This window comes from Leucobacter iarius, assembly GCF_039530105.1.
GTDB classification, from domain to species: domain Bacteria; phylum Actinomycetota; class Actinomycetes; order Actinomycetales; family Microbacteriaceae; genus Leucobacter; species Leucobacter iarius.
This window is the reverse complement of sequence record NZ_BAAAOB010000005.1, coordinates 1-113,024: the sequence shown is the minus strand read 5'-3', so window position 1 is coordinate 113,024 and position 113,024 is coordinate 1. Positions and strand designations below refer to the sequence as shown.

Sequence of the window (113,024 nt, the reverse complement as noted above, 5' to 3'; positions counted from 1 at the left end):
TACCGGTGTCGCGCACGGCGAGCACGACCGCACCGTCGACGGGCCGGACCTCGGCCGTGACCCGGCCGCCGCGCGGGGTGAACTTGATCGCGTTCGACAGCAGATTGTCGAGCGCCTGGCCGATGCGCCGCGCATCGATCGAGACCACGACGGGACGGTCGGGGAGCTCGGTGCGCAGCTCGACGCCCTCGCGCTGCGCGTGCGGTGCCGCGGACTCGACCGCGGATCGCACGCTCTCGGAGAGATCCGAATCGAAGCACTCGAGCGGGAACCGGCCGGACTCGACCTGCGCGGTGAAGAGGAGATCGCCGACGAGCGCGAGCAGCCGCTGGGCGTTGCGCTCGATGATGTCGACGAACTCGCGCTGTTCCTCGGCGAGGGGACGCTCCGGGTCGCTGCGCAGCAGATCCAGGAACCCGATGATCGCGCTGAGCGGAGTGCGCAGTTCGTGCGAGATCATTCCGACGAACTGGTCCTTCATGCGCGCGACCTCGACGGCGCGGGTCTCGTCGGTGACGACCAGCAGGTAGCCGCGCTGCTGCCCCGTTCCGTCCTTGCGCGGGGTGACCGTGATCCTCGCGGGCACGGTGAGCCCCGTCGCCGTCGAGATCTCGAGGTCGGCGTCGACCGTCGAATCGGAGTCGGCCCGGGCGAACAGCGCGCGCACGCCCTGCGGCAGATCCTCCGGCGCATGCGGGTGCGGCAGATCCGGGTGCTCCTCGCCGAGCATCGCGAGCACGTCGGCGGGGAAGAAGCGATCGATGCGGACGCCGTCGAGCGCCTCGGCCTGGGTGAGTCCGAGGAGCCGCTCGGCTCCCGGGTTCCAGGCCTCGACGGTGCCGCGGCAGTCGATCGCGATGACGGCCTGGGCGGTGATCGCCGCCCACAGGCTCTCGAACGATTCGAGCAGCGCACGGTACCGCTGCTCGCTCTCGCGCAGCTGGGCGATCATCTCGGCGTTCTGCTCGAGGGCGCGGGTGCGCTCGGAGACGAGCCGCTCCGCCTGCTCGATGCGGATCCGCTGCTGACGCGAGAGATCGTGGATCACGGCCGCGACCGCCGCGTAGACGAGCGGGGAGACGACTCCGCGGAGCCAGTCCGCCGGGCTGTCGGGCGGGGTCGCGAGGTAGGGCATCAGGATGGTGAACGAGCTGAGCAGCACCGCGGCGACGACGTACCGGAACTTCGGGGCGGTCGCGAGCCACACCACCGGGAGCAGCACGAGGGCGCCGAACATCGAGTGCGCGCCGCCCGTGCCCGCGCGGAACAGCCCCAGCCCGACGATGTCGATCATGGGGATCAGGAGCACCGCGAATCCCTCGTGCCCGCGGTGCGCGCGCAGCAGGGCGGCGTACGCGGTCGCCGCGAGGATCACCGCGGTGCCCGCGAGGGCCGCGCCCTCGGAGACCGGCTTCAGCCCGGGGACCAGGTGGACGAGCGCCAGCGCGACGAGGAGCGCGATCGTGGTCGGTGCTTGTTTGAGCAGCGGCCCGGGACGATCGAAGAAGCGGAGCAGCCGGCTCCGCGGAGCCTCGCTCATGCCGCGAGTCCGACGACGAGCTCGTGCATGGCCGCAGAGGTGACCGGCTTCGGGAGCGCGGCGTCGGCCTCGGGGTAGTCGGCGGGGTCCAGCACCGAGCTGATCACGATGAAGCAGTCGGGGAACCGCTCGCGCAGGCGCTGCGAGCACTCCTCGCCCGTGAGGCCGGGGAGACGGAGGTCGATGATCGCGAGGGACGGGGAGATCTCGGCGAAGGCCGCGATGGCGGATTCGGCATCGGCCGTCGCGAAGACCTCGAAGCCCTCGCGCTCGAGCAGCAGGCGGAGCAGGGCGGACTGGTCCGTGCTGTCCTCGACCGTGAGTGCGAGCGGCGCGCTCATCGCAGGAACAGCTCTCGGACGACGACGATGGCGGCCACCACCGCGAGGGCGATCAGGGCCTGGGGGACGAGGCGGCGTTCGCGCCGTGCATCGCGCGCGATCTCGTCGAGCTCCGGTGCTGGACTCATGAGACGACCCTTCCGACCTTCTCGGTCTTGACCCAGGATGCGTCGGCTCGGCGCCACTCCTTGATGTACGAGTCCACAGTAATGGCGCAGAGCAGCGAACCGTACCCGAAGACGTAGATGCAGAGACCCGCGACGAAGCGCCCGCCGGGCAGGCGCTCGACCCAGCGGGCGGCCCACGCGCCGAGCATCGAGATCGGGCCCCACAGATAGAGGATCGAGGCGTACACGAAGCGGTCCTCGCGGGTGAGCGTGCCCAGCCAGTCGGTGAGCAGCGCGTCGGAGAACCGGGGGAAGAGCGCGATCGCCATCAGGATCATCGCGCCGAGCCCCGGGAAGAGCAACGCTTCGCGCCAGGACCGTCGCCCCGTGCGTCCGTCGAGCTGCACGGCGTACAGCATCGAGAAGAGGTAGGTGCAGGCCGCGAGGATCCACATGAAGCGGAACACGGCCTCGGCGATCCCGCTGTGCAGGATCAGGAGGGAGAAGAGCGCGACGGAGGCGAGCAGCAGCCAGACGGGCAGCAGCAGGATGCTGAACCAGCTGAGCCCGAACGACAGGCTGCCCAGCCGGTGAACCCGGCTCGGTCGGAACCAGACCCGCCGGAAGATGGAGGTGAGCTGCACGTTGCCGCGCGCCCAGCGCAGCCGCTGCTTCCAGAGGGCGTCCACCGTGCGCGGCTCCTCGGCGAGCACGACCGCGTGCGGCTCGAAGACCATGCGGCGGCCGCGCAGCTGGCCCTCGAACGTCGTCATGGTGTCCTCGGCGAGGGTTCCGGTGGGGATCCGGCCGCCGATGGCCTCGAGGTTGGCCCGCGAGTGCAGCTGCGCGCCTCCCGCGAGGCAGGCGATCGCCCCGAGCACGTTCTGCGTGCGCCGGGAGGCGAGCTGCGCCAGCACGTATTCCATGCCGATGAACCGGGTGAGGTAGTTGCGGTCGTGACTGCCCTCGGCGATGTACGCGGTGACGGCGCCGACACGCTCGTCGGCGAGGTGCCGGCTCATCTTGCGCAGCGAGTCGCGCGCGAAGATCACGTCGGCGTCCATGATGAGCACCGCCTCGGTCCACGGATCGGCGAGCACGCGCTCGAGGCCGTGGTTCAGCGTGTGCGCCTTGCCCTCGCCGCCCTGCTCCCGTCGCAGGTGCACGACGCGTCCCGGGTGCTCGGCGGCCTTGCGCAGCACGACGTCGGGGGTGCTGTCGGTCGAGGCGTCGTCGACCACGTAGATGCGCAGTCGCTCGGGCGGGTACTCGAGCGTGAGGAGGCGGTCGATGGACGCGCCGATCACGAGCCCCTCGTTCCACGCGGGAACGACCACCGCGATGTTTGGCGTGTACGGGGCCGCGCGCCGGTAGTGGTTCTTGAAGGCGTGGATCGGCAGCACCAGGAACTGGAACGCCGTGTTGAACACCGGGGTGGTTCCGAACAGCACGCAGATCAGCAGGAAGACGATCAGCGCGATCTCGAAGCCGTTCGGTGCGTTCACGCGAGGTCCTCCGCGGCGTCGAGCAGTTCGCGCACCCGCCGGTAGCGGCCGACCTCGGCCGCGTCGTGGCTGTCGGTCGATGCGACGATCCCGGCACCGGCCTCGCGCAGGGCGATGAGCGCGGCCGGCTCGGGGCAGCCCCACTTCTCGTTCACCTCGACGAGCGTGTCCGTCGCGGCCGCGGCGGAGGCCCAGGCTGCGAGGCGCTCCGCACCGAGACGTGACTCGCTCAGACCGATCTTGGGCAGGATCGAGAAGCAGTGCGCCAGCTGGTTGCCCGGGTGGCGCTCCATCGCCGAGACGAGGGCGTGCACGAGGTCGTCGAGCGCGTCCTCGTCGCTCCACCCCGCGGCGAGGCGCGCGCGGACCTCGGACGGGCCGAGGGGGCCATCGGCGCCGGGGAACTGGTGGTCGGCGATGAGGATCCGGTCGATGCCCGCGGGGAGCGCGGGGATGTCGAGCGCGCCCGAGCGGTCGAGGATCTTCGCCTCGACACCGGTCAGCACCGTGAAACCGTCGGGCGCGTGCAGGGCCGAGACCGCCGCGAGGTACTCGGGGACCCAGTCGGTGCTGCGGCGCACGTGGTCGACCAGCCGCAGCGTATCGAGCCCGGCGGCCGCGGCCGCGGCGACGTTCTGCTCGAGGGACGAGACCGCGTCGTCGGAGAACGTCGAGTGGACGTGGTGGTCGCCGCGGAGCGCCGCCGTCGATGCGGTGCTCATGCGTCGTCCTGGTGTCCGGCGTGCGCCGACTCGAGGACCTCGTCGACCTCGACGATCACGTCCTCGAGGAACCGCACCGAGGCGACCTCGCGGAACCCGACCCGATCCGGCAGCGTCTCGCCGAGGAACAGATCGACCACGAGCGAGGGGATGTCGACGCCCGCCGCGATGGTCAGGGGAAGGGCCCCCGGGAACCGGGGGTTGACCTCGAGCAGCATCGCGCGGCCCGCCCGGTCGCGGCGGAGCTGCACGTTGGCCACGCCGACGAGCCCGATCGCGCGGGCGACGGCCGCCGCGGTGTCCTCCAGCTCGGGATCCCGCACCGTGCGGCCCGCGATGGCGACGCCCGAGTCCACGCGGGCCCGCGTGCGCGGGACGGCTGCGACGATCCCGCCGTTCGCGTCGGCGATGACGTCGACCGAGTACTCCTCGCCCGGCAGCAGGTCCTGCACGATCAGGCCCTCGTCGGCCGGCAGTGCCTCGAGCGCCGCACGGTCGGGCACCAGGCGGATCCCGCGGCTCCCGGCGCCCTGACGGGGTTTCGCGAAGACCGGGAACTCCCAGTCCACGGCGAGCGCGTCGGGGCCCGCGAGGACGGTGCGCGGGGAGCGGCCCGTGGGAGCGCAGCGGTCGGCGAGGGCGAGCTTGTCGAGCGAGACGCGCAGCGTCTCGGCCGGGGGCGCCGCGAGCACCGCGGGTGCGAGTTCGCCCCGGCGCTCGGCGAGGGCGATCAGCTCGACATCGACGGTCGAGACGACGAGGTCGAGGCGGTCGTCGGCGACGAGGGAGGCGAGCGCCGGCACGAACGCATCGTCGCGTCCCGGCGGAACGAGGCGGCGCTGCTCGGCGGGCACCAGGTACAGGCCGCTGGCCCAGCCGTCCATGTCGGCCGCGAACACGGTCACGTCGGGGCGGCGGAGCAGTGAGCGGATCACGGCGACACCGGCGGGGCCGCCGGCTCCGGTCACCAGAACGCGGGCGGTCATCAGCTCTCCAGTCGCAGGTGCTCGGTGGTGCGCGCGAGCTCGGAGCTCTCGCGCACCACCTCGAGGGGCTCGACGGCGGTGCCGCCGCCGAAACGGGTCCAGTAGCGCGCGGTCGCGGTGACGAACTCGGGCGAGAGGTAGTCGCGGCTCGAGGTCTGGGAATCGAAGCAGCGCAGGAGCTCGAGCTTGCGCTCGAGGAACCGTTCGATGCGGACGAACCGCGTCGGTCGGTAGTCGATGGTGGCAGAGGGGCTCTGATAGCAGGCCACGGTCGGCACGCGTCGTGTCGCAGCGATGGTCGCCGCGCTCACCGCGCGGTGGTCCTGGTGCCGGTCGTGCCCCGAGTGGGTGTAGACGACGGTGGGCTGCACCTCGCGCACGACCTCCTCGATGAGTCGCACCGTCGGCCCGCTGCTCGGGATCTCGGTGTCGACGAGATCCTGCAGGAACAGCCGGGCGCCCAGCAGCTCCGCCGCCGCGAGGGATTCGTGCTGCCGGCTGTCGGCGTCGCCGCCCCGGGCGCCGCGCGACATCGTGAGGATCGTGATGCGGTCGCCGGCCTCGGCGTGGGCTGCGAGGATCCCGCCTGCGCCGATCTCGACGTCATCGGGGTGCGCACCGATCGCGAGCACCGTCTCCGGCGGACGTTCCGCCCCGCGCGTGCGGCCCTCGACCGCCAGCCGCTGCACGGTCTCGACGAGCACCGTGTTGTCGAGCGGCTTGGTGAGGAACTCGTCGGCCTGGGCGCGCAGCGCCGACACCGCGTACTCCACCGATACGTGCGCGGTCATCACGACCACGGGGACGCCCGGAATGCTGCGGCGCAGCTCGGTGAGCAGCTCGATCCCGTTCAGACCGGGCATCTCGATGTCGGTCACGACCACGTCGGGCCGGACCGCGGCCGCCTGCTCCACCGCGCGGAGGCCGTCCGCTGCGACGTCGACCGTGCATCCGGCGCGCCGCTCGAGGATCGTGCGCACCAGCAGGGCGACGTCCGGATCGTCATCGACGACGAGCACTCGGGGGGCGTCGTTGGCCATCGGCGGCGGTCTCCTCAGCGGGTCAGTTCGGCGATCCTGTTCGAGAACTCAGGGTATCGCTCCGAGAGCTCGGCGCGGTCCCCGAGTCGGAATCCCTCCCAGTCGAAACCGGGCGCCATGGTGGTGCCGACCAGGGTCCAGTCGCCCGTCGAGGACGAGCCCTGCATCACGCCCGCGGGCACGGCGAACTGGGGCAGCAGCCCGGTTTCGGGATCCGCGCCCACCAGCTGCTCCTCCGCGCGCCCGTCGGGGTGCAGCAGGAGCAGGCGGAGCGGGGAGCCCGCGTACCAGTGGTAGATCTCGACCGATTCGAGCGAGTGCAGCGCCGAGAAGTCGTCGCCGGCGAGCAGGAAGTAGATCGCGGTCGAGTGCGCGTCGAGGTGGGCCTGCCGGAACAGCCCGCCCTCGTGGGGGAGGGGTTCGAGGCCGAGCGCGGCGACCCAGCGGGCGGCCTCGGCGGGGATCCCGGGATCCGGCACCGCGGCGCCCGCGACCTCGGACCCGCTCATGCGAGCTGCGCCGTTCGTGCCTGCTTGAACCGGCGGCTCATGAGGATCAGCACGATCAGTGTCACGATGTACGGGCCGGCGTCGGTCAGCTGCTGCGGCAGGCCGAAGGACTGCAGGCGGAAACCGATCGCATCTGCGAAACCGAACAGCAGCGCCGCGCCGAGAACACCCACGGGGTGCGCGCGGGCGAGCATGACCACGACGACGGCGATCCAGCCGCGGCCGGCCGACATGTTCTCGGTGAACTGCACGACGTTGCCGAGCGCGAGCTGCGCGCCGCCGAGACCCGCGAGGGCGCCCGAGGCGAGCACCGCGAGCAGCTGGTAGCGCTGCGGGTTGACACCGAGCGTGGCGGCGGCGAGCGGGCGCTCGCCCACGCCGCGCAGGCGCAGGCCGACGGGCGTGCGGAACAGCACGACCCAGAGCACGGGGACGAGCAGCAGCGCGAGGTAGCCGATCGGCGTCAGCGAGAACAGCGGGCCGATGCCGGGGATGTCCGCGAGACCGGGGATGCGCCAGGTGGGGATCCCGTCGATCTTCGGATCCTTGAACACGCCCTGGACGTGGAAGATCGCGAGGAGCAGGAAGCTCGTCATGCCGACGGCGAGGATGTTCATGGCGACGGCGAGCACGATCGGGTCGCCCTTGCGGTACACGGCGCCGTAGCCGAGGATCATCGAGAACAGCATGCCGGCGACCATCGCCGCGAGCGATCCGAGGATCCAGCTGTGGGTGCCGTAGGAGACCGCGACTCCGGTGAACGTGCCGATGAGCAGGATGCCCTCGAGACCGATGTTGAAGATGCCGACCCGCTCGCAGATCATGCCGCCGAGCGCGGCGAGCAGGATCGGGATGAGCGAGCGGAGGACGGAGGCGACCAGGTCCTGGTCGAACATGGCGAGCAGGTTCATCGTTCGCCTCCGGTCTCGGTGGTCTCAGCGGTGGGGGCGGAAGCGGTCCGGGCCGCGACGGCGGCCGGTGCGGCCGGGCTCTGCGGCTCGGGTCCCGGCGGATCCTCCGGGGCAGCATCCTGCCGCTTCCTGCGGAACCGGGGCAGCGCCACACGGTAGGCGAGCAGGATGATGACGAGCGCCTGGATCACCGCGGCGATCTGCGGGGACAGCCCGAGGTCGCGGCCCATGGCCTCGCTGCCGACGATGATGGCGCCGAAGAAGAGGCCGGCGATCGCGACGCCGAGCGGGCGGTACAGCGCGAGCAGGGTGACGAGCAGCGCGGTCCAGGCGTAGTTCGTCTGGACGATGTGGCCCTCGATCATGCGCGTGTTCGGGGCGCCGATGACGATCAGCACGCCGATGAGTCCGGCGATACCGCCCGAGAGCGCCATGGTGCGCAGCACGAGCGGGCCCGGCTTCACGCCGCCGTAGCGCGTGAACTCCGGGTTCTGGCCGGCGAGCCCGGCTTCGAAGCCGTAGCGGGTGCGGCGGTTCACGAAGATCGCGCCGATCACGAGCACGGCGACGATCACGAGCGACCAGTTGACCTGGGTCAGGATCATGGTGACGGGGCTCATCGGGCCGAACGTGCGACGCACGGCCTCGGCGGCGGGGCCGGCGGGCACGAGCGCGGTCAGCTGCACGCCGGGGTCGATCTGCTTGCTCGCGACGAGGTCGGTCGACGGATCCTTCAGCTGGAACCGGATCACCCACGAGGAGAAGTAGCGGGCCGGGTAGTTGAGCAGCAGCGTGGCGAGCAGGATCGGCACGCCGAGCGAGTTCTGCAGCAGCGCCGCGAGCAGGCCCCACGCGGCGCCCGCGAGCACGCCGGTGACCATCGCGCAGAGCGCGACGAGCGGGCCGGGGCCGGGCATGTAGACCGCGACGAAGCCGCCTGCGAGCGCGCCGAGCACGGCCTGGCCCTCGGTGCCCAGGTTGATGATCCCGGCGCGGAAGGCGAGGGCGATGCCGATGCCGATGCCGATGATCGGGATGGCGCGGCCGAGCGTGTTCGCGAGGCCCATGCCGGTGCCGAACGAGCCCGACACCATGGCGCGGTAGCCCGAGATCGGGTCGACGCCGGCGACGAGCATGAACACGGCGCCGACGACGAGCGCGAGCACCACCGAGACGGGGATCGGGCCCGCGAGCCAGCGGCCGATGCGCGGGAGCACGCCCGAGCCCGGCCGATCGTTCACTGCCTGGGTCACTGCGCGTCTCCGTTCTGTGCGCCGCTGACGCGGACTGCTGCGCCCGCGGGGCGGTGCCGTTCCTCGGGCTCGTGGCCGGCCATGTAGAGGCCGAGCAGCGCCTCGTCGGCCTCGGCGCGGGGCACCTCGGCGACGATGCGGCCCTCGAACATCACGAGGATGCGGCCCGAGAGCGACATGATCTCGCTGAGCTCGGCCGAGATGAGCAGCAGCGCTCCGCCGGCGTCGCGGTACTCGCAGAGCTCGCGGTGGATCGACTCGATGGCGCCGATGTCGACGCCGCGGGTGGGCTGCTCGACGACGAGGACGGGGGAGCGGTAGTCGAGCTCGCGCGCGACGACGACCTTCTGCAGGTTGCCGCCCGAGAGCGTACCGACCGGGGTGGTCGGGCTCGCGATCTTGACGCCGAAACGGGTGATGAGACGCTTCGCGTGCTCCGTCATCGCGCTGCGCGACAGCAGGCCTCGGCGCATGATCGGGGCACTGCGGTGGTGGCCGAGTGCGAGGTTGTCGATCGCGTCGGCCGTGCCGGCGCTGCCGACCGCGTGGCGGTCCTCGGGCACGTAGGCGATGCCGCCGTCGCGCCGCGCGGCGATCGATGCGCGGCTCAGATCGACGCCCGAGACCGAGACGGATCCCGTCATGACCGGCCGCATGCCGATGATCGCCTCGGCGAGCTCGACCTGGCCGTTGCCCGCGACGCCCGCGATGCCGACGACCTCGCCCGCGCGCACCGCGAGGGCGGCGTCGGCGACGCTGTCGCGGCCGCCGTCGCCCGAGACGGTCAGGTCGCGCACTTCGAGCACGGTGTCGCCGGGCTCCTGCGCGGGCGGCGGCGTGGTGAGGTCGACGTCGCGGCCCGTCATGTGGCGGGTGATCTCGGCGGGGGAGCTGTCGGCGGTGACGAGCTGCGCCACGTTGCGGCCGTCGCGCAGCACGGTGACGCGGTCGGAGATCGCCATGACCTCGTTCAGCTTGTGGGTGATGAGGATGATGGTGCGGCCGTCGGCCTTGAGCGCGCGGAGCACGTCGAACAGCCGCTCGGTCTCCTGCGGGGTGAGCACGGCGGTGGGCTCGTCGAGGATGAGGACCTTGGCCTCGCGGTAGAGCGCCTTCACGATCTCGACGCGCTGCAGGACGCCGACCGGGACCGAGTCGACGCGGGCGGCCGGGTCGAGGGCGAGGCCGTAGCGGTCGGCGATCTCGGAGACGAGACGGTTGGCCTCACGGCGATCGATGAGGCCGCGCTTGGTCGGCTCGCTGCGGAACACGACGTTCTCGGCGATCGTGAGGGAGGGGAAGAGCTTGAACGACTGGAAGACCATGCCGATGCCGGCATCGATCGCGTCGAGGGGCGAGGCGAAGTGCTGCTTCTCGCCGCGGATGAGGATCTCGCCCTCGTCGGGCTGGTAGACGCCGGCGAGCATCGACATGAGGATCGACTTGCCGGCGCCGTTCTCGCCCATCAGGGCGTGGATCTCGCCCGGGGCGACCTCGAAGTGGACGTCGTCGTCGGCGAGCACGCCGGGGAAGCGCTTCGTGATGCCGCGCATCTCGACCTCGGGGATCATGCTCGCTCCTTCGAAGGGGTGGTGCTGAATGACGGAGCGGCGCCGTTCCCCGCGAGGAACGGCGCCGCAGCGTGCTACTTGGTGGGGTCGGTGACCTTGATGGTGCCGGCGACGATCTGGTCGCGCACCTCGGTGACCTTCTTCAGGACGTCGGCGTGCTCCATGACCACGCAGCCCGAGTCCTTCGCGCCGTCGGAGAGGCTGACGATCGACATGCCCTGCTCCTTCAGACCGAACGAGGAGGTCGCGTCGGCAGTGCTCTTGCCGTCGATGATCTCGCCGACGACGGTCTCGACGACCTTGTCGACCGCCTTGACGGTGCCGTCGACCACGTTGCCCGGGGCCATCTGGCACTGGTTCGCGTCGACGCCGTAGGCGAAGAAGTTCTTCTCCTTCGCGGCGTCGAAGATGCCGCCGTTGGCGGCCGCGCCCACGGCGAACACCTGGTCGGCGCCGGTGCCGGCGAACGCGATCGCCTGCTCCTTGGCGCGCGCGGTGTCGGCGAACGGGTTGTCGCCGCCGATGATCTGCGGTGCGACGGTCTTGACGCTCGGCTTGGCCGCCTTGGCGCCCTCGTCGAAGCCGCCCGAGTACTTCTTGAGCAGCGGGATGTCGAGCGACAGCACCGAGCCGACGGTGTTGGTCTTGGTCAGGAGGCCGGCCTCGTAACCGAGGAGGTACGAGGGCTCCTGCTCGCGGAAGGTCGCCTGGTAGAGGTTCTTCGGCGCGTTCTCGACGGTGGTGTCGATCAGCAGGAACTTCTGATCGGGGTACTGCGTGGCGAACTCCTTCGCCATGTCGCCGAACTGGAAGCCCAGCATGACGATGACCTTCGGCTGCTGCGCGACGGCCGACTCGAGGTTCGAGCGGCGGTTCGCCTCGTCCTTCGACTCGAAGGTCTTCGCGGTGCCGTCGTTGTCCTTCGCGACCTTCTCGATGCCGGTCTTACCCGACTTGAGGAACTCGTTCTGACCGATGGGATCGCTCGTGATGTAGACGAACGAGGGGCCGTCGGCCGAGGTGCTCCCCGAATCGGTGGCGTTGCCCGAGCAGCCGCTCAGCAGCAGGGCGCCGGCGGCGGCGCCGGCGACGAGAGCCGCAGTGGCGCGGCGCTTGGTGAAGAACATGCAGGGTTCCTTTCGTTGCATGGTTCAGGCGCGCAGCTCGCCCAGCGGGGTGTCCCGCAGGGTCTCGCCGCGGCCCGGGAGAATGACCCGGCGCTCGGTGACGATCGCAGTGATCAGTTCGTTCGGGGTGACGTCGAAGGCCGGGTTGACGGCCGCGATGCCCTCGGGGGCCGTGCGGACGCCGCCGAAGCCGGCGACCTCGTCCACGCCGCGGTCCTCGATCTCGATATCGGCGCCGCTCGCGGTGCTCATGTCGACCGTGGACTCGGGCGCGACCACGATGAAGGGGACCCCTGCGTGCTTCGCGGCGAGGGCGAGCGAGAAGGATCCGACCTTGTTGGCCGTGTCGCCGTTCGCGGCGATGCGGTCGGCGCCGATGAACACGGCGTCGGCGATCCCGCGCGAGAGCAGGAACGGGCCGGCCGAGTCGACGAGCAGGCGGAATGGTGCGTCCATGCGCTGCAGCTCCCACGCGGTGAGGCGGGCGCCCTGCAGCAGCGGACGGGTCTCGAGGGGGAACGCCTCTTCGAGGGAGCCCTGCTCGAGCAGCGTCTGGATCACGCCGAGCGCCGTGCCGCGCTCGACCGTGGCGAGGCTGCCCGTGTTGCAGATGGTCATGACGCGGACCCGGTCCTTGCCGGTGAGCTCGCGCGTCAGGTCGGCGCCGTACAGGCCCATCGAGATGCACGCGGCGATGTCCTCGTCGCGGATGCGGAGGGCCTCTTCGAGCACGGCGTCGGCGCCCGCGTCGAGTGCGGTGAGCGCACGGTCGACGCCCCACGACAGGTTCACCGCGGTGGGGCGCGCCTCGCGCAGCAGCGCCGCCTGTCGGCGGACCTCGACGGTGTCGAGCTCCTCGTCGCCGCCCGAGCGCTGCACGCTCGCGGCGATCAGCGCGACGCCCAGAGCGCCGGCGACGCCGAGGGCGGGAGCCCCGCGCACGGCCAACCGCTTGATGTCGTCGATCAGCTCGGGCAGTTCGGTGACGCGGTGCACCTCCACCTGATGCGGAAGGAGCGTCTGGTCGATCAGTTCGATGGCTCCATCGATCCAGTCGATCGTGCGCACGGAGGACCCCGTTTCTGTGTGCGTGTCGTCGGTGTGACGCGCCCGCCGCGACCTGATGCGGTGCGGGGAGCGCAACCACGACAGAATATCTGATTCCCAGCCGTCTCCGGGCACGGTTGTGGGATACGTACGCGCAGGCGATCCGCCGGGTCGCGAGCGGGACGGCGAAGTCCGCCGTTCGCGCTCCGGACGCACCCCGGACTCGAAACGTTCACCCGGCGCGATGCGTGTCGTGGAGCGGCTTCGCGGCGTACGAGCGTACCGTGTGGTGCATCGGGCAAAGCGCCCGGTCGAGGAGGCCAATTCCCCCTCGGTGGCAACGGCCTCCGCGCAGACGGGATCCGCAGATCCCCGAGCAAGGGAGCCCCCGTGGCCGAAATCCACTCCACCAGCGCCGACGCCGTCCGGACCGCGGAAGCACCCGCGGCCGACACGCACGAGCGGTTGCCGCAGGCCGAGCGCACCTACGTGCTCGACACCTCGGTCCTGCTGAGCGATCCCGGCGCGCTCTTCCGATTCGCGGAGCATGCGGTCGTGCTCCCGGTCGTGGTGATCACCGAACTCGAGAAGAAGCGGCACGATCCCGAGATCGGCTTCTTCGCGAGGCGCGCGCTCCGACTGCTCGACGGGCTGCGCGAGCAGCACCTGCGGCTCGACTTCCCGGTCCCCGTCGGCGACCAGGGCGGCACCCTGCGGGTCGAGCTCAACCACTCGGACCAGCAGACGCTGCCGAGCGGCATGCGGCTCGGCGACAACGACACCCGGATCCTCGCCGTCGCGCAGAATCTGGCGGCCGAGGGGCTCGACGTGACCGTCGTCTCGAAGGACCTCCCCATGCGGGTGAAGGCCGCTGCGATCGGGCTCGGAGCCGAGGAGTACCGGGCCGAGCTCGCGCACGACGACGCGTACACGGGCATCGCCGAGCTCGAGCTCGACGACGAGCGCATGGCGGACCTGTGGGACGCGGAGCGGCTCGACGGCGTCGCGGAGGCGCGCGAGCTGCCCTTCGGCACCGGGCTCGTGATCACCTCGCCGCGGGGATCCGCGCTCGGCCGGGTCGATGGGCGCGAGGGCGCCGTCCGTCTCGTCCGGGGCGACCGGGAGGTCTTCGGGCTGCACGGCCGCAGCGCCGAGCAGCGGCTCGCGATCGACCTGCTGCTCGACCAGTCGGTCGGGATCGTCTCGCTCGGGGGACGCGCCGGCACCGGCAAGTCGGCGCTCGCGCTCGCGGCGGGGCTCGAAGCCGTGGTCGAGCGGCAGCAGCACCGCAAGGTGATGGTGTTCCGGCCGCTCTACGCGGTCGGCGGCCAGGAGCTCGGCTACCTGCCCGGCGACCAGCAGGAGAAGATGGGCCCCTGGGGGCAGGCGGTGTTCGACACCCTCGGCTCGATCGTCTCGCAGAACGTGCTCGACGAGGTCGAGGCGCGGGGCATCGTGGAAGTGCTGCCGCTGACCCACATCCGCGGACGCTCCCTGCACGACGCCTTCGTGATCGTCGACGAGGCGCAGTCGCTCGAGCGCAACGTGCTGCTCACCATGCTGAGCCGCATCGGGCAGCGCTCCCGCGTGGTGCTCACGCACGACGTCGCGCAGCGCGACAACCTGCGGGTCGGCCGTCACGACGGCATCGCCGCGGTGATCGAGAAGCTGAAGGGCAACCCCCTGTTCGGACACGTGACCCTCACCCGTTCGGAGCGCAGCGACATCGCCGCGCTCGTCACCGAACTGCTGGAGGACTGAGGGCGGGAGCCGGCCCCGTCATCCTGCGCGAGCTTGCGAGTCGCAGGATGACGGGGTGCTCGCCCACCCCGGCGTAGGCTGAGATCGTGAGCGCTCAGACGATCGACGACCTCCTGCCCGCCCCGATGCTCCGGCGGTTCCGCGAACGGGCGGCCGGCTTCGACGCCGACAACCGCTTCTTCGCCGAGGACTTCGACGAGCTGCGAGGATCCGGGTATCTCGCGGCCGCGGTGCCCGTCGAACTGGGCGGTGCCGGCCTCGGGCTCGAGCAGCTGCTGCGCGCGCAGCGACGCCTCGCCGCCCACGCCCCGGCGACGGCGCTCGGGGCGAACATGCACCTCGTCTGGGTGCAGGTCGCCCGCTTCCTGCACGATCGCGGCGACACGAGTCTCGACTGGGTGCTGCGCGACGCGGCGGCGGGCGAGGTCTTCGCCTTCGGCGTCTCGGAGGCCGGCAACGACGCGGTGCTGATGGACGCCCGCGCGACCGCCGAGCGCGACGGCGCCGGCTACCTCGTCTCGGGCACCAAGATCTTCACGACCCTCTCGCCGGTGTGGACCCGCCTCGGCCTGCACGCGCGCAGCGAGGGCGCCGGGCAGGATCCCGAGCTGATGTTCGGCTTCGTGCGCCGCACCGCCGCCGGCGTGCGTTCCCCCGAGCAGGGCTCCGCAGGATTGCGCGAGGGGCGCATCGAGCACCCCGGCACCTGGAACCCGCTCGGCATGCGCGCGACGCAGAGCTGGACCACCCGGCTCGACCGGGTAAGGGTCGCCGAAGCCGACGTGGCCGCCCGCTTCGCACCGTTCGACGGGGCGCAGCCGCTCGTGCTCGGCATCTTCTCCTCGTTCTCGCTGCTGACCGCCTCGGTGTACGCGGGCCTCGCCGACCGGGCGCTCGAGCTCGCGACCGCGGCGGCCCGGCGTCCGGCCGGCGACGGCGACGGGATCCGCCTCGACGACCCCGACACCGGCACCCGCCTCGCGGCGGCGGTGCTCGACCACCGGGCGTCGCTCGACGCGATCGAGCTCCTCGCCCGCGACGTCGACGGGCAGCGCTCCCGGGACGACTGGTTCCTCGCGCTCGCCGCCGCGAAGAACCGCGTCACCGACGAGGCCCGCCGCGCGGTCGACGCCGCCATGCGGGCGTCAGGGGCGAGCGGCTTCCAAGCGGATTCCGAACTCGCGCGGCTCTACCGCGACGTGCTCGCCGGGATGTTCCATCCGTCGAGCTCGCGCGCGCTCACCGCGACGGCGCTCCGCGGTCTCGCCGGCTGAGCGCTCAGTCGCCGGCGGGCGCGCCAGCGGCGCCGGAGCGCAGCCGAATGCTCCACGCGGTGCCCTCCCTCTGCGCTTCCCACTGATCCGCGACTCCGCCGAGCAGTGGGATCGTGCTGCCCGCGGAGCAGAGATCGACCCGATCCCTGCTCAGGGTCAGAGTTTCGACCCCCGCCCGCGCACGGAACAGCAGCCACTGGGTGCTCTCCGTCGACTGCGTATCGATCGCGGCTGCGGCTTCCGCGAACTCGGAGGGCAGCTGGGATGTCCCTGCGTACGGGCACAGCACGACGACCCGATCCCAGGATCCGCTCGGGGTGCCGGCCTGTGGCAGGGTGAACGGCTCGCCGGTCTCGGCGTTCTGCACGAGCTGGGACTCGAAGGAGAATGCGGGCGACGCGCACGCGCTCAGGAGCGCCCCGAGCGCGGCGCAGGTTGCGATCGCGATTCCGAGTTTCGCGTGCTGCCGAGCTGCCGTGGACCGCGCTGCTCGAGCGCGCTCCGGGTCGCCCGTGGGCAGGCTCACTCCGCGTCCGCGTCCGCGCCAGCGGCGCCGGACCGCAGTTCCGCGGCGTAGCCGCGCAGGGAGCGCTGGTAGCGGGGGAGCGTCGGGATCAGCGCCTCGATCGCGACCGCGAGCGCCTCGTCCGGGCGACCGGCCGAGTGCAGCGCGAGCGCGAGGAACGCGTCGGTCGACGCGCCGAGCTCGGGGTCCCGCTCGGACTCGCGGAGCATCGCGACCGCCTCGTCGAAGCGGCCCAGGTTGCGCAGGGTCGACGCGTACTGGATGTCGAGCTGGGCGCGCGCGTTGCCCGCCAGACCGAGCTCGACCGCTCGCGCGTACTGCTCGGCCGCCTCGGCCTCGCGGCCGCCCGAATCCAAGGCTCCGCCGAGTTCGAACGGCCCGCGCGGATCCTCAGCGGGGAGCTCCGCGGCGAGGGCCGCGATCCGCTCGATCACGGTCGCCTCGTCGGCGTCCGCATCGTTCCAGACCGCGTCGACGCGGTCCTGCCAGTCGTCGTGCGTTCCGGTGCTCATGCGCTGCGCTCCAGCTGTTCGGGGGTGGTCGCGGAAGGCTCCGACGGATCGGCCGTGCCGAACCGCTCGGCCGAGGATGACCGCACCGCGTCGACGCGGGCCGCGATCGTCGGCCAGAAGGTGTCGGCCCAGATCTCGTAGCCGCGGTCGTTCGGATGGAATGCGTCCTCGGCGAACTCCGTGAGGATGCCGCGCAGGCCCCGGGCGCGGGTGGCCTCGTAGATCGGCACGACCGCGAGCCCGCGGGCCTCGGCGACCCGGCGCAGGATCGCGTTCGCCTCGTGCACCTTGCGGTCGTTCCAGGGCAGGTGGAAGCAGGGGACCTCTCCCAGCACCGTGTGGTCCGGGAGCGCGTCGAGGATCCGCGAGAGGTTGCGGTGGTACGCGACCGGATCCCACTCGGCGATGTCGTTCGCGCCGATGTCGAGGGTGACGAGATCGGGTGCCTCGCGCAGCGGCTCGACGGCCTTCGGCAGCTGGTCCCGCGCGCACAGGAACGAGGTCGCCCCCGAGACGCACAGGTTCGTCACCCGGATCGGCTCGCCCAGCTCGGCCTCGATGCGGTCGGCGAGCTGCCCGACGTAGCTCCGGCCCGGCACCGAAGCGCCGATGCCCTGACCCGTCGAGTCCCCGAGCGCCAGGTAGTGGAAGCGGCCCGGCTGCTTCCGGCGACCCCGCCACCAGTTCGCCGTGACCGGCTGCCTGTCGGAGAGCGCCATCACCGGACGGTTCGCCCAGTCGAGCGCGCGCTGCCAGCCGGTCATGCGCGCGACGCCCGCGACCGCGGCGGTCGAGAGCGCGCGCGCACCGTCGATGGGGGATCGTGCGGGCATCATGCGAACGAGCCTACTCCGCGGGCGATTGCCCGAGATCCCACTCCGCCGTGGCCGTCAGGTTGGCCCGTGCGCTCGCCGCCGCGGCCTCCGGGTCGCCGGCTCGGATCGCGGCGAGCACCCCGTCGTGCCCGCGCGGTTCGTCGCGGCGGAAGCCCTCCCGGGTCAGCACCGCTCCCATGGACTCCCTGAGCCGCGGGAGCAGCGCGGTGTAGACCTCGAACAGGATCGGGTTGTGGGCGGCGCTCGCGATCGCCTCGTGCACGGCGACGTCGGCCTCGACCCAGTGCGCGTCATCGGCCGCGGCGCGCACCCGCAGTGCGGCCTCGATCCGCCGTCGATCGTCGGCGTCGGCGCGCATCGCCGCCAGGCGGGCGAGCTCGGGCTCGAGTGCGGCGCGCGCCTCGAGGACCTCCGCGAGGCTCGCTCCGGATCGCGCCAGCGCGCCCGGTACTTCGCTGCGGGCCCGGACGAAGGTGCCGTCGCCGCGGCGGATCTCGATCATTCCGGTGTACTGGAGCGCGCGAAGGGCCTCGCGCAGGGTGCCTCGGGCGACGCCGAGCGCCGCCACGAGTTCGGGCTCGGGCGGGATCCGTTCGCCGAGGGGCCAGCGGCCCTCGACGATCTCGGCGCGGAGCCGGTCGACCACCTGATCGCTCAGCGAGGACTGGTGAACCGGGTCGAGAATCATGTATGACAGGATAGTCGAGGTCCAATGGTTGGACGTTTGACCTTTCAGGAGGAGCGGTGCGGAGTTCGGAATCACCGGCGTCGGGCAGGCCGGTCATGCTGCTCGTGGCGCTGCTGCTCGTCGCGGTCAACCTGCGCCTCGGCGTCACGAGCGCCAGCGCGCTGCTGACGGCGCTCACGGCGAGCGGGGCGCTGACCCCGGTCGCCGCGATCATCGTGCCGTCGCTGCCGACCGCGGTGTTCGCGATCGCTGGGCTCGGCACCGCCCGTCTCTCGGCACGGCTCGGCGTCGAACGGACCCTGCTGGCCGGACTCGTCGCGCTCGTGGTCGGTCTCGCGATCCGCGGGATCCCCGATCCCGCGGTCGTGGTCGCCGGAACCGTGATCGCGACGGGCGGCCTCGCCATCGTGAACATCCTCCTTCCCGCGGTCGTCCGAGTCCACTTCGGCACGCGGATCGGTCCGGTCACCACCGCCTATTCGACGCTCATGTCCCTCGGCTCCGCGGCCGCCGCCGCGACCGCCGTGCCCATCGCGACCGCGCTCGGATCGCCATCGCTGGGGCTCGCCGCCTGGGCGCTGCCCGCGCTCATCGGGCTCATCGCCTGGCTGCTCGCGATGCCGCGTCCGCGGGATCTGCCTGGGCCGCCTGCGCCCGCCGCTGCCGGAGGCGCCGAGGTCGGCGGTCGTCGGATCCCGCTGCCCGCGGGCACGCTGCTCCTCGCCGCCTACTTCTCGCTGCAGGCGCTGCTCAGCTACGTCGTGATGGGATGGCTGCCGAGCATCGCGCAGGACGCCGGGATCCCGGCCGAGCGGTCCGGACTGCTCCTCGGCATCGCGATGGCGGTCGGGGTGCCCGCGACCGTCGTGGTCGTCTCGCTCGCCGGCAGCCCGCGCCGCATGCGCGTCGGCTTCGTCCTGGTCGCCGCGTCCAGCGTCGGAGCGCTCACCGGGCTGCTGTTCGCACCCGCTGCCGCACCCGAGGTCTGGGCGGCGCTGATCGGGCTCGGCATGTGCGCGTTCCCCCTCGTGCTCGCGCTCATCGCCGGGTTCGGGGACGGCCCGGAGGAGACGGCGCGGGTGTCGAGCGTCGTGCAGTCGGCCGGCTACTCGATCGCGACCCTCGGCCCGCTCGGGGCGGGCGCACTGCACCAGTCCACCGGCACCTGGTCGATCGTGCTGATCGCGCTCGGCTGCTGCGCCGCGCTGCAGGGCGCCCTGGGCCTCGCGCTGACCCGCGTGGTGGCGCGCCGTCGGGGAACGGCCGCGCCGAGCTGACGAGCCGGGACACCCCATGGACACCCGGCGGCTACCGCGGGGCCACCGGGGGGAGACGGTGCGGCCACTCCTAGCTGGTGGAGTATCGGGGACCCCGCCCATCGGCTGGGAGAATCCCGCATAATTCGAAGGAAGTCAATGACTCGGTCATTCCCTGCAGTTCGAACGAGACGCACCGCCACCGCGCTCGCCGTCGCGGCGCTGATCGGCGGGCTCGTCGCGCCCGCCGCCGTGTCCGCAGCCTCCGCCGCTCCGACGGCGCCCGAGGTGCCGACCGCCCCGCTGGTGTCCACCGGCACCACCTGGAAGTACCTCGACGACAACACCGATCCGGCGCGCGGCGACGCGAACCTCCGCGTCTGGACGACACCGAACTACGACGACCGGGGTTGGAAGTCGGCACCGACCGGCTTCGGCGTGAAGAACAACGCGCTCGTCCCGGTCGGCCCCTTCACCCCGGCTACGAAGCTGAGCCACTACATCGACGGCACCGCCAAGCCGACGATCCCCACCTACTTCTTCCGCGCGACCTTCTCGCTCGACCAGGGCGTCGCGAAGCAGATCGAGTCCCTCGCGAGCACCGTCGTCTACGACGACGCGCTCGTCGTCTGGGTCAACGGCACCAAGGTCGCGACCTTCGAGGGCGACCGCATCACCGAGACCACGAACCTCGAGTACGCGGGCTCCGGCAAGGGCGACCCCCAGACGAGCGCGTTCTCGGTCGACGGCAAGCTGCTGCACGACGGCACCAACACGATCGCCGTGGCGCTCTACCAGGATCGCGACAGCTCCTCGGACGCCTACTTCGACATGCCGTCCCTCACCGCGGTGAAGAGCACCGTGCCCGGCGAGGTCGTGCAGGCGGCGCCCGGCCGCGTGATCCTGACGCCCACCGCGACCCCGACCACCTCGCAGGCCTTCTCCTGGCAGGCGGGCGACGTCTCGCACACCGTCGGGAAGGTCGAGATCGGCCCGGCGGGCGGCGGCGATACCCGCACGATCGACGGGTACGCGGCGGGCACGGTGAACAACAACGCCAAGCAGCACTTCTCGGCGACCGTCGACGGACTGACCCCGGCCACGGCCTACCGCTACCGCGTGGGTCTGCCCGGCAGCTGGAGCGAGTGGTACGAGTTCACCACCGCCGACCCGAGGGCCACCGACTTCCAGTTCGTCTACTACGGCGACGCGCAGGTCGGCCTCGACACGACCTGGCCGAGCGTGGTCAAGCAGGCCGAGGCGAAGGCGACCCGCTCGATCGGTTCGGTGCACGCCGGCGACCTCATCAACACCGGCACCAACGACACCGAGTGGAACAACTGGTTCACGGGGATGGCGCAGTCCGCCACCCGCACGAACGTGATGGCGGCCCCGGGCAACCACGAGTACACCGGCGGCGACAACATGCTCAAGTCGTGGAAGGCGCACTTCGAGTACCCCCTCAACCAGCCGAACACCGGAACCATCGGCGAGCTCGCCAAGCTCGCGCAGGGCGACTCCGACGTCGCGCGCCAGTACGCGGCGTACTTCGCGCACTGGACCGAGTTCGCGGCCGAGACGGTCTACTACACCGACTACCAGAACGTCCGGTTCATCACGCTGAACGCGACCCGCGACACCGCGTTCCTGAAGCCGGCGAACCTGCCCGCCTGCACCGGCGCCGAGTGCCCGAGCACCAAGGTGCAGGAGCTCTGGACCCAGTACCAGGCCGCGTGGCTCGACCACGTGCTGAAGAACAGCCCGTCGAAGTGGAACGTCGTGACGTTCCACCAGCCCGTCTACTCGACCTCGTCGGGACGCGATGAGCCGGTGCTCCGCAAGTACTGGGTGCCGGTGTTCGAGGAGAACGGCGTGGACCTGGTGCTCATGGGCCACGACCACACCTACGGCCGGGGGTACAAGAACTCCGACAAGACCGGCACGACCGGCCTCACCACCGGGCCCGTGTACGCGGTCTCGAACTCGGGCGCGAAGCACTACGACCTCGCGACCGAAGAGAAGAACGTGTGGACGAACAACGGCGCCACGCAGGTGCTCCGCGGCGAGAACGTCACCACCTACCAGGTGATCGACGTGAGCGGCGATCAGCTGGTCTACCGCTCCTACCTCGCGGAGAAGGTCGACGGCGCCCGCAGCTTTAAGCTCGTGCCGGACGCCGCGGGCGAGCGCCCCGTCTACGCCCCGAACGAGGTCCCCGCGGTCGGCGGTCTCTACGACCAGTTCACCGTCACCAAGTACGCGACGGGTGAGAAGTGGGTCACCGAAGCCGGCGTCGAGACGCCCGCCGGTCCGAAGCTGTCGCTCGGCGCGGCCTCGGTGCAGCAGGGCGGCAAGATCGCCGTGTCGGGCTCGGGCTTCGTCCCGGGTACCAAGGTCGGCATCGAGCTGCACTCGACCCCGGTCGCGCTCGGCGAGGCCACCGTCGGCGACGACCGCGCCTTCTCGCAGGAGGTCGCGATCCCGGCGAACGCCGAAGCGGGCGAGCACCGCATCGTCGCGAAGCTGCCGAACGGGGCCGAGGTCTCGGCGCCGCTGAGCGTGACCGCGGTCGACGGCGGTGCCGCGGCCGGAACGGACGGCGGATCGTCCGCCGCCGCGAACGGCTCAGCGAACACCGGAGCCGGATCGGACGCGGGCTCGGGCGCCGGGGCGAACGCCGCAGCGTCCGGTTCGTCGGACGTCACCGGGACCGCGAGCTCCGAGGCGACCATCGAGACGAAGGGGAACGCCGACGGCTCGAAGCCGGGCGGGGGGAAGACCGACGGTCTCGCCACCACCGGTGGCGCCGACTGGCTGCCGCTCGGCATCGTCGGTGCCGGCCTGCTCGCCGCGGGAGCGATCCTCGTGCTGGCGCGCCGCCGGACGGCCGCGCAGCAGTAGGGATCGTGCGGTCGGAACGGCCGCAGGACAGAGGACGGGCCCCGGGATCTTCGATCCCGGGGCCCGTCCTCTTGCGGTGTCGGCGCGTTACTTCGCGACGCCCGGGTGGGTCATCGAGAGCAGGTCGAGGGCCTTGTCGAGGTCGGCCTCGGTGACCTCGCCGCGCTCCACGTAGCCGAGGTCGATGACGGCCTCGCGCACGGTGATGCCCTTCTTGACGGAGTGCTTCGCGATCTTCGCCGCGGCCTCGTAACCGATGAGGCGGTTCAGCGGGGTCACGGTCGACGGGCTCATGCCGGCGAGGGCCGCGGCGCGCTCGAGGTTCGCCTCGAGACCGGCGACGGTCTTGTCGGCGAGCACGGTCGATGCGTTCGCGAGCAGGCGGATCGACTCGAGCAGCGCGGTGCCCATGACGGGGATCTGCACGTTCAGCTCGAAGGAGCCCGAAGCACCCGCCCAGGCGATGGTCGCGTCGTTGCCGATGACCCGCGCGCAGACCATGAGCACGGCCTCGGGAACGACGGGGTTGACCTTGCCCGGCATGATCGAGGAGCCCGGCTGCAGGTCGGGGATGTGGAGCTCGGCGAGGCCCGTGTTGGGGCCCGATCCCATCCAACGGATGTCGTTGTTGATCTTGGTCAGCGACACGGCGATGGTGCGCAGCGCGCCCGAGGCCTCGACGAGGCCGTCGCGGTTCGCCTGCGCCTCGAAGTGGTTGCGCGCCTCGGTGATGGGCAGGCCGCTCGACTGGGCGATCTCGGCGATGACCTTCTCGGGGAAGCCGAGCGGGGTATTGATGCCGGTGCCGACGGCGGTGCCGCCCTGCGGGACCTCGGCCACGCGGGGGAGGGCCGCGTCGATGCGCTCGATGCCGTAGCGGATCTGCGCGGCGAAGCCGCCGAACTCCTGGCCGAGGGTGACGGGGGTGGCGTCCATGAGGTGGGTGCGGCCGGACTTGACGGCGGTCTTCCACAGCTCGGCCTTGGCCTCGAACGCCTCGGCGAGGTGCGCGAGGGCCGGCTTCAGCTGCTCGATGAGCGCGCCGGTCACGGCGATGTGCACCGAGGTGGGGAACACGTCGTTCGACGACTGCGAAGCGTTGACGTGGTCGTTCGGGTGGACGGGGGCGCCGAGGTGCTTCGTCGCGAGGGTCGCGAGGACCTCGTTCATGTTCATGTTCGAGGAGGTGCCCGAGCCGGTCTGGTAGGTGTCGACCGGGAACATGTCGTGGTGATCGCCCGCGATGATCTCGTCGGCCGCGGCGACGATCGCGTCCGCGATCGCGGCGTCGAGGATCCCGAGATCCTTGTTGGCGATGGCCGCTGCGCGCTTGATGCGCGCGAGGGCGACGATCTGCGCGGGCTCGAGGCCCTTGCCCGAGATGGGGAAGTTCTCGACGGCGCGCTGCGTCTGCGCGGCGTACAGCGCGTTCTTCGGAACGCGGACCTCGCCCATGGTGTCGTGCTCGATGCGGTACTCGGTTTCGGTCACTGTCATCCTTTTTCTTCTCGTCGTCCTGCTCGCGGGAGCTGCCGCGCCGCAGGACCGGTCTGGTGGGGTCGGAACGGTCAGCTGAGGGGTGCGAGCTCGAGCGCGAGCGGCCCGACGGCGGTGTACGGCACGGCGCGGCCCTCGGTCAGGCGGTACTGGCAGCCCACGATGCCGAGCTCGCCGCGATCGACGGCATCGCTGATCGTGCGCGAGGTGCGCAGCAGCTCGTTCACGGTCGCCGCGAGGTGGATCCGGCCGATCGCGTTCGCGTCGACCTCGCTCGCGTCGGCGTACGGGGTGTCGTGGCGGTCGCGGAGCCAGAACTGCTGCACCGAGGGTTGGATCGGGGCCAGGGTGTTCCGCACCGAATCCGTGACCGGCGACGGCGTGCGGCTCGACTGGTCGATCGCTGCGGCGACGGCGCCGCAGGAGTCGTGCGCGAGCACCACGATGAGCGAGGCGCCCAGCGCCGACACCGCGTACTCCATCGAGGCGGTGATCGATTCGGCGACGACGTGGCCCATGTTGCGTGCGATGAACAGGTCGCCGAGGCCGCAGTCGAAGATGATCTCGGCGGCGAGGCGGGAGTCGGAGCAGCCGAACAGCGCGACGTCGGGCGACTGCGCGTTGACGAGCTCGGAGCGGCGCTCCACGTCCTGGTTCGGATGTTTCGAGACGCCGCTGATGAACCGTTCGTTCCCGGCGATGAAGGCGTCCCAGGCCTGCTGGGGGGTGACGCGCGGCGTGCTCACTTCGCGGCTCCGTTCTGCGCGGCCTGCATCGCGACGGCGTCGGCCAGCTGCTCAATGGTCTTGGTGGGTGCGGTGCCGTAGACGAGGAACGTCGAGGCGTCGATGACGGTCTGGTACCCCGTGCGCAGGTTGCTCTTGTCGGGGCTGCGGTCGGGATGCACGTACGCGGTCCAGCCGACCCCGCCGATGGACTGGGTGCCGGTCGCGGAGGTGTTCTCGAGCTGCTCGGCGATCCAGGTCTCGTTGACGGGCGACCCGTCGGCGGTGAAGGCCTGCACGACCGCGGCGTACTGCTTGTCGGGGGTCGTGTATCCGATGTACCAGTAGGTGATGCCGCCGGTCTTGGAGGAGCGCAGCTCGGCCTGCTTCGCGTTCCAGCCGTCGGGGAGTTTCGGTGCGACGAGCGGCTGCCCGGCCGTCGGCGACGCCTCTGAGGCGAGTTGCGCGACGTCGACCGATCGGTCGGCGAAGTCGCCGCCGGTGCCGTGGGGCACCATCAGGTAGATGCCGAACACGACGGCGACGCTCACGATGAGCGAGAACACGAGGTTGTTGACGGTCTTGCGCTGCCGGTAGAGGCGGCTGTCGCGCGCCTTGCGCGCCGCGGTCTCGGACGGGGTCTCGGGGCGGCCGAGCTCCGCGACGACGACGGGTGCCTTGGTCTTCTTCGCCATCGGGGTGATCAGGCCTCCGGGCTCTCTGCGGATGCCGCGTCGCCGCCGCGGCGAGCGGCTTCGAGGCGACGGCGCGCACCGAGCAGCCATTCCTCGCAGCGGGCCGCGAGGCGTTCGCCGCGCTCCCAGAGCTCGAGGGACTCCTCGAGGGTGCTGCCGCCCTGCTCGAGTCGGTTCACCACCTGAACGAGTTCGTCGCGCGCTTCTTCATAGCTGAGCGCGTCGGGATCCGGTCTGTCGGAAGCGGCCATGCCTGTCAGTCTACCCGTGGCGCGCTGGGGGCGGGCTCGGGCTGCTCGGGAGCGATCCGCTCCGCGGCTCGACGCCCGCCGACCGGCGGTGATAGCCAAAACGCTATCGACGTGATATCATCCATGCTATCGAGAGGGGGAGCTCATGTCCACGATTCTGGTGAGATCGCTCGACGAGTCGGTCAAGCTCCGCCTCGCGGCGCAGGCTCGGCTGCACGGCCGGTCGATGGAGGCCGAGGTGCGCGAGATCCTGACGCGGGCCGTCGCCCGACCGAACATCGGCGTCGCGCTGGCGGACGCGGCTCGCGAAGCCGGCGGGGTCGATGACCTCGTCCTCCCACGGCGCGATGACGTCGCGCGCGTGGTGGAGTTCGAATGATCGTCCTCGACACGAACGTCGTCTCGGAGCTCATGCGGGTCGAACCGGACGGACGGGTGCTCACGTGGATCGTCACTACGGAGGAGCGTGTCGCGATCACCGCGGTCACGCTCGCCGAACTGCTCGCCGGATTGCGCAGACTTCCGGACGGGCACCGAAAGATCGCGCTCCGCGACCGGGTGGAGGCCGTGGTCTCCGAATATCGCGGATCCGGCGCGGTGCTCGCGTTCGACGAGGACGCGGCGGCGGAGTACGCCGAGATCCTCGCGATGCGTGAGCGCGCGGGGCTTCCCATCGCGACGGCGGACGCCCAGATCGCGGCGATCTGCGCGGCGAAGGGCGCGATCTGCGCGACCCGCAACACCCGGGACTTCGTCGGCACGGGCGTCGAGGTCTTCGATCCGTGGTCGGGTGAGTTCGCGCTGAGCTGACCGGGGTCGCCCTCAGTCCGCCGCGCCCTCGGTGGAATCCCGGGCGGATCCGGCCCGGGTCGCCTCGAAGCCGAGCAGCACCGCCGCGACGCCGCGGTCGTACATCTCGGGCGCGCGGAGATCGCCGAGCGCCGCCGCGGTGCGCGCTGATCCGGGCGTCTCCTCGCGGGTCGTCGTGCGCGCCCACACCACCAGGAAGCCCGTCGCGAAGGCGTCGGCGAGGCCGAGGGCGGTGCGCGCCTCGTCCGCGCTCAGCCCGGTGCGCTCGAGCGCGGCGACGACCCCTTCGAGGTGCGGGGCGACCGGCGGTAGGTCGTAGGGGGCGAGTGCCAGCAGCTCGAAGGAGCGCGGGTGCCGCATCGCGAGAGCCCGGTAGGAGTCGAGCACTCCCGAGAGCAGGCCGCGCCAGGTGCCGTCGCTCTCCGCGGCGATCCGGTCGGCGTCCACCTCGGCGATCAGTTGCTCGACGATCGCGGTCAGCAGGTCGTCCCGGTTGCGGACGTGGGTGTAGAGGGTCATGGTGCCGCAGTCGAGCTCGGTCGCCAGTGCGCGCATCGTGAGCCGCTCGATCCCCAGCTGCTCGACCAGCTCGATCGCCGCTGCGGCGATCGAAGCGCGGTCGAGGGCGCCGCGGGCCCGCGTGCTGCGGCGGGGCGACGGGGGCTCGTGCTTCGGGGGCATGTGCGCTATCGTAACGGATCGTACAATGTACGGTACGCAGTACGGGGCGCGATGGAGCGCCTCGGGAACGGAGACCTCATGGATCTGCACCACCTGACCGCGACCGAGGCCGTCGGCCGGTTCCGACGGCGCGAGCTCTCACCGGTCGAGCTGCTCGACGCGGTCGTCGCCCGGGCCGCCGCGACCGAACCGGTCGTGAACGCGATGACCGAGGAGTTCCTCGACGAGGCCTACGACGCGGCTCGCGCTTCCGAGGCCCGCTACTCGCGGGGCGAGGCGCGCCCGCTCGAGGGCGTTCCCCTGGTCCTGAAGGAGGAGCAGCCCATCGCCGGTCGGCTCGCCGAAGAGGGATCGCTGCTCGAACGGGGGACGATCGCCGACGTCACCCACCCCATCGTCGAGCGGATCTTCGATGCCGGCGCCGTGGTGCATGGGCGCGCGACCACTCCCGAGTTCTGCTGCGCTCCGGTCACCCACACCAAGCTCTGGGGGGTCACCCGCAACCCCCACAACCCCGAGATGACGCCCGGCGGCTCCTCCGGCGGCTCGGGCGCCGTGCTCGCCGCGGGATCAACCGTGCTCGCGACGGGCTCCGACATCGGCGGCTCGATCCGCATCCCGTCCTCCTACTGCGGCGTCGTCGGCTTCAAGCCGCCGTTCGCCCGCGTGCCCGGTCTCGCGCCGTTCAACAGCGACACCTACTGCGCCGACGGCCCGATGGGACGCAGCGTCGCCGATGTCGCGATGCTGCAGAACGTCATCTCGGGCCCGTGGGCGGGCGATCCGGCCTCCCTGCGGCCCGCGATCACCGTGTCGGGGGCGGTCGAGTCGCTCGCCGGGGTCCGGATCGCGCTGAGCTACACCCTCGGCGGGTACCGCCCCGATCCCGCGGTCGTCGCGAACACCGCGGCGTTCGCGGAGGCGCTGCGCGCGCGGGGCGCCATCGTCGACGAGATCGACGACGCGCTGCTGCCCTGGGGCCCCGACCGGGTGCTCGAGACGGCGTGGGCGCACTTCGGGGCCGTCATGGGGCCGTTCATCGAGAGCGTCGGGCAGGCGCATCCCGACACCGTCGACCAGCTCATGCCCTACACCCGCGCATTCATCGTCTCCACCGCGGGCGCCGGGGGATACGTGCCGGGGCTCGAAGCCGAGAGCGCGTTCTACCGGCCCCTCGGCGAACTGCTGGAGCGCTACGACGCGCTGCTGTGCCCGACCATCGCGAACACGGGTCTCGCCGCCGACGAACCCTGCACCGATTCGGCCGCGATCTTCTCGGAGCTCATGACGCTGCCGTTCAACGTGGTCGGCCGGGTTCCCGTGCTCGCCGTGCCGTCGGGCCGCGCGCCGAACGGGGTGCCGACCGGCGTGCAGATCGTGGGCCGCACCTTCGACGACGCCACGGTGTTCCGCATCGGCGCGGCCGCCGAGGCGGAGCTCGACCTGTGGACCCGCGCCGAGTGGTGGCCGGCGCTGTGACCGAGAGCACGACGGCGCGGGTGCCCGCGAAGAGCGCTTCCGCGAGCGGATCCGCCGGCCTGCGGGGCGGTTCGCTCGGCGTCGCCGACATCGTCTTCTTCGTGGTGGCCGCCGCCGCACCGCTCGCGGTCGTGGCCGGCGCGGCCCCGCTCGCGTTCCGTCTGGGCGGGGTCGGCGCCGCGGGCGCCTACGTCTTCTCGGGTCTCGTCTACCTGGCGTGCGCTGCCGGGCTGACGGCCTTCGCTCGGCACGTGCGCAGCGCCGGGGCGTTCTACGCCTTCGTCGCGCGCGGACTCGGGCGTCCGCCCGCGGTCGGCACCGCGATCGTCGCGCTCATCTCGTACGCGCTGATCTGCTTCGGGTTCTTCGGCTTCCTCGGGTTCTACGCGCAGTCGTCGATCGCCGACCTGACCGGGATCGACCTGCACTGGTCGGTCTACGCGTTCATCGGCGTCGCCGTGGTCGGGGTGCTGGGGTACCGCCAGATCACGATCGGCGCGAAGGTGCTCGGCGTGCTGATGTGCGCGGAGGTGCTGATCCTTCTGGCGATCTCGGTCGCCGTGCTCGCGACCGAGGGGACGAGCCACTTCAGTCTCGAGCCGTTCTCCCCGGCGCGGGTGCTCGACTCCGGGGCCGGCGGCATGTTCGTGATGGCGCTGGGCGCGTTCCTCGGCTTCGAGAGCACGGCGATCTATTCGGAGGAGGCGAAGAACCCCGCGCGGACCGTTCCGCGCGCCACCTACTTCGCCGTGGCCTTCCTCGGGATCTTCTACGGATTCGTGACCTGGATCGCCACCGCGGCGCTCGGGGTCGACGGCCTCGAGGAGCTGGCGGGCTCCGATGCGTTCCAGGGGATGTACTTCCTGTTCGCGAGCGACTACCTCGGTCCCTGGGCCAAAGCGGCCATGGACGTGCTGATGATCACCAGCCTGTTCGCGGCCACCCTCGCGTTCCACAACGCGACCTCCCGCTACCTCTTCGCCCTCGGGCGGGAGCGGATCATGCCCCGCTTCTTCGGCGCAGCGCATTCGCGCTTCGCCTCGCCGGCCCGAGCGAGCCTCGCGGTCACGATCGGGGCCGCGGCGCTGGTGCTCGTCACGGTGCTGCTGAACGGCGACCCGTATCTGCACCTGCTGCTCTGGACCAACGGGGTCGGCATCGTCGGCATCGTGCTGCTGCAGCTGCTCTGCATGATCGCCGTGATCCGGTTCTTCCGCAGGGATCGGCGCGGGCACGGGGTGTTCCGCGTGTTCATCGCACCGGCTCTCGGCGCCGTCGGTCTGGCGGTGGGGCTCTGGCTGATGCTCGGCAACTTCGAGCTGCTCACCGGCATGGACGGGTGGGCGAACGCCTGGCTCGTCGCGCCGATGATCGTGCTCGGCCTCGCGGGTACCGCGTGGGCCGTGCGGATGCGGCGCAGGGATCCCGCTCGCTACGCGAGGCTCGGGAACGGCGAAGAGGCGTCTCCCGAATCTGCCGAGGAGGGCTAGGAAGCGACGCCGTCCGAGGTCGCGGCGACGCGGCCGCCGGCCAGCGACAGACTGAGCGCTGCGCCGGCGGGCGCGTCGGCGGGGTCGCGCAGCACCGATCCGTCGGCCAGCTGCGCGATCGCGTAGCCGCGGTCGAGCGTGCCCTGCGGCGAGAGCGTCGTCAGGCGTGCGCGCAGCTCGAGGATCGTGCGGTCGCGCTCCTCGACCGCGCGGTCGACGAGTTCCGTGCCGCGCGCGATCCAGCGCACCAGCTCCTCCGCGCGCTCGTCGACGATGCGCTCGGGCTGCTGCATCGACGGACGGGATCGCAGCTGGGCGATCCGATCCGTCTCGTGCGCCAGCAGGTGCCCGAGACGCGAGCTCATACGACTGCGTGCGCCGTCGATGCCGGCCAGTTCCTCGCCGACGTCGGGCACCACGCGCTTCGCCGCGTCGGTCGGGGTCGAGGCGCGCAGGTCGGCGACCTCGTCGAGCAGCGGGCGGTCGGCCTCGTGCCCGATCGCGCTCACGATCGGCGTCGTCGCCTCGGCCGCGGCGCGCAGCACGCCCTCGTCGCTGAACGGCAGCAGGTGCTGGAAATCGCCGCCGCCGCGGGCGACGATGATGACCTCGACCTCGGGGTCGGCGTCGAGCGCGCGGATCCCCGCGGCGACCTCGGCCGCCGCGCGGTCGCCCTGCACGGCGCTGTAGTGGATCTTGAACCGGACCCCGGGCCAACGCAGGGTCGCGTTGCGCACGACGTCCTTCTCGGCGTCGGAGTCGCGGCCGGTGACGAGTCCGATGAGCCCCGGCAGGAACGGCAGCGGGCGCTTGCGCTCCGCGTCGAACAGCCCCTCGGCCTGGAGCTGCTTGCGCAGCCGCTCGAGGCGCTCGAGCAGTTCGCCGATGCCGACGTGCGACAGCTCGAACACCTGCATCGTGAGGGACCCGCCCTTGACCCAGAAGTTCGGCTTGACGAGCGCGATGACGCGGTCGCCCTGCGCGAAGTCGCCGGTCAGACCCCGCGCGACCGACTGCCAGATCGTGAAGCTCACGGTCGCGTCCTGCGAGAGGTCCTTGAGCTTGCCGTAGACGTGCCCGCCGCGCACCTGCCACTGCGTGATCTCGCCCTCGACCCACACGGTGCCGAGGCGCTCGATCCAGTCGCGGATCTTCTGGCTCATCAGGCCGACGGGCCAGGGCGCCTCTCGCGTCGCCGGTGCGGTGGGCTCGGACATGGGGCCAGCCTAGCCGGACCGGCACCGCTGAGCCTCCGCGCAGGGCGGGCATTTACACTGGGGAGCATGAACGCGACCACCGCGGATGCGCCGCAGATGCCGGACCAGCGCACCATCGGAGCCCCGGTGGTGAGCCTCGCGATGCCGCGCCTGCGTCGCGAGGTCGGACGGCTGAAGGATCTGCCCGTCGACGGGGCCAAGCAGGTGCTGCTCGCGGCTCCGCGGGGGTACTGCGCCGGCGTCGACCGCGCGGTGGTCGCGGTCGAGAAGGCGCTCGATCGATTCGGCGCTCCCGTCTACGTGCGCAAGCAGATCGTGCACAACGTCCACGTGGTGCGCACGCTCGAGCAGATGGGGGCGATCTTCGTCGAGGAGGTCGACGAGGTGCCCGAGGGTGCGAACGTCGTGTTCTCGGCGCACGGCGTCTCTCCTGCCGTGGTCGAGGCTGCCGCCGATCGGGGACTGCACGCGATCGATGCGACCTGCCCGCTCGTCACCAAGGTGCACCGCGAGGCCGTGCGCTTCGCGAAGCAGGATCTCGAGATCCTGCTCATCGGGCACACCGGGCACGAGGAGGTCGAGGGCACCGCCGGCGAGGCACCCGATCACATCACGATCGTGAACTCGCCCGACGACGTCGACACCCTCGAGGTGAGCGATCCCGAACGGCTCGTCTGGTTGTCGCAGACCACGCTCTCGGTCGACGAGACCATGGAGACGGTGCGCCGTCTCCGTGAGAAGTTCCCGAAGCTGCAGGATCCGCCGAGCGACGACATCTGCTACGCCACGCAGAACCGGCAGGTCGCCATCAAGCAGATCGCGCCGCGCGCCGATCTCGTGATCGTGGTCGGGTCTGCCAACTCCTCCAATTCGGTGCGGCTCAAGGAGGTCGCGCTCGAGTACGGGGCGAAGGCCGCGTACCGCGTCGACTTCGCGAGCGAGGTGCGGCAGGAGTGGCTCGACGGGGTGCGCACCGTCGGCGTGACGAGCGGCGCCTCGGTGCCGGAGGTGCTCGTGCAGGAGCTGCTCGACGATCTCGCCGACGCGGGGTACGCCGATGTGCGCGCGACGGTCACCGCCGAGGAGGACCTGGTCTTCTCGCTGCCGAAGGAGCTGCGCCAGGACGCCTCCGGCAAGCGCGACGAGCGCGCGCTCGGCGGCCGCGTCCGCGGCTGACGGCCGTTCCTCCGGCGTATCGTCCGCGTATGCTCCGTGCGCTACGCCGCGGCAACACCCGCTCCGATGGAATCGGAGCATGCACACCGAAGCACGACGCAATCGAATCCCGATCCTGCTGGCGCTGATCGCGGCGGCGGCCACCGTCACCGCCGTGGCGCTCGCCGGCTGCTCCGGCAAGCTGCACGCGCCGGGCGGCACCACGATGCCCGTCGGCGGACCCAGCGCTGCGCAGCGGACCGAGCAGCCGCAGCAGTCGCAGCAACCGCAGCAGCCCGAGGGCGACGGCTCCATCCAGGGCGACAACGGCATCGCCGTCGACGCCGATCACGCCGCGATCACCGGGCTGAAGCCCGAGCTGCACGCCGCACTCCTGCGCGCCGCCGAGGGGGCGAAGGAGGCGGGCGTCGAACTGCGGGTCACCTCGGGGTGGCGCAGCCGCGAGCTGCAGCAGCAGCTCCTCGACGCCGCCGTGCAGCAGTACGGCAGCGAAGCGGAGGCGAGCAAGTGGGTGGACACCCCCGATCGCTCGCTGCACGTCACGGGGGACGCGGTCGACGTCGGGATGCTCGACGCCTCGATCTGGCTCGGCGACAACGGGCAGCGCTTCGGCCTCTGCCGGGCGTTCGAGAACGAGCGCTGGCACTTCGAGCTCGCACCCGACGGCGGCACCGGGCAGTGCCCGGCTCTGCTGCCGGACCCGTCGTTCCGGCGCTGACGTCGGGGCGTGCGAACCGGCCGGCAGGTCCGGTCGGGCGTCGGCCGGCGCCCGACCGCCGTCAGGGCTCGCTGACCCGGGCGATCAGCTCGCTGAGCAGCGCCTCGGCCACGGGAGCGGGGAGCCGCTCGACGAGCGCCATGAGCGGGGCGAGCCGGCTCGGGACGGCGCTGCCCGATCCGCCGCCGGCCCCCGCGAGACGCAGGATCCGCCAGGCCGCCGCCGGGCCCGGGACCCGGCCGCCGGGGCCGTAGCCCAGCAGCCGCATCGCCGCGAGCGCAGCCGCGGGGTTCGCGGGAGCGCGACCCCGCGCCCGCTCGGCGGCGCGGCGCAGGGCCGCGCCGAACTCGGGCACGACCGCGTCGAGCACCGGCGTGATCGTGAGATGCGCGCTGTGCGGGATCCGGACCCCGTCGGCCTGGACGTATCCCGGCTGATGCTGGATCCGGAACCCCTCCTCGGCCATCGCGTCGGCCAGATGGTGCGGATCCACCCGCTCGACCTCGGGCACCGACACGTCGGCGACGAGCGCGATCGCGGGGCCGACGGGCGAGCCCATCACCGCGATCCCCTCGATCGCGGCCGCCGCCGCGGCGATTCCGCGGGTCGCGGCGACGGTGCGCGCGGTCAGCTCGGCGTAGCCGTCGGCTCCGAGGTGTTGCACGATCGCCCAGGCCGCGGCGAGGGGCGAGGCGGAGCGGGAGCCGAGCAGCGTCGGGTTGACCACGGGGTATCCGGGCCAGCGGGTCGTCGCGAAGAACTGCGAGCGGTGCCGTGCGCGCCCCCGGTGCAGCAGCACCGAGACGCCCTTCGGGGCGAACCCGAACTTGTGCAGGTCGGCCGACAGGCTCGTGACCCCCGGCAGTCGGAAGTCCCAGACCGGAACGCCCGGCCACCAGGGCAGGGCGAGGCCGCCGAAACAGGCGTCGACGTGGCAGTCGATGCCCCGAGCCCGCGCGGCGTCCGACACCTCGCGGATCGGATCGACCGCTCCGCTCGGGTAGGCCGGAGCCGAGACGACGACGAGCGCGACATCGTCGTCGAGGCGCGACAGCATCGACTCGGCGCTCACCGAGCCGTCGGCGGCGCACGGCACCGGATCCCAGTCGAGGTCGAAGGCGCGAGCCGCCTTCTGGAACGCGGCGTGCGCGGTCGCGGGCGCCAGGAGTCGTGGTCGGGCGTGCGCGCGATCCGGAGACGCGGCGCGCCAGCGATCCCGAGCCGACTTCACCGCGAGCAGGCAGCTCTCGGTGCCGCCGCTCGTGATGCTGCCCACGACCCGGCCCGGGCCGAAGCGCGGCCCGTGCACGGCGGACCGGACGAACGCGACGAGGTCGCGCTCCATCGCCGCGATCGAGGGGAAGGCGGTCGGATCGAGTCCGTTGAGCGGCCGCGCGATCTCGGCGGCGCGGTGCGCGAGCTCATCGATCTCGGGTCGGCCCGGATCGTAGACGTAGGCGAGGATCCGGCCGCCGTGGGTCGGCGCATCGTGCTCGCGCAGTTCGCGCAGGCGGTCGAGCACCCGTGCGGGGTCGAGGCGGGGTTCGGAGGTCATGCGGGCTCCTCGGTCGCGGTGATGTCGTGCTCGCGCAGTCGGTAGCGCGCCAGCACCGCCAGGCTGGCGAGCATGAGCAGCGCGGGCAGGAAGCTGAACGAGAGCGCGATGCCCGAGATCGCCGAGCCCGGCTGCTCGACGTGGACCCCGGCCGTCGACTCGACGTAGCCGGTGAGGGCGAGCACGATCGTCAGCACGGTCGAACCGAGGGCCATGCCGGTGGTCTCGCCCGCGGTCCAGACTCCGCCGAAGATCCCGGCGCGGTCCGCGCCGCCGGCCCGGTCGTGGCTGATGACGTCGGGGAGCATCGCCATGGGCAGGGTCTGCATGCCCGCGTAGGCGGCGCCCGCCAGGGCGACCGGGGCGAGGATCCACCAGCCGGGAGCCCAGGTCATGCCGATGAGCAGCACCGAGGCGAGCAGGAACACCACGCTCGCGAGCCGGAAGGCGCGCTCCTTGCCGATCCGATCCGCGAGGATCCGCCACAGCGGGGAGACGAGCAGCGCCGGCGCGATCAGCGCGACGAACAGCAGCGTGACCGCTCCCTCGTCGCCCAGGATCCAGCGCGCGACGAACTGCGCGCCGGCCAGCATGAGCCCGGTCGCGAGACCCTGCAGCACGAATGTGCCGAGCAGCGCACGGAACGGCTGGCTCTCGCGCAGCGCGGCGAGCCCCTCGCGGTAGTGCTCGAGCAGGCCGGATCCGAAGCGCCCGCGGGGTGCGGTCGGCGCCGCGGGCATCGGGGCGCCGCGCGGCGCGACGCGGGCGGCGACGAGCATGCCCGCCGAGAGCACGAGCCCGGCGACGATCGCCATGACCAGGTATCCGACGAGCGGATGCTCGGGGAACAGGCCGCGCAGCTCGGGACCGCCCGCGCCGAACAGCAGGATCGCGATCGTCAGCACGATCACCCGCCAGGTCAGCAGCCGGGTCCGCTCGCGGTACCCCGAGGTGAGTTCCGCGGGCAGCGCGATGTAGGGCACCTGGAACAGGCTGAAGCAGGTCGCCGCGAGCACGAAGGCGATGAGCACCCAGAGCGCGGCGAGCGCCGGCGGCGTGCCGGCCGGCACGGCGAAGGTGAGCGCGAACGCGATCGGCAGCCCGATCGCGCCGAGCAGCATGGGGCCGCGGCGCGAGCCGGTGCGCTGCCGGGTGCGGTCGCTGAGCCCGCCGATGAGCGGGTCGATCAGCACGTCCCAGACCTTCGCGAGCGTGACGATGGCGCCGGCTGCGAGCGCGGTGACCCCGAGCGAGTCGGTCAGGTAGTAGACGAGCACCAGCCCCGGGAGCGTGGCGAAGCCTCCCGTGCCGAGCGACCCCGCGGCGTAGCGCATCACGGTGGAGCCGGGCAGGCGATCGCTCGGGCCGGAGCCCGCGCCGGTGCCGGGATTCGTCGCTGAAACCATGCGCTCAGCGTAGCGGGATCGGAGCCGGGAGCCGCACGGCGAACGGCTCGAACGCGCGGACGGGAACGACGCGGGCCCGGGAGCCGAAGCTCCCGGGCCCGCGATTCGCCTGCGGCGTCGGAGCCGGGGCTAGTTCGAAGTGGTCGAGCGCATGCTCTCGAGGAGCTTGCTGATCGCGTCGGGATCCTGCGATGCCTGCAGGAGCTCCGGCGACGATGCCACGGCGGCGATCGCGAGGACGAAGAACAGCAGGAACGCGACCACGCCCGCGATGAGCGGCACGAAGAACGTGAGCTTGTTCGCGCGGAGACGCCGGACCGAGAGGATCAGGCTGACCGCGTAGATCGCCAGCACGACGATCGCGCAGACGATGCCGACGGGGCCGAGCCAGCTCGGCGGCGTGTAGTCCGAGAGGCCCAGCATCTCGGCGGTCTTCTGCTGCGCCTGCGGGAACCGGTACAGCTCGAACGCCGTATTCAGCGCTCCGAACGCGCCGATCACGAGCAGGAAGACCGTGATCACGCGATCCGCGGTGCGCGGCTTGGTCGGCTGCGGAGGAGCGTGCTGCGGCAGCGGGGCCTGGGCGGGAGCCGGCTGCTGCGGGTGCTGCTGCATCTGCTGCTGGCCGGGCGCGCCGGTGGGCAGCGGCGTGGCCGAGTGCTGCGCGCCGGCCTGGTGCACCGCCGGGGGAGCCGCGACCGCGGATCCCTGCTGCGGAGCGGTGGCGCCGCGGCTCGCGGGCGCACCGAGGTTGTGCGGCACGCCGGGCAGGCGGGTCGGCACCTCAGCCTCGCCCGAGAGGTCGCTCGGGCCGGTAGCCGGGCTCGCGGTCGGCACCGGACCGGGCGTCGACTGCGGGGCGGTCGCCGGTGTCGCAGCGGGGGCCGAGCCGGCCTCCTGCGGCGGGGTCCAGCTCCAGCCCTCCGGTGCGTACTCGCCGTACGCGGGACGCGGGCGCGGATCCGCCGGGGCGGAGGCCGGCGAGGCCGGCGGCTGCTCGGTCACGGCGGCGGGCTCGGCCGCCGGTGCTGCCGCAGGCTCGGGTGCTGCCGCGGGCTCGGGGAGCGCTGCCGTGCCCGGAGCGTCCGCGGCCGGTCGGTCCTCGGGACGGGGATCCGTCACGCGCTCACCGACTTGCCGGCGGAACCGAGCTGCTGCGCGGCCTCGACGATGCGCGCCGCCATCGAGGTCTCGGCGGCCTTGCCCCAGGCGCGCGGGTCGTACTGCTTCTTGTTGCCGACCTCGCCGTCGATCTTGAGCACGCCCTCGTAGTTGCGGAACATCGAGTCCGCGACGGCGCGCGTGAACGCGTACTGCGTGTCGGTGTCGATGTTCATCTTGATGACGCCGTTGGAGACGGCCTCGGCGATCTCCTCGGCGGTCGAGCCGGATCCGCCGTGGAAGACGAGGTCGAGCGGCTTCGCACCGGTGCCGTACTTCGCCTGCAGGCCGTCCTGGATCTCCTTCAGCAGCGCGGGGCGCAGCTGCACGTTGCCCGGCTTGTACACGCCGTGCACGTTGCCGAAGGTGAGCGCGGTGAGGTAGCGGCCCTGCTCGCCGAGGCCGAGCGCCTCGACGGTCGCGATGGCGTCGTCGAGCGTCGTGTAGAGCTGATCGTTGATCTCGTGGCTGACGCCGTCCTCCTCGCCGCCGACGACGCCGATCTCGACCTCGAGGATGCTGCCGATGGCGTGCAGGCGGGGGAGGAGCTGCTGGGCGAGCTCCAGGTTCTCGGCGAGCGGCACGGCCGAGCCGTCCCACATGTGCGACTGGAAGTAGGGCAGCCCGCCCTCGCGCACGCGCTCCTCGCTCGCGGCGACGAGCGGCAGGAGGAAGCCCTCGAGCGCGTCCTTCGGGCAGTGGTCGGTGTGCAGCGCGACGGTCACGTCGTAGGCCTTGGCGACCTCCTCCGCGTACTTGGCGAACGCGATCGCGCCGCCCGCGCGGTTCTTGATCGTGTGGCCGGCGAAGTAGTCGGCGCCGCCGGTCGAGACCTGGATGATGCCGTCGGATCCCGCCTCCGCGAAGCCCTGCAGCGCCGCGTTCAGCGTCTGAGAGCTCGAGACGTTGATCGCGGGGAATGCGAAACTGCCGCTCTTGGCGGCGTCGAGCATGGCGGCGTACTGTTCCGGGCTGGCAACGGGCATCGGTGCTCCTTGGCGTCGTGACGTGTCGGCCCATGGCCGCTATGCGCCTCAGTCTACGCGGTAGGCTGGAACCATGACCGAATCCCACTCGCTTGGCAACTGGCAGCCCGACCGCAACCTCGCGATGGAGCTCGTCCGCGCGACCGAGGCCGCGGCGATCCGCGCGACGCCGTTCATCGGCCGCGGCGACAAGAACGCCGCCGACGGCGCCGCTGTCGACGCCATGCGCCGCTTCCTCTCGACCGTCTCGATGGACGGCACCGTCGTCATCGGCGAGGGCGAGAAGGACGACGCCCCCTGGCTCTACAACGGCGAGCGCGTCGGCAACGGCGAGGGCGCGGCGTGCGACGTCGCGGTCGACCCGATCGACGGCACCCGCCTCACCGCCGAGGGCCGCCCCGGCGCGCTCTCGGTGATCGCGGTCGCCGATCGCGGCAGCATGTACGACCCCTCGGCCGTCTTCTACATGGACAAGCTGGTCTGCGGCCCCGACGGCGTCGGCGTCGTCGACATCCGCAAGCCGATCGGCGCGAACATCCGCGACCTCGCGAAGGCGAAGGGCGTCGACGTCTCCGACATCCGCGTCGCGGTGCTCGACCGTCCGCGTCACGAGCAGCTCATCGCGGAGATCCGCGCGGCCGGCGCCGGCACGCGCCTGCTCATGGACGGCGACGTCGCGGGCGGCTTGAACGCGGCCCGCTGGGATTCCCGCATCGACCTGTGCGTCGGCATCGGCGGCACCCCCGAGGGCATCATCACGGCCTGCGCGGTGAAGGCGCTTGGCGGCGTGATCCAGGGCAAGCTGTGGCCGAAGGACGACGACGAGCGTCAGAAGGCGATCGACGCCGGGCACGACCTCGATCGCGTGCTCGAGGCGAACGACCTCGTCGCGAGCGACAACGCCTACTTCGTGGCGACCGGCATCACCTCGGCGGACTTCGTCGAGGGCGTGCAGCGCCGCGGCCCGTTCCTGCGCGCCGAGAGCATCGTGATGCGCTCGCACTCGGGCACGATCCGCCACATCGTCAGCGACATGGATCCCGACCGCTGGAACTAGTGCTCGGCTGAGCGCCGCTTCGAGTCAGGACGCCCCTCGGACCCCGGTCCGAGGGGCGTCCTGCGTTCTGGGCGAGCATGGCGGCGTTCTGAGACGCCGTCTCGTCGGTGCGGCGGTCTCCGTCCGTGCCGCCGGCTTCGGTGTTGTGGCGCTGTGGTGCTTTGGCGGTGTGGTGGTGTGGTGCTTTGGTGGTGTGGCGCTGTGGCGCTGTGGCGCTTCGGCGTTTGGTGCTGTGGTGGGGTGGCGCCTCGGGTGCAGCATCTCGGAGTTCCGCAGCTATTCGGAGCCGCCCGTCCCGAACCGTCCGGCATCCCGCAGATCCCCGAGGACGTGCAGCGCTCGGCGCGCCGCTCAGCAGGAGATCCGGGTTCAGTAGGAGATCCGGGTTCAGTAGGAGATCCGGGTTCAGCAGGAAGAATCTAGCAGGATCGTCCTTCTGAACCCGAATCTCCTTCCGAAGCCAAAACCAGAGCCTCCGCACGACTTGGAGCCACACCACCCCAGCCCAAAAAAACGCCAGAGCCCCCTGGCACGCAGGGGGCTCTGGATCAGGGGGCTCTGGCGCACGCGGCTCTGGCGGAGGTCGGGTCAGCCGCGGGCGGGGTCCTCGAAGAGGGTCGGCTCGGTGCCCGCGGCGCCCGCCTCCTCGGGTTCGGCGCCGGAGAGTGCCAGGCCCTCGGCCTCTTCGAGCGCTTCGGCGTCGGCGAAGACATCGCCGATGGCGGCCGAGTCGAAGGTCTCGACCGAGCGCAGCGTGCGAGTGACCGCCCGAGTGCGCACGCCCGCCTGGTGCACCGTGTTCTGCGCGGTCTGGAGCTGCTTCTCGAGCTTCTCCCACACCTGGCCGTACTTCTGGAATTCGGACTTGGCCGCGCCGAGCACCTGCCACACCTCGGAGCTGCGCTTCTCGATGGCGAGGGTGCGGAACCCGAGCTGGAGGCTGTTGAGCAGCGACATGAGCACCGTGGGTCCCGCGACCGTGATGTGGTACTCGTTCTGCAGGCGGCTGGCGAGGCCGGGCCTGCGGATCACCTCGGCGAAGAGCCCCTCGGTCGGCAGGTACATGATGGCGAAGTCGGTGGAGTGCGGCGGTTCGATGTACTTGTCGCGGATCAGCTTCGCCTGCGTGAGGATGACCTTCTCGACCACCTTGCTGGCGGCCTCGATCTGATCCTTCTCGCCGCCCTCCTGCGCTTCGAGCAGACGCTCGTAGTCCTCCTGCGGGAACTTCGAGTCGATGGGCAGCCAGACCGGGGTCTCACCGTCGCCGCGGCCGGGCAGCTTGATGGCGAACTCGACGCGCTCGGCGGATCCCGGTCGCACGGCGACGTTCTCGGCGTACTGCTCGGGGGTGAGCATGTCTTCGAGCTGGCGCGCCAGCTGCACTTCGCCCCAGCTGCCGCGCGTCTTGACGTTGGTGAGCACGCGCTTGAGCCCGCCGACGTCGGACGCGAGGGTCTGCATCTCGCCGAGGCCCTTCTGCACCTGTTCGAGCCGGTCGCTGACCAGCTTGAACGATTCGCCCAGCCGTCGCTCGAGCGTGCCCTGCAGCTTCTCGTCGACGGTCTCACGCATCTTCTCTAGCTTCGCCTCGTTGCCCTGGCGCAGCTTCTCGAGCTCCTCGCGCAGCGTCTGCTGCAGCTCGGCCTGCTTCGACACGTGCGTCTCGGTGAGGTGCTGGATCCGCTGCGCGTTCTCGTCGAGGGCCGACTTGAGGGTCTCGCGCAGCTTCTCGTCGACGGAGACGCGGACCTGTTCGAGTTTCGCCTCGTTCGCCTCGCGGAGCACCTCGAACCGCTGCTCGATCGAGGCCCTGAGCTCGCCCTGCGCCTCGGCCGCCGACTGCGCGGCGCGGTGCTGGCGGTCGCCCAGCTCCGACAGGGATCGGGCGAGGAGGTCGCGCAGTTCGCGCTGCGCCGCAGTGCGGGACTCGCGTTCGCGAATGAGCTCCTGCGCCTGCGCGGCCCCACGCGTCTCTTGCTGCTGGTGGCCGCTCGCGATGACCTGCGCGAGTTCGCCGCGCTGCGTCGCGAGATCCTGCCGCAGCTCACCGGTGAAGGCGCGCATCTCGCCGCGCACGGCGTCGGGCGAGCTTGAACCCGAACCCGCGCTGCCCGTGCGGCGGACGAGCAGCACGAGCACGAGCGCGAGGAGCGCGATCGTGAGCGCGCTCAGGATGATGAGGAGGAGTTCCATTGATGCACCGGTTCGCCAGGAGGACAGGGGATTCGAAGTGATTGGAGGCTATCGGGCACCTCCGACAAAGACGGGAGCCCCGTGCCGCGCAGCGCGCGACCCGGGGCTCCGATCCCTGAGGGACGATCCTCAGAGCACCTTGCTCAGGAATTCCTGCAGGCGCGGGGTCTGCGGGTTGTCGAACACCTGGGCCGGGTCGCCCTGCTCGCAGACCACGCCGTCGGCCATGAACACGACCTTGTCGCAGACCTCGCGGGCGAAGCCCATCTCGTGCGTCACCAGCACCATCGTGATGCCCGTCTTCGCGAGCTCGCGGATCACCTCGAGCACTTCGCCGACCATCTCGGGATCGAGTGCCGAGGTGGCCTCGTCGAACAGCATGATCGCGGGTTCCATCGCGAGGGCGCGGGCGATCGCGACGCGCTGCTTCTGTCCGCCCGACAGCTGCGCCGGGCGCGCATCCGCCTTCTCCTCGAGGCCGACGCGGCGCAGCAGCGCGAGCGCCTGCTTGCGCGCTTCCTCCTTCGACCGCTTGCCCGTCTCGACCGGAGCGAGCATCACGTTCTCCACGACGGTCATGTTGGGGAAGAGATTGAAGTGCTGGAACACCATGCCGACGTGCCGGCGCACCTCGTTGATGTCGACCTTCGGATCCATGATGTCGAAGCCGTTCGCCACGACGGTGCCCGCGGTCGGGACCTCGAGCTTGTTGAGGCAGCGCAGGATCGTCGACTTGCCGGATCCCGACGGCCCGATGAGCGAGACGACCTCGCCGGGCGCGACCTCGAGGTCGATCCCCTTGAGGACCTCGTTCGAACCGAACGATTTGCGGAGCCCGGTCACGCTGATGCCCGCGCCGCTGACGACGACGGGAACCGTTCCGGAGGTGAGTTTGTCGCTCACTTGTTCACCTTCTTATCCACGATGTTGGCGACCCAGGTCAGCAGGGTGATCACCACGAAGTACATGATGCCCACGATGATGAGCATCTCGGTCGTGCGGTAGTTGGCCGCGTAGATCTGCTGCGCCTGGTAGAGCAGCTCGGCGAAGCCGATGGTGAGCAGCAGGGAGGAGTCCTTCAGGGTGATGACGAACTGGTTGATGATCGCCGGCGTCGAGATCTTGACCGCCTGCGGCACGACCACGCGCTGCATCGACTTGCCCCAGCCGAGGCCGAGGGATCGCGCGGCCTCCATCTGGCCCGGATCCACGGCCTGCAGGCCGCCGCGCACGATCTCGGTGAGGTAGGCGCCGGAGTTCAGCGCCAGCGTCGCGGTACCGGCCCAGAACACGTTGCCCGTCACCCCGGTGAGCTGCGGCAGGCCGAAGTAGAACAGGAAGGCCCAGACCAGCACCGGGGTGCCGCGGAACACGGCGACGTAGACGGCCGCGATCCCGCGCAGGGTGCGCGAGGTCGAGATCTTCATGAAGCCGAAGATGAGGCCGAGCACCATCGCGATGATGAACGCCATCATGGTGATGCGCAGGGTGTTCCAGAGGCCTTCGCCGAGCGCGGGCATCGAGTCGACGAACAGCTGGATGAACCCGGGCTGCGCCTTGGCGCCGCCGTCGGCCGTCGCCGAGGTGTCCTTCCCGAGGTAGGTCTCGAGCGTCTTCGCGTAGCTGCCGTCCGCCTTCATGCGGGCGAGGCCGTTGTTGAACGCTTCGAGCAGGTCGGCGTTCTTGCCCTTCGCCACGGCGAAGCCGTACTGGCCGCCCGGGATCTTGGCCGTGACGACCTTGAGCCCGTTGCCCTGCTCGATGCCGTACTTGAGCACCGGGTAGTCGTCGAACACGGCCGCGGCGGATCCGTTCTTCACGGACTCGATGAGGCTGGTTGACTGGTCGAGCGCCTTGACGGTGAAGCCGTACTTCTCGGAGAGCTTCTTCGCCTCCGACTCGCCTTCCGATCCGCCCTTGGCGACGACGGTCTTGCCCTTGAGGTCCTCGTAGCCCTTCACATCGCTGTCCTTGGCGACGGCCATCTGCACGCCGGAGTCGAAGTAGGGGTCGGAGAAGTCGAAGGTCTGCTTGCGTTCGTCGGTGATGGACATGCCGGCGATGACGCCGTCCGCCTGCCCGGAGGTGACCGCCGAGACCGCGGCCTGGAACCCGAGCGACTGGATGTCGACCTGGAAGTTCTCCTCCTTCGCGATGTGGTTCAGCAGATCCATGTCGATGCCGACGAGCTGCCCGTCCTTGCGGAACTCGAACGGCGCGAACGTCGTGTCGGTCGCGATCGTGAACTTCTTGCCGCCCAGATCCATCGCGGTCGGCGCCTCGTCGCCGCTGCCCGCGGTCCCGCCGGTGCCGAGGTACTTCTCGAGGATCTTGTCGTACGAGCCGTCGGACTTGAGCGCCGCGAGCCCCTCGTCGAACGCGGCGAGCAGGTCGGCGTTCTTGCCCTTCGCCACGGCGAAGCCGTACTGGCCGCCGGGGATCTTGTCGGTCACGACCTTGAGCCCGTTGCCCTGGGCGATGCCGTACTTGAGCACCGGGTAGTCGTCGAACACGGCCGCGGCGGATCCGTTCTTCACGGACTCGATGAGGCTGGTCGACTGGTCGAGCGCCTTGACGGTGAATCCGTATTGGCCGGAGAGCTTCTTGGCTTCGGCCTCGCCCTCGGATCCGCCCTTGGCGACGACGGTCTTGCCCTTCAGATCGTCGTAGCCCTTCACGTCGCTGTTCTTCGCGACGGCCATCTGCACGCCCGAGTCGAAGTAGGGATCGGAGAAGTCGAAGGTCTGCTTGCGCTCGTCGGTGATGGACATGCCGGCGATGACGCCGTCCGCCTGGCCGGAGGTGACGGCCGAGACGGCCGCTTGGAATCCGAGGGACTGGATCTCGACCTGGAAGTTCTCCTTCTCGGCGATGGCGTTGAGGAGGTCCATGTCGATGCCGACGAGCTTGCCGTCCTTGCGGAACTCGAACGGTGCGAAGGTCGTGTCGGTCGCGATGACGAACTTCTTGCCCTTGAGGTCGGCGGTCTTCGCAGGCGCGGCGTGCGCGGGGCCCGCGGACGGGGGCGCGGCCTGCGCGGCGGATCCCGCGACCAGCATGACGAGGCCCGCGATCACCGCCCCGATCGCCAGCCGCAGGCTGAATGGATGCTTGCTCTGATGCACTGAGGGCTGCTCCTTCGTTGGAGGCTCCGCGGTCTGCGGGCCGTGGGTCCAGGGTAGGCACATCTCAGCGAACTCGCAGCCCGAGCGGATCTGCGGCGTGCCCGATCCCGGACTGGGGAGGAACCCCACCCCGGTTCCGGGGGTGCACCGGATGGGCGGTGCTGAGGCGACCCGGCAGACTGATTGACATGACCGCTCACGAACTCATCGAATCCGGCCAGGTACCCCGTACCGCCGGGTCGCATCCGTCCTCCGAGCCCGCCGCGCTCCGAGCGACCGGATACTGGGGCCTCTGGCGCGCAGCGCCGAAGACCCTCGGGATCCTCCTCCTCGCGATGCCCTTCTCGATCGTCGCCTTCGCCGTGCTCCAGACCCTGTTCCTCGTCGGTCTCGGATCGATCGTCCTGGTGTTCGGCGTCTTCCTCGTGGTCGGGGCCCTGCTCACGGCCCGGATCTTCGGGGACGCCTGGGCCGGCCTCATCGGCACCGCCGTCGACCGGCCGATCACCCGCCCCGTCCCGCCGCCCGCGCGCCCGGGCGGACTCCTCGCCCGGCTCGGCGGGCAGCTCTCGCACGGCGCCGGATGGCGCGCCCTGCTGCACAGCGGGCTGCTGCACATGCCGCTCACCGTGGCGCTGTGGGGCATCGCGCTGATGTGGACCGTCGTCGCGGTGACCGGACCGACCGCGTGGATCTGGAACCGGCTGATCCCGAGCAGCGGAGAGAACATCCACCTCAGCACCGTCATCTGGGATTCCGTGTTCGGCTCGTCGATGCCCGTGGATCCGCTGACCGGCGACGCGATCCTCTACGGCGTGCTCGGCCTGATCTTCCTCGCCACGCTGCCGCTCGTGCTGCGCGGTCTCGCGATGGTCGACTGGGCGGTCTCGCGCGCCCTGCTCGGGGAGACCGCCGGGGATCGCCTGCAGCGCGACGTCGTGCAGCTCGAGATCGCCCGCGAACTCGCCGCCACCGAGGAGCACCGCACCCTCGGCCAGCTCGAACGCGACCTGCACGACGGCCCGCAGCAGCGGCTCGTGCGCCTGCAGATGGATCTCGCCGCGGCCGAGCGCCGCATGGCCGACGACCCGGCGGCCGTCTCCTCGTTGCTCGCCGAGGCCCGCAGCACCGCCGGCGCCGCGCTCGACGAACTGCGCGCGCTGTCCCGCGGCGTCGCCCCGCCCCTGCTGGCCGATCGCGGCCTGCGTGCGGCGCTCGAAGCGATCGCCGACGGCGCGCCGATCCAGACCCGCATGACCTGGGCCGTGGGCGAGGGCGTGGTGCTCTCCGAGGTCACCGAGCGCACCGTCTACTTCATCGCGGCCGAGTGCCTCGCGAACGCCGCGAAGCACTCGGGGGCCGGACGCTTCGACCTGCACCTCGCGGACGACGCCGGCTGGGCGATCCTGACCGCGAGCGACGAGGGCCGCGGCGGCGCCATGTTGCTGCCGGGTCACGGACTCTACGGGCTCGATCAGCGGGTGCGCGGCGTCGGCGGATCCATCACCCTGTCGAGCCCCGACGGCGGTCCGACCGTGATCGTCGCCCGCATCCCCGTATCGTTGGGGGCGTGACCGACTCGCATCAGACCGAAGTCCTCGTGCCCGCGCTCCGCATCGCGCTGGCCGAGGACTCCGGTCTGCTCCGGGAGGGGCTGATCCGCCTGTTCGACGAGGCCGGGTACGAGACGGTCGTCGCGGTCGGCGACGCGGATCGGCTGCTCGTCGAGCTCGAGCAGCACCCGGTCGACCTGGTGGTGCTCGACGTCCGCATGCCGCCCGGGTTCCGCGACGAGGGCGTGCGCGCAGCGCTCGCGATCCGCGAGCGCTGGCCCGATCGCTCGGTGCTGCTGCTCAGCCAGCACGTCGAGCTCGTCTACGCGGGGGAGCTGCTCGCCGGCGATCCGTCCGGCGTCGGATACCTGCTCAAGGATCGCGTCGCCTCGCTCGACGAGTTCCGCGACGCGGTCGCCCGCCTGCGCGCGGGCGGCACGGTGCTCGACCCCGAGGTGGTGCGCGGCCTCATGCAGCGGCATCGGGATCCGGTCGAGCGCCTGACCGCGCGCGAGGGCGAGGTGCTCGGGCTCATGGCCGAGGGCAGGAGCAACCCCGAGATCGGCGCGGCGCTCGTCGTCAGCGCCGGAGCCGTCGAGAAGCACATCTCCGCGATCTTCCAGAAGCTCGGACTGACCGACGCGGCGGCGGGCCACCGGCGGGTGCTCGCCGTGCTGACCTGGCTGCGCAGCGCAGGCGAAGCGGGCTAGCCGGATCGCCCGTACCCCGGCTCCTGCGCGCCTAGAGCTTCAGCGGGATCGCTTTGAGGGTCTGCAGGCGCAGCCCCGTCGCCTTCGCGAGCGCCGTGACGTCGTCGACGCCGTGCCGAAGGGCCGCGTCCGAGATAATCGCCGCGCAGGCCTCCGAATCGGCGAGCGCGTCGTGGTGGTGGAACTCGCCGTAGCCCGCGGCCGCCGCGGCGAGCGGGAGCCGGTGCGACGGGATGTCGTAGGTCTTGCGCGAGACCTGCACGCTGCAGAGATAGCGGAACTTCGGCGTCGGACTCACCGTCGCCGCACAGGATCCGCGCACCACGCCCATGTCGAAGCCCGCGTTGTGGGCCACCACGATGTCGGATCCGACGAAGTCGACCAGGTCGGGCAGCTGCGCGGCCCAATCGCGCGCGCCCTCGACCATGTCGGGCGTGATCCCGTGGATCTTGATGTTCCAGTGCTGGAACTCGCCGTGCTCGGCCGGCGGCTTGATGAGCCACTCGGCGCGCTCGACCACCCGGCCCGCACGGACGCGCACGAGACCGACGGCGCACGCCGAAGCGGCGTGGCTGTTCGCGGTCTCGAAATCGATGGCGGTGAAGTCGACTGTCACCCGAAGATCCTGACACACGCCACCGACAACTCCGTGCGAGGCCGTTTCCGACGGCTCGGATCCTGTGATTCCGGGAAGCCGCACCGATGTCCCCGCAGTGGGGCAGAATGGGCGATAGGCGCGGCGCTCGCCGCCGGAAGGAGGCGCGGCATGATCCCCGCAATCAACTACTGGGCCGTCATCGCGGCCACGCTCTCGACCATGGTCGTCGGCGCGGTCTGGTACTCCAAGGGCGTCATGGGCACCCGCTGGATGAAGCTCACCGGCGTGCAGCCCGAGGGCAAGCCGGCGATCGCGATCGTGCTCCCGCTGCTCGTCACGCTGGTCGTCAGTTTCATCACCTCGTGGGCGCTGGCCTGGGTGGTCGGCATGATCACGATCCCCGGCCCCGCCGGCGCGGAGGTCAACAGCGCGGAGATCGTCGCGACGTTCACCGGGCCCATCGACCGCTTCGCGTTCTTCGGCACCGCGCTCGTCGCCGGGATCATCCTCTGGGCCGGATTCACGGCCGCGCGCTTCATCACGCACGACGCCTTCGAGGGGCGACCGGTCAAGCTCACCGTGCTCAACGTGGTGCACGAACTCGTCACCATCGTGGTGCTCTCGATCGTCATCGGGGTGTGGCCGCCCGCACTCGCGTAGACTGAACCCCCGTGGCTCTGACTATCGGCATCGTAGGACTCCCCAACGTGGGCAAGTCCACTCTTTTCAACGCGCTCACCCAGAACGACGCGCTCGCCGCGAACTACCCGTTCGCGACCATCGAGCCGAACGTCGGCGTCGTCAACCTGCCCGACCCGCGGCTCGACAAGCTCGCCGAGATCTTCGGCAGCGAGCGGATCCTGCCCGCACCGGTCAGCTTCGTCGACATCGCCGGCATCGTGCGCGGCGCCAGCGAGGGCGAGGGGCTCGGCAACCAGTTCCTCGCGAACATCCGCGAGGCCGACGCCATCGCGCAGGTCGTGCGCGGCTTCTCCGATCCCGACGTGATCCACGTCGACGGCGCGGTGAACCCGGCCAGCGACATGGAGACGATCAACACCGAGCTGATCATCGCCGACCTCCAGACCCTCGAGAAGGCGCTCGTTCGCTACGAGAAGGAACTGAAGAACAAGAAGATCGACGCGTCGGTCGTCGAGACGGCGAAGGCCGCGCAGGCCGTGCTGAACGAGGGCACGGTGCTCTCGCACTCCGGCATCGACCTCGAGCCGATCCGCGAACTGGGCCTGCTCACCGCGAAGCCGTTCCTCTACGTATTCAACGTCGACGAGGAGGTGCTGCAGGACGACGCGAAGCGCGAAGAGCTCGCAGCCCTCGTGGCTCCCGCCAAGGCGATCTTCCTCGACGCCAAGATCGAGAGCGAGCTCATCGAGCTCGATCCCGCCGACGCCGCCGAACTGCTCGCGTCGATCGGCCAGGCCGAGAGCGGTCTCGACCAGCTCGCCCGCGTCGGCTTCGACACCCTCGGGCTGCAGACCTACCTCACCGCGGGCCCCAAGGAGGCGCGCGCGTGGACCATCAAGAAGGGCGCGACCGCGCCGCAGGCCGCCGGCGTCATCCACGGCGACTTCGAGAAGGGCTTCATCAAGGGCGAGATCATCTCGTTCGAGGACCTCGTCGAGACCGGCTCCGTCGCCGAGGCCCGCGCCAAGGGCAAGGCCCGCATGGAGGGCAAGGACTACATCATGCAGGACGGCGACGTCTGCGAGTGGCGCTTCAACGTCTGACCCGCCCCGCACTGCGCTGCTGAACGAGGGCCCGCCCGACCGGAAGGTCGGGCGGGCCCTCGGCGCTGTCCCCGGCGATGAGCGCGCGCGGCATGCGCTTCTCGCAGCGGTTGAGCCCACCTCCGGAGCACTACACTGATCTCATTCTCGCCCGGGGGCGAGGTCAGCAACGCGCCTGTCGACCGGGCACGGCGAAGCTTCGCCCATGAAAGGGACCGCGCATGTCCGACACCCGTACCGAGCAGCTTCGCGTCCGCCCCAAGGTCTGGATCGGACTCGCCATCTGGGTGGGGTACGTGATCGTCGTCTTCGTCGTGGGCAAGCTCTCGGGCGTGCCGTACACGGAGCTCGGACGGGACGGCGGCACCCTCTTCCTCGGTGCGGGGCTGATGCTCATCGTCGGAGCGATCCTGCTCGCCATCACCGCGAGCCTGCTCGGCTGGTGGCGGCCGGCGCTCTTCGAGCGCGAACGCAGTGCGCGGTGGCCGATCTTCGTGCCCGCGATCATGGTGGTCGCGCTGCTGATCAATCTCGTGAGCGTCGACTGGGGATCCTACGACCTGGGCTTCTTCGCAGCATCGATCGTGCTGATGCTGGTCGGCTTCACCGAGGAGATGGCGACTCGTGGATTGCTCATCGTGGGTCTTCGAAGCCGGCTTCCCGAGGGCTGGGTGTGGTTCCTCAGCTCGGCTGCGTTCGGGCTCATGCACCTCACCAACGCCTTCGGCGGGCAGAGCATCGGTCTCACGCTGAATCAGGTCGGCATGGCGTTCCTCGGCGGCACGGTGTTCTACATCCTCCGCCGGACGACGGGGACCTTGATCTGGGCGATGATTCTCCACGGGCTCTGGGACTTCTCCACCTTCGCCGTCGGCCACGGCACGCCGGGTCCGCTTCTGGGGCTGAGCGGCATCGTCAACTACATCGCGGGCTTCGCGGCTCTGGCGGTCGTGGCCTTTGTGATTCGGGGGAGTCGCGAGCGGACCCCAGCAGCGGTCTCGTCGGAGTGAGCCCGAGCTCTGCCGAGGGCGCTGCGATGAACGGCATCGCTCCAGCGAGGCGCACGATCCGCCTCTTCCCCGACTACGGTCGCGATTGGCCGCTGTGGGAGAACTCGACCCCGACCTGGGACGTGGGATACACGACGACTCCCGAGACCTATGGTCTGTCCGAGGCGTTGACCCGCGATCTGGCCGACTGGAACTCGCTGTGGGAACGGAGCTTCGACCCGTTCGACGGATGGGCGGACGCTGCTGCTCGAGAGCAGTGGCGAGAACGCGGAGCGAGCATCGCCGAACGCCTGCGAGAGGAAGTCGCCGACTTCGCCGATGTGTCGTACGAGCCGTGGCCTCTCGACTGCTGACCCGCCGCGCCGCGCTGCGCTCCTGAACGAGGGTCGGATCAGTCCGGCTTCGGGACCGGAACGGGGATCGCCGTGGTGCGGATCTCGCGTGCCAAAGGATCGGGCGTCACTCGGATGCCTTCCGAATCTTCGATGACGCTGAAGACGGTGACTTCATCGGAGCCGCTGAAGCGGACTTCGACGAAGTGCTCCGCTCCCATCTGTTCGGATGGATTGTCCGTGATCGAGGCTTTCGCGAGACCGCCCTGTCTGTTCGCCTGCGACTTGATGGCCGCCATGCTCTCCCGCAGAGAAGCGCTGGAGAGGTCTGCAGGAACCACGAGTCGGGCGGCCTCGGCGTCATCGTCCATTGCCGCTGCGAAAAGGTGGTGTACCGCATCGGTGCTGGATTCGATGCCCGGCTGCTTGACGCTCGCGCCGCAACCGACGAAAGCGATCGTGGTGAGCAGCGTCGTTGCTGCGACAAGGATTCGAGTGGCGCGCATCGCCCTACTCTAGACAGGGAACATGTGCGCTGCTCCCTCGCCTTTTCCGCTGATCAATTCATGATCCCCCATGCGAACCAGTTGCCGTCTCCGCCCTTCGCACAGGCCTTGTACCAAACGATCGAGCGGCCGTTCTTCTTCCAATAGGAGGTGATTCGCTTCTGGTCCGCGACGCATCCCGAGCTGCCCTTGCCGACCGCGATCATCGTCGTCCCGCCACCCGCGGCAGGAGGAGTGATGCGCTGGTCCGCGTGCGCTGGGGTGGCGGTCTCGGTGAGGACCATGCCGGTGCTGACGGTGAGGGTGAGGGCGACGGCAAGAGCGCTCGCGAAGAGGCCGCGCTTTAAGTTCATGGTTTCCATGGGGGCAGCCTAGGCGAAGGGTGCTTCCGCGCAAACCCTCAGGATTCCTGGGCGACCCGCCGGCATGAACAAGCTGACGGGATCCGCGCAAGGAATACGCGCTGCTGCCCCCTGCGTGACATCGGAATGAGCATTGAGATCCAGCACCGGATGGTTGCCTGAGGGCAATAACTACTATTGTCGATATCTCTTGGGGGAGATCACCGAAGAGTTAGAGTACCGGCCTAGTCTGGACCCTGAGGCGGAAATGCGAGACGACGAAAAGGTCCGCCGAACGGAGGGCGGCCAGTGTCCAAACACAAGACCCCCGAGCAGCGGGCCGACGAAGAACGCCGGTACGCGCTCGCGAGCGGCGCGTGCACCGACGCGGAGTTCGAACCGTTCTTCACCGATCCGAACCAGGCGATCCGCAACGCGGCGGCGCTGAACCCCGACGCGAGTCCGGCGGTGCTCGACCGCTTCGCCGACGACCGGTTCTGGAGCGTGCGGGTCGCGGTCGCCGAGCATCCGAGCACGGCGCGCGCGACCCTGCTGCGACTGCTCGAACCGGATCCGCGCAAGCGCGGCGTCGTGCACCACGCCGCGCGCGAACGGCTCGAAGCGGACGGGATCCGCTTCGACGACGACGGCGCACCGATCGAGGCGTGATGCGGACGCGACCGGAACCGCAGCCGGAGCCCCTGCCGCCCCTGCGTCGGCTCGGCGTCCACGCCTCCGACTACGCCTGGGCGGTCTCGAGCATCTGGGAGGGAGCCCGACGACCGCACCCGCCCGAGCGCTTCCGGCACGGTGGCCTGGCGCCGGTCGTGCTCGTACCCGGGGTGCTCGAGAGCTGGACCATGATGCGCCTCATCGCCGAGCGGTTGAACCGTGCCGGGCACCCGGTGCACGTCCTGCCCGAGCTGCGGCTCAACACCGCCCCGCTTGCCGAGGGGGCCGCGCTGGTCGAGGAGCACCTCCGCGCCGGGGACCTCCGCGACGCGGTGATCGTCGCTCACAGCAAGGGCGGACTGATCGCGAAGCTCGTGCTGCTCGGCGAAGAGCAGGAGCGGGTCGCGCGAGTGATCGCGATCGCGACGCCGTTCGCGGGATCCGAGCTCGCGCGCTGGATGCCGACGCGCACACTGCGGTCGCTGCACCCGAGCGATCCGAGTATCCGCGACCTCGTGGCCCGCACCGAGGCCGACGCGCGGATCGTGTCGATCCATCCGCCCTTCGACCCGCACATCCCCGGAGGCTCGCGTCTCGCCGGCGCCGAGAACGTGCCGACCGCGGAGTCCGGGCACTTCCGGATCCTCGGCTCGCCGGAGGTGCTCGACGCGGTCGAACAGCTCGCCGGTCACGACCCGGTGACCGGATCCTGAACAGCCGCCCCGAAGCTCTGGCGCGATCCTCCGCGGCGGGGCATGCTGAGTGCATACGCAGGTCCCGACGACAGAAACGGATCCCATCATGGCTGCATCGCTCGCAAGCTACATCGCACTCCCGGGGACGACCGGGGAGGCGATGGAGCACTGGCACGACGTGTTCGGCGGAGAACTCCAGATCATGCGGTACGGCGACGTCCCGCCCATGGAGGGCATGCCCTTCACCCCGGACCCGCAGGCCGTGGCGCACGCGACCCTCGTGCTGCCGGGCGGCACCATCGCGGGCGGCGACGCCATGGAGGACGGCAACGACTACAACGTGCGCGGCAGCGCGTACTCGCTGCTCTACACGACCGACACCGCCGACGAGGCGCGCGGGCTCATCGCGAAGCTCGTCGACGGCGGCGGCGAGGTCGGGATGCCGTTCGAGCGGGCACCCTGGGGCGGCTGGTACGGGCAGGTCTTCGACCGCTTCGGCGTGATGTGGTCGTTCTCCACCGACAACGACTGATCCGGGCGGCGTCACCCGTCTACAGTTGACGGGTGACTGCAACGCTCGTGGCCAACGGCCTCGCGGGAGGGTACGCCCACCGCACCCTGTTCGAAGGGCTCGACCTGACGGTCGCGCCCGGTGACGTGATCGGCGTCGTCGGCGTGAACGGGGCCGGCAAATCGACGCTGCTGCGGATCCTCGCCGGCGAGCTCGACGCGCAGGCGGGCAGCGTGTCGCTCGCGCCGGCCGACGCGTTCGTCGGTTGGCTCCCGCAGGAGCACACGCCGGTCGATGGCGAGACGATCGGCGCCTACGTCGCACGCCGCACGGGCGTCGCGGCGGCCACGGTGCGCTTGGACGCGGCGTCGGCCGCGTTCGCGGATCCCGATGCGGCCGCTCCCGGCGCGCCGGATCCGGCCGACGAGTACTCGGCCGCGCTCGACCGCTGGCTCGCGGCGGGGGCGGCGGACCTCGAGGATCGACTGCCCGCGGTGCTCGCCGAGCTCGGCCTCGAACTCGGCACCGAGGCGCTCATGACCGCGCTGTCCGGCGGGCAGAAGGCGCGGGTCGCGCTCGCCGCGCTGCTGTGCTCGCGCTTCGACATCGTGCTGCTCGACGAGCCGACCAACGACCTCGACCTCGACGGGCTCGCCAAGCTGGAAGCCTTCGTGCAGGGGCTGCGCGGGGGCGTCGTGCTCGTCAGCCACGATCGAGAGTTCCTCGCGCGCGCGGTCACCCGCGTGCTCGAACTCGATCTGACGCAGCACACCAACCGCGTCTACGGCGGCGGCTACGAGGCCTACCTCGAGGAGCGGGCGATCCTGCGTCAGCAGGCGCGCGACGACTACGAGGAGTTCGCGGCGAAGAAGGCCGACCTCGTCGGCCGCGCCCGCACGCAGCGCGAGTGGTCGAGCAAGGGCGTGCGCAACGCGATGAAGAAGGCGCCCGACAACGACAAGATCAAGCGTAAGGCGTCGATGGAGTCGAGCGAGAAGCAGGCGCAGAAGGTGCGCCAGATGGAGAGCCGGATCGCGCGCCTCGACGAGGTCGAGGAGCCGCGCAAGGAATGGCGCCTCGAATTCACGATCGGGGCTGCGCCCCGGTCGAGCTCGGTCGTCGCGACGCTCAACGAGGCCGTCGTGCGTCAGGGCGAGTTCGTGCTCGGCCCGGTCTCGGTGCAGGTCGACGCCGGCGAGCGGATCGGGATCACCGGCCCCAACGGCGCCGGGAAGTCGACGCTGCTTCGGCTGCTCCTCGGTGAGCGGACTCCCGACGCGGGCTCGGCGAGCCTCGGATCCTCGGTCGCGATCGGGCAGATCGATCAGACCCGCACGCTGCTGACCGGATCCGCTCCGCTCGCGGAGGCGTTCGAATCCCTGGTGCCCGAGTACACGAGCGCCGAGGTGCGGACGCTGCTCGCGAAGTTCGGGCTCCGCGCCGATCACGTGCTGCGTCCGCTCGACGCGCTATCGCCGGGGGAGCGCACGCGCGCCGGGCTCGCGCTGCTGCAGGCGCGCGGTGTCAACGTGCTCGTGCTCGACGAGCCGACGAACCACCTCGATCTCGAGGCGATCGAGCAGCTCGAGCAGGCGCTCGAGGCTTACGAGGGCGCGCTCCTGCTCGTCACCCACGACCGGCGGATGCTCGAGAACGTGCGCCTCGACCGGCGCTGGCACGTCGAAGCGGGGCGGGTCGAGGACCGCATCGTCTGAGCGCGGGCGACCGGCGCTCGCGCCGGCGGCCGGGTCACACGGCCGCGCGGATCCGTTCGGCGAGCTTCTGCGCGACCTTCTTGTTCTTCGGCCCGTCGAGCAGCGCCTTCGGGCGCCCGGCCAGGTTCGCCAGGTAGATCGAGAGCCGCGATCCCTGGGGCGTCGGCGTGATCTCGATCCCCGTCGCGAGCTCCCAGCTCAGCAGTGTCTTCTTCGTGACCACGGCGAAGGCGAGACGGTCGTCGCTGACGCCGACGATCTGATGCCCGGCCTCGGTGATGACCCGTTCGACGGCCGCGCTGACCGAGGCCGGATCGTTCGGCAGCTCGATCTGAGCCTCCGCCGAGGTATCGACGAAGTCGAACGATGGAGCGAAGGCCGGGCCGTACTGATCGACGAAGCGGGAGTTCAGGATCTTATCGAAGACTGACATGGGCGCAGTCTACGTTCGACCGAGGGATCCCGCACCCGTCCGATGCTCGTGCACCCGGCCCGGCTAGCCTGGTCCCCATGCCTACTCCGCGCGAGATCGTCGATTTCTCCGAAGACCCGGCACCTCCGGGCGCATCCCCGTGGGTCGGCCCGAAGGCGACGGAACGCATCGAGCTGGGAGCGGCGGATCCGAGCTGGCCCGCACGGTTCGACGCGGTCGCCGATCGAGTGCGCGACGCGCTCGGTCCGCGCGCGCTCGAACTGCACCACGTCGGATCGACCTCGGTGCCCGGCCTCGATGCGAAGCCGATCATCGACGTCGACCTCATCGTGGCGGACCCGTCCGATGAAGCGGCCTGGTTGCCCCCGTTGGAGGCGGCAGGATTCGAGCTGCGGGTGCGGGAGCCCTGGTGGCAGGGGCACCGGATGCTCCGGTCGGGGGATCCCGTGACGAACTTGCACGTGTTCGGGCCCGAATCCGCCGAACCGTGGAAGCATCGCGTGTTCCGCGACCACCTGCGCCGCGACGCCGGGGACCGCGAGCGCTACGCTTCGGCCAAGCGCGCCGCGGCCGAGCAGGCCAATCGACGAGGCGAGACCACCATGGACTACAACCTGCGCAAGCAGGAGGTGATCCGCGAGATCTACGACCGGGCGTTCCGCGCCGCCGGGCTGATCTAAGGCGCCGCCGAGCCGGTATTCTGGTGGCGGCATACGAATCGAATCGACGGAGGGCCGCGCGAGCATGACCGAGACGACCGAGACCGGCACGGAGATGCCGCCCTGCCCCGAGTGCGGGAGCGAGTACGCGTACGAGTCGGGCGCGCTGCTGGTCTGCCCCATGTGCGGGCACGAGTGGGCTCCGGCCGATGGCCCCGTGAACGGCACCGACGGCGATTCGGCGGACGGCGAGCGCGTCGTGCGCGATGCGGTCGGCAACGTCCTCTCCGACGGCGACACGGTCACCCTCGTGAAGAGCGTCAAGGTCTCGGGCGGCGGCGGTGGCGCGATCAAGGTCGGCACGAAGGTCACGGGTATCCGGCTGATCACCGACGGCGTCGGCGATCACGACATCGACGCGCGCGTTCCCGGGTTCGGCAAGCTGCAGCTCAAGTCGAGCGTCGTCAAGCGGGTCTCCTAGGTCGGACGGGTCGGGGCCGGCGGTGGATCAGCAGCGAACGGGAGTCCGGGAATCGGTCGGCGCGGCCTACGGAGCACGGGCGGCCGAGTACACCGAGCTGCTCGGCTCGGTCGAGGCGCTCGCCGCGCAGGATCGCGACACGATCTCGACCTGGGGCGCGGGCATCGACGGTCCCGTGCTCGACGCCGGCTGCGGCCCGGGGCACTGGACCGAGCATCTTCGGGCGCTCGGCGTCGATATCACCGGCATCGACCTGACCCCGGAGTTCGTGGACATCGCACGGAGCCGATTCCCCGAGGCGCGGTTCCGCGTCGGTGCGCTCGAAGCGCTGCCCGTCGCGGACGCCGCGCTCGGCGGACTGCTCTCCTGGTACTCCGTCATCCACACGCCGCCCGATGGTGTTCCGGCAATTCTGCGGGAGCTCGCCCGCGTCCTGCGGCCGGGCGGCTCCCTGCTGCTCGGCTGCTTCGAAGGACCGCGACTCGAAGCGTTCGACCACGCCGTGACCACGGCCTATTTCTGGCCGGTCGCCGAGATACGCATCGAACTCGAGCGTGCCGGCTTCGCGGTCCGCTCGGTGCGCACCCGAACCGACCCGGGCAGCCGACCGCACGCGGAGTACCTCGCGGAGCGCGTCTGCGAGGTTGCGGCATGATCCGCCTGCGGCTCGAGACCCGCATCGCCGCGACCCCGGCCGAGTGCTTCGCGCTGAGCCTGTCGGTCGACGCGCACACCTCCTCCATGAGCGACTCCCGCGAGCGCGCCGTCGGGGGAGTGACCTCGGGCGAGATGCGCGCGGGGCAGACGGTGACCTGGCGTGCGGTCCACTTCGGGATCCCGTGGCGCATGACCTCGCTCATCTCGGCATACGACGCGCCGCACCGATTCGTCGACGAGCAGGTCGCCGGCCCGTTCGCGCGCTGGCACCACGAGCATCGCTTCGAGCCGGACGGCGACGGCACCCGCATGCTCGACCTGGTCGAGTTCGCGGCACCGTTCGGTCCCCTCGGGCGAATCGCCGAGCGGATCGCGCTGCGGCGATACCTGACCCGCCTGCTGGAGCGGCGCAACGACTGGCTGCGCGAGACGCTCGAAGCGCGGCGCTGACGGCCGGCCCGGAATCCGCCTATCCTGCCCGATCCACCGCGAACGCCAGGTGCGGCATGTCGATGCCGCGGTAGTGCTTCACGAACCGGCTGCGCACGGTCATGCCGAGCCGGATCGCGACGTTCATCGAGGCGAGGTTCGTGTCGCGCACCTGGGCGTAGACGCGATCAGCGCCCAGGACGGTGAAGGCATGATCCCGGCACGCGGCCGCGGCCTCCGTCGCGTAGCCGTGATGCCAGTGCGCACGATTGAAGAGGTACCCGACCTCGAGCACGTCGTCGCCGTCGATGCGCTGCCGCGTGATCCCGCACTGGCCGATCACCGGAGCACCGTCTCCCGCGCTGTCGGGTCCGCCGGAGGACGACGAGCGCAGCTCGACCGCCCAGAGACCGAACCCATCGTTCCGGTAGCGCTCGAGCTGCCGATCCAACCAGTCGCGCACCATCGCCTCGTCGAACGCGCCCTCGTACGCCGTCATCGCGACGGGATCCTGCAGGATCGCGCGCAGCGCGGGCAGGTCGGCCGCCGTCATCTCGCGCAGGCGGAGGCGTTCGGTCTCGAGGATCATCCGTCCAGTCTCGCACCGTCGGCTCGGCGTCACCGTGCAGTAGCGTGACACCATGCGCACACCCGACCGCCGGGGCCGCGGTGACCGGACCGAACCGTCCGGCTTCCCCGGCGATCTCCCCGCCGAAGCCGTCGAACGGATCGGGATCCTCGCCGCGAGATCGGTGAGCGTCGACCGCGAGCTGCGGAGAACCCTGGCGCCGCGCCTGGCCGCGACCCACGCGATCGCCCGGCGAGCGAGGGCGGACGCGGCCGCCGGTGCGCGCCGCACCGCGCAGGGCCGAGGCGCGCCACCGGAACGCCCCGGTCGGGGCACGCGGATCCTGTGGGGTGCGCTCTGCATCGCGCTGATGGTCGCGCTGATCGCGCTCGCCGCCACGTTCGGGCCGATCAAGCACTCTTCGACGACGAGGCCCGACGTCCCCTGGGCCATCGCGGTGGTCGCAGGGATCGTCGCACTCTCGACGGCCGCGCTGCTGCACCTGCTGCCCTCGCCGCGACGGGGGTATCCGCTCTACGTCGCCGAGGTCTGCGCGTGGCTGAGTGCCGGGATGCTCGTGCTCGTGATCCTCTATCGGGCCTTCGGCCTGCACTGGCGCGAGACCGAGTTCTCCCCGGAGCAGATCCGGCTCTGGCTCCTGTGCGCCACGACGGTCGCACCGCTCACGGTGCTGCTCGCGTCGCGGTGGCGGCGCAGACGCGCACGGCTCTCGCCCGAGGAGCGCCTCCGCGGGTCCCAGCGGCCCCGGCCGCCCGGCGCGGACGCGTTCGTCGCGGCGCTGCGCACGATCGTGGAAGCCGCGGGCGGGATCCCGCAGGCGGTGCGCGACGACTGGCGCGCACGCCTCGACCGGGAAGCGCGTCGCGCCGCGGGCACCGGAACCGGAGGCGCTCCGGCGGGAGCGGGGGCGGGCGGAATCCTCGCGGCGCTCGCCGCAGCGGACGGGCTCGACCCGGTCGAGGTCCTGGCTCGGATCCACGCGGACGGCGGTCGCGACGTCGAGCGCGTCGCCGCTGCGCTCCGCTGATCCCGCTGCTAGCCTGACCGGCATCATGAGCCTGAGCTACGAGACCGCGGAGGAATGGGCCGAGGAGCTGTCGCTGTCCGTCGACCCGGATCTCGAGACGCTCGAGGCCTACGCGCTGCAGCGGCACCCGGAGATCGTCGCCGCGCTCGGATCGCAGGGCGCGGTGCTCGCCGAACGGATCCGGCCGGGCGCGAACGAGCGTCGGGGAACCCTCTCCTGCATCGCGGGCCTCCTCCTCTTCGGCGCCATCGGCGTCGCGCCGATCCTGGGGGTCGCGATCTACGCGGAGGCGCCGGGGGTGCTGTTCACCAGCGTTCCTCCCGTCGCCGCGGGGACCGCCATCCCGATCTCGAGCTGGTGCTTCGGGATCACGGCGGCGGTGCTGCTCGTCGGGGCGATCGTCTGGCTCGTGCGCGGCGCGCGCTGGAACCCGGCCCTGCTCGGCTACGCCGTGCTCTCCTTCGTCATGGCAGGCTTCGCGACGATCGGGCTGGCCAACGTGGCTGCGCGCGACGAGTTCGCGGGATTGGCCGGCTGGCTCTGGCCGGTCCGGGCCGCGCTGATCGTCGCCGCGATCGTCGGGTTCGCAGTGCTGCTGCGCGTACGGCACCGGGCACCCGACGAGGGGGACGCCGCGGCGGATCCCGATCCGCCGGAAGCCGGTGCGCAAGCCGGACCCGACGCGATGGAGCTCGCAGCGGCGATGCCGGAAGAAGATCGGGAGCGCGCGCTCGCGGATCGGAACGCAGCCTTGGACGCGCTCGGACGGCGCGGCTTCCTGACCGGCGGGACCGTCGATCGAGCGCGGGCCGTGCCGCTCGGGGGCCTCGGGACGTTCCGCTGGACCGGGAAGCCCGACGCCGGAACGGCGGCGACGGGATGAGTGCGGAACGAGTCACCGGATCGCTCGGGATCGCCGAGCTCGTCGCATTCGTTCGCGCGCACGGCGACGGCGTCGTCTCGACGCTCGGTCCCGACGGGGCGCCGCAGGCCGCGTACCTGCCGTTCGCGGCGACCGACGCGGGAGATCTCGTCTTCGACGCGCGCACGGCGTCGCGCAAGATCGCCAACCTCGCACGCGACTCCCGCGTCGCGGTCGTGATCGGCGGCGCCGACGGTGCGTCGCTGCAGTGCGAGGGCACCGCCGTCGTGACGGGCGGAGCGGATCGCGCCGCGGCGGCGGACGCGTACGCCGCCGCGTTCCCCGAATTCGCAGACTCGCTGCAGCGCGCCGATATCGCGGTCGTGCGGATCCGGCTCGACTGGGCGCGCCTCGGCGACTACCGGACCGATCCGCCCCGGATCGCCGAGACCCGAGGGGTGCGAACGGGGCCGGAGACCGGCTAGGCTGGCCGCAGCAACCGAATATCCGGCCCATTCACCAGCGCGGGAGAGCCGCTCGAACAACCGTCGAGCGGCACCGAAGGAGCAAGCTTCCCCGCCAATCTCTCAGGTCCAGTACCGCGCAGGCGAGGCCACTCTGAAAAGCGGGACACCGATGTCCCCGCCGACGGTGAAAGCGCGACGCCGCGCGAAGCTCTCAGGCCAATGACAGAGGGGGAGTTCTCGCCCGAGCACGGTGCTCGGGCGTCCGAATGGACCGGAGAACTCGTCGTGACCGAACGCCGTACCCCGCTCTTCCCCGCCCACGAATCCGCCGGAGCCGTCTTCACCGACTTCGGCGGCTGGCAGATGCCCGTCCGCTACACGAGCGACCTCGACGAGCACCACGCCGTGCGCCGTGCCGCCGGCCTCTTCGACATCTCGCACATGTCGGAGTTCCTCGTCGAGGGACCCGACGCCGGCGCGTTCCTCGACGGCGTGCTCGCCGGCCTCATCTCGACCATGCGCGTCGGCAAGGCCAAGTACTCGCTGCTGCTCAACGAGCGCGGCGGCGTGGTCGACGACCTCATCGTCTACCGCACGGCGGAGAGCACCTTCCTCATCATCGCCAATGCGGGCAACCGCGACGCCGTCGCCGCTGCGTTCGCGGCCGCCGCGGAGGCGGGCTCGGGGGACCGTACGGTCGAGGACGTCTCCGACACCTACGCGCTGATCGCCGTGCAGGGGCCCGAAGCGCAGAAGATCCTCGAAGCGGTCGACACCCTGGTCCCCGACGCACCGCTCTCCGAGCTCGGCTACTACGCGAGCCTCGGCGGCACCTTCGGCGTTCCGGGAGCGTTCGACGTGGCGCCCGTGCTCATCGCGCGCACCGGCTACACGGGCGAGGACGGCTTCGAGATCCTGATCCCCGCGATCGACGCGCTCGACCTCTGGTACACCGTGCTCGAGGCCGGCGAACCCTTCGGACTGGTGCAGGCGGGGCTCGCGGCGCGCGACACGCTGCGCCTCGAAGCCGGTATGCCGCTGCACGGGCACGAGCTCTCGCCCGAGATCCTGCCCGCGCAGGCCGGACTCGGCCGCGTCGTCGCGCTGAGCAAGCCCGACGACTTCGTCGGGCGCGCGGCCGTCGAAGCCTTCGATGCCGCCTCGGCGCGCGTGCTCGTCGGGCTCACCGCCGAGGGCCGCCGCGCTGCGCGCGCCGGTGCCGAGATCTACGCCGACGGCGTCGAACCGGGCGCAGACGGCGCCGGACCGATCGGGATCGTGACGAGCGGGGTGCTGTCGCCCACGCTCGGCCACCCGATCGCGATGGCCTTCGTCGATCCCGAATACTCCGAGGCCGGCACCGCGCTCGGCATCGACGTGCGGGGGCGCGTGCTCCCCGCCACCGTGACCCCCCTCCCGTTCTACACCCGAAAGCAGGCCTGACATGAGCCTTCCCGCAGAGCTGAAGTACACCCGCGAGCACGAGTGGATCCGCCTCGACGGCGACGTCGCCACCGTCGGCATCACCTCGCACGCGGCCGACCAGCTGGGCGACGTCGTGTTCGTCGAGCTGCCCGCCGCCGGCACCCGAGTGAGCCGCGGATCCGTGATCGGCGAGATCGAGTCGACCAAGTCGGTCGGTGAGCTCTTCGCACCCTTCGACGGCGAGGTCGTCGAGGCGAACGACGCGGTCGTCGATGCGCCCGAGCTCGTCAACCAGGATCCCTTCGGCGAGGCCTGGCTCGTGCGCGTGCGTTTCGACGCACTGCCCGAAGACCTGCTCGACGCCGACGCGTACGCCGCCGAGATCGACGGCTGAGGCGCGCGGTGCCCGAACAGTTCTCATCGCGCCACATCGGCACCCGCGCAGCCGACCGGGAGCGCATGTTCGCGCAGCTCGGCGTCGACGGGGTCGACAGCCTGGGTACGCTCATGCGCGCCGCGATCCCCGAGACGATCCTGATCGACGCTGCGGCGGACGCCGATGCGCCGAGCGCGATCCCCGCGGCCGCCACCGAGGCCGAGGCGCTCGCCGAACTGCGCGAGCTCGCCTCGCGCAACACCGTGCGCCGATCCATGATCGGCCTCGGCTACTTCGGCACCCGCACGCCCTCGGTGATCGCGCGCAACGTGCTCGAGAACCCGCGCTGGTACACGGCCTATACGCCCTACCAGCCCGAGATCTCGCAGGGCCGGCTCGAAGCGCTCATCAACTTCCAGACCATGGTCGCCGACCTGACCGGGCTCGCGACCGCGAACGCATCGATGCTCGACGAGGGCACCGCCGTGGTCGAGGCGATGCTGCTCGCGCGGCGCGCCTCGCGGGCGTCGTCGCAGGTGTTCCTGCTCGACGCCGACGTCCTGCCGCAGACCCGGGCACTCGTGCATCACCGGGCCGAGCCCCTCGGCATCGAGGTGCGCGAGATCGAGCTCGCCGATGCGGATCCCGCCTCGCTGCCGGAGGCGTTCGGCGTCATCGTGCAGTACCCCGGGGCGTCGGGCCGAGTGTGGGATCCCTCGCGGATCCTCGCCGCCGTGCGCGACGCGGGCGGTCTCGGCGTCGTCGCGGCGGATCCGCTCGCGCTCGCGCTGCTCACGAGCCCGGGCGAGCTCGGTGCCGACATCGCCGTGGGGACGACTCAGCGCTTCGGCGTGCCGCTCGGCTTCGGCGGCCCGCACGCCGGTTACCTCGCCGTGCGCTCGGGCCTCGAACGCCAGATGCCGGGCCGTCTCGTCGGCGTGAGCGTCGACGCCGAGGGCGCGCCGGCCTACCGGCTGAGCCTGCAGACGCGCGAGCAACACATCCGTCGCGAGAAGGCGACCTCGAACATCTGCACCGCGCAAGTGCTGCTTGCGGTCATGGCGTCGATGTACGCCGTCTACCACGGGCCCGAGGGGATCCGCCGGATCGCGACCGAGGTCGCCGGGAACGCGCGGGCCCTCGCCGGGCTGCTCGCCGAGCGCGGCTTCGAGATCGTGCACGAGCACTTCTTCGACACGATCCGCGTGCGGGTGACCGGCGATGGCGATCCCGCGGCCGAGGTCGTGGCGCGTGCGCACGAGGCGGGGATCCTGCTCTGGAGCGTGGACGCGAATACGGTGCAGATCGCGGTCGACGAGACGACGACCGGCGAAGACCTGGTCGAGGTCGTGGGTGCGTTCGTCGGCGGTTCGTTCGCGTACGCATTCGCGGTCGACGGCGATGCTCTGCCCGAGGGACTGCGCCGCACGAGCGAGTACCTGACGCACGCGGTGTTCCACGCGCACCGATCCGAGACCTCGATGATGCGGTACCTGGCCGAGCTCGCCGACCGCGACTACGCGCTCGACCGCGGCATGATCCCGCTCGGATCCTGCACGATGAAGCTCAACGCGGCGACCGAGATGGCCGCCGTGAGCTGGTCGGAGTTCCAGGAGCTGCACCCGTTCGCGCCCGCCGAGGACGTCGCGGGGACGCTCGAGCTGGTGCGCCAGCTCGAGTCCTGGCTCGCCGAGGCGACCGGCTACGACACGGTCTCGCTGCAGCCCAACGCGGGAAGCCAGGGCGAGCTCGCCGGCCTGCTCGCGATCCGCGGCTACCACCGCGCGAACGGCGACACCGAGCGCGACGTCTGCCTGATCCCGTCGAGCGCGCACGGCACGAACGCGGCCTCGGCAGTGCTCGCCGGCATGCGCGTCGTGGTGGTCGCGTGCGACGAGCACGGCGATGTCGATCTCGACGACCTGCGCGCGAAGATCGAGGCGCACGCCGAACGCCTCGCGGCCCTCATGATCACCTACCCGTCGACGCACGGCGTCTACGAGCGGGCCGTCACCGAGATCTGCGACGCCGTGCACACCGCGGGCGGCCAGGTCTACATCGACGGCGCCAACCTCAACGCGCTCGTGGGCGCCGCCCGCTTCGGCGAATTCGGCGGCGACGTCTCGCACCTGAACCTGCACAAGACGTTCTGCATCCCGCACGGCGGCGGCGGGCCCGGCGTCGGGCCGGTCGCGGCGAAGGCGCACCTCGCGCCGTTCCTGCCGGGGCACCCGCTCGCGCAGTCGACCGAGCACGCACTGCTCGGCGACCCCGAAGGCGGCATCGCCCACGGCGGCGGACCGATCTCGGCAGCCCCCTACGGCAGCGCCGGGATCCTCCCGATCTCGTGGGCCTACGTGCGCATGATGGGCGCCGACGGGCTCGCCGAGGCCACCGCCTCCGCGGTGCTCGCGGCGAACTACGTCGCGTCTCGGCTGCGCGAGCACTACCCCGTGCTGTACTCGGGCCCCGACGGGCTCGTCGCGCACGAGTGCATCCTCGACCTGCGCCCCCTGAAGGACGAGACCGGCGTGACCGTCGACGACGTGGCCAAGCGCCTCATCGACTACGGCTTCCACGCGCCGACCATGTCGTTCCCCGTCGCGGGCACGCTCATGGTCGAACCGACCGAGAGCGAGGATCTCGCCGAGCTCGACCGATTCGTCGAAGCGATGATCGCGATCCGCGCCGAGGCCGACGCCGTCGGGCGCGGGGAGTGGCCCGCCGAGGACAACCCGCTGCGCGGGGCGCCGCACACGGCCCGTTCCGTGATCGCCGACGCGTGGGCGCACCCGTACGGGCGCGAGCTCGCCGCGTACCCCGTGCCCGGGATCGTGCGCCGCAAGTACTGGCCGCCCGTGCGCCGCATCGACAACGCGCACGGCGACCGCAATCTCGTGTGCGCGTGCCCGCCGCCCGAGGCGTTCGATGAGGCGTTCGGCGCGTTCGAGGCAGGGTCCGGCGCGGGCGAGTGAGGTCGTGCGTGGGTTCAGGTGTGGGTCGGTGCTCGGGTTCGGTTTTGGGATCGTGCGTGGGTTCGGTGCTCGGTGAGTTCGGATTCCGGTGAGTTCGGATTCCGGTGAGGCGGGTCCGCGCGGCGAGCTGCCGCGCGGGCTCGCCGACGACCCGTTCGACTATCGCGTGACGAAGTCGGGCGAGGTCAGGATCACGCGCGGCGGGCGCGTGGTGACGGTGCTCGGAGGGGCCGCGGGGGAGCGCCTCGCGGCCCGCTTGGGCGTCGACCCGGTGCAGGACCAGCTGCTGCTCGCGAAGGCGACGGGCAACTACCGGCGGGGCAACGAGCGGCGCTGAGCGGTGCTCGCGCGCCCGTTGCGCGCGCGTGCGCCCGTGCGCCCGCTCGCGCCCGCGCGCTGCGCGCCCGCGCGCTGCGCGCTCGCGCCCGCTCGCGCCCGCGCGCCCGCTCGCGCGCGCTTCACCCACCCGGCGTGGTCCCGCCGCCCCAAGAGTCGAGTGAACGCTTGTACATGAAAAGACTCCTCATTTCATGTACAAGCGTTCACTCGACCTGGTTCTCGGAGGTCGTCGGCTCCATCGGAGATCCCTCACACGGGGCGTTTAGAGCACTCACCGCCCTCTTTGGCGCCAACGACTGTGGAATCCGCTACGACCGCCCTGACGCGGGGCCAGGCTCGTACGCATGACCAGATCACTGACCCGGATCCCACCTGAGCTGAGAGGCCGTCCACTCTCCGTCGGGCGCCATGGCGCGGGGTGTCTCAGCAGGGGCGTAACGCAACATCCCAGATTCACGCGTTCGCATCGGGGCATCGCCAGAGTGCTCCACCCCAATTCAGCTACGTCGGGTCAAGACGGAATTCAAATGCGGACCGATACGGCGCGCATGCGTGCTCTGGCTGCCGAGTATGCACCGCTGCTGCGCGCGGGTGAGGGTTTCAGCCACACTTGTGCGCTGCTCATCTACGGGGTCCCGATCCGGGCGCCATTGGCGGTTCACGTCGTCGCGCCGCTTCCATACGGACAAGTCCGACGACCGCACGTTTTCGGCCATCGGGCTTCAGCACCACTTGCCCTCCACGACGTGAAGGGTCTCCGGTGCGTGTCACCGCTGACTGCGCTTTTCCAATCAGCCGCATTGCTCACCTTCCGCGAGCTGGTGGTGGCCATCGACGCGTTGCTTCTCTCGCGCGGTAGGGAAGGCGAAGCGAGCGCAATGGTGTCAGCGCGGGATCTCATCGAAACGCTACGGAAGAGACGAGACCGGGGCATCGTTCGACTTCGCGCGGCGGCCGAGGTCGCGCGAGAAGGCGCGGAGTCGAGGTATGAGACTCTCGTGCGGATCGAGCTGGCCAGAATGGGGCTCGACGACCTCGAGCTGCAGGTCGACGTCTGTGACCACGAGGGGTACTGGATCGGGCGATTCGACCTTGTCGACCGGATACGAAAGCTCATCATCGAGTACGACGGCGAGCAGCATCGAACGGATCGCGCCCAGTACCTGAAGGACCTTCGGCGGCTCGAACGGGCGCGGGAGGCCGGCTACCGGATCCTGCGTCTGCACAAGGAAGACTTTCGGCCGGAGCGGTTGGACGCGACACGGCGGAGACTGTGCGAGTTCCTCGGCCGCGCTCCGGTCCCGGTCGCCCCGCATCTGGCGAGGCTCTTCGCGGAATGCTGATGGGAGCGCAGATGCGAGAGCTGCACCGCGCCGAAGCATCGAGGGGAACGGTGCCGAGAGTCGATTCCAAAGCCGATCCAGGTGCTAGCCCGGCCCGGTCCGGCCCGGTCCGGCCCGGCCCGGTCCGGCCCGGCTCGGCCCGGCTCGGCCCGGCTCGGCCCAAGCCAAGCCGAGCCGAGCCAAGCCGGCCCCGGTCAGGTGCTGGCCGGGACCGACAGAGGTCCGCTCGACGGAGCCCCGGGCCCGGCCCTGGCCCCGGTCGGCCCTTGGGCTATGCCGCGAGCGCCCGCTCCGAGATCGACTCTCGAGCTTCGATGCGGCCGTCGACCACGGTCACGAGCTCGTCGAGGGCGCCGGCGTGCACGAGATCGTGGGTGACCAGCAGCGTCGCCGTGCCGCGTTCGTGCGCGAGACGGGAGATGAGGGCCATGATCTCGGCACCGCGTTCCTGGTCGAGCGCGCTCGTCGGCTCATCGACCAGCAGTACCTCCGGGTCGTGCACCAGACCCCGGGCGATCGCGACACGCTGCCGTTGTCCGCCCGAGAGCTGATGGGGACGCTTGTCCGCATGGGCGGCGAGCCCGACCGCATCGAGGAGCTCGTCCGCCCGAGCGCGGATCGCAGTACGCCGTGCGGAGCGGGTGGCCCGGCCCCCGCCCAGTTCCGCCATCGCGAACAGCTGCTCCCGTGCGGTCAGCGACGGCAGCAGGTTCGACTGCTGGAACACGATCCCGATGCGCTCGCGGCGCAACGAGGTCGCTTCGGCGGGGGAGAGCGCTGCGGCGTCGATCGCGTCCGCGCCGTCGCCGATCAGCACGCGCCCGGAATCGGGCCGGATCAGCGTAGCGGCGACGGCGAGCAGGCTCGACTTGCCCGAGCCGGACGGGCCCGTGATCCCGACCACGGAGCCCGATCGGGCCGTGAGCGAGACGCGGTCGACCGCCGTGATGCGGTCGTCGCCGTCGGGGAAGGTGAGGGTGACGTTGTCGAGCTGGATCATCGGTGGCTCCCGAGTGCGGTGAGGGGGTCGGCTGAAGTAACGGAACGGAGGGCGAACGCGGCGCCGGCGAGACCGAGCACCGCCATGATCACGGCGGGGAGCGCCGTGGTGAGCGGGCTGAGCAGGAACGGCAGAGCGCCGCCCGCCAGGGTGCCGAGCCCGACGACGAGGGCGAGACCGACGCCGATGCCGAGCACGAGCACCACGAGCGCCTGGCCGAGCGCATCGCGCACGAGCGATCCGGTGGTGGCGCCGAGCGCCTTCAGCACCGCGATGTCTCCGGCACGCTGCATGGTCCAGACGGTGAAGAACGCGCCGACCACGAGCGCCGAGATACCGAAGAGCATGGCGATCATGAGGCCGAGGGAGCCGATCTCCGACTTGAAGGTCTCGAGCGCGCCGAGGCTCGCGAGCGTCGGTTGGGCGACGGTCCTCGTCGACGACGCGACGGCATCCCAATCGGGAGATCCGGACACCGCGAGCACGGTCACCGCGTCTCCGCCGGACCCGCCCATGCGCTGCGATGCGGCTTGCCAGGAGGCCGGGGTCATCGCCACGACCGGGGTGTGGCTGTACCAGGCATCCCCGCCGACCTTCGCGACGCGGTACTCGGAACCGGCGATCGAGATCCGGTCACCGGCCGAGGCTCCGAGGTCCTTCGCAGCGCCCGCCGACAGGCCGACCTCGTCGTCCTTCACGGGCGCGAGCCGAGTCAGGTCGGTGGACCCGCCGGACCCGCCGGACCCGCCGGACGACGGCGCGGGGAACCCGAAGAGCGCGACTCCGACCGGAGATCCGCTCGAAGTCGCCGACGAACTCGCAGAGCCGGACGAATCGACGCCCGCCCCACCGAGCTGCGCCCGGCCCTGCGCGATCCCGACCGGCAGCACCGACGAGACGCCGGGGGCGTCGCGCCACTCCTGCACGGCCTTCGCGTCGATCTCCGAGGTGCCGAACGACGGCGACCCCGAGGAGGGATCCTGCAGCACCAGCCGATCGCCGGGCAACCCCAGCACCGCCGAGACGTTCTGCGACGCGAGCCCGCCGGTCAGCCCGGCGAGGAACCCGACGAGGAGGGTGATGAGGGCGACGACGGCCCCGATGAGCAGGAATCGTCCGCGGGCGAACCGCAGATCTCTCCAGGCGACGAACACGAGTGGCTTCCTTCCGGCCGCTCGAGGCGAGCAGCACCATTCCAGGCTCCTCGCGCGGCGCCCTCGCGTCATCGCCGCTTCGGTCGGTCTTCCCGAGTCGAAAGGATGGCCCACGCTCCAACTTTCGGAGGATGCGTCTTCGCGGCCCCGCGCCTACGCTGGAGATCCATGGCCCACGCGACTCTCACCCCGGTGTTCGTCGGGCTCCGCGTCGGCCTGCACGTGCTGCTCGTGGGGCTCGCGGCGTTCGCCGTCGTGCCCGGGTTCGTCACCGAGCGCTCGAGCGCGCCCTGGGCGCTGCTCATCGCGATCCTCTTCGTCGCGGTCTACGCGGGCGGCGTGCTGCTCCCCAGGAAGCGGGTACCCGCGACGCTCTGGGTCGCCGCGCTCACCCTGCTGTGGGCGGTGCTCGTCTGGCTCGCGCCCGAGGGCGCCTACCTCGTGTTCCCGCTCTTCTTCCTCTATCTGCACGTGCTGCCTGGCGCAGGCGGCATCATCGCCGTCATCGCCTCGACCGCGATCGCGATCCTCGCACTCGGCCTGCACCTCGGCTTCAGCATCGGCGGGGTCATCGGCCCGCTCGTCGGCGCCGGCGCCGCGATCCTCATCGGGCTCGGCTACCGGGCGCTGGCCCGCGAAGCCGCCGAACGACAGGAACTGGTCGACGAACTGCTGCGCACCCGTGAGCGGCTCGCGGCGACGGAACGTGAACAGGGGGCGCTCGCCGAACGCTCCCGCCTCGCACGAGAGATCCACGACACCGTCGCGCAGGGACTCTCCAGCATCCAGATGCTGCTGCACGCCGCCGAACGGGACGACCCGGACGGCCCGGGAGCCCGGCATGTGCGCCTGGCCCGGGAGACCGCGGCGGACAGCCTCGCCGAGACCCGGCGGTTCATCCGGGAGCTCGCACCCCCGTCGCTCGACGACGGCTTCGCCGCCGCGCTCCGCCGCCTCGCCGAGGATCAGAGTCGCCGCTCCGGCCTCGTGATCTCGGTCGAGACGCCCGACGAACTGCACCTGCCCATGAGCACGCAGACCGCCCTGCTGCGGATCGCGCAGGGCGCCGTGTCGAACGTCGTACGCCACGCCGCCGCCGGCCGGGCCCAGATCCTGGTCGAGGCGATCGACGGCCGGGTCACGCTCTCCGTGCACGACGACGGCGTCGGCTTCGACCCCGAGCACGTCGCAGCCGGCGGTGGCTCGGCGGACAGCTTCGGACTGCGCGCCATCGCCGAGCGCGCCCGCCAGCTCGGCGGCACCCTCGTCGTCGAATCCGAACCCGGACGAGGCACCCTGCTGTCCGTGACCCTCGAGAAGGGAGACGCATGATCCGGATCGTGCTCGCCGACGACCACCCCGTGGTGCGCGCCGGCATCCGAGCCCTCCTCGAGGGCGACCCCGAGCTCGAGATCGTCGGGGAGGCCGCGACGCCGGACGAGGCCGTCGCGCTCGCCGCAGCCGACCGGCCCGATGTCGTGCTCATGGACCTCCAGTTCGGGCAGGACCAGACGGGCGCCGACGCGACCCGCAGGATCCGCGCGCTCGCGGGCGCTCCGGCCGTGCTGGTGCTCACCAACTACGACACCGACGGAGACATCCTCGGCGCCGTCGAAGCGGGTGCCAGCGGCTACCTGCTGAAGGATGCTCCGCCGGCGGAGCTGATCGCCGCGATCCGCGCGGCGGCGGCGGGGGAGAGCGCGCTCGCGCCGGCCATCGCCGGGCGCCTGCTCGCGCGGATCCGCACCCCGCAGGCGAGCCTCAGCGCGCGAGAGACCGAGGTGCTGCGCCTCGTCGCCGATGGCGAGAGCAACAGCGCGATCGCGGCCAGATTGCACATCTCCGACGCCACGGTGAAGTCGCACCTGGTACACATCTTCTCCAAGCTCGGCGTCTCGTCGCGCACCGCCGCCGTCGCGGCTGCGCGCGACCTCGGCGTGCTGCGCTAGCCGCTCCGCGCGGGACCGTTCCACCAGTCGGATCGGCCGGGACCCCGGAAACACGGGGAGGGCCCCGGCCGAAGCCGGGGCCCTCCCCGTGTTTGATCCTCGGATCAGAACTGGTTCATCGTGTTGTCCTTGCCGCCGGCCTTGAGGGCCGCGTCGCCGGCGAAGTACTCCTTGTGGTTGTCGCCGATGTCGCTGCCGGCCATGTTCTGGTGCTTGACGGTGGCGATGCCCTGGCGGATCTCCTGGCGCTGCACGTCGCGCACGTAGGTCAGCATGCCCTCGTCGCCGAAGTAGCCCTTCGCGAGGTTGTCGGTCGACAGCGCCGCCGTGTGGTAGGTCGGCAGGGTGATGAGGTGGTGGAAGATGCCGGCACGTGCCGAACCGTCGCGCTGGAAGGTGCGGATCTTCTCGTCGGCGATGCGGGCGAGCTCGGTCTCGTCGTACTCGACGCTCATCAGCTTGTCGCGGTCGTACGCCGACACGTCCTGGCCCTGCTCGACGAGCTGGTCGAAGGCCTGCTGGCGGAAGTTGAGGGTCCAGTTGAACGACGGGCTGTTGTTGTAGACGAGCTTCGCGTTCGGGATGACCTCGCGGATGCGATCCACCATGCTGGCGATCTGCTCGACGTGCGGCTTCTCGGTCTCGATCCACAGCAGGTCCGCGCCGTTCTGCAGCGAGGTGATGCAGTCGAGCACGACGCGGTCCTCGCCGGTGCCCGTGCGGAACTGGTAGAGGTTCGATGCGAGGCGCTTCGGGCGCAGCAGCTTGCCGTCGCGCTTGATCACCACGTCGCCGTTGCCGAGCTCGGCCTCGGAGATCTCCTCGACGTCGAGGAAGGAGTTGTACTGGTCGCCGAGGTCGCCGGGGGTGCTGGTGACGGCGAGCTTCTGGGTGAGGCCGGCGCCGAGCGAGTCGGTGCGCGCGACGATCACGCCGTTGTCGATGCCGAGCTCGAGGAACGCGTAGCGGACCGCGTTGATCTTCGCGATGAAGTCCTCGTGCGGCACGGTGACCTTGCCGTCCTGGTGGCCGCACTGCTTCTCGTCCGAGACCTGGTTCTCGATCTGGATCGCGCAGGCGCCCGCCTCGATCATCTTCTTCGCGAGCAGGTAGGTCGCCTCGGGGTTGCCGAAGCCGGCGTCGATGTCGGCGATGATCGGCACGACGTGCGTCTCGTAGTTGTCGATCTGCGACTGCAGGAACTCGACCGCGGTCTCGTCGCCGGCGGCGCGGGCGTCGTCGAGCTGGGTGAAGAGCAGGTCGAGTTCGCGGGCGTCGGCCTGGCGGAGGAAGGTGTAGAGCTCCTCGATGAGCGCGGGCACCGCGGTCTTCTCGTGCATCGACTGGTCGGGCAGCGGGCCGAACTCGGAGCGGAGCGCGGCGACCATCCAGCCCGAGAGGTACAGGTAGCGCTTGTTGGTGGTCTTCAGGTGCTTCTTGATCGAGATCAGCTTCTGCTGGCCGACGAAGCCGTGCCAGACGCCGAGCGACTGGGTGTAGACCGAGGAGTCGTCGTCGTACTCGGCCATGTCGCGGCGCATGATGTCGGCGGTGTACTGGGCGATCTCGAGGCCGGTCCGGAACCGGTTCTGCGCGCGCATGCGGGCCACGTGCTCGGGGTTGATCGCATCCCAGCCGGAGCCGTTCTGGTCCTTCAGGCCTCGTGCGGCTTCGATGTCGTTCTGGAACGCGGTCATGATGACTCCTTGACGTGGATCTTCGGTGATTGATTCCACAATGACCGAGCCCGGGCGCCCGAATCGGCCATTTCTGGGGTGAAGATTCGGCGTATTTCTGCTCGACGGAAAATTTGCTGGTTGCGAGGCGACGCGAAGGGCGGTTTCGGCCGCACTAGGATCGCGGCATGAGCGGACTCTCGGATCGGGCGCAGCTGCGGCTGCGGTGGGGGATCGCGGTCCTGCTGGGGATCGCCGCGGGAGCGATCGCGGGACCGGCGCTCGGTCTCGCCGCGGGGCTGCTCGCGGGCTGGGGCGCGCTCGCCTGCGTGAGCACGATCTGGGTGCTGCTGCAGGTATGGCCCATGGACGCCGACGCGACGCGGGCTCACGCGACCGCGGAGGATCCGAGCCGGCGGATCGCGCGCCTCATCGCCATCGCGGGCAGCGTGGTGAGCCTGGCCGCCGTCGTGATCGTGATGATCCAGGCGCGTCACGCGAGCGGAGCGGCGACCTACTGGCTCGCGGGCATCGCCGTGGTCAGCATCGTGGCGTCGTGGGCGCTGATCCAGATCAACTACCTGCTGCACTTCGCCCGCAGCTACTACGAGGATCGCGGCGACGGCGAGATCAAGCGGGGCATCGACTTCAACCAGCAGGAACCGCCGGAGTACACCGACTTCGCCTACTTCTCCATCGGACTGGGCATGACCTACCAGGTCGCCGATACGAACGTGACGCGCAACGAGATCCGCCGCATCGTGATCGCCCAGACGACGCTCGCCTACCTCTTCGGCGCGGGGATCCTCGCGACCGTCATCAACCTGGTTTCGGGTCTCGGCTGACGCGTCGCGGTCGCTCCGGAACGCGATGCGCGCCGCGCGGGCGTCCCGCGACCGGCGGCGTCGTGTGAGGATGGAGGCGAACCGGATCGACGGCAGCGAGGGAGCACCGGAATGCACGACACCCAGCAGTGGATCACCGACGGCGGCATCGAGACCGCGCTCGTCGACCGCCTGGGGCAGGACCTGCCCGAGTTCGCCGCGTTCGTGCTGCTCGACAGCGCCGAGGGGCGCCGGGCGCTGCGCGAGTACTACGCGCCCTTCGTTGATCTCGCCGATGCCGCGGGCCTCCCGATCGTGCTCGACACTCCGACCTGGCGCGCGAACCCCGACTGGGGCGCGCTGCTCGGTGCCGACGACGCGCACCTCGAGCGGATCAACGAGGACGCGGCGGCGTTCGTGCGCGAAGTCGCCGACGAGCTCGCTCCCGATGCGGAGGTGGTCGTGAACGGTTGCGTCGGCCCGCGATACGACGAGTTCGAGGCCGAGCAGCGGATGACCGCGGAAGAGGCCCAGAGCTATCACGCGCCGCAGATCGCCGCGCTCGCGGCGGCCGGTGCGGATCGGATCACCGCGGTGACGGCGCTCGACGCGGCGGAGGGCATCGGGGTGGCCCGCGCGGCGATGGCGCTCCGGGTGCCCGCGTACGTGTCGTTCACGGTCGGGGCCGACGGACGGCTGGCCGACGGATCCTCGATCGCGGAGGCGATCGCGGTGAGCGATGCGGCCACCGGCGGCGGCATCGAGGCCTACCTCGTCAACTGCGCGCACCCGTCGGAGGTCGCCGCGGGCCTGGGCGACGGCTCCGCCGCCCTGAGCCGGATCACCGGGTTCCGGCTGAACGCCGCGCGCGACGGCGACGACGGGGCCGGCGACGAGCCGGGGGACTTCGCCGCCGGGGTGCTCGCCCTGCGGGATCTCGCCCCGAACGCGCGAGTGTTCGGCGGCTGCTGCGGTACCGATGCGCCGCACATCGACGCACTCGCAGGACTCCTGCGGGGTGCTCCGGCTTCGAGTCGCTAGGCTGTCCGGGTGACTGATCCGCTGATTCCCGAGCTTGTCGAGACCGAGGTCGAGGTGCCGGAGCGCAATCCGCACCTGGTGCCGTGGATCACGGTCGGCGCGATCGCCGTCGTCGCGATCGTCGTGTCGATCCTCCTGGTGACCTTCGGTCGGGCCGAGAGCATCGCCCCCACCGCAGATCCGAAGCCGTCGACGTCCGAGACGACCTCGCCGTCGCCGTCCACGACTCCCAGCGAGACGCCGACTCCGAGCGAGACACCCAAGACCGACGACGTGCCGGCCGTCACGATGGGACCGTCGCAGCGGCTCGCGATCGAGCCCTGGGGCGTGCAGGCGCAGCTGTCCAACAAGTTCGGCAGCTCGCAGTACTCGATCGATGCGCAGCAGAACCTGGTGCTCACCTCGCCGCTGATCGAGAAGCTGCCGGAGTCCTGCGCGGCCATGCGCAAGCAGTTCGGCATCACGAAGGGCACCGACGGCAAGTACGTCGTGCTGCGGCCCGGCGAGAAGTGCGCCGAGGCGCCCGAGCTCTACGACGAGATCTGGGGCCAGCTGGCCGAGACCGTCAAGACGATCAAGCCGCTCTGAGTGACGCCCGCGCGGCCGCGCCGCGCTACTTCGCGGCGGCGAAGAGCGCGGGCCAGATGGCGACCGCGAGCGGATAGCCGACGAAGCTCACGATGTCGAGGATCCAGTGCGCCACGACGAGGGGGAGCGACCGGCCCCAGCGCTGGTAGCACCAGCCGAAGACGAGGCCCATCACGACGTTGCCGATGAAGCCGCCGAAGCCCTGATACAGGTGGTAGGTGCCGCGCAGCAGCGCGCTCGACACGATCGTGGCGACTGGGCCGACACCGAGGCGCTTGAGGCGTTCGAAGAGGTAGGCGACCACGATGAGCTCCTCGGTCAGCGCGGCCTTCAGCGCCTGCAGCACCAGCACGGGCACCGTCCACCAGGCGGCGTCGAGCGCGGTCGGGATCACGGTCGCGTTGATGCCGATCGCCTTGGCGAGCACGTAGAACGCCAAACCTGGGATCCCGATGGCGGCGGCGAGCAGGAACCCGCTGCCCGACTCCCGTGCCCACCAGGGGCCGCGCGGTGAACCGGGGACCCGGATCGGGGCGCCGAGTCCGAGCGCGCCCAGGTGCGGCGCCCGTTCGTGCCAGAGCAGGAAGACGACCAGGGCGACCGGGGCTAGACCGAAGCCGAAGGAGAGCAGCTGGTAGATCAGGTCGAACAGGGGGCGCTCGTCGAGCGGCGAGTTGATGGTCGCGGTCTGCGAGGACAGCGCGGTCGTGCGGGTGAGCCGCTCGACGATGGCGACGATCGCGTAGACGGCCGAGGCGCCGAGCGAGAGCGCGAGCACGATGGCGATCTCCCAGCGGAGCCGGGTTGGGGAGAGCTGCGGGGCCGCGGAGCCCGGAACGCGTTCGGAGGGGAGCACGCGCTCAGCGTACCGGCGAGAGGCTCGGACGAATCCGCGAGAACTGTTCGAACTCGACAAAACCGTCTCCGCGTTCTGGGGGTCGCGCTGTGACTTCCTGGACCTTCGTCACGATTGGGTCGCGATTCGCGCGCGTTGGCCGTTTGTGCAGACGCCTTCCGATTAGGCTCTGGTCGGTTGAACTCCGCGGAGTGCGATGGGGCGTTTTCGATGCCCGGGGCACCTCCGCGGAATCTGAACAAGGAGGAATATCTTGAAGCGAACTCGGATCGGCCTGGGGCTCATCGCCCTCGCCGCAGCGGGCTCACTTGCACTCGCGGGCTGCTCGTCGTCGAGCACCGGCGGAGACAAGGGATCGACGCCCAAGGGCGACGCGTCGGCCATCATCACCACTGACGGATCCGAGCCGGAAAGCGGCCTGATCCCCAGCGACACCAACGAGGTGGGCGGCGGAAAGATCCTCGACGCGATCTTCGCCGGCCTGGTGTACTACGACGCGAAGGGCAAGCCTCACAACGAGGTCGCCGAGTCGATCGACACCAAGGACTCGAAGGTCTTCACCATCAAGCTGAAGGCCGACCAGAAGTTCACCAACGGTGACCCGGTCGACGCCGACTCGTTCGTCAACGCGTGGAACGACGCTGCGAAGCTGTCGAACGCGCGCAAGAACTCGAGCTGGTTCGCCAACATCGAGGGCTTCGACGACAAGAAGGACGCCAAGCTCACCGGTCTCAAGGTCGTCGATCCGACCACCTTCGAGGTCACGCTGAAGTCGGCGCAGTCGGACTTCCCGCTGCAGCTCGGCTACTCGTCGTTCTACCCGGTCCCGAAGTCGGGCTTCGACGCCCAGGGCAACGTGACCAAGGAGTTCGGTCAGAACCCGATCGGCAACGGCACCTACAAGGTCGCGCCGAAGGGCTGGGTGCACAAGCAGCAGATCGAGCTCGTCAAGAACGATGAGTACAAGGGTGACCGCGAGGCGCAGAACGCCGGCGTGACGATCAAGTTCTACGACTCGTTCGATGCCGCGTACGCGGACCTGCAGGGCGGTCACCTCGACGTGCTCGACCAGATCCCGGATTCGGCCGCTGCGACGTTCCAGACCGACCTGGGCGACCGCGCGGTCAACCAGGGCGCTGCGATCTTCCAGTCGTTCACGATCCCGGCTCGCCTGCCGCACTTCAGCGGCAAGGAGGGCGAGCTGCGCCGCGCTGCGATCTCGCACGCGATCAACCGCGACCAGATCACCGACAAGATCTTCTCGAAGACCCGCCAGACGGCGACCGACTGGTCGGCTCCGGTGATCGAGGGTCACAGCAAGGATCTTGCGGGCGCTGACGTGCTGAAGTACGACCCGAAGAAGGCGAAGGAGCTGTGGGCCGAGGCCGACAAGATCTCCAAGTGGTCGGGCAAGTTCCAGATCGCCTACAACGCCGACGGCCCCCACCAGGGCTGGGTCGATGCCGTGACCAACGACATCAAGAACTCGCTCGGCATCGAGGCTTCGGGCGCTCCGAACCCGCTGTTCGGCGACTTCCGCCAGTCGATCACCGATCGCAAGATCCAGACCGCGTTCCGCTCGGGCTGGCAGGGCGACTACCCGGGTCTGTACAACTTCCTGGCTCCGCTGTACCAGACCGGTGCATCCTCGAACGACGGCGACTACTCGAACCCCGAGTTCGACAAGACGCTCGCCGAGGGTCTCGCCGCGAAGGACGTCGCGGCGGCGAACAAGAAGTTCGACGACGCGCAGGAGATCCTGTTCAAGGATCTGCCGGCGATCCCGCTGTGGTACCAGAACGCATCGGGCGGTTTCGGCGAGGGCGTCAACAACGTCACCTTCGGCTGGAACTCGGTGCCGCTGTACTACCAGATCACCAAGACGGCTGCGAAGTAACGCCGCCTGATGAGGCCCCGGGCGCACCCGCCCGGGGCCTCACCCCGTCACGCCGCATCCGGCAGACCAGACGGGCCACAAGCCCGGCGCAGCACACTGACGACTGCGGACAGAGAAGTCCGGAATTCGTTTTGCGCCCCGACTGCGAGAGAATACGCAACATGTCTACTCAGATCGATCGGGGGAGGGGAGCAGCCGCATGCTGAGATACGTCCTCTTCCGGATCCTGCAAACGATCCCGGTGCTCCTCGGCACCACGTTCCTCATCTACTTCCTGGTCTTCGCCATGCCCGGCGACCCGGTGCTCACCCTGTTCGGCGACAAGACGCCGAGCCCCGAGGTGCTCGCCCAGATCAAACACCAGTACCACCTGGACCAGCCCTTCATCGTGCAGTACCTGCTGTACGTCGGCGGCATCTTCCGCGGCGACCTCGGCATGACTTTCTCGGGGCAGCCGGTCTCCGAGGTGCTCGCCAGCACCTTCCCGGTGACCATCCGCCTCGCGATCATGGCGATCGTGATCGAGCTCGTGCTCGCGATCTCGATCGGCCTCATCTCGGGTCTGCGCAAGGGCAAGTTCTTCGACAACATCAGCCTCATCATCGGCCTGATCATGATGAGCGTGCCGATCTTCGTGATCGCGTTCGTCGGCCAGTACTTCCTCGGCATCAAATGGCCGATCTTCCGCACCACGGTCGGCGTCGGCGCCCCGTTCCAGGATCTGATCCTGCCGGCGCTCGTGCTCGGCGTCTCGCTGTACGCGACGAGCATGCGCCTCACACGCGCCTCGGTGATCGACACGCTGAACCAGGACTTCGTGCGCACGGCGTACGCCAAGGGCCTGAGCCGCAGCCGCGTCATCCCCGTGCACGTGCTGCGCAACTCGCTGATCCCCACGCTGACCAACACCGCCACCAACTTCGGCGTGCTCATGGTCGGTGCGACGGTGACCGAGGGCATCTTCAACGTGCCCGGCGTCGGCAACACGCTGTTCCGCTCGATCCGCCTGGGCGAGAACACCACCGTGGTCTCGTTCGTCACCGTGATGGTGCTGATCTACCTCTTCGTCAACCTCTTCGTTGACCTGCTCTACGCCGTGCTCGACCCGAGGATCCGTTATGCCTGAGTCCACGAACCCGAAGCTCGAACACTTCGTCGCCCCGGTCGACGAGACTCCGGTCGCCGCGGTCGACGCGCCCAAGCTCGACGAGCGCCGCTCCGGCCTCTGGATCGACGCGTGGCGCGACATCCGCAAGCGCCCGATGTTCTACGTGTCGGTCGCCCTCCTCGCCGTGGTGCTCGCCGCAGCGTTCTTCCCGCAGCTGTTCACCTCCTTCTCGCCCACCAAGTGCGACCTGTCGATGAGCAACACCGGCCCCACCGCGGGCCACCCGTTCGGCTTCACCAAGCAGGGCTGCGACATCTACTCGCGCGTCGTCCACGGCACCTCGACCTCCGTGTCGGTGGGGCTCATCTCGACGCTGCTCATCTTCGTGCTCGGCACGATCATGGGCGCGATCGCCGGCTTCTTCGGCGGCTGGGTCGACGGCGTGCTCTCGCGCATCGGCGACATCTTCTTCTCGATCCCCTACATCCTCGCGGCGGTCCTCGTCATGGGCATGTTCAAGGAGTACCGCAACATCTGGACCATCTCGCTCGCCATCGGCCTGTTCGCCTGGGCGTCGAGCGCGCGCGTGCTGCGCGCCGAGGTGCTGCGCGTGAAGCCGGCCGACTACGTCACCGCGTCCAAGGCGCAGGGACTCGGTCCGTGGACGACCCTGTGGCGCCACGTGCTGCCGAACTCGATGGCTCCGATGATCGTCGTCTCGACGCTCTCGCTCGCGGCTTCGATCGTCGCCGAAGCGGTGCTGTCGTTCCTGGGCGTCGGCCTCGGCTCCGACGTCATGTCCTGGGGCAACGACATCGCGGCGGCTCAGGGCGACCTCCGCACCGCACCGATGAACCTCATCTACCCGTCCATCGCGCTGTCGCTCACGGTGCTCGCCTTCATCCTGCTCGGCGAGCTCCTGCGCGACGCGCTCGACCCGAAGGCGAGGGCGCAGCGATGAGCGAGCAGCAGCCGATCCTCAGCGTGCGCGACCTCAAGGTCGCGTTCGGCACGAAGAAGAAGCAGAACGAGGTGCTGCACGGCGTCGGCTTCGACGTCTACCCCGGCGAGACCGTCGCGATCGTCGGCGAGTCCGGTTCCGGCAAGTCGACCACCATGCACGCGGTCATCAACCTGCTGCCCGGCACCGGCAAGGTGACCGGCGGCTCGGTGCAGTGGAACGGGCGCGAGCTCGTCGGCATCGGTCGCAAGGAGATGGAGTCGATCCGCGGTCGCGAGATCGGTCTCGTGCCGCAGGACCCGATGTCGAACCTGAACCCGGTGTGGTCGGTCGGCTTCCAGGTCGAGGAGGCGATCCGTGCGAACGGGCTCGCCTCGGGCAAGAAGGCCGTGCACGCGCGCGCCGTCGAGGTGCTCGAGCAGGCCGGCCTGCAGAACGCCGAGCAGCGCATGAAGCAGTACCCGCACCAGTTCTCGGGCGGCATGAAGCAGCGCGCGCTGATCGGTATCGGTCTGGCCGCGAACCCCGAACTGCTGATCGCGGACGAGCCCACCTCGGCGCTCGACGTGACCGTGCAGCGCGTGGTGCTGAACCACCTCGAGACGCTCACGAAGGAGCTCGGCACCGCCGTGGTCTTCATCACGCACGACCTCGGCCTCGCAGCCGAGCGCGCGGAGAAGCTCATCGTGATGTACAAGGGCAACATCGTCGAGTCGGGCCCGAGCCGCGAGATCCTGCAGAACCCGCAGCACCCCTACACCCGTCGACTGGTGTCCGCGGCTCCGAGCCTCGCATCGCGTCGCATCGGTGCCGACGCGAGCCTGCCCGCGGCCCCCACCTCGACGTTCGACGTCGCGGCGCTGGCCGAGAGCACGGAGCGCAAGATCGGCGAGCCGCTGATCGAGGTCGAGGGCCTGCGCAAGGTCTACAAGCTGCGCAAGGGCAACTTCGGCTCCGAGGACTTCGTCGCGGTCGACAATGCGACCTTCACGATCAACCGGGGCGAGACGCTCGCGCTGGTGGGCGAGTCCGGTTCGGGCAAGTCGACGATCGCGAAGATGGTGCTGCAGCTCGAGGACGCGACCGCCGGAACGATCAAGATCGAGGGCCGCGACACGTCGAAGCTGAACGGCCGCGAGCTGTTCAACCTGCGGCGCACGCTGCAGCCCGTGTTCCAGGATCCGTACGGCTCGCTCGACCCGCTGTACAACATCGGCAACACGATCATGGAGCCGCTGAAGATCCACAACGTGGGCGATGCGGCGAGCCGCAAGGCGCGCATGTACGAGCTGCTCGATCAGGTCTCGCTGCCGCGCGAGGTCGCGACCCGCTACCCGAACGAGCTCTCGGGCGGTCAGCGGCAGCGCGTCGCGGTCGCCCGCGGCCTGGCGCTCAAGCCCGACATCCTCGTGCTCGACGAGGCCGTGTCGGCGCTCGACGTGCTGGTGCAGGCGCAGATCCTCGATCTGCTCGCCGAGCTGCAGCGCGACCTGGGGCTGACCTACCTGTTCATCACGCACGACCTCGCGGTCGTGCGCCTGATCGCGGATCGCGTGTGCGTGATGCAGCAGGGCAAGATCGTGGAGCAGGCGACCACCGACGAGGTGTTCGAGAACCCGCAGCAGGAGTACACCAGGAACCTGCTGGCGGCGATCCCGGGCGCCAGCATCGAGCTCGGCGTCGAGCCTGCCGCGAACGAGGACTACGTCCCGCACCTCGAAGCCGCTCCGGAGCATTCGGCAGAGGCGAACGGTGCGATGGGCAACGCCTCTCGTAATTCGACCGGCCCGGCTTTCTAGCCGGCACACCGACGCGGCAGCGGGGCGGGATCCTTCGGGATCCCGCCCCGCTGCCGTATCCGGGTACCGAAGTTGTCACGATTGCGACAACGCGGTTCGCGAGAGCGGAGACGGATCGCTATGATCGGGCTGTCTCTCCGCGTGGAAACGTCGCCGCATCGATGCGTCGACGTGAATGCGGACCTAACTCATGTAATGGAGCAAGAGTGAAACTTTCACGGACTGGAACTGGCGCAATCGCGCTCGTGGCCACGGGAGCCCTGCTGCTCACCGGTTGCGCACAGGGCGGTGGCACTGGCGGCGGTGGCACCGGCAGCGGATCGATCACGGTGGGCACGACCGACGTCGTGACCGCGCTCGACCCGGCAGGCTCGTACGACAACGGCTCGTTCGCGGTGATGACGAACGTCTTCCCGATGCTGATGAACCACCCGATCGGCAAGTCCGAGGTGGAGCCCGACATCGCGACCTCGGCAGAGTTCACGTCGCCGACCGAGTACACGGTGAAGCTGAAGAAGGGGCTCAAATTCGCGAACGGGCACGATCTCACGAGCTCGGACGTGAAGTTCACCTTCGACCGCCAGGTCAAGATCGCCGATCCCAGCGGCCCGTCGAGCCTGCTCGCGAACATCGCCAGCGTGGACGCGAAGGATCCGGAGACGGTCGTGTTCCACCTCAAGGAGGGCAACGACCAGACCTTCCCGCAGATCCTCTCCACTCCGGCGGCCCCGATCGTCGACGAAGAGGTCTTCCCGGCCGACAAGCTCGCGAGCGATGACGAGATCGTCAAGGGCAAGGCCTTCGCCGGCCAGTACACGCTCGAGGCGTTCAAGAAGAACGAGCTCGCCTCCTACAAGGCCTATGACGGCTACCAGGGCATGTGGGGCAAGCCGAAGACCGCCAGCGTGAACGTCAAGTACTTCGCCAAGGAGCCGAACCTCAGCCAGGCCATCCAGACGAAGGCCATCGACGTGGCCTTCCGCAGCCTGCCCGCGGCCGACATCGCGAAGTTCCGGAACACCAAGGGCCTGAAGATCGTGCAGGGCCCCGGCGGTGCGATCCGCTACATCGTCTTCAACTTCGAGACCCAGCCCTTCGGCTCGAAGACGCCGGAGGCCGATCCGAAGAAGGCGCTCGCGGTTCGCCAGGCCGCGGCCGATCTCGTCGATCGCGAGAAGATCGCCAAGCAGGTCTACGAGGGCACCTTCAGCCCGCTCTACAGCCAGGTCGCGCAGGGCTTCACGGGCGCCACCGAGTCCTTCAAGGGCGAGTACGGCGACAAGAAGGGCGGCCCCGACGCCGCCGCCGCCAAGAAGGCGCTCACGGACGCCGGCGTGCAGATGCCGGTCACGCTGAAGCTGCAGTACAACCCCGACCACTACGGCGATAAGTCCTCCGAGGAGTACGCGCTCGTCAAGCAGCAGCTCGAAGCCGACGGCGTGTTCAAGGTCGACCTGCAGTCGACCGAGTGGGGCCAGTACAGCGCCGACTTCCCGAAGGACGTCTACCCGGTGTTCCAGCTCGGCTGGTTCCCCGATTTCTCCGATGCGGACAACTACCTGAGCCCGTTCTTCACCAAGGGCGGCGGCTTCACGAACAACCACTACGCGAATGAGGAGGTCGACGCGCTCATCAAGAAGCAGCGCGCGGTCACCGACAAGGCCGAGCGGACCAAGGACATCGAGCAGATCCAGGATCTCGTAGCCAAGGACGCCCCGATCATCCCGCTGCTGCAGGGTGACCAGGTCGCAGTGACCGTCGACGGTGTCGACGGCGTCACCCTCGATGCCTCGTTCAAGTTCCGTCTGGGAACGCTGACGAAGAAGTAGTCGACGGCCGTGCACGGAGAGCGGAGCAGCATCGGATCGGTGCGGCTCCGCTCTTCGGGCGTGGCGGACGCATCTGCGCAGCACTGAAACAGCGATTTCGTTCATGACGACGCTCAACGCTCCCGCGGCCGAGGCCGCGTCACCGGGACCCGGCAAGGGCCCCGGTCCGAAGAAGCCCCGCGGCGGGGGAGGCGGCCTCGGCCGGTACATCGCCTGGCGGGCGATTCTCATCATCCCCACCGTGTTCATCCTGGTCACGATGGTGTTCCTGCTCATGCGGACCATCGGCGACCCGATCACCACTTCGATGGGCGGCAAGCTGCCGCCCGACGAGCTCGCGAAGCGGATCCACGAGGCCGGCTACGACCGGCCGATCCTCGTGCAGTACTTCGAGTACCTGGGCCGTATCTTCACGGGCGACTTCGGCACCACCATCAGCGACAAGCTGCCGGTCACCGAGGTCATGCTCACCTACGGCGCCGCGACCCTCGAACTCGCGATCTACACGCTCATCGTGGCGTTCATCGTCGGCATCCCGCTCGGCATGCTCGCGGCCCACTACCGGGATCGGGCCCCCGATGCCGGCCTGCGCGTGTTCGCGATCTTCACCTACGCCACCCCGGTGTTCTTCTCCGGTCTGCTGATGAAGCTCATCTTCGGCGTCTGGCTCGGTTGGCTTCCGACGAGCGGCCGCGCCTCGGTCGGCACCGAGCTGCAGATCTCGCTGCTGCCGGATCCGAGCGGCATCTACCTGATCGACGCCCTTCGGCTCGGCGATCCGGCCGCGGTCGGCGACGTGCTCGCGCACGCGATCCTGCCCGCCCTCACGCTCGGACTCATGACCGCGGGCGTGTTCCTGCGGCTCGTGCGCACGAACATGATCGGCACGCTCGGCAGGGAGTACATCGAATCGGGCCGCTCGCGCGGCGTGCGGGAGTTCCGGCTCGTCACCAAGCACGCGTACCGTCCGGCGCTGATCCCGATCATCACGGTGATCGGGCTGCAGATCGCGATGCTGCTGGGCGGCGCGGTGCTCACCGAGAGCACCTTCGAGTGGAAGGGGCTCGGATTCCAGCTGGCCCACTATCTGAGCGCGCGCGACTTCATCGCGGTGCAGGGGATCGTGGCGCTGCTGGCCGTGATCGTCGCACTGAGCAACTTCGTGGTCGACATCATCGCCGCGCTCATCGATCCGCGAGTGAGGTACTGAGATGACGACGGAAGCAATCCTGACCGCGCCCCGTCCCAGCAGCAAGGACCGCGGCTGGCGCACCTGGCCGATCATCAAGCAGCTGCGCCAGAGCGTCGGTCTGCAGCGGGGGATGCTGGTGACCGGTCTCGCGATCGTCGCCGCGTTCATCGTGCTCGCGGCGCTCGCCCCGCTCATCGCCCCGTTCGGCTTCAACCAGTTGTCCGGGCCGAGCGGCGACTTTGGCTCCCTCGAGGCGCCGTCGTCGACGCACCTCTTCGGGACCACGGTGGCGGGCTACGACGTGCTGTCGCGCGTCATCTGGGGTTCGCGCACGGCGCTGCTGGTCATCGTGATCGCGGTGCTCAGCTCGATCTTCGTCGGTACGCTGCTCGGTCTCGTCTCGGGCTACATCGGCGGAGCGCTCGACCGCGTGCTCACGGTCGTCACCGACGCGATCTACGCGTTCCCGTCGCTGCTGCTGGCGATCGTCATGTCGATCGTGATCTCCGGCGGGCAGTCGAGCCTGTGGGGCGGCATCTGGTCGGCCGCGCTGTCGATCACCGTGGTGTTCATCCCGCAGTACTTCCGGGTGGTGCGCAGTGAGGTCGTCCGCGTCAAGGCCGAGGCCTTCGTCGAATCGGCGCGCGTCGTCGGCGCGAGCCGCTGGCGGATCATGTTCACGCATGTGATGCGCAACTCCACCCGTTCGCTGCCGCTCGTGTTCACCCTGAACGCTTCGGAGGCGATCCTGACCCTCGCGGGCCTCGGCTTCCTGGGCTTCGGCATCGAGCCGAACTCCGCGGCCGAGTGGGGCTACGACCTGAACAAGGCCGTGAACGACGTGTCGAACGGGGTCTGGTGGACGAGCCTGTGGCCGGGCCTCGCGATCGTGCTGATCGTGCTCGGCCTGACGCTCGCGGGCGAGAGCCTCAACGATCTCGCCGATCCGCGGCTGCGCAGCCGCCGCCGGGTGAAGGCCGGCAGCGGTGCGGTCGCAGCGACCTCGGTCGGCGCGCTGCTCGCGGCCGAGCCGGTTCGGGGTGCGGCCGGAGCCGCGGCCCCCGATGGAACCACTGCGGACGAAGGGGGCGAACGATGAGCGCGACGACGCGGAACAGTGCCGAAGCAGTGCTCGAGATCCAGGATCTGGGCGTCACGTTCGCGACCGACCACGGCCCGGTGCGGGCCGTCGACGGCGTCTCGCTGTCGATCTCGCCCGGCCGCGTGCTCGCGGTCGTCGGCGAGTCGGGATCCGGCAAGACCGTGACCGCACGGACCGTGCTCGGGCTGCTGCCCGAGACCGCGGTGTCGCAGGGCGCGGTCGTGCTGCGCACCCGCGACGGCTCGGGATCGAACGAGATCCTGCGGCTGTCCGACGAGCAGCTGCGCGCCGTGCGCGGACGCGACGTCGCGATGGTGTTCCAGGAGGCCTCGACGGCGCTCAATCCGGTCTTCACGATCGGGTGGCAGATCGCCGAGGGCCTGCGGGCCCACGAGAAGCTCTCGAAGAAGGAGGCGCGCGCCCGGGCGATCGAGGTGCTCGGCCGCGTCGGGATCCCGGACCCCGAGGAGCGGGTGGACTATTACCCGCACCAGCTGTCGGGCGGCCAGAAGCAGCGCGTCATGATCGCGATGGCGCTCTCGCTGAACCCCGGGCTCATCGTCGCCGACGAACCGACCACCGCTCTCGACGTGACGGTGCAGGCCGAGATCCTCGACCTGCTGCGGAAGCTGCGCGACGACTTCGGCATCGCGATCCTGCTCATCACCCACAACATGGGGGTCGTGGCCGATCTGGCCGACGACGTCGCGGTGATGTACCAGGGAGAGCTCGTGGAGCAGGCGCCGGTGGCTGAGCTCTTCGCGAATCCGCGTGAGCAGTACACGAAGGATCTGCTCGGCGCGGTGCTGCGGCTCGGCGACCGGAGCATCCGGACCCGAGCCCGCGACGCGGTTCCCGACGGCGACTCCGCTGCGGGATCCGCTCGTGGCGAGGTGCTCGTGGCCGCTCAGGGCCTGGAGATCCAGTACCCGGGTCGGCTCGGTCGGCCGGGATTCCTGGCCGTCCGCGGGGTCGACTTCGAGATCGCGGCGGGCGAGGTCTACAGCCTCGTCGGCGAATCGGGATCGGGCAAGTCGACCATCGGCCGCGCCATCGCGGGGCTCACTGCGGCGACCGGTGGATCGCTGCGGGTGCTCGGGCACGAGATGGTGGGTCTGAAAGAGCGCAGGTTCCGCGCGGCCCGCCGCGACATCGGGTTCGTGTTCCAGGATCCGGCGTCGAGCTTCAACCCGCTGCTGACCATCGCCGACAACGTCGCCGAACCGCTCGTGGTGCACCGCATCGCGCGGAACCCCGCGGCGGCGCGGAAGCGCGTCGACGAGCTGCTCGAAGCGGTGCAGCTGCCGCGCAGCTACGGCGACCGGTTCCCGCACGAGCTCTCGGGCGGTCAGCGTCAGCGCGCCTCGCTCGCGCGCGGGCTCGCGCTCGATCCGAAGCTGCTGATCGCCGACGAGCCGACCTCGGCGCTCGACGTGTCGGTGCAGGCGCGCGTGCTCGAACTGTTCGCCGAGCTGCAGCGCGAACTCGGCTTCGCATCGCTGTTCATCACGCACGATCTCGCGGTGGTGGATGCGCTGGCCGACCGGGTCGGCGTGCTGTACCACGGCGAGCTCGTGGAGGTCGGCAGCTGCGCCGAGGTGCTCCGGGCGCCGACGCATCCCTACACGCAGCGGCTGCTGGCGTCGCTGCCCGTACCGGATCCGGCGGAGCAGGCCGTGCGGCGCGAGGCCGCCCGGCGCACGCGGGAGGTGCCGGGGGCCTAGGCCCGGTCCGCATCGAGCGTCCCAGCGCGACCCCCGCCCCGTTTGTCCGGTATCCCGGACGATGGTGGCGGGGGTCGCGTTGTTGCGGGCCTCCGGAGGGGATGGAATGGGAGCACTGCTGGCCGGAGCGACGCCGCTCGGCCGCAGGATCCGCTCCGCGGATCCCTCACCACAGACCCCTGCGAAAGGACCGATCATGGCTCTTCCCGGCGCCCGCCCCGTCCGCGCCCCGCGCGGCACTGAGATCTCGGCCAAGAGCTGGCAGACGGAGGCCCCGCTGCGCATGCTCATGAACAACCTCGACCCCGAGGTCGCCGAGCGTCCCGACGACCTCGTCGTCTACGGCGGCACCGGCCGCGCCGCCCGCAGCTGGGAGGCGTACGACGCCATCACCGAGACTCTGCGCGACCTGGAGGAGGACGAGACCCTGCTCGTGCAGTCGGGCAAGCCGGTCGGCGTCTTCCGCACCAACAAGTGGGCGCCCCGCGTGCTCATCGCCAACTCCAACCTCGTCGGCGACTGGGCGACCTGGCCCGAGTTCCGCAAGCTCGAGGCCGAGGGCCTCATGATGTACGGCCAGATGACCGCCGGGTCCTGGATCTACATCGGCACCCAGGGCATCCTCCAGGGCACCTACGAGACCTTCGCCGCCGCGGGACGCAAGCTCCAGGGCCAGAAGCGCATCGAGACCGTCGAGGGCAAGGGCTCGCTCGCGGGCACCATCACCCTCACCGGCGGCTGCGGCGGCATGGGCGGCGCGCAGCCGCTCGCCGTCACCCTGAACGACGGCGCCTGCCTCATCGTCGACGTCGACAAGACCCGCCTCGACCGGCGCGCGGGCAAGCGCTACCTCGACGAGGTCGTCGAGGACATCGACGAGGCGCTCGCCAAGGTGCAGCAGGCGAAGGACGAGAAGCGCGGCTGGTCCGTCGGGCTCGTCGGCAACGCCGCGGAGGTGTTCCCCGAGATCCTGCGCCGCCACCGGGCGGGCGAGGTCACGATCGACCTCGTGACCGACCAGACCTCGGCGCACGACCCGCTCTCCTACCTGCCGATCGGCTACACGGTCGAGGAGCGCCTCGAGCGCGCCGAGGCCGATCCCGAGCAGTTCACGAAGGACGCGCAGGCCGCCATGGCCGCTCACGTGCGTGCCATGGTCGAGTTCCAGGACGCGGGCGCCGAGGTGTTCGACTACGGCAACTCGATCCGCGACGAGGCGCGCAAGGGCGGCTACGACCGCGCGTTCGAGTTCCCCGGCTTCGTCCCGGCGTACATCCGCCCGCTGTTCTGCGAGGGCCTCGGCCCGTTCCGCTGGGCCGCCCTCTCGGGCGATCCCGAGGACATCGCGGTCACCGACGCGGCGCTCAAGGAGCTGTTCCCCGAGAACACCCACCTGCACAACTGGCTCGACGCCGCCGCCGAGCGGGTCGAGTTCGAGGGCCTGCCCGCACGCATCTGCTGGCTCGGCTACGGCGAGCGCCACCAGGCCGGCCTGCTGTTCAACAAGCTCGTCGCCGAGGGCAAGGTCAAGGCCCCGATCGTGATCGGGCGCGACCACCTCGACTCGGGCTCCGTCGCATCGCCCTACCGCGAGACCGAGGCCATGGCCGACGGCTCCGACGCGATCGCCGACTGGCCGCTGCTCAACGCGCTCACCGCGACCTCCTCGGGCGCGACCTGGGTATCGATCCACCACGGCGGCGGCGTCGGCATCGGTCGTTCGATCCACACCGGCCAGGTGTCGGTGGCCGACGGCACGGAGCTCGCCGCCGAGAAGCTCGAGCGCCTGCTGACCAACGACCCGGGCATGGGCGTGATCCGTCACGTGGACGCCGGCTACGAGCGCGCGGCCGAGGTCGCCGACGAGCGCGGTGTGCGGGTGCCGGTCAAGCCGACCATCCGCAACCACGACCGCGCCTGGTAGGCCGCGCCTTCGCCATCCTGCGCGAAACCCTCGTCGTCCTGCGAGAGGAACGAGTCGCAGGATCCCGGCCGAGCGCCGAGATCCTGCGACTCCTCCGTCGCGCAGGATGACGGGGATTCGTCATCCTGCGCGAGCTTGCGAGGCGCAGGATCATCGGCCGCACACCTGAGAGAGTGATCCCATGAGCAACACCCTGCTGATCAGCAACATCGGCGAACTGACGACCAACGACGACTCGGGTGGCGGTCGCCTGCGCGACGCCGCCGTCGTGATCGAGGGGGATCGGATCGCCTGGGTGGGAGCGTCGGCGACCGCGCCGGCGGCCGACGAGCACTTCGACGCAGCCGGGCGCGCGGTGCTGCCGGGCTGGGTCGACTCGCACACGCACATGGTGTTCGCGGGCGATCGCACGGCCGAGTTCGAAGCGCGCATGGCCGGTGAGTCCTACGCCGCGGGAGGCATCAACGTGACCGTCGGGGCCACCCGGGCCGCGACGGATGCCGAGCTGCGCGCGAACCTCGAGCGGCTCGTCGGGGAGGCCCGCCGCTGGGGCACCACGACGATGGAGACGAAGACCGGCTACGGTCTCACCGTCGAGGACGAGCTGCGCTCGGCGACGGTCGCGAGCGACGTCGTCGACGCGGTCACGTTCCTCGGTGCGCACGTGGTGCCGTCGGGCGCGGATCCGGGGGAGTACCTCGACCTCGTCACCGGCCCGATGCTCGACGCCGTCGCCCCGCACGTGAGCGCCGTCGACGTGTTCTGCGAGACCGGAGCGTTCGACGCGGCCGCGTCGGCCCGGGTGCTCGCGGCCGCGGCCGCGCACGGCCTTGCGACGCGGGTGCACGGCAACCAGCTGGGGCACGGCCCCGGCGCGCGGCTCGCGGTGGAGCATGCCTCCCTGAGCGTCGACCACCTCGGCTTCCTGTCGGACGACGACATCGATGCCCTCGCCTCGTCGTGGGGCGAATGGGCGGGAGGCACCGGTCGACGCGGCACCGTCGCGACGGTCCTGCCGGCGTGCGACCTGTCGACGCGGATGCCGTTGGCTCCGGCCCGCCGCCTCCTCGACGCGGGCGCGCAGCTCGCGATCGCGTCGAACTGCAACCCGGGAACCTCCTACACGAGCTCGATGGGCTTCTGCGTCGCGACCGCCGTGCTGCAGATGGGCCTCACGATCCAGGAAGCCGTGCGCGCGGCGACCTTCGGCGGTGCGCTCGCCCTCGGCATGCACGAGGACGGCTGGATCGATCCCCGGGGCGCCGCGCAGCCCGCGGTCGGTGCGATCCGGGTCGGTGCCCGCGCCGACCTGCAACTGCTCGAGGCCCCCTCCGTCACCCACTTGGCCTACCGGCCGGGCATGCCGCTCACCGCTGCGGTCTGGCGCGCCGGGATCCGCGAGGTCTGAGGCGGTTCTTCCGCGCGACGGCTGTTCTTCATCGAGGTGCCCCTCATTGGGGTTATCGGATCTCATAACCCCCAGACGGGGCACCTCGACGGGGCTCGGGCGAGGACGCGGGAGGTTCCGGGCGGGCGGGATATGGCCTCCACAGGCAGCATTCGCGCGGGCACGCTGTTCGCGCCTGGGGACAACCGAGTTTCGCCGGCGGGTGTCGGAGATCCTTGCCGAATGACACGAACTCCACGACCGCTTCCCGGCAGATACCCCAACCGTGCTCTCGCCTACTCGGACGCGCTCCGGCTCGGCCTGACGCCGGATGCCCTGCGGCATCGGCGATTCGCCCGCCCGCACCGTGGCGTCTATCGACTGAGGGAACCGACGCGTTCGAGCGCTGACGACGCGCCGGGCTACCTCGAAGACCGTGTGAGACATCGCGCCGAGAACTATGCGCCGCTGCTGCGTCCGGGCGAGGCATTCAGTCACACCACTGCCCTGCTCCTGCTCGGCTGCCCGATCCGGTGCATCGAAGAGCTCCACGTGACCGCGTCCGAAGGGCTCAACGGTGCCCGCGGCTCCGGCGTCATCGGGCATCGAACGAGCGGTCGACTGCGGGCGTCTCGCGACGGCTCGGGATTGCCACGAGTCCCGGCCGTGACGGCGCTACTGCAATCCGCGCCGCTCCTCGATTTCCGAGAGCTGGTCGTCGCCATCGACTTCCTGGTTCTCCCGCGCGGACCCACCTGGGACACAGCGCCGATGGTCGAGCATACAGCTCTTCAGCAGGCGCTGAGACGTAACTCGGGGCGAGGCGTACGCAGGGCGCGCGACGCGTTCGAGGTATCTCGAATCGGCGCGGAGTCGCGAATGGAGAGTCTGCTCCACTTCGAGCTGGCACGGCTGGGGCTCGACGACCTGGAGATGCAGGCCGAGATCTCCGACGAGGCCGGTCGATGGCTCGGGCGCTTTGATCTGGTTGATCGTGCGCGTCGACTCATCATCGAGTACGACGGGGAGCAGCACCGACTCGATCGTGAGCAGTACCTGCGGGATCAGAGCCGTCTGGATCGAGCCCGAGCCGCGGGATACCGGATTCTGCGTCTCCACCAGGAGGACTTCCGCCCGGGGAATCTTGCGCGGACCCGTGCCCGGCTCTGCGAGTTCCTCGGGCGGTCGCCGCGAACGCTCTCCGCAGCACTCGAACTGCGGTTTACCGAGGTCTGAGAATCCGGGTGGAGGGCCGACGCTCGGTGCCAGGTTGCGCGCGCGGGTTTCGTCGGCGGCACCCGCGCTCAGCGCGTGACACCCGTGCCCGGGCCGCGCGCTACGCCCGGGCGCTACACCCGCGCGCTGCGCCCGTGGATGCGGGTCGAGAGCGTCTCGGCCGTGCGGCGCACCTCCGCCGCGAGGCCGGGGTACGCGTCGTCGGGCACGCGCGATTCCGAGAAGGTGACCGCGATGGCGGCCACCGGCCAGCCGCGGTGGTCGAGCACGGGCACGCCGACCGAGGCGAGGCCCGCGGTGACCGAGCCGCGCTCGAGCGCGTAGCCGCGGGTGCTCGTGTCGTCGAGCACGGTGCGGAGACGCGAGTAGCGGTCGATGCCCTCGAGGTCCTCGTGACGGTGCACGAACGACTCCCGATCCGGGAAGAGTGCGCGCACCTGCGCCTTCGGCAGGGCGGCGAGGATCGCCCGCCCGCTCGCGGTGAGCTGCAGTGGCAGACGCACATCGACGTCGGTGATGAGGGGCGGGGATCCCGGCGCGCGCTCTTCGATCACGTAGAGCACGTCGCGGCCGTGCGGCACCGCGAGGTGACCGCTCATGCCGAGCCGGTCGACGAGGCCGGCGAGCAGGGGGCGCCCGATCCGCGTGAGGGGTTCCTGCCGCGCGTAGGCCGAGCTCAGCTCGACGGCGGCGAGGCCGAGCCCGTAGCGGCGCTCCTCGGGCAGGTGCATGACGAAGCCGTGCTCCTGCAGCGTGGCCAGCAGGTGGTAGACGGTGGATCGCGGCAGGCCGAGCTGCGTCGCGATCATGCTCGCGGCCATGGGGCCGCGCGAGCTCGCGAGCAGGCTCAGGATCCGCAGGGTCTGGTCCGCGGCGGGAACCTTCGGCGAGTCGTCAGACATCGTTCGTCCTCTCAATCACTGTTCCCCCAGTGCGGACCCCCGGCGCCCGGCACCGTTCCGGTGGCCCCGCCTCTGACGGGGCCACCGGGCATCGAGCGGGTCTCCCCGCACCGGTGCCTCTGCGGACAGTCTGCCCGCAGAGGCGCGGGCTCAGGCGAGCGGCGCGCCGAGTGCGCTCTCGACCGCGTCGAGCACGGCACCGCTCTCGACGAAGCGGTGCGCCGCAGTGATGGTCGGCGACAGGAACGAATCGGTGTCGGGCGCCGAGATCTCGGTGCGGAACAGGGCGTGCACCGCGGCCGTGGCGGGCGCCGGGGCGCCGTGCTCGGGCTGGGCGGCGCGGAAATCGAGCGCGCGGGTCGAGGTGAGCAGCTCGATGGCGAGCACGCGGCCGAGGCCGTCGATCGCGCGACGCAGCTTGCGTCCGGCGGCCCAGCCCATCGACACGTGATCCTCCTGCATGGCCGAGGACGGGATCGAGTCGACCGAGGCCGGGGCGGCGAGCCGCTTCAGCTCCGACACGATGCCGGCCGCGGTGTACTGGGCGATCATGAGGCCCGAGTCGAGGCCCGCGTCGGCCGCGAGGAACGGGGGCAGCCCGTGGTTGCGCGACACGTCGAGGAACCGGTCGGTACGGCGCTCGCTGATCGACGCGAGGTCGGCGACGGCGATCGCGAGGAAGTCGAGCACGTACGCGACGGGTGCGCCGTGGAAGTTGCCGTTCGACTCGACACGGCCGTCGGGCAGCACGACTGGGTTGTCGACCGCCGAGCGCAGCTCGATCGATGCGACCTGCGCCGCGTACGCGGCAGTGTCGCGGGCGGCGCCGTGCACCTGCGGGGCGCAGCGCAGCGAGTACGCGTCCTGCACGCGGGTGAACACGCCCTCCTGCGGGCGCTGGATCAGGTGCGAGTCCGCGAGCACCGCGGCCATGTTGGCGGCGGCGGCGGCCTGACCCGGGTGCGGGCGCAGCGCGTGCAGGTCGGCGGCGAACACGGCGTCGGTGCCGGTGAGGGCCTCGACCGATGCTGCCGCGGCGACGTCGGCGATGCGGAGCAGATCGGCGAGGTCGGTGAGCGCGAGGCTGAGCATGCCCAGCATGCCGTCGGTGCCGTTGATGAGGGCGAGGCCCTCCTTCTCGACGAGCGAGATCGGCTCGATCCCGGCCGCGGCGAGGGCCTCGGCCGCGGGGATCGGGGCGTCGTGGGGATCCTGCGAGACGCGCACGTCGCCCTCGCCGAGCAGCGTGAGCGCGCAGTGGGCGAGGGGGCTGAGGTCGCCCGAGCAGCCGAGCGAGCCGTACTCGTGCACGACGGGGGTGATGCCCGCGTTGAGGATCGCGGCGTAGGTCTCGGCGACGACGGGGCGCACACCGGTGCGGCCCGAGGCGAGGGTGTTGAGGCGGAGCAGCATGAGCGCGCGGACGACCTCGCGCTCGACCTCGGCGCCGGTTCCGGCCGCGTGCGAGCGGATGAGGCTGCGCTGCAGCTGCTGGCGCTTCTCGACGGGGATCTGGACCTTGGCGAGCGCGCCGAAGCCGGTCGAGACGCCGTAGTGGGGGCGGGTGTCATTCGCGAGGTCCTCGATGACCTGGCGGCTGGCGGCGATGCGTTCGAGGGCGCCGGCGCCGATCTCGACGCGGGCGTCCTTGCGGGCGACGGAGACGACGTCGGCGATGGTCAGGGAGGCCTCGCCGAGGATCACGGGTGCAGTGGTGTTCATGGTTTCGATCCCACCGCACGCGCGGCCCCGGCGGCAGGGCGTGCGCCCGCGAACCGTCCGGTATCCCGGACGGGCTCCGCGATCGCACCCTCCGAACCCGCCGTCGAATCTTGCTACGGTCGCCCCATGAGCACTGACGCCATCACCGCAGCCCGCGCCCTCGCCGCGCGTCCCGCCGTCGATCCGAAGGGATTCGAGACGGCCGCAGCCGCCGGCCTCTCCGTCGACCCGGCCTGGCCGCGAACGGGAGGCTGGCCCGCCGACTCCGGTCAGGAGGTCGACCTCGCCCTCGTCGGGATCCCGGTGTCGCAGACCTCGCTCTCGCCGACCAACGCGCACGAGACGCCGGCGGCGATCCGGGCGGCGCTGCGCCGCTACTCCGGCCACGCGGTGACCGAGGGCGCGCCGGGCGCGCGGGGAGACGAGGCGGAGCTGATCCTCGAGGAGGCTCTGCGCATCGTCGACGCGGGGGATCTGCACGACCCCGATTCCGAGGCGGGGGAGCGCGCAGCGACCGAAGCGGTCGCCGAGCTCGCGCGCCGGGCGCAGCTCGTCGTCGCGCTCGGCGGCGACAACTCGCTCACGGTGCCGGCCGCGCTCGGCGTGTACGGTGACGAACTCGGCACCGCCGGGCTCATCACCCTCGACGCGCACCACGACCTGCGCGATGGCCGCAGCAACGGATCGCCCGTGCGCCGCCTCGTCGAAGCGGGGCTCGATCCGCGCCGGATCGTGCAGATCGGCATCGCCGACTTCGCGAACTCGCGCGCCTACCGGCAGCGGGCGAAGGACCTCGGCATCACCGTGATCCACCGCGACGAGCTCCACGACCGGCCGCTGCGCGATATCGTCGCAGAGTCGCTCGAGATCGCGGGCGCCGCAGGCGGCCCGATCCACGTCGACCTGGACGTCGACGTCTGCGACCGCTCGGTAGTGCCCGCCTGCCCTGCGTCGATCCCCGGGGGCATCCAGGCGCACGAGCTCCGACGCTTCGCCCGGCTCTTCGCAGAGGACCCGCGCGTGCGCGGCATCGACCTCGCCGAGATCGACGCCACGGCGGACTCCGCCGACGGTCGCACGGTGCGCCTCGCGGCGCTCTGCGTGCTCGACGCCGCGGTGGGCCTGGCCCACCGCCTCCAGCGGTAACTCCTCCGCTCAGACCGACGCACGCCGATCGCAGACCCGAAGGACCCGAAGATGGACACCACGCTCGATACGGGTGCGCCCGCACCCACCGCGCTGAAGCGCGGCCTCACCGCCCGGCACATCCGCTTCATGGCGCTCGGCTCCGCCATCGGCACGGGCCTGTTCATGGGCTCCGCCGGCGCGATCCAGGCCGCCGGCCCCGCGGTGCTGCTCGCCTACATGATCGGCGGCGCCGCCGTGTTCATGGTGATGCGCGCGCTCGGCGAGATGGCCGTCCGGCATCCGGTCTCCGGCTCGTTCGCCCAGTACGCCTCCCGCTACGTGGGGCCGTTCGCCGGATTCCTCACCGGGTGGACCTACACCTTCGAGATGTTCGTCGTGGCGCTCGCCGACGTCACCGCGTTCGGCGTCTACATGGGGTTCTGGTTCCCCGACGTCGAGCGGTGGATCTGGGTGCTCGCGGTCGTCTTCTTCATCGCGGCGCTCAACCTGATCAGCGTCAAGGTGTTCGGCGAGCTCGAATTCTGGTTCTCGCTCATCAAGATCGTCGCGATCATCCTCATGATCGCGGGCGGCATCGCGATCATCGTCTTCGGCATCTCGACGCAGTCCGAGAACGCCGCGGGCCTGCACAATCTCGTCGACCACGGCGGCTTCATGCCGAACGGCGTCTGGGGGCTGCTCGCCTCCTTCACCGTCGTGATGTTCGCGTTCGGCGGCACCGAGGTGATCGGCATCACCGCGGGCGAGGCCAAGGATCCGAAGCGCGTGATCCCGAAGGCCATCAACTCGGTCCCGGTCCGGATCCTGCTCTTCTACGTACTGACGCTCGGCATCATCATGTGCCTGCAGCCGTGGAACACGATCGACGGCAAGGCGAGCCCGTTCGTCTCGATCTTCGAGACCCTCGGCCTCACCGGTGCCGCGCACGTGCTCAACGCCGTGGTCATCACCGCCGCGCTCTCGGCGATCAACGCCGACATCTTCGGCGCCGGGCGCATGCTGCACGGTCTCGCCGAACAGGGGCAGGCACCGCGAGCATTCATGCGCGTCACCCGCACCGGCGTGCCGTGGTTGACCGTGGTCACCATGGTCGGCGCGCTGCTCCTCGGCGTCGTGCTGAACGCGCTGTTCCCCGACCAGATCTTCTTCCTCATCGCCGCCCTCGCGACCTTCGCGACGGTGCTGGTCTGGCTCATGATCCTCGTCGCCCACGTACGCATGAAGCGGGAGATCGTGCGCGACGGCCGCCTGCCGAGCGAGTTCCCCGTGCCCCTGTGGCCGGCGGCCTCGATCGCGACGATCGTCTTCATCGGATTCGTCATCGTGATGATCGGCGTGATGGAGGACACCCGGCCCGCGCTCGTGGTCGGGATCATCTGGATCGCGCTGCTGCTCGTCGGGTACTTCGCGCTGGTGCGCGGCAAGGGGCGGCAGCGGCACGAGCTCGTCGATGAGACGGCTCCGATCGGCGTGATCGTCGACGACTGAGCCGCCCGCGCATCCGAGCGCGGATCCGGCGGGTGATGTGCGATTCACCTCGATCCGTGTCAATTGTGCGTTCGCCGGGCGTTTGAGTGCGGATCCGGCGGGTGATGTGCGATTCACCTCGATCCGTTACAATTGCACGTCGGCCTTGTGACGTCCGGCGCGTTTCGCGTGCCTCCGATGTCCCGGCATCCCGCTCCGCCGACGCCGTCTCTCCGTCTCGTTAGGACACCACTGCTTATGGCTCTTGCCACCCGCGAAGACCTCCGGAACGTCGCAATCGTCGCGCACGTCGACCACGGCAAGACCACGCTCGTCGACGCCATGCTGCGCCAGACCAACTCCTTCGACGCGCACGCCGAGGTCGACGATCGGGTCATGGACTCGAACGATCTCGAGCGCGAGAAGGGCATCACGATCCTCGCGAAGAACACCGCCATCTCCTACGAGGGCGAGCACGCGAAGAACGGCCCCATCGTCATCAACGTGGTCGACACCCCGGGTCACGCGGACTTCGGCGGCGAGGTCGAGCGCGCGCTGTCCATGGTCGACGGCGTCGTGCTGCTCGTCGACGCGTCCGAGGGCCCGCTGCCCCAGACCCGCTTCGTGCTGCGAAAGGCGCTCGAGGCGCACCTTCCCGTGATTCTCGCGGTGAACAAGACCGACCGTCCCGACGCCCGCATCGAGGAGGTCGAGGGCGAGGCTCAGGACCTGCTGCTCGGCCTGGCCTCCGACCTCTCCGAGGATCACCCGGACATCGACGTCGACGCCGTGCTCGACGTGCCGACCGTCTACCTCTCGGGCCGCGCGGGCGCCGCGTCGCACGAGCGTCCCGGCGACGGCGAGCTGCCGAACAACCCGGATCTCGAGCCCCTGTTCGAGACCATCATCGAGCGCGTCCCCGCGCCGAGCTTCGATGACGAGCACCCGCTGCAGGCGCACGTCACCAACCTCGACTCGTCGCCGTTCCTCGGCCGTATCGCGCTGCTCCGCGTGCACAACGGCTGGATCCACAAGGGCGAGACCGTCGCGTGGGTGAAGCAGGACGGCACCGTCCAGAACGTGCGCATCACCGAGCTCATGCTCACCAAGGCGCTCACCCGCTACCCGGCCGAGAAGGCGGGCCCCGGCGATATCGTCGCGATCGCCGGCATCGAGGACATCACCATCGGCGAGACCATCGCCGACGCCGAGGACGTGCGCCCGCTGCCGACCATCACGGTCGATGAGCCCGCCATCTCGATGACCATCGGTGCGAACACCTCGCCGCTCGTCGGCAAGGTCAAGGGCCACAAGCTGACCGCCCGCATGATCAAGGACCGCCTCGATCGCGAGCTCATCGGCAACGTCTCGCTCCGCGTGCTCAACACTGAGCGCCCCGACGCCTGGGAGGTGCAGGGCCGCGGCGAGCTCGCGCTCGCCATCCTCGTCGAGAACATGCGTCGAGAGGGCTTCGAGCTGACCGTCGGCAAGCCGCAGGTGGTCACGAAGCAGGTCGACGGCAAGACCCACGAGCCCTACGAGCACCTCACGATCGACACCCCCGAGGAGCACCTCGGCGCGATCACGCAGCTGCTCGCGGCGCGCAAGGGCCGCATGGAGAACATGGTGAACAACGGCACCGGCTGGGTGCGCATGGAGTTCATCGTCCCGTCGCGCGGCCTGATCGGCTTCCGCTCGGAGTTCATGACCACGACCCGCGGCACCGGTATCGCGAACGCGATCTCGCACGGCTACGACGAGTGGGCCGGCCCCATCGTCACCCGCAACAACGGGTCGATCGTCGCCGACCGCGCGGGCGTCGTCACCCCGTTCTCGCTCATCAACCTGCAGGAGCGCATGACCTTCTTCGTGCAGCCCACCGCAGAGGTGTACGAGGGCATGGTCATCGGTGAGAACTCGCGTTCCGAGGACATGGACGTGAACATCACCAAGGAGAAGAAGCTGACGAACATGCGTTCGTCGACGGCCGACTCCTTCGAGTCGATGACCCCGCCGCGCGTCCTGACGCTCGAGGAGTGCCTGGAGTTCGCCCGCGAGGACGAGTGCGTCGAGGTGACCCCCGAGGTCGTCCGCATCCGCAAGGTGGAGCTCGAGGCGAGCCTGCGCGCACGCGCGGCGTCGCGTCTCAAGCAGCAGCTCGCGAAGTAACCCGCCGAGGCCCGCAGCGCGGGCCTGGAACGGAACGGGGCCCCGACGACCGAATGGTCGTCGGGGCCCCGTTCTTCGTTCTCCGGGCAGCGCGCCGCTCAGACGGCCCGGGCTCGAGCCCGGGCCCGGCGCTTGCGGATCGCGCTCGCTCCGACGAGCAGGATCCCGAGCGCGGCCCAGCAGCCCAGCACCAGCACGGGCATGCCGGTTCCGTGCCCGTCGAAGAACGCGGTGGACCGGAGCAGCGTGCCGGATGCGCCGATGGGGAGCAGCTGGCCGATGAACCCCCAGGGGTCGGGGAGCCACTGCCAGCCGCTCGCCATGCCCGCCAGCGGGTTGGCGATGAACATCATGGTGATGCCGCCGATACCGAGTCCGGCGTACCCGAAGAGGGATTCCATGCCGAGCACGAAGAGCGAGATCGCGGAGACGCCGAGGCCGAGCGCGAGCGAGGTGAGCACGTAGTCGCCGTCGATCGATCCGAAGCCGAACTGGAGGATCGCGGTCACCGCGAAGCCGACGGCGATCGATGCGAGCACCGAACCGATGAGGCGGTGCACGGGTCGGTGGCGGAGCAGGGTCGAGAGCAGCACGGCCGAGATCATGCCGCCGAAGGCGAGCGGGAGGCCGAGTGCCGCGAGGCCCGACCCGTTGGGGTCCTCGGCGGTCAGCGGGGCGATGTCGTCGATCGAGACCTTCAGGCCCTGCGCTTCGAGGGCGGTGCCGATCCCGCGCATGAGTGGGCCGTAGGGGGCGCCGGCGCCACCGGCGACCGTGATGGTGGCGGTGCCCGCGCCGGTGATGCTGATGCCGCCGACCGCGTCGCGGTCGTGCACGGCGTCGGCGACGGAGTCGAGGGTTTCGCGCTCGGTGAACTCGAAGGCGCCGGGCTGCTTCTGGTCGAGCGCGGCGCGCAGGGGCTCGGTCGCGGCGGCGGGGCCGCTGATCGCGATGGGGAGGCCGTGCGGTCCGGAGTTGATGGCGGGGGCGAGGAACGCGAGCACCATCGCGGAGACCGCGAGCGTGAGCCCGACGATGACGCCGAAGACCTTGAGCCACGGCTTGGACGCCGGGGACGCGGTAGTGCCGCGATCTGCGGCACCGGAGGCACCGGTCGCGCCGGGTGCGGATCCATCCGCGGTCGATGGGGCGGTGGTGGATTCGGGCATCGGGATCTCCAGTCGAACAAAAGTGGAGCATTTTGCTCCGCTTCGATAAAGTGGAGCATAACGCTCCGCTTCGACCCTGGCAAGTTGGCGTTCCGCGCCCGGTTCCGGGAGCATGGGAGCACCGCGCGATCGGGACCCGACGGTCGGATGGACAGCGCGGACGATGACGAACCGGGCGGAGCCCGGATCCGAGGAGGAGCCAAATGCGAGCCGATGCCGAGGCGAATCGCCGCGACCTGCTCGATGCCGCCTGGCGGCTCTTCGCCGAGCACGGCGCCGGGATCTCGCTGCGTACCGTGGCGACCGAGGCCGGTGTCGGAATCGGGACGCTGTACCGGAACTTCCCGGCTCGCGAGGACCTGGTGCGCGGGGTGATCGGAGAGGTCGAGCGCCGAGTCGGCGCGCTCTCGGACGCCTGTCTCGGCGCCTGGGGCGATGACCCCGCTGCCGCTTGGACCGCCTTCGTACGCGACATCGCCGCCCTCGAGTTCGGGGCTCTGGCGTTCCAGCTGGCTCCGTACGCGGAGCGCGCCGGCCTCGTCGTCGACGCGATGGCGATGCGCGATCGGATCCTCGCCGGCCTCGTGGACGTGCTGGATCGAGCCGTTCGAGCCGGGCTGCTGCGTGAAGGGGTCGAGCCGCCCCGGTTCTTCGCCGGACTCGCCATGATCTCCCGGCCGCTTCCGGTGCACGCCGACGAGCTGCTGCCCGGTCAACGGGAGTGGATCGTCGAGGTGTACCTGCGCGGGCTCGCGCCGTAGGATCGCCCCATGGCACTCATGCACGAGACGACCCTGGTCCCCTCGAAGTACGAACTGCTGGCGGCATGGCTGCCCACGCAGCCCTGGTTCCACGGCGATGCGACGAAGCTCGAGCGGGTGGGCGCGTACCGGCTCGACGATCCGGCTGGCGAGGTCGGGCTCGAGGGGCACCTCTTCACCGCGGGCGACGACACCGTCTACCACGTGCCGCTCAGCTATCGCGGGGCTCCGCTCGAAGAGGCGGTCGAGGGCGGAGACGCCTTCCTCGTCGGCGTGATGCAGCACGGCGTGCTCGGCAAGCGGTGGGCGAGCGACGCCATGGGGGACCCGGTGTTCCGCTCGGTGATCGCAGAGGCGATGGTCCACGGCGGGCACGAGGCCGCGGAGTTCGCGCAGGATGCCGCGGGCAACGTCGTCGAACGCGCGGTGCACACCCGCATCCAGGGCAGCGGCTCGTCGCGGGACGCGGTCCCGGACCTCGCCGACGCGAGCGTCGTCGACCTGGGGGAGTCGAGCCGCGCCGAGAACGGCACCGCGATGCTCGTGCTGCACCGGATCGCCGCTCCCGGTCGCGAACCGGGCGACGCCTACGCGCTGCGGGTGAGCTGGCCGGGGCAGAGCGATCCGGTGGTGCTCGCGACCCTGCTGCCCTAGCCCGGAGGATCGCGGGGCCCCGCCGCGCGACTAGGCTGGTCGCGTGACCCGACATTTCCTGCGCGATGACGACCTGAGCCCGGCCGAGCAGCGGGAGGTCCTCGACCTCGCCGCACGACTGAAGCAGGACCGATTCGCGGAGCGGCCGCTCGAAGGCCCGCGCACGGCTGCGGTGATCTTCGACAAGACCTCGACGCGCACCCGCTTCAGCTTCGCGACGGGCATCGCCGATCTCGGCGGTTCCGCCCTGATCGTGAACCCGGGGGAGGCGCAGCTCGGCGTGAAGGAGACGATCTCCGACACCGCCAAGGTGATCTCGCGCATGGTCGACCTGATCGTGTGGCGCACCTTCGAGCACGCGGGCCTTGAAGAGATGGCCGAGCACTCGCGGGTGCCCGTCATCAACGCGCTCTCCGACGACTTCCACCCCTGCCAGATCCTCGCGGACCTGCAGACGATCCGCGAGCAGAAGGGCGAGCTCGCCGGCCTCACGGCGACCTACGTCGGCGATGCCGCGAACAACATGGGGCACTCCTACCTGCTCGGCTTCGTGACGGCGGGCATGCACATCCGCGTCGCCGGCCCCGCTGGGTACCACCCCCGCGCCGACATCATCGCCGAGGCCGAGGCGATCGCCGCGCGCACGGGCGGCAGCGTGACCGTGCTCACCGACCCGGCCGCCGCGGTCGCCGGGGCCGACGCCGTGATCACCGACACCTGGGTGTCGATGGGCCAGGAGAGCGAGAAGGCCGAGCGCATCGAGACCTTCGGCGCGTACCGGGTGACCCCCGAGCTGATGGCGCAGGCGAAGCCCGACGCCATCTTCCTGCACTGCCTGCCTGCCTACCGCGAGTACGAGGTCGCTCCCGAGGTGATCGACGGTGCGCAGAGCGTGGTGTGGGACGAGGCTGAGAACCGTTTGCACGCGCAGAAGGCGCTGATGACCTGGTTGCTCGCGCAGGCCTGACCGCGGTCGCGACCGTTCCCGCCGCAGCGCCGCTGCGGGACGGTCAGAGTCGCCGGAGCTTGGCCCGCTCGGCGAAGACGGCGATGGCGCGTTCGGGGGAGTTCAGCAGCTCGCGCTGCGATTCGTTCTCGAGGTAGAAGGAGATGAGCGCGGTGACGACCACCGGATCCGCGGCGAAAGCCAACGGGTAGACCTTCAGCACCGTGCCGGTTCGGGTGTGCAGCCGCAGCAGACGGTTGCTGCCCTGCCCCGGCTCCTCGGCCTCGGCAAGCTCATCCCAGTCGAGGGCGGCCGTGGTGAAGGTGCGTCGCCAGCGCAGCCCGCTCGGCGAGATCTCGAGACCGGCGGGGCGGCGGGTGTGCAGCACCGCCGAGAGCGTACCGAGGACGCCGACGCCGAGATACAGCACCGTGCCGACGAAGCGGAGCCCGCGGCCGTTCGGCTCGGACCACGCGAGCACGTTGGCGATGCCCGCGATGCCGAGGAGCAGCGGTGCGAGTACCAGGAGGAGCTGTGCCGCGAGGGTCGGGCGGAACGTGAGCGGACCGGGCCCGGCGAACCGGAGCGAACCGGGTCGCTGCGCACGCATGCCGATCGCGAGGTACAGGCCGCTGGCGGCGAAGGCGAGCGCGGAGAACCCGAAGAAGAGCCGCATGGAGAACGGGGCGACCGTGAATGCGGACACGAGGAAGAGGCCGACGAGCGCGACGAGTGCGACGACTCGGACCACCCGTTTCGCGGGCTGCGGTACGGGTGCGTTGCTGGTCCCCGTCGAATCGAACCGGAGCGATGTGGTCGTCATTGGCGAATGCCCCTTCTCGTCCGATGGCTACTTGAAGACATACCCGAAGTCGCCCGCGTCGATGGCCTCGCGCACGTCGAGCGGAACCCAGGACTCCCAGGCTTCCTTCGAGAAGTAGGCGGCGCCCGCGGCGATCATCGCCGCGGCCACGATGACCACTCCGCCCGGGATGGCGCTTCCGCCGAGCGCCCATGCCGCCGTGGCGCCCGCGGCACTGCCTCCGAGGAGCCCAGCGCCCTCGGTGGAGATCGAACCGCCGTTGGCCACCTCGACCAGCGAACTGCCGACGTCGATGGCGATGCCGATTCCGGGCAGAATGCGGGTGCCGACCTTCAGACCCTTGATCTTCTCTCCGAGGTCGTCGATGTGCGACTGGATCTCCGCCGGAGTGGTGCCCTTGGAGAGGGCCTTCACACTCGGATCGCCGGACCGCAGGCGATCGTAGTATTCGTCGAAGTCGGTCTGGAAGGTCTTCGCCGATTCTTCGAACTGCGCCAGCCGCTCCTCCCACGGACGGTTCGACAGGTCGAGCAGGGAGCTGAAGACCACTTCGTTGCCGGTGGCGAGAACGTCCGTGACCTGCTTGAGCTCGTCGAAGTCGCTCGCCCGGCCGATCAGGGGGAGCATGTGCTCGACCACCCAGTCGGCGAGATCGCCCCACCACTGTCCGACGTCTTTCGCGATCTGCTTGTAGCATTTCACAGCTTCTTCGAACCAGCCGTTCGGACGCGGCGCGATGCACTCGCCGTTCGGCCCGTACTCGATGGGCGGAGGAGATCCGGCGGGCCCGATGTACTGCTTGGGAGGCATGGGCAGCGACACCACCTTGCCCGCGACGAGCAGATACTTCGCGCGTGCGTCGTCGAGATAGTCGGCGAACTTGTCCCGGCCTCGTTCGAGCCGTCTCGCGTATGCGCGGAAGACCTCGGCGGCATCGCGCGAGTAGTTGTCTACGGGGTCGATGCCTCCCGCGATCTTGCCCGTAGTCTGCCGAAAAGCACTGCCCGACTGGCCGAGCCACCACATCTGCGATTCGCCCTGTGTGCTGTCCAGAGCGTTGCGTGCGTCGTCGAGCGGGCCGGCGAGCCCGGGATCGAGCCAGTCCGCGAGAGCCTGCAGCGCGGCGCTGTCGCCGGGAATGGTGAGGTCGACGCTCATTTGCCGAACTCCGCTTGCGAGAAGTTGTCGAGGGTCTGCAGGACCGACTCCTCGGTCGCTGCCAGGTCGTCGACGGCTTCGTTCGCGATCGCGGTCACCGCCTGAGTCGCGATGGACGCGGCGTGCGCGGATTCCATCGCGATCCTGAGAATCAGAGTGATCTTGTCGGTCGCGCTCCCGAAATCCGCGGTCCCGGAGAAGCTGTTGAGCTGCGCGATGATCTTGGCCGCCTGCTTGTCCGGCTTCTTCAGCAGCGATCGCATCTCGTCCCGACTGAGCCGGATCTCCGTCATCGCAGCCGCCCTTCGTGCACCAGGTGAGCCGAGATCACCGGATCGAAACTCACCAGGTCGAACGGCTGGCTCGACATCACCGTGGCGAGCGCTTCGATCTGCAGCACTGCCCACGGCTGCTCACTGCCGCATTGGTCGAGCAGTCGGTCGAGCGCCGTGTACGCGAGAAGCGCGCGTCTGCCATCCGGGAGGGGACGGACCTCGAAGCTCTCCGGGCCTCCGGCCGACACCCGGATCGGCAGGTACAGCATCGGCGGAATGACCGTCGATTTGCTGTTCGTGGGCTCCTCGGACGCCTGCGTTTCCGCGGACGCCTGCTGCGCGTGCGCCCTGAGGCTGCCCATGACCCGCTCGTAGTCGTCGAGCCCGCCGTTCGCGTTCATGCGTACGACTCTAACCGGGAGGTCCGAGTATCAGGGGCGGATCCGGGAGGGCCGCGCCCGGGATATGCTGGCACTCATGGCTGAACGCACTGGAAACACGGGCCCCGAGAGCAACCGCGCCGCCGAAGCCGGAGCCCTCTGGGGCGGACGCTTCGCCAGCGGCCCCGCCCCCGCGCTCACCGCGCTGTCGAAGTCGACCCACTTCGATTGGGCGCTCGCGCAGTACGACATCCGCGGATCCCGCGCGCACGCCACGGCGCTCGCCGCCGCGGGCTACCTCGACGACGACGAGCTGAAGCGCATGCGCGACGCGCTCGACGAGCTGTCGAGCCGGGTCGCCGAGGGAGCGTTCCTCCCCGGCGACGAAGACGAGGACGTGCACTCCGCGCTCGAGCGCGGCCTGATCGACATCGCGGGCGTGCAGCTCGGGGGCAAGCTCCGAGCGGGCCGCAGCCGCAACGACCAGATCGCGACGCTCGTGCGCCTCTACCTGCTCGACCACGCCGACGCGATCCGCAGCCTGCTGCTCGACCTCGTGGGCGCGATCCTCGACCAGGCGCTCGCGCACGCCGACGCGATCCTGCCGGGCCGCACCCACCTGCAGCACGCGCAGCCGGTGCTCCTCGCCCACCAGCTGGCCGCGCACGCGTGGCCGATCGTGCGCGACCTGGAGCGCCTGCGCGACTGGGGCCACCGCGCCAGCGCCTCGCCCTACGGCGGCGGCGCGCTCGCCGGATCCTCCCTCGGACTCGACCCGCGCCTCGTCGCGGCGGAGCTCGGCCTCGGCGATCCGCTCGAGAACTCGATCGACGGCACCGCAGCGCGCGACGTGGTCGCGGAGTTCGCGTTCATCTGCGCGCAGATCGGCATCGACCTCTCGCGCTTCTCGGAGGAGATCATCCTCTGGAACACCAAGGAGTTCGGCTTCGTCCGCCTGCACGACGGCTACTCGACGGGATCGTCGATCATGCCGCAGAAGAAGAACCCGGACATCGCCGAGCTCGCGCGCGGCAAGTCGGGCCGCCTGATCGGCAACCTGACCGGCCTGCTCGCGACGCTCAAGGGCCTGCCACTCGCGTACAACCGCGACCTGCAGGAGGACAAGGAGCCGGTATTCGACTCGGTCGCGCAGCTCGAGCTGCTGCTGCCGGCGTTCACGGGCATGGTCGCGACCATGAGCTTCGACACCGAGCGCATGGCCGAGCTCGCCCCGCAGGGCTTCTCGCTCGCCACCGACGTGGCCGAGTGGCTCGTCAAGCAGGGCGTGATCTTCCGCGACGCGCACGAGATCTCGGGCGAGCTCGTCCGCTTCTGCGAGGAGCGCGGGCTCGAACTGCACGAGCCGAGCGACGAGCAGCTGAGCCAGGTCTCCCCGCACCTCGCCCCGGGCGTGCGCGACGTGCTCACGATCGAGGGATCCGTCAACTCGCGCACCGGTGCCGGCGGCACCGCTCGGGTGCGGGTCGACGAGCAGCTGGCGCGTCTCGCCGAGCGGATCGGCGAGTTCCGCAGCGTCTGACGTACGCGAACGCAGCGAGGGGGTGCCGGTCGACCGGCACCCCCTCGCTGCGTTTCCGAAAGCCGTGCGGATCAGCTCCGCACGGAGGCCCGCAGCAGCGGTCGCGTCGCGAGCAGCGCGGCGGCGATGACGAGGATCCCGACCGCGACGGTCGACAGCGTCACGGCGAGCGAGAGCGGTGCGACGATCACCGCGATCCCCACCAGCGGGAACAGCAGCACCGCCGCGAGGATCGCGGATCCCACCGACGCGAGCAGCAGCGGCAGCATGGTCGCCTTGCGGCGGGCGGCGTCCTGCACCGCGATCGGGGTGCCCATGATGTCGAGCGAACGGGCGACGTCGCGTCGGTCGAGGATCTGGGCGGCCTGATTCACCCCGACCGAGCAGGCGACCATGAGGAACGTCCCGATGACCGTGATGGCGATGCCGGTGCGGATGTCTCCGATGAGGAAGCGCTCGGGGCCCACGAGATCTCCGGCCTCCGCGTCGGCCATGCTCATGAGCGCGATCCCGGATCCGGCGAACACCGCCATGAAGCTCGACATGGCGACGCCGGACACCTGGCGCCAGGCCGCGCGGGGCGATTCGAGCACGAGCCGTGCCGCGATCAGGTCCGCCGGGCGCTGCGCGCGGCGGACCTTGCCCTTGCCGAAGAGGGACAGCACCCAGGCGCCGATGAGGTCGAGCGCGAGCAGGGCGATGCCGAAGCAGATGCCGAGCCCTGCGATGAGGGCCATGACTCCGCCGGCCTGGCCGAGGCCGCCGATGTTGCTGACGACGAACGACGCGATCAGGATCGCCGCGACGGCGACGAGCGCCTGCACCCACGGCACCTTGGGCGCCGACTGCTTGAGCGCGACACCGAGGGGCGAGATGATGACGCGGCGCAGGCTCGAGATCGCGCTGACGGTCGCGACGAGCACGACGCCGAGCACGAGCAGGCCGGAGGCCCAGAGTGGGAGCGCGACGCCCGCCGCACCGAGCGGCTCGCCGCGGAACGGGATCAGCCCGATCAGCGGAGACAGCGCGTAGGCGAGCCCGGTGCCGAGCAGCGATCCGATCAGAGCGATGCCGGCGGCCTCGGCGACCGCGAGACCCGCGGTGCCGCGGCCGGTCGCGCCGAGCAGCCGCAGGATCGCGAGGCGCTCGTCGCGACGGCGGGCCGAGAGCCGCGCCGCGGCGGCGCCGAGCGACAGCAGCGGCACGATCAGCAGCACGAGCGCGATGACGGTGAACGCCCAGTACATGGGCGCGAGTTCGTCGGAGTAGCCCCAGAAGGTCTGCGCGCCGCCGAGCACGATGGCGAGCAGCGCGGTCACGCTGAGGAACGCGACGGCCGGCAGGACGAGGGCGCTCGCGCCCTGGCGGCTCGGCCGGGACAGCAGGGGGAGTACCCGGAGGATCACTGGGACACCCCCGCGGCGGCTGGCTGGGTGGGCTGATCCGCGACGATGCGACCGTCGCGCACGGTCACGACCCGCTGGCAGCGGGCCGCGACCGAGGGATCGTGGGTCACGACCACGAGCGTCTGACCGCGTCCGACGGTCGACCCGAGCAGCGCGTTCATGACCTCGTCGGAGGTGACGGAGTCGAGGGCGCCGGTCGGCTCGTCGGCGAAGACGATGCGCGCGCCGGTGACCTGCGCCCGAGCGATGGCGACGCGCTGCGCCTGGCCGCCCGAGAGCTCGCCGATGCGGCGATCCTCGAGGCCCGCGAGGCCGAGCGCCGCGAGCCACTGGGCGGCCGGACCGATCGCCTGACGACGCGGGGTTCCGTTCAGCATCAGCGCGAGGGCGACGTTCTCGACCGCGGTGAGCTCGGGCACGAGCAGGCCCTGCTGGAACACGAAGCCGAAGTGCTCGCGGCGCAGGCGGCTGCGGTCTGCGTCGGAGAGGCCGCTGATCTCGGAGCCCGCGTAGTGGACGGTGCCGGTGTCGGGGGTGCGGATCCCGGCGAGCGCGTGCAGCAGGGTCGTCTTGCCCGACCCCGATGCGCCCATGATCGCGGTCGCGGTGCCCTCGGCGAAGGCGATGGAGACGCCGTCGAGCGCCCGGGTCGGTCCGTACTGCTGCGTGAGGCCGACGGCCTGCAGGATCGTGTTCGTCATGAGATCCAGCCTCCTCCGCCGTGAGCGCGCGCGGATCGGCCCGCGGTGCCGACCGCGTGGCACCGGGGTCTGAACCCGGGGAACCGGGTGGACCCGCGGTCCCGGCCGGACCGCTCCGAAGACCCACGAGGATCGCCCCCTCCGCCCTCGACTCCCGCTCGGATAGGGTCGTGCCATGCGCGCAGTCCCGCCCAGCCTCGACCCGACCGTCGTCTCGGGGATCGACGCGCGCTTGGCGCTCGTCGCGAGCGACCACGGGGTGCGCATCCCCTGGGCGGTCGAGAGCGGCAGCCGGGCCTGGGGCTTTCCGTCGCCCGACAGCGACTACGACTGCCGGTTCCTCTATGTCCGGCCCTCGGACGACTACCTGTCGCTGTGGCCCGTCCGCGACGTGATCGAGACCCCGCTCGACCGCGTGTTCGACGTCAACGGCTGGGATCTCGCGAAGGCCGTCAAGCTGATCGCGCGGGGCAACGCGGCGGCGCTCGAGTGGCTGCGGTCGCCCATCGTCTACTCCGGCGATCCGGCGTTCCGTGACCGCCTGCTCGGGCTCGCCGAGGAGATCGTGGCGCGCGAGCTGATCGAGCGTCACTATCTGCACGTCGGGCGGCAGCATCTGGCGTCCGGAACCTCGCTGAAGCGTTTCTTCTATGCACTGCGTCCTGCGGCGGCGCTGCGCTGGCTCGCCGATCACCCGGAGCCGGCCCTGCCGCCGATGGATCTGCCGACCCTGATCGCCGATTCCTCGGTCGGCGCCGACATCGCCGACGCGGCGGCGGAGCTGATCGCGGCGAAGGCGGTCACCCGCGAGCTCGGGGACGGTGCGCGGCCCGCGGCCCTGCTCCGCTTCGCCGAGGAGGAGTTCGCGCGTGCCGAGCAGAGGGACGCGGCCTTCGTCGATCCCGAGAACGGTCCGCGGTGGTCCGCGGCCCGCGACCGCGCCGACGAGTGGTTCCGCGACGAGCTTCGCGCCGCGAGCTGACGCGACCGCCGAACCCGGTACGATGGCGAGCGTGACTGCAGTAGACGAGCGCGCCGAGATCCTGGCGGCCCAGCGCAACGACCACAGCTTCGAGACCCTCTGGGACGAGCTGGAGTGGCGCGGGCTGATCCACGTCTCGACCGATGCCGGGGCCCTGTCCGAACTCTTCGAGGGCGCCCCGTTCACGTATTACTGCGGCTTCGATCCGACGGCGCCCAGCCTGCACCTCGGCAACCTGGTGCAGCTGCTGCTGCTGCGCCGCATCCAGCTCAAGGGGCACAAGCCCCTCGGGCTGGTCGGCGGATCGACCGGTCTCATCGGAGATCCCCGCCCCACCGCCGAGCGCACGCTGAACAGCCGCGACACGGTGGCGGAGTGGGTCACCCGGCTCCAGGGGCAGGTATCGCGGTTCCTCTCGAGCGAGGGCGAGAACGCGGTGCGCCTCGTCAACAACCTCGACTGGACGGCCCCGCTGTCGGCGATCGACTTCCTGCGCGAGATCGGCAAGCACTTCCGTGTCGGCACCATGCTGAAGAAGGACGCCGTCTCGGCCCGTCTGAACTCGGACGAGGGCATCAGCTACACCGAGTTCAGCTACCAGATCCTGCAGGGCTTCGACTTCCTCGAGCTCTTCCGCCAGTACGACTGCAAGCTGCAGTCCGGCGGCAGCGATCAGTGGGGCAACCTGACGAGCGGCACCGACCTGATCCGCAAGGTCGAGGGGCAGTCGGCGCACGCGATCGGCACCCCGCTGATCACGAACTCGGACGGCACCAAGTTCGGCAAGAGCGAGGGCAACGCGATCTGGCTCGATGCCGAGATGTGCTCGCCCTACACCTTCTACCAGTTCTGGCTCAACCAGGCCGACGCCGACGTGATCGACCGGCTCAAGGTCTTCACGTTCCTGTCGCGCGCCGAGATCGAGGACTACGCGCGCCAGGTCGAGGAGGAGCCGTTCCGCCGCGCTGCGCAGAAGCGACTCGCCCTCGAGGTGACGACGCTCGTGCACGGTTCGGCCGCGACGCAGGGCGCGATCGACGCATCCGAGGCGCTGTTCGGCCGGGGCGATCTGGCGACGCTCGATCTGCAGACGCTGACCGGCGCGCTCGGGGAGCTCAAGACGGCGGAGGCCGTTGCGGGCACTGCGATCGTGCAGCTCATGGTCGATGCCGGGCTCGTGGCCAGCCTGGGTGAGGCCCGTCGCGCGATCGCGCAGGGCGGGGTCTACGTCAACAACGTGCAGCTCGTCGCGGACGACACTGTGCTCGCTGAATCCGATCTGCTGCACGGGCGTTTCGCCGTGCTGCGCCGCGGCAAGAAGACGCTCGCCGGCGTCCGGGTCGCGCAGGACTGACTCTCCGGAGCGGGAGCATGCGGATCGCACTGATGCAGGCGGAGGCGGCTCCGCTCGATCCCGAGAGGAACCTCTCGGCGATCGATGCGGCGGCTGCCGCCGCGCTCGATGCCGGTGCCGAACTGCTGCTCGCGCCGGAACTCTTCGTCACCGGATACGTGCCGCGCTCGCTCGCATCCTGGTTGACCCCCGAACGCGTGGCCGAGTTCCCCGCGGAGCTGTCCCGGATCGCCGCCGCGCGCGGGATCGCCGTAGCCGCGGGGTTCCCCGCGGCGCGGATGGACGGCGGTTTCGCGATCGCCGCAGGCCTCTGGGACCGCGGGGGAGCGGAGGTGCTCCGGTACGAGAAGGTGCACCTGTGGGGAGCCGAGGAGCGCCTCGCCTTCACCGCGTCCGATGCGGAGCCGCGCATCGCCGACTGGAACGGCCGTCGGGTCGCGTTCCAGATCTGCTACGACATCGAGTTCCCGGAACCGGCGCGGGCGCTGGCCGCTCGCGGGGCGGATCTGCTGCTGGTCCCGACCGCCATCGACGGCGAGTCCGACTACGTCGCCGAGGTGCTGGTGCGGGCCCGCGCCGCCGAGAACCGCCTCGTGGTGGCGTACGCCGATCACGCGCGCTCGGCGGATGCTCCGCTCGACGAGCCGACCGCCGGTTTCGCCGGGCTCAGCACGGTGGCCGGCCCGGAGGGGGCCGTGCTGGGGATGGCCGGGCGCGGCAGCGAACTGCTGATCGTCGAGATCCCGGATCGCGCCGAGGCACGGCCGGGAGCCGCCGATTACCTGGCGGATCGGCGCCCTGAGATCTATCGCCGCTGGTCCTGAGATACGGCTTCTCTCGCCCCGGGAAACCGGAATCCGCGGGAAATCAACGGGACACGCCCGAGATCGTGCTCCGTGTTGCGGGTGGGGTGGGGTGCGCGTAATGTATTCCCTTGTCAGCGCGACAGTGTGAGACGCGGAAGCGGCTCGGGCGGTTAGCGCGGATGGATCCCTCTGGATCATCGAAACCCCGACTTGTTGTGTCGGCAGGCGCGGTGCTAGAGTGAGGATCCGCTTCTTACCACTACCGGGTGGTTCTGGTTCCTTCGGGGGCTGGGGTTCTGCAGGGCTGTTGTCGTGTGGGTTCTGG

General features: G+C 70.5%; 107 protein-coding genes and 2 riboswitches (1 of these 109 running past the window's edge). Of the genes, 59 read left to right on the top strand and 48 right to left on the bottom strand.

Translation table 11 applies throughout. The features are described from left to right. The 13 genes from ABD169_RS14805 to mtnA form a co-directional block, all read right to left on the bottom strand. Positions 1-1,540: the 5' portion of a sensor histidine kinase gene (locus tag ABD169_RS14805; RefSeq protein WP_344033419.1), read on the bottom strand. It extends 281 nt beyond the left edge of the window; only the first 1,540 of its 1,821 coding nucleotides appear in the window; it begins with the start codon at positions 1,538-1,540; its stop codon lies off the left edge, out of view. Further along, positions 1,537-1,881, bottom strand: coding sequence for a response regulator (locus ABD169_RS14800; RefSeq protein ID WP_046455592.1), 345 nt, complete (start codon positions 1,879-1,881; stop codon positions 1,537-1,539). The genes ABD169_RS14805 and ABD169_RS14800 overlap by 4 nt, the downstream gene beginning before the upstream one ends. Beyond that, entirely contained in the window at positions 1,878-2,009 is a 132-nt protein-coding gene (locus ABD169_RS14795; protein WP_255350854.1) for a hypothetical protein, read from the bottom strand. The genes ABD169_RS14800 and ABD169_RS14795 overlap by 4 nt, the downstream gene beginning before the upstream one ends. Further along, complete coding sequence (locus ABD169_RS14790) at positions 2,006-3,493, bottom strand: glycosyltransferase family 2 protein (protein ID WP_344033418.1); 1,488 nt, start codon at positions 3,491-3,493, stop codon at positions 2,006-2,008. Before ABD169_RS14790 ends, ABD169_RS14795 begins: the two co-directional genes overlap by 4 nt. Further along, positions 3,490-4,215 (bottom strand): PHP domain-containing protein, encoded by a 726-nt coding sequence (locus ABD169_RS14785; RefSeq protein WP_344033417.1) that lies wholly within the window; start codon positions 4,213-4,215, stop codon positions 3,490-3,492. The genes ABD169_RS14790 and ABD169_RS14785 overlap by 4 nt, the downstream gene beginning before the upstream one ends. Then, positions 4,212-5,201, bottom strand: coding sequence for an ATP-grasp domain-containing protein (locus ABD169_RS14780; RefSeq protein ID WP_344033416.1), 990 nt, complete (start codon positions 5,199-5,201; stop codon positions 4,212-4,214). The genes ABD169_RS14785 and ABD169_RS14780 overlap by 4 nt, the downstream gene beginning before the upstream one ends. After that, a complete protein-coding gene (locus ABD169_RS14775) occupies positions 5,201-6,241 on the bottom strand; it encodes a response regulator (RefSeq protein ID WP_344033415.1) in 1,041 nt (346 codons plus the stop codon). Before ABD169_RS14775 ends, ABD169_RS14780 begins: the two co-directional genes overlap by 1 nt. A gap of 14 nt (positions 6,242-6,255) precedes the next feature. Continuing rightward, entirely contained in the window at positions 6,256-6,750 is a 495-nt protein-coding gene (locus tag ABD169_RS14770; protein WP_344033414.1) for a cupin domain-containing protein, read from the bottom strand. Beyond that, complete coding sequence (locus ABD169_RS14765) at positions 6,747-7,661, bottom strand: ABC transporter permease (RefSeq protein WP_344033413.1); 915 nt, start codon at positions 7,659-7,661, stop codon at positions 6,747-6,749. Before ABD169_RS14765 ends, ABD169_RS14770 begins: the two co-directional genes overlap by 4 nt. Next, on the bottom strand, positions 7,658-8,914 hold the full coding sequence (locus ABD169_RS14760) for an ABC transporter permease (RefSeq protein WP_344033412.1): 1,257 nt from the start codon (positions 8,912-8,914) through the stop codon (positions 7,658-7,660). Before ABD169_RS14760 ends, ABD169_RS14765 begins: the two co-directional genes overlap by 4 nt. Beyond that, positions 8,911-10,485: an ABC transporter ATP-binding protein gene (locus ABD169_RS14755; RefSeq protein ID WP_344033411.1), complete on the bottom strand. Its 1,575-nt coding sequence runs from the start codon at positions 10,483-10,485 to the stop codon at positions 8,911-8,913. Before ABD169_RS14755 ends, ABD169_RS14760 begins: the two co-directional genes overlap by 4 nt. Positions 10,486-10,559: 74 nt before the next feature. Continuing rightward, a complete protein-coding gene (locus ABD169_RS14750) occupies positions 10,560-11,612 on the bottom strand; it encodes a BMP family ABC transporter substrate-binding protein (RefSeq protein WP_344033410.1) in 1,053 nt (350 codons plus the stop codon). 24 nt (positions 11,613-11,636) lie between these two features. After that, on the bottom strand, positions 11,637-12,680 hold the full coding sequence (gene mtnA / locus ABD169_RS14745) for an S-methyl-5-thioribose-1-phosphate isomerase (protein WP_046455585.1): 1,044 nt from the start codon (positions 12,678-12,680) through the stop codon (positions 11,637-11,639). Between the two features lie 444 nt (positions 12,681-13,124). Between mtnA and phoH2 the strand changes: the two genes are divergently transcribed. Continuing rightward, positions 13,125-14,420 carry an RNA 5'-3' helicase PhoH2 gene (phoH2, locus tag ABD169_RS14740; protein WP_231580860.1) on the top strand — a complete coding sequence of 432 codons (1,296 nt, stop codon included), beginning with the start codon at positions 13,125-13,127 and terminating at the stop codon, positions 14,418-14,420. 86 nt (positions 14,421-14,506) lie between these two features. Then, entirely contained in the window at positions 14,507-15,694 is a 1,188-nt protein-coding gene (locus tag ABD169_RS14735; protein WP_344033408.1) for an acyl-CoA dehydrogenase family protein, read from the top strand. 4 nt (positions 15,695-15,698) lie between these two features. On the opposite strand, the gene ABD169_RS14730 is transcribed toward ABD169_RS14735, so the two are convergent. Genes ABD169_RS14730 through ABD169_RS14715 form a run of 4 tightly spaced genes read right to left on the bottom strand, consistent with a single transcriptional unit; the run spans position 15,699 to position 18,256 of the window. Then, positions 15,699-16,220, bottom strand: coding sequence for a hypothetical protein (locus tag ABD169_RS14730; RefSeq protein WP_344033407.1), 522 nt, complete (start codon positions 16,218-16,220; stop codon positions 15,699-15,701). Next, positions 16,217-16,732 carry a tetratricopeptide repeat protein gene (locus ABD169_RS14725; RefSeq protein WP_344033406.1) on the bottom strand — a complete coding sequence of 172 codons (516 nt, stop codon included), beginning with the start codon at positions 16,730-16,732 and terminating at the stop codon, positions 16,217-16,219. The genes ABD169_RS14730 and ABD169_RS14725 overlap by 4 nt, the downstream gene beginning before the upstream one ends. Then, a complete protein-coding gene (locus ABD169_RS14720; RefSeq protein ID WP_344033405.1) occupies positions 16,729-17,568 on the bottom strand; it encodes an SGNH/GDSL hydrolase family protein in 840 nt (279 codons plus the stop codon). The genes ABD169_RS14725 and ABD169_RS14720 overlap by 4 nt, the downstream gene beginning before the upstream one ends. Before the next feature lie 10 nt (positions 17,569-17,578). After that, complete coding sequence (locus tag ABD169_RS14715) at positions 17,579-18,256, bottom strand: FadR/GntR family transcriptional regulator (RefSeq protein ID WP_344033404.1); 678 nt, start codon at positions 18,254-18,256, stop codon at positions 17,579-17,581. A 56-nt stretch (positions 18,257-18,312) separates the two neighbouring features. Here ABD169_RS14715 and ABD169_RS14710 point away from each other — a divergent pair, with 56 nt between their 5' ends. Then, positions 18,313-19,533, top strand: coding sequence for an MFS transporter (locus tag ABD169_RS14710; RefSeq protein WP_344033403.1), 1,221 nt, complete (start codon positions 18,313-18,315; stop codon positions 19,531-19,533). 138 nt (positions 19,534-19,671) lie between these two features. Beyond that, positions 19,672-22,413: a purple acid phosphatase family protein gene (locus tag ABD169_RS14705; RefSeq protein WP_344033402.1), complete on the top strand. Its 2,742-nt coding sequence runs from the start codon at positions 19,672-19,674 to the stop codon at positions 22,411-22,413. Between the two features lie 87 nt (positions 22,414-22,500). Here the strand turns inward: ABD169_RS14705 and ABD169_RS14700 are convergent, their stop codons facing one another. The 4 genes from ABD169_RS14700 to ABD169_RS14685 all read right to left on the bottom strand — a co-directional run bounded on the left by ABD169_RS14700 (position 22,501) and on the right by ABD169_RS14685 (position 25,581). Further along, positions 22,501-23,910 carry a class II fumarate hydratase gene (locus tag ABD169_RS14700; RefSeq protein WP_344033400.1) on the bottom strand — a complete coding sequence of 470 codons (1,410 nt, stop codon included), beginning with the start codon at positions 23,908-23,910 and terminating at the stop codon, positions 22,501-22,503. Between the two features lie 71 nt (positions 23,911-23,981). Beyond that, positions 23,982-24,656: a carbonic anhydrase gene (locus ABD169_RS14695; protein ID WP_046455578.1), complete on the bottom strand. Its 675-nt coding sequence runs from the start codon at positions 24,654-24,656 to the stop codon at positions 23,982-23,984. Continuing rightward, positions 24,653-25,330 (bottom strand): DUF4245 domain-containing protein, encoded by a 678-nt coding sequence (locus ABD169_RS14690; RefSeq protein WP_344033399.1) that lies wholly within the window; start codon positions 25,328-25,330, stop codon positions 24,653-24,655. The genes ABD169_RS14695 and ABD169_RS14690 overlap by 4 nt, the downstream gene beginning before the upstream one ends. 8 nt (positions 25,331-25,338) lie before the next feature. Then, entirely contained in the window at positions 25,339-25,581 is a 243-nt protein-coding gene (locus ABD169_RS14685) for an exodeoxyribonuclease VII small subunit (protein ID WP_046455576.1), read from the bottom strand. Between the two features lie 145 nt (positions 25,582-25,726). On the opposite strand from ABD169_RS14685, the gene ABD169_RS14680 reads away from it, so the two are divergent. Both ABD169_RS14680 and ABD169_RS14675 read left to right on the top strand, forming a co-directional pair. Continuing rightward, positions 25,727-25,960, top strand: a complete 234-nt coding sequence (locus ABD169_RS14680) for a FitA-like ribbon-helix-helix domain-containing protein (RefSeq protein WP_046455575.1) — start codon at positions 25,727-25,729, stop codon at positions 25,958-25,960. Then, positions 25,957-26,391, top strand: coding sequence for a type II toxin-antitoxin system VapC family toxin (locus tag ABD169_RS14675; RefSeq protein WP_046455574.1), 435 nt, complete (start codon positions 25,957-25,959; stop codon positions 26,389-26,391). The genes ABD169_RS14680 and ABD169_RS14675 overlap by 4 nt, the downstream gene beginning before the upstream one ends. A 12-nt stretch (positions 26,392-26,403) precedes the next feature. Here the strand turns inward: ABD169_RS14675 and ABD169_RS14670 are convergent, their stop codons facing one another. After that, entirely contained in the window at positions 26,404-27,072 is a 669-nt protein-coding gene (locus ABD169_RS14670) for a TetR/AcrR family transcriptional regulator (protein ID WP_344033397.1), read from the bottom strand. Between the two features lie 78 nt (positions 27,073-27,150). Here ABD169_RS14670 and ABD169_RS14665 point away from each other — a divergent pair, with 78 nt between their 5' ends. Both ABD169_RS14665 and ABD169_RS14660 read left to right on the top strand, forming a co-directional pair. Beyond that, complete coding sequence (locus tag ABD169_RS14665) at positions 27,151-28,551, top strand: amidase (RefSeq protein WP_344033395.1); 1,401 nt, start codon at positions 27,151-27,153, stop codon at positions 28,549-28,551. Then, the gene (locus tag ABD169_RS14660) at positions 28,548-30,041 is read left to right on the top strand and encodes an APC family permease (protein WP_344033394.1); all 1,494 of its coding nucleotides are present in this window, start codon (positions 28,548-28,550) and stop codon (positions 30,039-30,041) included. The genes ABD169_RS14665 and ABD169_RS14660 overlap by 4 nt, the downstream gene beginning before the upstream one ends. Here ABD169_RS14660 and xseA read toward each other — a convergent pair. Further along, complete coding sequence (xseA, locus tag ABD169_RS14655; RefSeq protein WP_344033393.1) at positions 30,038-31,258, bottom strand: exodeoxyribonuclease VII large subunit; 1,221 nt, start codon at positions 31,256-31,258, stop codon at positions 30,038-30,040. The genes ABD169_RS14660 and xseA overlap by 4 nt on opposite strands. A gap of 141 nt (positions 31,259-31,399) precedes the next feature. Between xseA and ABD169_RS14650 the strand changes: the two genes are divergently transcribed. Both ABD169_RS14650 and ABD169_RS14645 read left to right on the top strand, forming a co-directional pair. Next, on the top strand, positions 31,400-32,434 hold the full coding sequence (locus ABD169_RS14650) for a 4-hydroxy-3-methylbut-2-enyl diphosphate reductase (RefSeq protein WP_344033516.1): 1,035 nt from the start codon (positions 31,400-31,402) through the stop codon (positions 32,432-32,434). Between the two features lie 79 nt (positions 32,435-32,513). Next, positions 32,514-33,152, top strand: a complete 639-nt coding sequence (locus ABD169_RS14645; RefSeq protein ID WP_344033391.1) for a M15 family metallopeptidase — start codon at positions 32,514-32,516, stop codon at positions 33,150-33,152. 61 nt (positions 33,153-33,213) lie between these two features. Here ABD169_RS14645 and ABD169_RS14640 read toward each other — a convergent pair whose 3' ends face one another. The 4 genes from ABD169_RS14640 to fbaA all read right to left on the bottom strand — a co-directional run bounded on the left by ABD169_RS14640 (position 33,214) and on the right by fbaA (position 38,260). Beyond that, complete coding sequence (locus ABD169_RS14640) at positions 33,214-34,707, bottom strand: pyridoxal phosphate-dependent decarboxylase family protein (RefSeq protein ID WP_344033390.1); 1,494 nt, start codon at positions 34,705-34,707, stop codon at positions 33,214-33,216. Beyond that, complete coding sequence (locus ABD169_RS14635; RefSeq protein WP_425560978.1) at positions 34,704-36,113, bottom strand: MFS transporter; 1,410 nt, start codon at positions 36,111-36,113, stop codon at positions 34,704-34,706. The genes ABD169_RS14640 and ABD169_RS14635 overlap by 4 nt, the downstream gene beginning before the upstream one ends. A 129-nt stretch (positions 36,114-36,242) precedes the next feature. Continuing rightward, positions 36,243-37,235 (bottom strand): DUF6264 family protein, encoded by a 993-nt coding sequence (locus tag ABD169_RS14630; protein ID WP_344033389.1) that lies wholly within the window; start codon positions 37,233-37,235, stop codon positions 36,243-36,245. Continuing rightward, positions 37,232-38,260: a class II fructose-bisphosphate aldolase gene (fbaA, locus tag ABD169_RS14625; RefSeq protein ID WP_046455744.1), complete on the bottom strand. Its 1,029-nt coding sequence runs from the start codon at positions 38,258-38,260 to the stop codon at positions 37,232-37,234. The genes ABD169_RS14630 and fbaA overlap by 4 nt, the downstream gene beginning before the upstream one ends. Before the next feature lie 73 nt (positions 38,261-38,333). Between fbaA and glpX the strand changes: the two genes are divergently transcribed. After that, on the top strand, positions 38,334-39,317 hold the full coding sequence (glpX, locus tag ABD169_RS14620; RefSeq protein WP_344033387.1) for a class II fructose-bisphosphatase: 984 nt from the start codon (positions 38,334-38,336) through the stop codon (positions 39,315-39,317). 588 nt (positions 39,318-39,905) lie between these two features. Here the strand turns inward: glpX and ABD169_RS14615 are convergent. The 3 genes from ABD169_RS14615 to ABD169_RS14605 all read right to left on the bottom strand — a co-directional run bounded on the left by ABD169_RS14615 (position 39,906) and on the right by ABD169_RS14605 (position 44,638). Continuing rightward, positions 39,906-41,513: a DNA recombination protein RmuC gene (locus tag ABD169_RS14615; RefSeq protein WP_344033386.1), complete on the bottom strand. Its 1,608-nt coding sequence runs from the start codon at positions 41,511-41,513 to the stop codon at positions 39,906-39,908. A 129-nt stretch (positions 41,514-41,642) separates the two neighbouring features. Further along, complete coding sequence (locus ABD169_RS14610; protein WP_046455741.1) at positions 41,643-42,416, bottom strand: amino acid ABC transporter ATP-binding protein; 774 nt, start codon at positions 42,414-42,416, stop codon at positions 41,643-41,645. Beyond that, a complete protein-coding gene (locus tag ABD169_RS14605; RefSeq protein WP_344033385.1) occupies positions 42,413-44,638 on the bottom strand; it encodes an ABC transporter substrate-binding protein/permease in 2,226 nt (741 codons plus the stop codon). The genes ABD169_RS14610 and ABD169_RS14605 overlap by 4 nt, the downstream gene beginning before the upstream one ends. Before the next feature lie 188 nt (positions 44,639-44,826). On the opposite strand from ABD169_RS14605, the gene ABD169_RS14600 reads away from it, so the two are divergent. Together ABD169_RS14600 and ABD169_RS14595 are read left to right on the top strand one after the other, a co-directional pair. Next, positions 44,827-46,212 carry a sensor histidine kinase gene (locus tag ABD169_RS14600; RefSeq protein ID WP_344033384.1) on the top strand — a complete coding sequence of 462 codons (1,386 nt, stop codon included), beginning with the start codon at positions 44,827-44,829 and terminating at the stop codon, positions 46,210-46,212. After that, positions 46,209-46,901, top strand: coding sequence for a response regulator (locus ABD169_RS14595; RefSeq protein WP_344033383.1), 693 nt, complete (start codon positions 46,209-46,211; stop codon positions 46,899-46,901). The genes ABD169_RS14600 and ABD169_RS14595 overlap by 4 nt, the downstream gene beginning before the upstream one ends. 31 nt (positions 46,902-46,932) lie before the next feature. Here ABD169_RS14595 and ABD169_RS14590 read toward each other — a convergent pair whose 3' ends face one another. Then, positions 46,933-47,517, bottom strand: a complete 585-nt coding sequence (locus ABD169_RS14590) for a 3'-5' exonuclease (protein WP_344033382.1) — start codon at positions 47,515-47,517, stop codon at positions 46,933-46,935. Between the two features lie 150 nt (positions 47,518-47,667). On the opposite strand from ABD169_RS14590, the gene ABD169_RS14585 reads away from it, so the two are divergent. The 4 genes from ABD169_RS14585 (at position 47,668) to ABD169_RS14570 (ending at position 50,607) form a co-directional block, all read left to right on the top strand. Continuing rightward, complete coding sequence (locus tag ABD169_RS14585; RefSeq protein WP_344033381.1) at positions 47,668-48,159, top strand: DUF1761 domain-containing protein; 492 nt, start codon at positions 47,668-47,670, stop codon at positions 48,157-48,159. Positions 48,160-48,170: 11 nt separating this feature from the next. Beyond that, entirely contained in the window at positions 48,171-49,244 is a 1,074-nt protein-coding gene (gene ychF / locus ABD169_RS14580; RefSeq protein WP_344033380.1) for a redox-regulated ATPase YchF, read from the top strand. Between the two features lie 221 nt (positions 49,245-49,465). Beyond that, a complete protein-coding gene (locus ABD169_RS14575) occupies positions 49,466-50,254 on the top strand; it encodes a CPBP family intramembrane glutamic endopeptidase (RefSeq protein WP_344033379.1) in 789 nt (262 codons plus the stop codon). A 26-nt stretch (positions 50,255-50,280) separates the two neighbouring features. Beyond that, complete coding sequence (locus ABD169_RS14570; RefSeq protein WP_344033378.1) at positions 50,281-50,607, top strand: hypothetical protein; 327 nt, start codon at positions 50,281-50,283, stop codon at positions 50,605-50,607. Positions 50,608-50,645: 38 nt separating this feature from the next. Here ABD169_RS14570 and ABD169_RS14565 read toward each other — a convergent pair whose 3' ends face one another. Together ABD169_RS14565 and ABD169_RS14560 are read right to left on the bottom strand one after the other, a co-directional pair. Further along, on the bottom strand, positions 50,646-51,092 hold the full coding sequence (locus tag ABD169_RS14565) for a hypothetical protein (RefSeq protein WP_344033376.1): 447 nt from the start codon (positions 51,090-51,092) through the stop codon (positions 50,646-50,648). Positions 51,093-51,145: 53 nt separating this feature from the next. Further along, a complete protein-coding gene (locus ABD169_RS14560; RefSeq protein ID WP_344033375.1) occupies positions 51,146-51,454 on the bottom strand; it encodes a hypothetical protein in 309 nt (102 codons plus the stop codon). Between the two features lie 288 nt (positions 51,455-51,742). Here ABD169_RS14560 and ABD169_RS14555 point away from each other — a divergent pair, with 288 nt between their 5' ends. The 4 genes from ABD169_RS14555 to ABD169_RS14540 all read left to right on the top strand — a co-directional run bounded on the left by ABD169_RS14555 (position 51,743) and on the right by ABD169_RS14540 (position 55,026). Then, on the top strand, positions 51,743-52,102 hold the full coding sequence (locus tag ABD169_RS14555; protein ID WP_344033374.1) for a hypothetical protein: 360 nt from the start codon (positions 51,743-51,745) through the stop codon (positions 52,100-52,102). Continuing rightward, positions 52,102-52,818 carry an esterase/lipase family protein gene (locus ABD169_RS14550; RefSeq protein WP_344033373.1) on the top strand — a complete coding sequence of 239 codons (717 nt, stop codon included), beginning with the start codon at positions 52,102-52,104 and terminating at the stop codon, positions 52,816-52,818. The genes ABD169_RS14555 and ABD169_RS14550 overlap by 1 nt, the downstream gene beginning before the upstream one ends. An 88-nt stretch (positions 52,819-52,906) precedes the next feature. Then, entirely contained in the window at positions 52,907-53,332 is a 426-nt protein-coding gene (locus ABD169_RS14545; RefSeq protein ID WP_344033372.1) for a VOC family protein, read from the top strand. Between the two features lie 32 nt (positions 53,333-53,364). Then, entirely contained in the window at positions 53,365-55,026 is a 1,662-nt protein-coding gene (locus ABD169_RS14540; RefSeq protein WP_344033371.1) for an ABC-F family ATP-binding cassette domain-containing protein, read from the top strand. Positions 55,027-55,060: 34 nt separating this feature from the next. Here the strand turns inward: ABD169_RS14540 and ABD169_RS14535 are convergent, their stop codons facing one another. Then, positions 55,061-55,459, bottom strand: coding sequence for a hypothetical protein (locus ABD169_RS14535; protein WP_046455729.1), 399 nt, complete (start codon positions 55,457-55,459; stop codon positions 55,061-55,063). Positions 55,460-55,536: 77 nt separating this feature from the next. On the opposite strand from ABD169_RS14535, the gene ABD169_RS14530 reads away from it, so the two are divergent. The 4 genes from ABD169_RS14530 to ABD169_RS14515 all read left to right on the top strand — a co-directional run bounded on the left by ABD169_RS14530 (position 55,537) and on the right by ABD169_RS14515 (position 57,706). After that, entirely contained in the window at positions 55,537-56,139 is a 603-nt protein-coding gene (locus ABD169_RS14530; protein ID WP_344033370.1) for a GrpB family protein, read from the top strand. A gap of 64 nt (positions 56,140-56,203) precedes the next feature. Beyond that, complete coding sequence (locus tag ABD169_RS14525; RefSeq protein WP_344033369.1) at positions 56,204-56,599, top strand: zinc ribbon domain-containing protein YjdM; 396 nt, start codon at positions 56,204-56,206, stop codon at positions 56,597-56,599. A 22-nt stretch (positions 56,600-56,621) separates the two neighbouring features. Continuing rightward, complete coding sequence (locus tag ABD169_RS14520; protein WP_344033367.1) at positions 56,622-57,254, top strand: class I SAM-dependent methyltransferase; 633 nt, start codon at positions 56,622-56,624, stop codon at positions 57,252-57,254. After that, positions 57,251-57,706: an SRPBCC family protein gene (locus ABD169_RS14515; RefSeq protein WP_344033366.1), complete on the top strand. Its 456-nt coding sequence runs from the start codon at positions 57,251-57,253 to the stop codon at positions 57,704-57,706. The genes ABD169_RS14520 and ABD169_RS14515 overlap by 4 nt, the downstream gene beginning before the upstream one ends. Positions 57,707-57,725: 19 nt before the next feature. On the opposite strand, the gene ABD169_RS14510 is transcribed toward ABD169_RS14515, so the two are convergent. Next, a complete protein-coding gene (locus ABD169_RS14510) occupies positions 57,726-58,274 on the bottom strand; it encodes a GNAT family N-acetyltransferase (RefSeq protein ID WP_344033365.1) in 549 nt (182 codons plus the stop codon). A 52-nt stretch (positions 58,275-58,326) separates the two neighbouring features. Here ABD169_RS14510 and ABD169_RS14505 point away from each other — a divergent pair, with 52 nt between their 5' ends. The 8 genes from ABD169_RS14505 (at position 58,327) to ABD169_RS14470 (ending at position 67,088) form a co-directional block, all read left to right on the top strand. Next, positions 58,327-59,301, top strand: a complete 975-nt coding sequence (locus ABD169_RS14505; protein WP_344033364.1) for a hypothetical protein — start codon at positions 58,327-58,329, stop codon at positions 59,299-59,301. A gap of 25 nt (positions 59,302-59,326) precedes the next feature. Then, positions 59,327-60,184 carry a hypothetical protein gene (locus ABD169_RS14500; protein ID WP_344033363.1) on the top strand — a complete coding sequence of 286 codons (858 nt, stop codon included), beginning with the start codon at positions 59,327-59,329 and terminating at the stop codon, positions 60,182-60,184. Beyond that, positions 60,181-60,648, top strand: a complete 468-nt coding sequence (locus ABD169_RS14495; RefSeq protein ID WP_344033362.1) for a pyridoxamine 5'-phosphate oxidase family protein — start codon at positions 60,181-60,183, stop codon at positions 60,646-60,648. The genes ABD169_RS14500 and ABD169_RS14495 overlap by 4 nt, the downstream gene beginning before the upstream one ends. 30 nt (positions 60,649-60,678) lie before the next feature. After that, positions 60,679-60,775, top strand: a riboswitch (glycine riboswitch). Beyond that, positions 60,776-60,866: riboswitch (glycine riboswitch) on the top strand. It begins immediately after the preceding riboswitch. Positions 60,867-60,915: 49 nt separating this feature from the next. Continuing rightward, positions 60,916-62,073 carry a glycine cleavage system aminomethyltransferase GcvT gene (gcvT, locus tag ABD169_RS14490; RefSeq protein ID WP_344033361.1) on the top strand — a complete coding sequence of 386 codons (1,158 nt, stop codon included), beginning with the start codon at positions 60,916-60,918 and terminating at the stop codon, positions 62,071-62,073. Position 62,074: 1 nt separating this feature from the next. After that, positions 62,075-62,449, top strand: coding sequence for a glycine cleavage system protein GcvH (gene gcvH, locus ABD169_RS14485; RefSeq protein ID WP_344033360.1), 375 nt, complete (start codon positions 62,075-62,077; stop codon positions 62,447-62,449). Between the two features lie 8 nt (positions 62,450-62,457). Continuing rightward, positions 62,458-65,406: an aminomethyl-transferring glycine dehydrogenase gene (gene gcvP, locus ABD169_RS14480; protein ID WP_344033358.1), complete on the top strand. Its 2,949-nt coding sequence runs from the start codon at positions 62,458-62,460 to the stop codon at positions 65,404-65,406. 88 nt (positions 65,407-65,494) lie between these two features. Beyond that, on the top strand, positions 65,495-65,743 hold the full coding sequence (locus ABD169_RS14475) for a hypothetical protein (protein ID WP_344033357.1): 249 nt from the start codon (positions 65,495-65,497) through the stop codon (positions 65,741-65,743). 766 nt (positions 65,744-66,509) lie between these two features. Continuing rightward, positions 66,510-67,088, top strand: a complete 579-nt coding sequence (locus ABD169_RS14470; protein WP_344033355.1) for a DUF559 domain-containing protein — start codon at positions 66,510-66,512, stop codon at positions 67,086-67,088. Positions 67,089-67,359: 271 nt separating this feature from the next. On the opposite strand, the gene ABD169_RS14465 is transcribed toward ABD169_RS14470, so the two are convergent. Then, positions 67,360-68,088 carry an ABC transporter ATP-binding protein gene (locus ABD169_RS14465; protein WP_344033353.1) on the bottom strand — a complete coding sequence of 243 codons (729 nt, stop codon included), beginning with the start codon at positions 68,086-68,088 and terminating at the stop codon, positions 67,360-67,362. Next, positions 68,085-69,242, bottom strand: a complete 1,158-nt coding sequence (locus tag ABD169_RS14460; RefSeq protein WP_344033351.1) for an ABC transporter permease — start codon at positions 69,240-69,242, stop codon at positions 68,085-68,087. The genes ABD169_RS14465 and ABD169_RS14460 overlap by 4 nt, the downstream gene beginning before the upstream one ends. 168 nt (positions 69,243-69,410) lie before the next feature. Here ABD169_RS14460 and ABD169_RS14455 point away from each other — a divergent pair, with 168 nt between their 5' ends. Together ABD169_RS14455 and ABD169_RS14450 are read left to right on the top strand one after the other, a co-directional pair. Beyond that, positions 69,411-70,574, top strand: coding sequence for a sensor histidine kinase (locus ABD169_RS14455; RefSeq protein WP_344033350.1), 1,164 nt, complete (start codon positions 69,411-69,413; stop codon positions 70,572-70,574). Further along, a complete protein-coding gene (locus tag ABD169_RS14450) occupies positions 70,571-71,191 on the top strand; it encodes a response regulator (protein WP_046455715.1) in 621 nt (206 codons plus the stop codon). The genes ABD169_RS14455 and ABD169_RS14450 overlap by 4 nt, the downstream gene beginning before the upstream one ends. Positions 71,192-71,295: 104 nt before the next feature. On the opposite strand, the gene ABD169_RS14445 is transcribed toward ABD169_RS14450, so the two are convergent. Next, on the bottom strand, positions 71,296-72,888 hold the full coding sequence (locus ABD169_RS14445) for an isocitrate lyase (RefSeq protein ID WP_344033347.1): 1,593 nt from the start codon (positions 72,886-72,888) through the stop codon (positions 71,296-71,298). Between the two features lie 167 nt (positions 72,889-73,055). On the opposite strand from ABD169_RS14445, the gene ABD169_RS14440 reads away from it, so the two are divergent. From ABD169_RS14440 to ABD169_RS14430, 3 genes are all read left to right on the top strand, one after another. Further along, entirely contained in the window at positions 73,056-73,712 is a 657-nt protein-coding gene (locus tag ABD169_RS14440) for a DUF1345 domain-containing protein (RefSeq protein WP_344033345.1), read from the top strand. Between the two features lie 111 nt (positions 73,713-73,823). Continuing rightward, positions 73,824-74,732 (top strand): homocysteine S-methyltransferase family protein, encoded by a 909-nt coding sequence (locus tag ABD169_RS14435; RefSeq protein WP_344033343.1) that lies wholly within the window; start codon positions 73,824-73,826, stop codon positions 74,730-74,732. A 9-nt stretch (positions 74,733-74,741) separates the two neighbouring features. After that, complete coding sequence (locus ABD169_RS14430; RefSeq protein WP_344033341.1) at positions 74,742-75,320, top strand: hypothetical protein; 579 nt, start codon at positions 74,742-74,744, stop codon at positions 75,318-75,320. 25 nt (positions 75,321-75,345) lie between these two features. Here the strand turns inward: ABD169_RS14430 and ABD169_RS14425 are convergent, their stop codons facing one another. Next, on the bottom strand, positions 75,346-76,176 hold the full coding sequence (locus ABD169_RS14425; RefSeq protein ID WP_344033339.1) for a CPBP family intramembrane glutamic endopeptidase: 831 nt from the start codon (positions 76,174-76,176) through the stop codon (positions 75,346-75,348). Positions 76,177-76,429: 253 nt separating this feature from the next. Here ABD169_RS14425 and ABD169_RS14420 point away from each other — a divergent pair, with 253 nt between their 5' ends. The 11 genes from ABD169_RS14420 (at position 76,430) to ABD169_RS14370 (ending at position 92,335) form a co-directional block, all read left to right on the top strand. Next, positions 76,430-78,073, top strand: a complete 1,644-nt coding sequence (locus ABD169_RS14420; protein ID WP_046455709.1) for a peptide ABC transporter substrate-binding protein — start codon at positions 76,430-76,432, stop codon at positions 78,071-78,073. Positions 78,074-78,272: 199 nt separating this feature from the next. Beyond that, positions 78,273-79,199, top strand: a complete 927-nt coding sequence (locus ABD169_RS14415; RefSeq protein WP_344033336.1) for an ABC transporter permease — start codon at positions 78,273-78,275, stop codon at positions 79,197-79,199. Further along, complete coding sequence (locus tag ABD169_RS14410) at positions 79,192-80,142, top strand: ABC transporter permease (RefSeq protein WP_046455707.1); 951 nt, start codon at positions 79,192-79,194, stop codon at positions 80,140-80,142. Before ABD169_RS14415 ends, ABD169_RS14410 begins: the two co-directional genes overlap by 8 nt. Beyond that, complete coding sequence (locus ABD169_RS14405) at positions 80,139-81,941, top strand: dipeptide ABC transporter ATP-binding protein (RefSeq protein ID WP_344033334.1); 1,803 nt, start codon at positions 80,139-80,141, stop codon at positions 81,939-81,941. The genes ABD169_RS14410 and ABD169_RS14405 overlap by 4 nt, the downstream gene beginning before the upstream one ends. Before the next feature lie 245 nt (positions 81,942-82,186). Further along, complete coding sequence (locus tag ABD169_RS14400) at positions 82,187-83,770, top strand: ABC transporter substrate-binding protein (RefSeq protein ID WP_425560977.1); 1,584 nt, start codon at positions 82,187-82,189, stop codon at positions 83,768-83,770. Positions 83,771-83,873: 103 nt separating this feature from the next. Further along, entirely contained in the window at positions 83,874-84,980 is a 1,107-nt protein-coding gene (locus ABD169_RS14395) for an ABC transporter permease (protein WP_046455705.1), read from the top strand. Between the two features lies 1 nt (position 84,981). Further along, positions 84,982-86,061 (top strand): ABC transporter permease, encoded by a 1,080-nt coding sequence (locus ABD169_RS14390; protein WP_046455704.1) that lies wholly within the window; start codon positions 84,982-84,984, stop codon positions 86,059-86,061. Next, on the top strand, positions 86,058-87,788 hold the full coding sequence (locus ABD169_RS14385) for an ABC transporter ATP-binding protein (RefSeq protein ID WP_344033329.1): 1,731 nt from the start codon (positions 86,058-86,060) through the stop codon (positions 87,786-87,788). Before ABD169_RS14390 ends, ABD169_RS14385 begins: the two co-directional genes overlap by 4 nt. 196 nt (positions 87,789-87,984) lie before the next feature. Next, the gene (hutU, locus tag ABD169_RS14380) at positions 87,985-89,712 is read left to right on the top strand and encodes a urocanate hydratase (protein WP_344033327.1); all 1,728 of its coding nucleotides are present in this window, start codon (positions 87,985-87,987) and stop codon (positions 89,710-89,712) included. 181 nt (positions 89,713-89,893) lie between these two features. After that, positions 89,894-91,120: an imidazolonepropionase gene (gene hutI, locus ABD169_RS14375; RefSeq protein ID WP_344033325.1), complete on the top strand. Its 1,227-nt coding sequence runs from the start codon at positions 89,894-89,896 to the stop codon at positions 91,118-91,120. Between the two features lie 222 nt (positions 91,121-91,342). Continuing rightward, a complete protein-coding gene (locus tag ABD169_RS14370; protein ID WP_344033322.1) occupies positions 91,343-92,335 on the top strand; it encodes a DUF559 domain-containing protein in 993 nt (330 codons plus the stop codon). A gap of 113 nt (positions 92,336-92,448) precedes the next feature. Here ABD169_RS14370 and ABD169_RS14365 read toward each other — a convergent pair whose 3' ends face one another. Both ABD169_RS14365 and hutH read right to left on the bottom strand, forming a co-directional pair. Then, the gene (locus ABD169_RS14365; protein WP_046455699.1) at positions 92,449-93,237 is read right to left on the bottom strand and encodes an IclR family transcriptional regulator; all 789 of its coding nucleotides are present in this window, start codon (positions 93,235-93,237) and stop codon (positions 92,449-92,451) included. A gap of 150 nt (positions 93,238-93,387) precedes the next feature. Beyond that, the gene (gene hutH / locus ABD169_RS14360) at positions 93,388-94,959 is read right to left on the bottom strand and encodes a histidine ammonia-lyase (RefSeq protein WP_344033320.1); all 1,572 of its coding nucleotides are present in this window, start codon (positions 94,957-94,959) and stop codon (positions 93,388-93,390) included. Positions 94,960-95,085: 126 nt separating this feature from the next. On the opposite strand from hutH, the gene ABD169_RS14355 reads away from it, so the two are divergent. From ABD169_RS14355 to typA, 3 genes are all read left to right on the top strand, one after another. After that, entirely contained in the window at positions 95,086-96,105 is a 1,020-nt protein-coding gene (locus tag ABD169_RS14355) for an arginase family protein (protein ID WP_084821111.1), read from the top strand. A 51-nt stretch (positions 96,106-96,156) separates the two neighbouring features. Beyond that, positions 96,157-97,596: an amino acid permease gene (locus ABD169_RS14350; protein WP_344033318.1), complete on the top strand. Its 1,440-nt coding sequence runs from the start codon at positions 96,157-96,159 to the stop codon at positions 97,594-97,596. 237 nt (positions 97,597-97,833) lie between these two features. Then, the gene (typA, locus tag ABD169_RS14345) at positions 97,834-99,744 is read left to right on the top strand and encodes a translational GTPase TypA (RefSeq protein ID WP_046455696.1); all 1,911 of its coding nucleotides are present in this window, start codon (positions 97,834-97,836) and stop codon (positions 99,742-99,744) included. Positions 99,745-99,842: 98 nt separating this feature from the next. On the opposite strand, the gene ABD169_RS14340 is transcribed toward typA, so the two are convergent. After that, a complete protein-coding gene (locus tag ABD169_RS14340; protein ID WP_344033316.1) occupies positions 99,843-100,913 on the bottom strand; it encodes an ABC transporter permease in 1,071 nt (356 codons plus the stop codon). Positions 100,914-101,116: 203 nt separating this feature from the next. Here ABD169_RS14340 and ABD169_RS14335 point away from each other — a divergent pair, with 203 nt between their 5' ends. From ABD169_RS14335 to argF, 3 genes are read left to right on the top strand one after another with little or no spacing between them, the layout of a single operon-like run. After that, positions 101,117-101,674: a TetR/AcrR family transcriptional regulator gene (locus tag ABD169_RS14335; RefSeq protein WP_344033314.1), complete on the top strand. Its 558-nt coding sequence runs from the start codon at positions 101,117-101,119 to the stop codon at positions 101,672-101,674. A 9-nt stretch (positions 101,675-101,683) separates the two neighbouring features. Beyond that, on the top strand, positions 101,684-102,328 hold the full coding sequence (locus tag ABD169_RS14330; protein ID WP_344033312.1) for a maltokinase N-terminal cap-like domain-containing protein: 645 nt from the start codon (positions 101,684-101,686) through the stop codon (positions 102,326-102,328). A gap of 43 nt (positions 102,329-102,371) precedes the next feature. Further along, the gene (gene argF / locus ABD169_RS14325; RefSeq protein ID WP_344033310.1) at positions 102,372-103,295 is read left to right on the top strand and encodes an ornithine carbamoyltransferase; all 924 of its coding nucleotides are present in this window, start codon (positions 102,372-102,374) and stop codon (positions 103,293-103,295) included. Positions 103,296-103,338: 43 nt separating this feature from the next. Here argF and ABD169_RS14320 read toward each other — a convergent pair whose 3' ends face one another. Genes ABD169_RS14320 through ABD169_RS14305 form a run of 4 tightly spaced genes read right to left on the bottom strand, consistent with a single transcriptional unit; the run spans position 103,339 to position 105,931 of the window. Next, the gene (locus ABD169_RS14320; protein WP_344033308.1) at positions 103,339-104,097 is read right to left on the bottom strand and encodes a hypothetical protein; all 759 of its coding nucleotides are present in this window, start codon (positions 104,095-104,097) and stop codon (positions 103,339-103,341) included. A gap of 27 nt (positions 104,098-104,124) precedes the next feature. After that, positions 104,125-105,255: a hypothetical protein gene (locus ABD169_RS14315; protein ID WP_344033306.1), complete on the bottom strand. Its 1,131-nt coding sequence runs from the start codon at positions 105,253-105,255 to the stop codon at positions 104,125-104,127. Next, the gene (locus ABD169_RS14310; RefSeq protein ID WP_344033304.1) at positions 105,252-105,548 is read right to left on the bottom strand and encodes a hypothetical protein; all 297 of its coding nucleotides are present in this window, start codon (positions 105,546-105,548) and stop codon (positions 105,252-105,254) included. Before ABD169_RS14310 ends, ABD169_RS14315 begins: the two co-directional genes overlap by 4 nt. After that, positions 105,545-105,931, bottom strand: a complete 387-nt coding sequence (locus ABD169_RS14305; RefSeq protein WP_344033302.1) for an SAV_915 family protein — start codon at positions 105,929-105,931, stop codon at positions 105,545-105,547. The genes ABD169_RS14310 and ABD169_RS14305 overlap by 4 nt, the downstream gene beginning before the upstream one ends. A gap of 76 nt (positions 105,932-106,007) precedes the next feature. On the opposite strand from ABD169_RS14305, the gene argH reads away from it, so the two are divergent. Next, a complete protein-coding gene (gene argH, locus ABD169_RS14300) occupies positions 106,008-107,450 on the top strand; it encodes an argininosuccinate lyase (RefSeq protein WP_344033300.1) in 1,443 nt (480 codons plus the stop codon). A 71-nt stretch (positions 107,451-107,521) separates the two neighbouring features. Here argH and ABD169_RS14295 read toward each other — a convergent pair whose 3' ends face one another. Both ABD169_RS14295 and ABD169_RS14290 read right to left on the bottom strand, forming a co-directional pair. After that, positions 107,522-108,856, bottom strand: a complete 1,335-nt coding sequence (locus tag ABD169_RS14295; RefSeq protein WP_344033298.1) for an FtsX-like permease family protein — start codon at positions 108,854-108,856, stop codon at positions 107,522-107,524. Then, positions 108,853-109,557: an ABC transporter ATP-binding protein gene (locus ABD169_RS14290; RefSeq protein ID WP_046455690.1), complete on the bottom strand. Its 705-nt coding sequence runs from the start codon at positions 109,555-109,557 to the stop codon at positions 108,853-108,855. The genes ABD169_RS14295 and ABD169_RS14290 overlap by 4 nt, the downstream gene beginning before the upstream one ends. Positions 109,558-109,732: 175 nt before the next feature. Between ABD169_RS14290 and ABD169_RS14285 the strand changes: the two genes are divergently transcribed. From ABD169_RS14285 to ABD169_RS14275, 3 genes are read left to right on the top strand one after another with little or no spacing between them, the layout of a single operon-like run. Then, complete coding sequence (locus ABD169_RS14285) at positions 109,733-110,539, top strand: nucleotidyltransferase domain-containing protein (protein ID WP_344033295.1); 807 nt, start codon at positions 109,733-109,735, stop codon at positions 110,537-110,539. A 31-nt stretch (positions 110,540-110,570) separates the two neighbouring features. Beyond that, positions 110,571-111,893 carry a tyrosine--tRNA ligase gene (gene tyrS / locus ABD169_RS14280; RefSeq protein ID WP_425560976.1) on the top strand — a complete coding sequence of 441 codons (1,323 nt, stop codon included), beginning with the start codon at positions 110,571-110,573 and terminating at the stop codon, positions 111,891-111,893. A gap of 17 nt (positions 111,894-111,910) precedes the next feature. After that, a complete protein-coding gene (locus ABD169_RS14275) occupies positions 111,911-112,717 on the top strand; it encodes a nitrilase-related carbon-nitrogen hydrolase (RefSeq protein ID WP_344033292.1) in 807 nt (268 codons plus the stop codon). Positions 112,718-113,024: the final 307 nt, after the last annotated feature.

Coding starts and splice junctions, on each gene's coding strand:
- ABD169_RS14800 (WP_046455592.1), bottom strand. CDS start 1,881: ATGAGCGCGCCGCTCGCACTCACGGTCGAGGACAGCACGGACCAGTCC.
- ABD169_RS14795 (WP_255350854.1), bottom strand. CDS start 2,009: ATGAGTCCAGCACCGGAGCTCGACGAGATCGCGCGCGATGCACGGCGC.
- ABD169_RS14785 (WP_344033417.1), bottom strand. CDS start 4,215: ATGAGCACCGCATCGACGGCGGCGCTCCGCGGCGACCACCACGTCCAC.
- ABD169_RS14780 (WP_344033416.1), bottom strand. CDS start 5,201: ATGACCGCCCGCGTTCTGGTGACCGGAGCCGGCGGCCCCGCCGGTGTC.
- ABD169_RS14775 (WP_344033415.1), bottom strand. CDS start 6,241: ATGGCCAACGACGCCCCCCGAGTGCTCGTCGTCGATGACGATCCGGAC.
- ABD169_RS14770 (WP_344033414.1), bottom strand. CDS start 6,750: ATGAGCGGGTCCGAGGTCGCGGGCGCCGCGGTGCCGGATCCCGGGATC.
- ABD169_RS14765 (WP_344033413.1), bottom strand. CDS start 7,661: ATGAACCTGCTCGCCATGTTCGACCAGGACCTGGTCGCCTCCGTCCTC.
- ABD169_RS14755 (WP_344033411.1), bottom strand. CDS start 10,485: ATGATCCCCGAGGTCGAGATGCGCGGCATCACGAAGCGCTTCCCCGGC.
- ABD169_RS14750 (WP_344033410.1), bottom strand. CDS start 11,612: ATGTTCTTCACCAAGCGCCGCGCCACTGCGGCTCTCGTCGCCGGCGCC.
- ABD169_RS14725 (WP_344033406.1), bottom strand. CDS start 16,732: ATGAGCACCGGAACGCACGACGACTGGCAGGACCGCGTCGACGCGGTC.
- ABD169_RS14720 (WP_344033405.1), bottom strand. CDS start 17,568: ATGATGCCCGCACGATCCCCCATCGACGGTGCGCGCGCGCTCTCGACC.
- ABD169_RS14715 (WP_344033404.1), bottom strand. CDS start 18,256: ATGATTCTCGACCCGGTTCACCAGTCCTCGCTGAGCGATCAGGTGGTC.
- ABD169_RS14705 (WP_344033402.1), top strand. CDS start 19,672: ATGACTCGGTCATTCCCTGCAGTTCGAACGAGACGCACCGCCACCGCG.
- ABD169_RS14700 (WP_344033400.1), bottom strand. CDS start 23,910: ATGACAGTGACCGAAACCGAGTACCGCATCGAGCACGACACCATGGGC.
- ABD169_RS14690 (WP_344033399.1), bottom strand. CDS start 25,330: ATGGCGAAGAAGACCAAGGCACCCGTCGTCGTCGCGGAGCTCGGCCGC.
- ABD169_RS14685 (WP_046455576.1), bottom strand. CDS start 25,581: ATGGCCGCTTCCGACAGACCGGATCCCGACGCGCTCAGCTATGAAGAA.
- ABD169_RS14680 (WP_046455575.1), top strand. CDS start 25,727: ATGTCCACGATTCTGGTGAGATCGCTCGACGAGTCGGTCAAGCTCCGC.
- ABD169_RS14675 (WP_046455574.1), top strand. CDS start 25,957: ATGATCGTCCTCGACACGAACGTCGTCTCGGAGCTCATGCGGGTCGAA.
- ABD169_RS14670 (WP_344033397.1), bottom strand. CDS start 27,072: ATGCCCCCGAAGCACGAGCCCCCGTCGCCCCGCCGCAGCACGCGGGCC.
- ABD169_RS14665 (WP_344033395.1), top strand. CDS start 27,151: ATGGATCTGCACCACCTGACCGCGACCGAGGCCGTCGGCCGGTTCCGA.
- xseA (WP_344033393.1), bottom strand. CDS start 31,258: ATGTCCGAGCCCACCGCACCGGCGACGCGAGAGGCGCCCTGGCCCGTC.
- ABD169_RS14650 (WP_344033516.1), top strand. CDS start 31,400: ATGCCGCGCCTGCGTCGCGAGGTCGGACGGCTGAAGGATCTGCCCGTC.
- ABD169_RS14645 (WP_344033391.1), top strand. CDS start 32,514: ATGCACACCGAAGCACGACGCAATCGAATCCCGATCCTGCTGGCGCTG.
- ABD169_RS14640 (WP_344033390.1), bottom strand. CDS start 34,707: ATGACCTCCGAACCCCGCCTCGACCCCGCACGGGTGCTCGACCGCCTG.
- ABD169_RS14635 (WP_425560978.1), bottom strand. CDS start 36,113: ATGGTTTCAGCGACGAATCCCGGCACCGGCGCGGGCTCCGGCCCGAGC.
- fbaA (WP_046455744.1), bottom strand. CDS start 38,260: ATGCCCGTTGCCAGCCCGGAACAGTACGCCGCCATGCTCGACGCCGCC.
- glpX (WP_344033387.1), top strand. CDS start 38,334: ATGACCGAATCCCACTCGCTTGGCAACTGGCAGCCCGACCGCAACCTC.
- ABD169_RS14615 (WP_344033386.1), bottom strand. CDS start 41,513: ATGGAACTCCTCCTCATCATCCTGAGCGCGCTCACGATCGCGCTCCTC.
- ABD169_RS14600 (WP_344033384.1), top strand. CDS start 44,827: ATGACCGCTCACGAACTCATCGAATCCGGCCAGGTACCCCGTACCGCC.
- ABD169_RS14585 (WP_344033381.1), top strand. CDS start 47,668: ATGATCCCCGCAATCAACTACTGGGCCGTCATCGCGGCCACGCTCTCG.
- ABD169_RS14575 (WP_344033379.1), top strand. CDS start 49,466: ATGTCCGACACCCGTACCGAGCAGCTTCGCGTCCGCCCCAAGGTCTGG.
- ABD169_RS14570 (WP_344033378.1), top strand. CDS start 50,281: ATGAACGGCATCGCTCCAGCGAGGCGCACGATCCGCCTCTTCCCCGAC.
- ABD169_RS14565 (WP_344033376.1), bottom strand. CDS start 51,092: ATGCGCGCCACTCGAATCCTTGTCGCAGCAACGACGCTGCTCACCACG.
- ABD169_RS14560 (WP_344033375.1), bottom strand. CDS start 51,454: ATGGAAACCATGAACTTAAAGCGCGGCCTCTTCGCGAGCGCTCTTGCC.
- ABD169_RS14550 (WP_344033373.1), top strand. CDS start 52,102: ATGCGGACGCGACCGGAACCGCAGCCGGAGCCCCTGCCGCCCCTGCGT.
- ABD169_RS14545 (WP_344033372.1), top strand. CDS start 52,907: ATGGCTGCATCGCTCGCAAGCTACATCGCACTCCCGGGGACGACCGGG.
- ABD169_RS14535 (WP_046455729.1), bottom strand. CDS start 55,459: ATGTCAGTCTTCGATAAGATCCTGAACTCCCGCTTCGTCGATCAGTAC.
- ABD169_RS14530 (WP_344033370.1), top strand. CDS start 55,537: ATGCCTACTCCGCGCGAGATCGTCGATTTCTCCGAAGACCCGGCACCT.
- ABD169_RS14525 (WP_344033369.1), top strand. CDS start 56,204: ATGACCGAGACGACCGAGACCGGCACGGAGATGCCGCCCTGCCCCGAG.
- ABD169_RS14515 (WP_344033366.1), top strand. CDS start 57,251: ATGATCCGCCTGCGGCTCGAGACCCGCATCGCCGCGACCCCGGCCGAG.
- ABD169_RS14510 (WP_344033365.1), bottom strand. CDS start 58,274: ATGATCCTCGAGACCGAACGCCTCCGCCTGCGCGAGATGACGGCGGCC.
- ABD169_RS14505 (WP_344033364.1), top strand. CDS start 58,327: ATGCGCACACCCGACCGCCGGGGCCGCGGTGACCGGACCGAACCGTCC.
- ABD169_RS14500 (WP_344033363.1), top strand. CDS start 59,327: ATGAGCCTGAGCTACGAGACCGCGGAGGAATGGGCCGAGGAGCTGTCG.
- ABD169_RS14495 (WP_344033362.1), top strand. CDS start 60,181: ATGAGTGCGGAACGAGTCACCGGATCGCTCGGGATCGCCGAGCTCGTC.
- gcvH (WP_344033360.1), top strand. CDS start 62,075: ATGAGCCTTCCCGCAGAGCTGAAGTACACCCGCGAGCACGAGTGGATC.
- ABD169_RS14465 (WP_344033353.1), bottom strand. CDS start 68,088: ATGATCCAGCTCGACAACGTCACCCTCACCTTCCCCGACGGCGACGAC.
- ABD169_RS14455 (WP_344033350.1), top strand. CDS start 69,411: ATGGCCCACGCGACTCTCACCCCGGTGTTCGTCGGGCTCCGCGTCGGC.
- ABD169_RS14450 (WP_046455715.1), top strand. CDS start 70,571: ATGATCCGGATCGTGCTCGCCGACGACCACCCCGTGGTGCGCGCCGGC.
- ABD169_RS14445 (WP_344033347.1), bottom strand. CDS start 72,888: ATGACCGCGTTCCAGAACGACATCGAAGCCGCACGAGGCCTGAAGGAC.
- ABD169_RS14440 (WP_344033345.1), top strand. CDS start 73,056: ATGAGCGGACTCTCGGATCGGGCGCAGCTGCGGCTGCGGTGGGGGATC.
- ABD169_RS14435 (WP_344033343.1), top strand. CDS start 73,824: ATGCACGACACCCAGCAGTGGATCACCGACGGCGGCATCGAGACCGCG.
- ABD169_RS14415 (WP_344033336.1), top strand. CDS start 78,273: ATGCTGAGATACGTCCTCTTCCGGATCCTGCAAACGATCCCGGTGCTC.
- ABD169_RS14410 (WP_046455707.1), top strand. CDS start 79,192: ATGCCTGAGTCCACGAACCCGAAGCTCGAACACTTCGTCGCCCCGGTC.
- ABD169_RS14405 (WP_344033334.1), top strand. CDS start 80,139: ATGAGCGAGCAGCAGCCGATCCTCAGCGTGCGCGACCTCAAGGTCGCG.
- ABD169_RS14395 (WP_046455705.1), top strand. CDS start 83,874: ATGACGACGCTCAACGCTCCCGCGGCCGAGGCCGCGTCACCGGGACCC.
- ABD169_RS14390 (WP_046455704.1), top strand. CDS start 84,982: ATGACGACGGAAGCAATCCTGACCGCGCCCCGTCCCAGCAGCAAGGAC.
- ABD169_RS14385 (WP_344033329.1), top strand. CDS start 86,058: ATGAGCGCGACGACGCGGAACAGTGCCGAAGCAGTGCTCGAGATCCAG.
- hutU (WP_344033327.1), top strand. CDS start 87,985: ATGGCTCTTCCCGGCGCCCGCCCCGTCCGCGCCCCGCGCGGCACTGAG.
- hutI (WP_344033325.1), top strand. CDS start 89,894: ATGAGCAACACCCTGCTGATCAGCAACATCGGCGAACTGACGACCAAC.
- ABD169_RS14370 (WP_344033322.1), top strand. CDS start 91,343: ATGACACGAACTCCACGACCGCTTCCCGGCAGATACCCCAACCGTGCT.
- ABD169_RS14365 (WP_046455699.1), bottom strand. CDS start 93,237: ATGTCTGACGACTCGCCGAAGGTTCCCGCCGCGGACCAGACCCTGCGG.
- hutH (WP_344033320.1), bottom strand. CDS start 94,959: ATGAACACCACTGCACCCGTGATCCTCGGCGAGGCCTCCCTGACCATC.
- ABD169_RS14355 (WP_084821111.1), top strand. CDS start 95,086: ATGAGCACTGACGCCATCACCGCAGCCCGCGCCCTCGCCGCGCGTCCC.
- ABD169_RS14350 (WP_344033318.1), top strand. CDS start 96,157: ATGGACACCACGCTCGATACGGGTGCGCCCGCACCCACCGCGCTGAAG.
- typA (WP_046455696.1), top strand. CDS start 97,834: ATGGCTCTTGCCACCCGCGAAGACCTCCGGAACGTCGCAATCGTCGCG.
- ABD169_RS14340 (WP_344033316.1), bottom strand. CDS start 100,913: ATGCCCGAATCCACCACCGCCCCATCGACCGCGGATGGATCCGCACCC.
- ABD169_RS14335 (WP_344033314.1), top strand. CDS start 101,117: ATGCGAGCCGATGCCGAGGCGAATCGCCGCGACCTGCTCGATGCCGCC.
- ABD169_RS14330 (WP_344033312.1), top strand. CDS start 101,684: ATGGCACTCATGCACGAGACGACCCTGGTCCCCTCGAAGTACGAACTG.
- ABD169_RS14320 (WP_344033308.1), bottom strand. CDS start 104,097: ATGACGACCACATCGCTCCGGTTCGATTCGACGGGGACCAGCAACGCA.
- ABD169_RS14315 (WP_344033306.1), bottom strand. CDS start 105,255: ATGAGCGTCGACCTCACCATTCCCGGCGACAGCGCCGCGCTGCAGGCT.
- ABD169_RS14310 (WP_344033304.1), bottom strand. CDS start 105,548: ATGACGGAGATCCGGCTCAGTCGGGACGAGATGCGATCGCTGCTGAAG.
- ABD169_RS14305 (WP_344033302.1), bottom strand. CDS start 105,931: ATGAACGCGAACGGCGGGCTCGACGACTACGAGCGGGTCATGGGCAGC.
- argH (WP_344033300.1), top strand. CDS start 106,008: ATGGCTGAACGCACTGGAAACACGGGCCCCGAGAGCAACCGCGCCGCC.
- ABD169_RS14290 (WP_046455690.1), bottom strand. CDS start 109,557: ATGACGAACACGATCCTGCAGGCCGTCGGCCTCACGCAGCAGTACGGA.
- ABD169_RS14285 (WP_344033295.1), top strand. CDS start 109,733: ATGCGCGCAGTCCCGCCCAGCCTCGACCCGACCGTCGTCTCGGGGATC.
- ABD169_RS14275 (WP_344033292.1), top strand. CDS start 111,911: ATGCGGATCGCACTGATGCAGGCGGAGGCGGCTCCGCTCGATCCCGAG.